Raw genomic sequence first — 110826 nt, 5'->3', positions numbered from 1 at the left:
GCCGAACGGGCTGCGGTCCGGATGGACCGCCTGGTCGTCAATTACGGAAAGGTTCCGCCACGGGTCCTCGGGATCCAGGGAGCGGACGATGTCCGAGAGGTAACCGGAGAGCCAGGCGGCAAACCAGTGGGGATGCCGGGTGACGAGCTCGACCATTTCCTTTTCGATCTCGACGCGCGCCTCGGTCTCAAGCAGGGGTTCGCAGAGCGCAACGACCCACCGGGCGACCCACCCGCTGTCTAGTTGGCTCATAATTTTATTCCCCGGGGGCTCGGACATTTTGCGCACGATAGTCAAATGTACTTGTAAAAAACTGCCGTAGTCCATATTTGCGCCCCGTCGGCCGAGTTGACGCATAGAGCTGTTTGTGAACACATCAGACAGCGCAGTAACCACCCGTGGCCGCATCGGGCTGATCGAACTGCCGGCCCTCGCCGAAACCCTGACGCAGTGCGGCCTGCAAGTGGTGACCGGCCCTGACTTCCGGGCTGCCGCCACCTCCATCATTGCCGAGTCGAAGACCGCCGGCGCATTCCCGATCATCGTCGCCGATGTCCCCGCCCCGGGGCTGCGCGCGTGGGTCGGACACCTCCAGGCCAAAACCCCGGTAAAGGTCGCCGTTGTCCGTGGCGATGGTGAGGCTGTTGCCTTCCCCGACACTGTCGCGGAGATCCACCTGCCGACAACCGTGAACGCCATCCTGGCATCCGTCGGGCTGGCCCCGCTGGACGGCCCGGAGGGACTGCAGTCCTTCCCGCCGGCACCCGCCGTCGACGAACCGGTCGGCATTGAGCTGCCTGGCATCGACTTCTTCGAAGAAGAGTCCGTAGCTCCTCCCGCCCAGGCCGCCGTCACTGTTCCCGTGGAGGAGGACCCGTTCGCGGCTCCCGCCCCCGCAGCACCCGCAGCTCCGGCTTTCGATGACTGGGAATCCCCGGCGTCCGACGCAGTCGAGACTGCCCCGGCCGCGGCGCCCGTTCCCGTCCAGGATGAGTGGGACACCCCGGCGGCGGCCCCGGTCTCCTTTGAACCTGTCGCAGCACCGGTGGCGGCACCGGCTCCTGTGGCATCTCCCGCAGCGCCTGCCATCGTGGCTCCCGCCCCGGTCCAGGACGAGTGGGACACCCCCGCTGCGCCGGCCGCGGTTCAGGCCCCTGAGCAGCCCGGTTCCCGACGCGCTGCACGCGCCGCCCAGCAGGTCCAGCAGCAGGCCTGGTCCGCACCGGCTCCGTCGGCAGCACCTGCACCTGCACCTGCACCTGCTCCGGTCGTGATGGCCGCCCCGCCGATCGTGAACGACTGGGATGCCCCGCCGCACCAGCCGACCGTGATGGCGCCCCCGGCCGAGGAATTCGGCGACTGGGACACCCCCGAGCTTCCGGTTGTTCCCGTCCAGGTCAGCGAGCCGGTCCCCGCCGAGAACTACTTCGGCCACGGTGCACCTCAGGCACAGCAGCCCTTCGTGCAGGCCCCCGCCGGGACCCCGGCATGGCATGGTGTCCAGACGCCCGTGGCGCCGACCCACGACTCCACCGGCATCTTCGACGACTTCGAAGCCTCCAAGCTGATCGGCACCGGCCGTTCCGCCGCCGGGCTGGGCGCATTCGTCATCAACTACTCGGGCAAGGGCGGGGTCGGCAAGTCCACCACGTCGCTGCAGCTGGCCCACGTCGCGGCCGAAGCCGGCCTGCGCGTCGTCCTGATCGACGGCAACTCCGGCCAGGGCGACCTGCGCACCTACCTGCGCCTGAACCGCACCAACCTTCCCACCATGTACGACGCGGCGATCGGCAGCATCAAGGACGCCATCCTCACCCCGGCGACCATCAACGCCAACCGCGAAGAACACCTGGGCGAGATCAAGTTCGCGTTTATCGGCGCCCCGCCGGATGACATCAACGACCCCTCCGTGGTCACCGACGCGCTCTACCGGGACGTCATCCACTTCGCCCGCCGCAACGCGGACCTGGTCATCATGGACACCCAGATCGTCGAGTCCTCGGACCGGACCGGTGTGGTCAACATGCTGCTCCTGCCGGCCCTGGTCCATGACGCATGGGGCATCGGCGTCGCCGACATGTCCACCGTCGGGGTGAACAACCTGAACAACCGGCTCCGGAAGTTCATCAACGAGGGCGTCCCGACGTCCCGGCTGATGGTCCTCATCAACCAGGTCCACCCGGAGCAGGTTGAAATGGCAGCCAAGGCCGTCAACTACTTCCGCAACCTGGGGACCTTCCTCGGCGCCGTCGAGGCGGACATCAACGTCAAGCACGACATGAATGCCGGGCGGATCAATTCGAACAACCCCCAGCTGCGCGCTGTGATGTCCAAGGCGCTGCTGCGGATCACGGGCAACGAGGCGTTCCGCGAAGCGTCCGAATACAGGCCTGAAGCAGTCAGGAAGCAGGGCATGTTCGCCCGTCTGATGGGAAAGAGGGCCGCGTGAGCCTGAACCTCACCTCCGAAACCGCCGCCGCCCTGATGGCGGACGCGGCCCGCGCGGTCGAAGAGTGCGGCCGCAAGCACCCGTCGCTGGAGGTGCTGTGCTCACGGCTCGAACGGATCATGCACGGCCAGGCAGCCAAGGCGATCCTCGAAGCCGGGGACTTGCCCGAGCGGGCCGGCATTGTGACCCTTCCGGTCTGGAGCTGGGAGCACCCGCTCATCGACGTCGGCCGCAAAGACAAGGCTCACGGCACGGGGGAGCGGATGCTGATGCCGGTCCGGAACGCCTGGGACGGTCCTCCCGTCGTCATCGTCTCCGACGAAGCCGTCCCGGTCAGCTACCACACCCGCGGCATGGGACACGCCAGGGCAGGCCAGTCCAAGCTGGTCCGCCGCCTCGGTGAAGCCCCCGTAGCCACCGTCACCACCCTGCCGTCCCTTGCCGAGCCGGTGTTCGTCGGCTCCGGCCTCAAGCCCCGGAACACCGCCTACCTGAACTCCCTGGTCAAGGCCGGGGAGGCGGCGCACTGGGACGTGCTCACCGATCTGGAACCGAAGCTGCGCACGACCGTCTTCCAGGCCCACTCGTTCGTCTGCTACGAGATCGGACTCAGCACCGGAGTGGTCGAGCCGATGCTTGATGAGCTCGGTCTGGAGCAGATCGTGGACGCCATGATGTACGGGGAGATTCTGGGCGAGGACGCAGGGGAGCGGGAGAAGGGCAAGCCCTCGGCCATGTTCCGTCTCATCGAGCTGTGCCTGGAGCCGGAATGCTTCGTGAAGGTGGATCCGCTCAAATACATGACCAAGCACATGCGCCGGGACGCCGAGACGCAGATCCGCCGCCGCCTGGGTGACCCGCACATCGGACCGAAGATCCGCGAGATCGCCCGCCGGCACCCGCGCGCGGAAATCGCCGACATCGTCGAGGCCTACCGCGAGGTCTATCCTAAGGACCGACTCTCCCTGCCGCGCGCCCGGGCAGCCCTGTCGGTGAGCCCGTCCGCGGCGGCCCGCAGCACCCTTCTCGCGCCCGAAGGCTTCACCAGCGACACCGTCTACGAAGGGAGCCGGGCGGCATGACGCCTCCTGCGCCGACCCTTGAAACTGCGAACGCTGCACGCCGCAATGCCGCCGTCTACAGGGCCCAATGGCTGATGCTGATTCACGACGGAATGGTCACCCCCGGTGACGTCCTGGCTGATGCTGCCGGCTCGCAAGCCCGTCCCCTGATGAAGCTTTCATTGCGTCAGCTGCTGCTGGCACAGCAAGGCTGGGGAAGGACCCGCGCAGACGGCGTTATCGACAAGATTTTGTCGGTCACTGACGCTAAGATTGAGCGTCGGCAAGTAACCATAGGATGGCTCCTTGATCCGCGAGCAGGCGGCCGAAGATTCGCCGCCTGGCTCGATGCATTTGAACCCCGTTCCGCACTGGGAGGAGCTGGGTTTCCCTACGCCAGAAGGAGCGCTCATGGTAGTGCTGGAGACCCCCATGCCTCGGTTGGGGGGAGTCATGTCTGAGAACACCCATGACGCCATCCGCAGGATCGCCGAAGCCACGGGCAGGACCCGCGACAACCTCATCAACGAGTTCATGAGCGCCCGCATGGGCCTGTTCAAGCAGATCGCCTGGGGTTTGTGCCGCCGCTTCGGACACGCACCGGACCAGCACGTGGAGGACTTCGCCTCCATCGTGTCCATGACCGCGCTGAAGATGCTGACCGAGGAACTGGCCGACGACGCGCTGCTCGAACGGATCGAAAACTGGGAGGGCATGCTGCGGGTCCAGGCCCGCGCCGCCGTCCGGGACTACATCGACAAAGAAGGCGCGCCGATGGCGGAGATGACCTCCGCGCTGCGGCGCAAGCGTGTCCTTGACGCCACACGCGATGAGATCCGCCGCGAAATGGGCCGGGAACCGTCGGACCAGGAGATCGTGGACACCCACAACGCCAGGATGTGGAAGAAGCGCTCCAACCCGGTCAAACAGGGTGTCATCGCCACTGTCGAGGACCTGCGTGTCAGCCGCGCCCAGGATGACATCGCCGACCATGACTACTCGGAGCCGATCGACACGGAGTTCGTCCTGCACCCCGTCGAGGGTCCACGGTTCGTCCAGCTGATCGTGGAGCGCACCACTGCCTACAACGAGCGGCTGGGGAAGGCCGCCGAGCTGTGGCTCTCGGGCCTCTACAGCGGTGACCGTGAACCAAGGATCGCCACTGTCGATGAGATCGCCGACGCCTTGGATGTCAGCCGGTCCACGGCCCGGGCGTACGTCCGCAAAATCAAGGAGTACGCGGTCCTGGTCGCACAGGAGGAGTTCGCGATCACCGAGGACGACCTCTAAAGCCGGATGCGACCGACTAAGAAGGGCGGCAGCCACACAGGTTGCCGCCCTTCTTAGTGCTGTGGGGTCGGTTACTCCTGCATGATCAGCAGTTCGTTTGAAACGGCGCGCAGCAACCGCCCGGGCGGAAGGTCGTAACTGGTCCGGAGTTCAGTCGGTCGACGCGGACTGACCATGTGCGTCTGCCCATCCACCGTGATGTAGCCTCCAGGGATGAAGAGCCCGACCGTTGACAGGTCCGCGACACGCTCCACATTGCCGCCCTCCGGGTCATTATCCAAGTCTGCTCCCCAAACAGCTCCGTCGTAGGTGGAGATGAGCGCGTAGCCGTCATGCACCATCACCTTCTCCGGCCTACCTCTCACCGGCACTTTAACTGCGTACCAGCCATCCCCATGCAGGTTCGCGTACCGCGGAGCCATCCCACGCCGGATGGCAAAGACATCCGAATGGGCTTTGACGAGCAAGTGCTCGCCGGATCCTGAGGCGTGATGTGGATATGAAAACCCTTCAAGCGGTACTGCCGACCGCAAATTGCCCAGGATCGGGGACTGCCCCAACAGCCATATGTGACCCCTCGCGATGACCCAGCAGCTGGTACCGATGAACCCTGCACGCTCGATGGAACGCTCGATCTGATCCGGAATCTTCATGCTCCGGACCTTCTTGAGTCTCCGGCCCGGAGCGCCTTCTGCTCCTGACCACTCGTAGACGTAGGTGTTGATGGCACCGTACCAGGGCAGAATGTATCGCTCTGACAGGGCCCGGATTCCTTCTATGAAGGGCCGATAGGAGACTGAGTGGAACGTAGGAGTGCCCTCGGGGTTGACGGCGTACATCCGCTCTCCCTTAGTTCCGAAAGCGAGATAGTTGTAGCGGCTGGAGGTTGACCGTCGGGAATGCCGGGGAAGCTCAGTTTCAGGGATCGGCAGGCGTTTCCATTGTCCTGGGCGCCGTTCATCCCTGCTCCAAAATTGAACAGGTGCTGTGATGTTGTGACGGCCCAGGACACTCTGCCTGCGTGGCATAACTGCCGTTTTGGGGATTGGCTTGTCGCGGACGTCCAGCTTCGTAGCCGCGCCAGGGACATGCACCGGCGGAACCTCCGGAGTGGGCGGCGTCCTGATGTTGAAATTGCGGGACAGCAGCGCTGCGGCTGTAGGGCGGCTTCCCGGATCAGTGGACAGCATGTCGTTGATCCCGACCGCAACTGGGTCCAGCGATGGGTTCGAAGCCTGCCCGAGCACAGCAAATGACTCCCGCACTACGAGACCAAGAGCCCAGATGTCGGAGGCTGACGTCGCGGGCTGACCAGCCAGAACCTCGGGGGCCATGTAAGACTTGGTGCCGATAATGTAGCCGGTGGCCGTCAGGTGCTCGTCAGTGGAACGCCTTGCAATCCCGAAATCGGCAACTTTGATACCCCCGTCCTTGCCGATGAGGATGTTCTCCGGCTTCAGGTCCCTGTGCACGACACCGTGTTCATCATGCAGGTAGGAGAGAGCCTGCGCCAGGCTGCGCAGCAGGTGGATGCCGAAGTCTCTTGTGAAGGCACCGCTTTTAAGGTACCTGCGAAGGTTTGTTCCTTCGACGTACTCCAGCACGAGACACAGCTCATCGCCCTCCGGGAAGACATCAAAGATGGTAACGATGCCATCATGGTGGAGCTTGCCCATGACTCGTGCTTCCTGAGCCAGCCGGCGCCCGTGGTCGCGGTCCCCTACCACCTCGGGACGAAGGACTTTCAGGGCGACGAGGCGGTCAAGCCAAATGTCCCTGGCAAGGAAAACTTGCCCCATGCCGCCTGCACCAAGAGGTCGGAGGAGCTGGTAGCGTCCATTCCCATATGTGCCATCGGGGATGTCGGACATGGTCACCTTCTTTCGCGCAGCATTCAAACCAGCCGCGTGATAGCCGGCCACGAAAGCCAATATATGCGTTCGTTCTTCCACAGATGATGAACATGACCGATGGCCGGCAATCATGCCGGGCTGGCTTCGTCGTAAGCTGACACCCGTGCTCTGGTGGCCCGCATAGGGGTTCACCATGGAAGAGATTGCAAACCAAACCGACCAGGACACCGGCACAAAGGAAGAACAGGACGCGGTGGAAGCCGCTGCCGTTCCCGCAGCCATTGAACTCACCGGCATGAACGTGCTGGACCCCAACTTCACCGGCCTGCCGCCGTGGACGGCGGCCGACTATGCCGCCAGCATCACCGGCTCCGGCGCCTGGAAACTCGCGGACTCCGGTGTCGCCCCGCTGGTCGCGGCCGCCCGCGGCTATGCCCGGATCGACAAGACCAACTACGACCAGATGGCCCGCAAGATGCAGGTCGTCGGCAATTCCGGCCAGGGCAAGCGGTTCAAGCGCACCCTCTCTGCTCCCGGGAAGGACGGCATGCTCATGCCGTGGTACTCGCTGGCAGGCATCATGAAGGCCCAGCGCGAAGGCGAACGCCCGGTTCCGCACACCTACCAGGTCCGCCCCGAATTCCCGGAAAACAACGACGCCGGCAAGCCGCTGAAGTACGAGTTCGTCTCCAACATCGGCACTCCGCTGGACCTGCACCCGGCCGTCCCGACGGACTGGATCGATACGACCCCGGTGGTCATGTTCGCCGAAGGAATGCTCAAAGGCGACTCGGCACTTTCCGCGTACCTGGTCCACAACGGCATCACCTACTCGGAGCTGCGCTCGGAGGGTGTCGACAACCCTGTCGCCAAGCTGCGTGAGCTCCTTGAGCGGATCCCGCAGGACGAGCGGGTCCTGATTGTGTCCATCGGCGGGGTCTACAACGCCTCGGGCAACGCTGTCGACTGGCGCGAAATCACCCTGAAGGACCGCATCGGATGGATCGCTTTCGACGCCGACATCGCCGTCAACCCTGCCGTGCACGCCGCCGCGAACAAGCTTTCCACCCAGCTGCTGGACAAGTCCAAGATGTCCGAGGTCCTGTACCTGAACCCGGAGGTCACCGCCGAAGACAACGGCGCGATGGCCAAGGCCGGCGTGGATGACTTCCTGGCCAAGCACGGCAACTGGTCAGCCCTGATCAACCAGCTCGACGACGTCATGCCCGACGCCCCGGCCAAGAACGCCGAAGACAAGCCCGGCAACTGGCGGGTCGGCAAGGGCGGCCAGTTCGTGGAGGAATGCGTCGCGGTCAACAACGGCGCCGGCGGCACCATCGGCGAATACCGGTGGGAGAAGCGTGTCGAGATCGGCGGACGCGTCGTGGCAATGGAAGCCCGGCGCCAGCCGACCGACCAGGAACTGAAGACCGGCATTTTCAACCCGAACGTGAAGTTCGAGGACATCGACGACGCCCAGGTTGAGATCGAGGTTTCCTGGCACCTGCACGGCCGTGACTACACCGCCACCGTCACCGGCCCGGAAACCATCCTCGGGTACAAGCCGGAAGAATGGGACCGGAAGAAGGCTGCCGTGCCGCGCGAGCTGCTGCTGCACCCGGAGTGGCCGCCGCGCGGGGCCAAGGGTGAATCCTGGCTCTCTGCCATCAAGGCCAACCGCCCCGACGAGGTCGCCTTCAAGACCCGCTGGATGCAGATGGGCTGGGTGCCTGTCCAGGACGGCGACCCGGTGTTCCTCATCGGTGACCAGATCGTCGGTGACGTCGAAGCTTCCAGCAACGTCCTGCCGGGCATCAGCGCCCGCGAGATCGATGTCATCCAGAAGTACGGCGTCGGAGAAAACATCGCCGGCGACTACGACGACGAGGAATACCGCGACGAGGTGCGGAAGAACTTCCGCAAGATCATGGACACCTACATCCATGCAAAGGCCTGGACCGACCTGTCCACCGCCACGGTCGTCCTGGCCGCAGCGTTGCGCCCGACCATCCCGATCCGGCCCAAGGCCACCGTCTACGTGTGGGGTCCCAAGGGCAAAGGCAAGTCCTGGACCGCCGAATGCATGATGCGTTTCTGGGCACGGCACCGCGGTGACTGGCACGAGGAGCTGCCCGGCTCGGCGAAGGACACGGCCGCGGCCATGGAAAACGCCGTCGCCCGCACCCCTATCTGGGTGATCGATGACCTGGCCCCGTCCGCGGTGCGCCGGCAGGCGGAGCAGGAAGACGCGAAGCTGGCCGACATTACCCGTGCCATCTTCAACAACGCCACGAAGCTTCGCATGAACGCCGACATGACGGTGAAGAAGTCGAACAAGCCGATGACCCAGCTCATCATGACCGGCGAAAACGAGCTCAGCACTCCGTCCGCCAAGGAACGCCTCATCCCGCTCTACGTGGGCAAAGGCAAGCTGAACCAGGAGCGCACCCCCACCGACGCGCTGAACACCATCGCCTCCCAGTACGGGACGCCGGCCCGGTTCACCTCGCAGCTGATCAAGTACATCCGCTACGCCGCAACGACCCACCCGGGCGGCTGGGCTGCGTACGTGTCCGCCCTGGAGATCGCCCGCATCCAGCTCAAGGACCAGATGAGCGGACTGATGAAGGAAATGGGCGCCGCGTCCGGATCCCTGGAGCGGACCTCCACCCTGGCCGCCGACGTCATGCTCACCTTCTTCATCCTGGAAAACCTGGCCCGCGAGCTGGACATGGACGACGAGTTCATCGAACAGTTCGCCGTCGACGGTGAGATGTCCATGTCCGTCATCCAGCTGGTCACCAACGCCCACGCCGAGAACCAGCAGGCCGCACCGGGCATCTCCCTGGTCAAGGCGCTGGCGGCGCTGCTGGCCTCCGGTGAGGCGCACGTGATCTCCGGCGACGACCCCTCACGGCCTCCGATCGAAGGCACTGAGCAGTCCGAAGCGATGGTCAACAGCCGTCTCGGCTGGGTCGTCAGCGGCGGCGACGGCAGCCTGCGCCCCTCGGGAAAGAACATCGGCACGGTGGTGACGGTCAAGAACAGGGCCACGCAGGAGTACCACAAGGTCGTCCTGTTCTCCTCGGACACCGCCTTCAGCGCGGCCCAGAAGGCCTACCCGTCACTGATTCAGTTCGGCCAGGGACCCACCGCGGCGTGGTCCAGCGTGTGGGATGAGAACCTGCAGCCGCCGTTCATCACCCGGCTCAAGAACGGCCGGGGGACACCCCTGTCCCCCTGGCGCCAGGGCCGGATCACCGGCGTCCCCATCGAGGTCGACCGCCTCCTGGACGGCGGTCTGTCCATTGAGGACCTGCCAGAGCCAAGCACCGAGGACTAACCCCACCGGCACCATCTGACACAAAGCCCCGTCATTCTTGGCGGGGCTTTGTGTTCTGCCGTGACGGGCGTCGCCTTCAATCTTCCCGGGAGGGCAAAAAGAACGTCCGGGCCGGCGCGTGGAAAAGAAAACGAAGCGATCGACGAAAGGCCCTCAGAAAGCAAAATGGCCCCCGTCCGGGAGCCATGTGATAACCATCGTCTCTAAGAGGCCAATGTCGTTCCTCAGGTTATCACATGAGGAGAAAGGCCCGTCTCTCACGAAAAGGGACCGCTCCACCGCGAAAAAGCAGGGAACAGCGGTGGAACTACCGGCGGTCGTGCCGGAAAACGGCCCTGCTTCCCAACAGTGGCGCGGTTTTTGGTATTCGCATGACCCTCACCCGACCCAAACCACCCGGGAAAGGACATATATATAAGGCCCCAAAGTACTCTCTTACTAAGAGCCGGAAGGGGTCCCCAGGGAAGAGAACAAGGGGCCCCTTATATATATCTATCTTTTTGGTCGTTTAAGTAGAGTAGTAGTAGTAGGGGGCCCTATATTCCCCGCCATTCCGGGGATTTTTCCACCCGACCAAGAGGCTGGTTTTCGGACGGCCGGTGGGAACCAGGCGGCAGGGCGGATTTCTTCCCGGGTCGGCATTTTTAGTGTCGAATTCTGACACCCGTGGTCGGGGTTTGCGCATAGAAATTCTATGAACCAGACCACCCCACTGCTCCGCGACAAGCTCGCCTGGGACGGCAAGAAGCTCGTCGTCACGAGTGACGCCGTCATCGACAAGATCCGCCGCCAGGCACTCTCGGCGTCCACCTCCAAGTCGATGCAGTCCTGCGCCGCGCGCTGGGTGGGGGAGCGGCTGCTGCGCAACGAGGTCGAGGACCCCTTCGCCCCGGCTCCCATCGGAACTAGCGCCCACTCCGTCATGGAGGACATGTTCGACGAGGACGTCTACGAACGTCCAGAGCGCACCCTGGCCCTCGCAGAGGCGCTGACCATCCGCGACTCGGACGTCATGTGGCCGGAAGTCCCGGGCGACGACGACGGTGTGCGCGCCCTTACCCGGATCAACCGCCGACGTTGGATCGAAGAGGTCAAGACAGCCTACGAGGGCCTGTGGGTTATCGAAGACCCGAAGACAATTGAGGTCTACGCCAGGGAGCTGCAGATCGACGGCCTGACCATCAACGGGGTCCCCACCAACGGGTTCATCGACAGGGTCCGCTACGGGGTCAACAAGCGCGGCAAGAAGGGCCTTATCGCAGAAGATTACAAAACCGGAAAGGTAGCCAACACCCGGTTCGGCGACGACCATGGCGACCAGATCCGCATCTATGCCGCCGCCCTGAAGGAGAAGACCGGTGAGATGCCCGTCGGCGGCACGGTCCTCTACACGAAGTTCGGCAAGTCACGCGAGATCGACTTGAGCCCCGCGGCCATGTCCAAGACGCTCAAAACCTTCGAGCTGTCCTGGAAGCGGCACAACCGCTATATGGAGTCCCGGGAGTTTCCCACCAAGGTCTCCGCCCTGTGCGGCTGGTGCCCGTTGATCAACGCCTGCCCGGTGGCCAAGGAGGAAGGCAAGACGGTCTCTGAGAAGGTCGCCGACCAGATGCACTCCGCGACCCACCTGGGAATCCCCGCCCTGCGACCGGGTGCATCTGTCGCCGCGATGGCCTCAACCGAGGACACCATCGTCAGCAAGCACGGCCAGGAAGTCAGTTTTTTCATGCCGGACCCGTTCAGCTACGGCATCCCGGATGAGCAGATGGCGGAAGTGGAGAGGGCCTCGGAGCTTGCCGCACACATGTATGCCAGCGGGGAGAACCCGACCACTTCAACCGACAAGGACCACCGAATGAGCAAGATCACGGAAGGCAAGGTCTGGGAGTCGTACACCCCCGAAGGTGAACTGAACCCCAACTCGTACGCCGCCATGGGTGTCTTCGGCACGGCAGAACTCGCCGTCGAAGCCCTCCACCGGGGCGGTCTGCCGATCAGCGGCACGAACGTTACTGCGCTGGCCAGCACATTCCAGCACATCGTCGTCGAGGCGCAGGAACACTGGACCGGCTCCAAGTCCGCTGCAGACGGCGCCAACTCCCGGATGCGCGGTGCCCTCCGCACCGTCCTGGCAACCCTGCCGATGCCGTTCGGCGAGGATGCGGCAGCATGGGATGCCTGGGTTGTCGCCGCAATCCGCCGCTGCAAGTCCATCACCGCCGTCGCCCTGCACCTGTTCAGCGAAGAGCGCACCGAGTCCCCATGGGAAGCCCTCGCCGGTGTCGCCCCGGAGTCCGCTCCGGCCGCTGCTGTCCCGGCCCCGAAGGCAGCACCCAAGACCGCGGCCAAGGCTGCTCCCAAGGCTGAGTCTGCCGTCGACGAGGCACCGGCAGCCGAGGAGACCGCTGAGGCTCCTGCCGATGCCGAAGCCCCGCTGGAAGCTCCGGCGCCGGAACCGCGCCGTGTGATCCGCAAGGCCGCTGCAAAGGCCGTGTCCCCCGCTGATGACATCGACTTCGTGCCTGACGACTTCGCCGTCACCGACGACGCTTTCGTTAGCTAACCCACCTTCCCCGCTCTAACCCCGAAAGCAGGACACCATGGCCCTTGATACCAAAGAACGCAACGACATCATCCTCGGCGCTGTAGCCATGACCGGCCCGGTCGGCGACAACCAGGCCGAGTGGGCCGCCCGGCTCAAGACCAACGCTAAGTCGCTGACCCTGATGCTGAACGACAACTCCGACGTCGCCCGCTCCATCGCGATGCTCGCCGACTGCAAGAACTTCACCGGCACCATCCTGGGTGTACAGAAGGAAGCTTCCTCGACCCGTGGCTTTATCGCCTTCAAGACGGCCGAATCGAAGTTCAACCCGGACGGCATCGAGACTGCCCGCACCGAGCGCACCGACTCCGACGAGGAGGCCAAGGCCTTCGCCTCCCGCCTCCGCAACGAACTCACCGGCCACCGCGTGCTCGTGTGGATCGAAATGCAGGAAACCAAGAACGGCCAAAAAGTCCGCATCCTCCAGCACGTGCAGGACCTGGGCCCCGACCCCGACTTCGACCCCGAAGAGGGCAAGCGCATCACGTTGGAAAAGATGAAGCGCTAGTCCGGTTTCACCCCGAGCCCCCGTCGCCCGAAACGGCGGCGGGGGCTTTGGTGCCGGGACGGCCGTCACCGCATTGTCTACGCATGTTCCAGAGTGACCGCATCTGTACTCGCGGGACGCGGAACGAACCCCGCGGACCGCACGCACGAAGGAGCACGACACCGTGACGACAACCCCCTACGAGACCGACCACTACCAGCCCTCCGGTTTCGGCCAGTCCGAGGAGGGACTCCTGAGCCCGGATGCGGCCATCGACGCCGAACTCAACGGCGACCTTGAAGCCGACGAGCCCGACACCGACCTGGACGGCGTCGACGAGGACTCCGGCGACGAGACCGGCGCAGCCGGCAGCAAAGCCAAGGCCTCCGCCAAGCCGTCCCGCGGCCTGTTCCGCCGGGTGGCTGCGAAAACCATCGAGGTCCAAGGTGCCTCCGACACCGTCCGCGCCCTCGCCGCGGCCCAGCTCGGATGCTCTGACGAGATCATCGACCTGACCACCTCGATCATGGCTGCCGGACGGATGTCCACCTCCCCGCTCGGCGACATCGAGGCGATCCAGGACGCGATCAAGCAGGACCCCTTCTCCGTGGGCATCACTGCCACCGCTCTGGGCCGTGCCCGGCTGAAGGTCATCTGGACCCTGCTGCACGCCCTGGGCACCGTCGGCACCCCGACCCCGCCGGCGTCCGACGTGAAGGCCGGCATGGCCGTCGCGAAGGCCGTGAACGACCTGTCCGAAGACAACCAGTTCGAACTTATTGCCGCCGCCGAACTGCTCAAGCGCTCCTAACCACTGTTTCACCGAAGGACGATGATGGCCCGCAACGCCAACAAGAACAACAACCGGCCAGACGACTTCTGGCTCCATGACGCTGAAGAACTGCCCCGCGCCGACGTCGGAGCAGTCCGGACCACGGTCAAGCGGATGAAGCTGGTGAAGATTTGGATCGTCTCGAGCTGCGTGCTGCTTCCAATCGCGTTGCTGGCCATCATCTCGTTCCTGCCCAAGTTCCTTGAAGAACCCGTCGTAGCCCAGGCCCCGGTGAACCAGCTGGATTCCCCGACCAAGGCAGCGGCGATGAAGTCCGTGCAGGACTGGCTGAACAAGCAGCCTTCCCCGATGCCGGGCGCCAGGATCCTGTCCTGGGACGGCGTGGACGTCCAGGCAGAGCCCAAGACGACGACCGACAGCAAGGGCAACGTCACCGAAACCCAGGGACTGCAGCTGAACAACCTCACGCTGATCAGCCCCTCCGGCTCCATCTTCTCCACCCAGGTCCAGGTCGCCTATTCGCCGACCCGGGGCGCCAAAGTCCTCGGCGAGCCGACCCTGATCCCGCACGCACCTGATGACAAGCAGTCCTGGCCGAACCTGAAGGCGTGGCCGGGCCTGGTCCAGACCTCCAAGCTTCCCCCCGTGGAGCAGGCTGCCGCCGCGTGGGCGAAGGCGTTCACCTCAGGCGACCCGGACGCGCTGCGCCTCGCAGTCGGCGACACGAGCCCTGACCGCTCCTACGTCCCGCTGGTTCAGGCGACCGCCTCCAATGTTGCCGTCGGTGACGTCGCAGCCCGGCCGCTGCCGGCTGACGCGGACAAGGACACCAAGCCCACTCAGGTGGTCGCCCAGGTTTCCTTCGGAATCTCCTGGGAAGGCCAGAACCTGGGCACCGCCCAGACCCCTGCCCGTGTCACCTACGACGTACTCATCGACAAGGCAGATACCGCGGCCCCGCAGGTTGTCGCCTGGGGCGGCGCCGGATCCGGCGAATCGCTCAAGCCGTACATGAACGCCGTCGAAGGCCGCAAAATCTCCGCCGCAACCATCGACAAAGCCGTCCCCGCGGCCGCAGGAAAGTAGACATGGCACGTAACTCCAAGGCCCCCACGGCCCAGCCCCTGATGGACGTCTCCGTCCCCACCATGATGCGCACGCTGCTCCCGGGCGGCCGGATGCTTGGCGTCGACGGCTCACTCTGGCTCGTCCGGAAGGTCCCGCTTGAGCCTGTAGTGGACGCCAAGTCCATTGACGAGCGCATCAACACCTACACCCCACTGATGGCCGCGTACGACGAGCTTTCCGCGATGACGCACACCACTTCGAACCGCCGGGCCCTGGCCCGGAAGGATTACCGCCAGACACAGGAACTGCTGGTGAACCTGAAGAAGCTCTACAACCCGGAAACCGGCCACCCGATCGCCGGGTTCCTGAAAGAGTCCTTCCCGCACCAGATCACCGAGAAGCGGCTCCTGCTGTTGGCGGTGAAGCTGAACGGCAAGCTCGGCGGCAACGGCGGGTTCCGGCACGCCATCGAATCCTTCGCGGAGACGCTCGTGGTCGGCGGCACCCCGCTGAGTGACTTTGACACTGACCTGGCCAGGGTGGACGCCGCCCTGGCGCGTTGCGGGCTCTCGGTGCCGTCCTCGCAGGAGATCGCGATCGCCAACTCCTTCTGGAACCAGGGACACTTCCCGGACACCGTCGACCTGCCCCACGAGGACCACCTGCACGTCTTCTCCGACGCCAAGGCGGTGCGCATGGCCGACGCTGCCGGCCGCGAAGACTGCCACTCCTGGCCGGTCATTCCCAACCACCGGACCCTGACGATCGCCACCCTGGAAGGGTTCGACTTCGACTTCGTCAGCCCCACGAGCGCCGAGGCGAACTGGGCGACCGGCCTGGTCGAGGACGGTGCCGTCGCGATCTCCATCCGGGCAGGCATCGAACCGGCAAAGGTCACCCGCGCCGAACTGCGCCGGCAGCGCAAGCGCTACCTGGATGACATCAACGAACGTCTTAAGCAGAACAAGATGGAGCTCTCCGAGCAGGAGGAGATGGTCAAGGTCCTTGAAGACGTCGAGGCCGTCTACGCTTCCCGTCAAGGGTCCCCGACCCTGGTGGACTGCTCCGTTTTGGTCGCGTTCGACGGGGAAGTTGAAGACATTTCCCAGGCCGGTCCCGGGTCCGCGGCGAACCTGCGGATCATGAACTTCCGCCAGCGCCAGGCACTGGCTGAGATGATGCTCTGCTCCTACATCCGGGCCAACCCGAACCTGCACGACATGCCGACCCAGAACGTTGCCGCGTCGGGCATTCAGTCGCTCTCCACGGTCGGTGACAAGACCGGTGCCCTGATCGGCTTCACCGAGCGTGACCGGCAGCCGGCGTACGTGTCCCCGACCGCGGCCTCCACCGCCGACGGCCTGCCCCTGATGCTTGTCGCTGGCGGTACCGGCTCGGGCAAGACCCAGGCGCTGCTGTGGATGGGGACCCAGATGAACCGGATCCCCGGCCCCAGGGGAGGACGTTCGCCGCAGGTTATCGTCGACCCCAAGACGGACTCTGACCACTCACCGACCGTTCTGGCCGCCGGGGGGCAGGTCATCTCCCTTGACGACCTGCAGCACTCGGACGGCATCTTTGACCCGATCAGGTTCGCCAAGAGCCCCGACGTGGGTGTCGAACTGGCGGCGTCCATGCTGGGCGCGATAAACCCGTGGGGCGTTGACAAGGGCAAGTACGAGGTCGCGATCTACACGGCATTGCGCTACGGGGTCGCCAACGGCGCCAAGTGCATCGGCCAGGCCCTGAAGATCGCCGTGGGGCACGGCAAGGCATCCCCGGCGATGGTGCAGCCGATCCTGGACCTCGCCGAGGCCTCCCCGATGTTCCGCGCCTGCGTGGGCATGAGCCCCGAATCCCAGGCCCTGAACATCTTCGACGGCATCACCCTGATCAAGGTCGGCAACTCCCACCTGGACCTGCCCGAACCGGGCGCCATTGAGGGGGCGCCGCTGATGCAGCGCGTCTGCCTGGCACTGGTCCGCATGATGGTGTTCGGCTCCGCCATGGCCCTGACCGGCCGCGGCGGCGTCATCCACCTCGACGAGGCATGGGTCTTCCTCGGCGCCGGCAAGGCAGAAGTCGAACGACTCGGCCGTCTGGCCCGGTCCCAGGGTGTGCTGCCCATCCTCTACACCCAGCGGGTCTCCGATGCCCTCAAGGCAGAGCTGACCGGCTACATTTCCCGCGGCTTCATCCTCCCCATCGAAGACCGCATTGAGGCCGAGGCCGCCTGCCGGCTCTTCAACCTCGAGCCCACCCCGGAGCGGCTGGGCCGGATCCGGGCGAAGGCCAACGTCGGCGAGGGGAACAGATCGCACCGAACCGTAACTCGATGCGGGCACTGCGCGATCCCCGCACCAACCAGGTCATCCGTGGTGCCATCGGCATCTACGCGGACCTGACCGGCCGGGCCGTGCCCGTCGAAGTGGTCCTGCCGCCGACCTTCCTGTCGATGGCGTCCACCAACCCGGAGGACATCCGTCGTCGACAGGAAGCGGCGCAGGCCGTCCTCGTCTAAGAGCGCCCCCAGGTGGCAGCACCCCGGCACCCCTCGCCGGGGTGTTGCCATGTCTGCGGCATCTTGACGGGTTCGCCTGCGCTCCCCTTCACACGAAGCAGCTGATGTTAGGTTTACCGTGTGAACCTGACCTGCGTTGAAGTCGCTAACCCGGACTATCTCGAGGACTCAGTGCTGATTCCCGCGTCACAAATCCTTTCATTCGTCGTTCATCTCCGGCCCGACTCTCCCAAGCCAAACTCGTCATCGAGTGCCAGAGAATCAGGGGTGAACGCTTCCATGACCTCACCCCATATCTGAAAACGGTTGCCGAAGCTGAATCGGCGCGCGGCGCGCTGATACGTCTCCTGGCCGACGCGAGGTCCACTCAGATCATCCGTTGGAGGGGTTCGGGGTTCGTCTGCGAGGAAGTCTGATGCCCGCGGGGAGCCGCGAGGTCGGAATGAAGCCCCCGCCATTCGGGGCTTCCCGGGCGTGATGGACGTTACACGCCGACTTTGATGACGTTTGTGAGATCAGCCGCACACATAGGATTCGTGCAACTGACTTCCCTGATCACCGACTCCGAATGCCACGACATCCTGCAGCGCCACGCTGACGGTCTGGTCGAGGCTTCGGAGGCCCGCCGGCTTATCGCCGAGTCCCTCCACCGCTCCGCCATTGTGGCCGCTGTCGCAAAAAAAGGGCGGGCCGTTCGGACCCCAGATGGTTCAGGACCTGGCGGTTGAGATGGAGGAGCTGCTCTTCCAGAAGGTGATGCAGACCGAACCCGGAGGCTTTGACCTGGACCTCGGGCTCGACGCCTCGGCCTCCGGCTGGGCCCGCAGCCTGCTGCGCGCCGGATCCCTTTCCATGCTCCGCAACATCCGGACCCGGACGACGGCGAAGATGACCCTCGTGGACCCGTCCCCGATGCGCCAGTGGCAGGACGACGGCGTCTATGCCAATTCCTACTCGGCGTTCCACAACGCCGCCTCCGTCGACCGTACCGACCCGGCCCACATTAGCCAGACGATGGAAGACGCCGCGGACTGGCTGCGCTCCAAGACCCGGCATCTGCGGGACAGCTCCAAGCTGGCCGCCCAGGCCGCCACCATCATGCACGGCTACGGCGTCCCAGCCCTCGTCCGCCCCCAGATCATGGAGCGCAAGCGGCTCAAGGCCCTCGTCGACGCCGAACCGGGGCTTGCCCACCGCTCCATTGCCGCGATGCGCTCCCTCATCGAAGGCGAACCGTTCGAGGCCATCGACGAAGGCCTCATGGCACTCTGGGACGACTACAGCTTCGACCAGATCGACACCATCACCCGGGCAGCACCGCGCGTCGCCGGAGTCCTTGTCGATTCGGTCCTGGCCGACCGCGCCCGCCCCTCCCGCACCGTCCTTCGCTCATTCCGTGCCTCCGTCCGGGCCATGGGCAAGGGCCGCGGCTGGGCCCGCCTGGCCGAAGAGACCTGCGAGGCGTTCATCGCCCTGGAGTTCGAGGCGTACTCCTCGTTCGACACCACCGGCGCCGACTACCGCGACGAGCGGGTCGCCGGCCGCCGCATCGCCATCCTGAAGGCTCCCGACGTCTTCGCCCGCGCCCTGGCATTCAAGGGCCAGCGTCTTGGGCTGAACGAAGCCGACATGTACGAACAGCTTGACCGGCTGATCCGGTCCCTGACCGACGTGGAAGTAAAGGTGCCCGACGCCGCATGAATATCACTGACAAGATCAAGAGCCGCTTCACACGCCAGGCACTGGCCGGGCCCGCGAAATGGGTGGCCGCAGCCTTTAGCTCATTCGTCCATATTTTCGCCCTGGCATCGCTGATCCTCTTTGGTCCTTTCTTCCTCAGCATGGACGCCATGAGCTGGATCTTCCCGCTGCTGGTCGTCCTCCCCGGCATCATCACCATGACCCTGCTGCCCGGCGGCTGGAAGCGGTGGTACCGGTGGGCGGCCATGCTGGGCCTGGCCATGATGCTCACCGAGAGTTCCAACCCCTACATCGTCATCCTTGTCGGCGAAACCTGGATCCTGCACCAAAGCTGGGTCACCGAGCGGACTGTCCGCATCAAGGACCTTTTCCGCCGTGGCAAGGCACCAAATCCCGCCCCGCCCGCCGGCGCCAAGCCTAAGGGCTCCCGCCGCCCCAAGACCGCGTAAGGCCCCGCACACCCTTACGCGCCCGCCGGTCCCAGCGACCGGCACGGACCCGTCCATCGCCCCCACGAGGTGGACGGGTCCCCTCATCTCTGACGCCCGCGACCGGGCAGGAAGCATAGAGCTGCCATGATGCACGACGTACTCACCGAAACCGTCCGGATTGGAACCGGAATCCCTGACGCACAGCCGCGCCCGGGACAGACGGCACTTCTCAAGGATGTCGAGGAAGCCATCCGCACATCCGGTCACACGATCGGTGTAGCCCCCACTGGTGTTGGCAAAGCTCTTGACATCAACACACCGATTCCGACTCCCAGCGGATGGAAGCGAATGGGGGATCTGCAGGACGGCGACCAGGTGTTCGCCGAAGACGGCCGCATCACGACAGTGGTCAAAGCGCACCCCTTCCAATATGACCGTCCCTGCTTCGACGTCGTGTTCTCCGATGGCAGCCGCATCACTGCAGATGAAGAGCACCTCTGGTCGGTATCAACACGGGCTATGCGCGGGCTCGCATCGGAAGCCCGACGTGTTAGGAAGCGCCACGATTCCGTGGGCTACTACGAGCGGCTTCTGAAGCTCCAAGCAGCGCGTGCAAGCATTGACGTAACGGGGCACACGATGACTTTCAGCGAGATGGTCATCCGCTTCGGCGGCCTCCTCCGCAAGGACACGGTCTCAAAGGCCCGCAGAGCTCTGGGCGAGGCGAGGCTGTCAAAAGACGAGCCGTTCGATCTTCGTCCCGTCCTTGACCACTTCATTGCTAACGCTGATGCTCGGTCCGTCATCACGAACCAGGCACCCGCGGAAAGGGTCGTGGTCAGCACTGGCCAAATGGTTGACTCCCTCCGAGGCCAAGGAGGGGGGCTGAACTACGCCGTGGAGGTTGCGGATTCACTCGACATGCCTCACCGGCACGATCTTGAACTCCCGCCCTATGTCCTCGGTGCGTGGCTGGGGGATGGAACCTCTTGCCGAGCCCAGATCACATCCGAGAATTCAGAGATCCCCGACCTTATCGCTGCCGAGGGAGTAACGGTCGTAAAGCTGGGAGCCACCTACCTCTACTCGATGTTCATGCCCGGTGACCGGTGTACACAGGGAGGCAGGTCAACTGTCACCCAAAAGCTGGCGGAGGCCGGCGTTCTGAACCATAAGCACATCCCGACGAAGTACCTTCGCGCGTCCACTCAACAGCGGCTGGAGCTGCTTCAGGGACTTATGGACACCGACGGCACCATCAACAAGACCGGTCGATCCGAAATCGCAGTGTGCAAAAAGGAGTTGGCAGACAGCATCTACGAACTGATCTGCTCCTTGGGGATCAAGAGCACCTACAGGTCTGGACCGGCGGCCATTACCGAGGACGATCCTGACAACCCCGGACGAAAGCGTCGGCGAATCGTCGGCACGCGCTACAGGATTGGCTTTGTCACGACCCTGCCCGTATTTCGACTTGCCAGGAAAGTCGCGCTCCTTCCGACCAACAAGCGGGAGACTCATCTTCGCCGCTACATCGTTGCCATTGAACCCGTCGAGTCGCGTCCCGTCCGTTGCATTATGGTCGATTCGCCCTCCCACCTGTTCCTGGCTGGCGAGGCGATGATCCCTACGCACAACACATTCAGCCTGCTCGCCCCTGCCATGGTCGCCGCAGCCAAGTACGGCCAGCGGACCATCCTCAGCACCGAATCCCTGGCCCTGCTGAGCCAGATCCTGCACAAGGACGCACCTGTAGCTGCTGCAGCCTGCGACAAAGTCACGGGCACCAAGCCCAAGGTCGCGGTCCTGAAAGGCTTCTCCAACTACGTCTGCGGCCAGTCAGCACGCGACGCCGCTGAGACCCTCACCGACACGGTGGGCCAGCGCCCCTCCCTGCCCTCGCTCCGGTCCAAGGTCAAACGCCTGGCCAACCGCAAGGACCTGTTCCTGGACGGCCGCCCCTTCGACCCGGTAGCCGGGGTACCGCTGCTGCTGTGGGCCCTGTCACTGCCGGCGGACCAGGCCGGGGACAAGCAGTCCTACGCCGGGGTCACCACCCCTGAACTGTGGGACGCGGTCTCTGTCGGCCCGTCCGAATGCATCGGCGACACCTGCCCGATCTTCGACCTGTGCAAGCCGCGCGCTGCCCGGGCCAAGGCCGCCGAGGCGGACATCGTCGTCACCAACCACTCCATGCTCGCCGTCCAGGCAGCCAAGGGTGTCCCGGTCATCGTCGGCAACAAGACCCTCGGCGAATTCCACATCATCATGATCGACGAGGCGCACGCCTTGCCGGCGAACGTCCGTTCCGCCGGCGCCAGTGAGGTCTCGTCCGCGGCCGTCATGTCCCTGACCCGTTCCATTGCCCGGACCCTGGACGAGTCCGAGCCCGCTGTCGGCCGGCTGATCAAAGAGGGGAACGCCCTGGCCATCGAGCTGGAGGACGAACTCGCCGAGATGGCCAGGTACACGAAGGCCGGTGAGGTCTGCAAGATCAAGGAAGACGCCGACCCCGTCGAGACCTGCGGTGACATCCTGATCGGCTGGGCCCGCAGCGTGAAGAACGCCCTGGAAGGGGCCGCCAAGTCCAAGAACATCCAGGCCCGGCTCAAAGCCAAGCGTCTCTCCGGCCGGCTGGATGCCTTCATCGGCGCCGTCGGACAGGTCAAGCTGCACCGGATCGGGACCGCCCGCTGGATCGAGCAGAAGACCCCGCCGGCCAACGCCAAGGTCCAGACCCCGTACTGGTGCGCCAACGCGTCCCCGGTGAACATCTCCAAGCTGCTGCAGGCGAACCTGTGGACCGCGCCAGTCATGCCGGACGAGGAAGACGAAATGGTTCAGGCCATGAAGGAGGCCGGGGAGCCCGTCGAGGAGGAAGGGGAGACGTACCCGATGACGGTCATCGCCGTCTCCGCGACCCTGCCCTCCCGGTTCGGCTACCAGATCGGCCTGACCGCCGAGAACGCCGCCTACCCGTCCCCGTTCGACAAGGCGTACGACGACTCCCTCCTCTACATCCCGAAGCTGACGCCGGCTGAGATCCCGGAGATGTTCCCCGGCTGGCGGCCCGGCACCAAAGGCAAGTTCAACGGCGCGCTGCACCAGGCGTGGGCGACCAGGAAAAACGTCGAGCTCGTCGAAGCCAACGCCGGATCGGCCCTGATCCTGTCGGCGAACTCCGCAGCCGGAAAGGCCTACGCCGCAGCCCTGCGTCGCGCCGCGAAAGGCCGCTGGAATGTCTACTCCCAGTGGGACGGGCTCTCCACCCAGCAGCTGACCAACCTCTGGCGCGACGATGTGAAATCCGTGCTGGTCGGCACCAAGTCGTTCATGACGGGCGTGGACGCCAAGGGCCGCACCTGCTCCCTGGTCACCATCGACCGGATACCGCGCGCGGCCGGCAACCCGGTGGACGACGCCCGGGTTGAGGCGATCATGGACACCCTGCAGATCGGCAAGTGGGCGGCGGACACCTACGTGTACGTCTCCGACGCTGCCCTGCTCCTCGAACAGGCCCCGGGCCGACTGATCCGGTCCGTGTCCGACTTCGGCATGGCCGCCATCCTGGACCCGCGGATGCTGAAGACCGGTCCGGTGTCCTACCCGGAGGCGACCCGGAAGGTCTACAAGGACGCCGCCGCCCGGTTCAGCAAGGTCACCACCAGCCAGGCAGCGGCTGAGGAATACCTCCACCGCATCAGCGCGGAAGCATTCGCCCTCGCCTCCTGACGTTTTTCAAAGTCGCCGCACACAGACTCGTTACCGGCACCACCCACCGAGCGCCACCCACAAGCCACGAAAGGCAGACGCCATGTCACCCGTCACCACCTCTACCTCCCCGAAGTCCGTCGTCGTTTTCGGCAAGGAAAAGGGATGCGTCCAATGCAACGCCCAGGACCGCGCGGTCGCCAAGACCAACCTCCTGATCACCAAGAAGAACGGCTCCACTGAAGAGAACAAGGAGTTCTGCAAGTCCCTCGGCCACATGCAGGCCCCCGTCACCGTGGTGTACCAGGACGGCGTCGTCATCGACCACTGGGGCGGTTTCAACCCCGGCAAGATCGAGGAGCTGAACAACGACCCGCTGGTCGAGCGAGTCGCACCCGTCCTCGAGCTCGTCGCAGCCTGAGCAATAGCCCAGCCGAACCCGCCGTCCACCTCCCTGGGCGGCGGGTTTCTCTTTCCCGCCCCAGCAAAGATGTCCCGACCACGCGAAAGGCACCCATGAACACCCGCACGGCCACCCCAATTGCCGCCCGGATCCTGGCCCTCAGGCCGAACGACGCGGCCCGGAACAGCCGCGTGCTGCCCGAAATCGCCGCCGTCCACTTCTGGGATCCTTCCTGCGTTGCCGGAGCAGTGATCATCGGGGCCGATGGAGCGTATCTCTGTGCCGATGCCTCGGTTCCCTGGGAGCAGCACCTGGTTGCGTACGCCGCTGGTCACAGGACATCCGTGACCCAGTAGAGCCTTGGCCAGGACGGCCGTGAGCGCCGTCTCTACGCATGCTTCCTAATGTGAAGACCTTGACGATCCCGGCCCCGTCTGTGGCCCCGGTACGACAGCGTGCCGCAGAGGACGGAGCCGACCCGTGGACTGATATGGCCACAGTGGTAGCCCTCTTCGTAGAGCAGACCGGCAATCTCCCCGTCCTCGGAGCGGAGCCAGGGGAGGACGAGCTGGCAGGATGGCTGGCCGTCCAGCGCCGCGCCTGCCAGCAGCGCCGGATGACCCAAACGCACCGAAAGTTCCTGGACACCCGCATCCCGGGCTGGCGCCAGTCCCGTGACGAACGCTGGAACTCCCAGCTGTCCCTCCTGGCCGAGGCCCGCACCGCCGGTGTCCCCCTTCGTGGCCAGCTGAAGGTGTGGCTGAAATCCCAGCGGCGGGTGGCCGCCGCCGGAAAGCTGCGCCCGGACCGCCGGCAAGCCCTGGACACCAGGACTCCGGGATGGGACCGGCCCGCAGTAGACCCGGAGCTGCTGTGGCTCGGTCGGGCAGAGGACCTGGCCAACTATCTGGACTTCTCCGGCAGGCTTCCGGCCAGCTCCAGCATCGACACCGAGGCAACCGCTCTGTACCGCTGGATGAGCTACCAGCGAGGACTGGCACGGGCCGGGAAAATCACCAGGGCCCGCCGCAAATGGCTGGATAAGAACGTTCCGGGCTGGCTGCCCGAGCACGATGGCCGGCAGGTTCACTGGGCCGCGCAGGCCAAGGCGCTGGAGGTTTTCCGGGAATCCACGGGCCGGTGGCCGAGCGTGGCCATCTCCGCCGAAAGGAAGCTGGCACGGTGGCTGGGCACCCAACGAGCCGCGGCACGGGCCGGGCGGATGACGCATGACCGGCTGGAGGCACTGGACGCCGCCGCTGCCGGCTGGCTCCGGGAGAGGCAAGGAGTGTGACCGCAATGCTTGATGAGAAAAAGACCGTCGAACTCGTAGCTGCATTCTTCGCCGAACACGGACGCTGGCCCTCAGCCGCTTCACCGTCCAGCTATGAACGCGGCGCCGGCGTCTGGCTGAACGAACAGCGCGTCGCCGACTCGACCGGCACGATGGACCCGTTCCGGAAGTCCTTCCTCGATCACCACCTGCCTGGGTGGAGATCGTCAGCCGAAGACATCTGGCAGGAACGGGCCCGCGAAGCCTCCGACTTTGTCCTCTGCCACGGCCGGCTGCCGGACATGGGCGCTGACACGAAGGGAGAGCAGCTCATTGCCATTTGGCTTAACAGCCAGCAGGCCCTCGAACGCACCGGCAACCTGCCCACCGCCCGGCGCCTCTGGCTGAACGGGCACTGTCCCGGGTGGCTGGGCTCTGCCCCGAAACGCTCCGCCAGCCTCGCCGGACCGGTGTTCGCGCTCAAACGACGCCCGTCGTAAAAGTGTCCGCATAGAGAAGGCCATGAACCTACTTATTTGCGACACAGCGGACAACGCCCTGGCCGACACCCAGCTCCACAACACGGTCAAGATGGCCTACCTGGACCCGCCCTACAACACCGGGCGGAAGTTCAACCAGTACAGCGACTCCTCCCCGTTGAAGGACTGGCTGGCTATGCTCGAGCGCACCTTAACCGGCGTCCGGGACACCCTCACCGAGGACGGGAGCGTCTTCGTCCACCTGGATGACCAGTACATCCACCGGGTTCGCTGCATCATGGACGACGTCTTCGGCGACCGCAACTACGTCGGCACGATGATTTGGGAAAAGAAGAACCGGGGTTCCTTCCTGCACGCCCACCTGGCAGACGTCACCGACCACGTCCTCGTCTACGCCAAGGACAAGTCGAAGATGGCGCCCCTGGTCCATTCCTCCACCGAGGTCGGCAAACGGATCCCGGTCCACAACAAGGGCAACAAGCCATCCGTGCTGGAGTTTCCCGCCGGCTGCATGACCTTCAACTTCCCGGACCAAACCATCCCGGCCGGCCCGATGAACACCCCGACGATCACCTCGGACCTGCTCGATGACCTGGTCGTCGAAAACGGCACGAACAAGAATGCCTTCCGCATGACCGGGCCCTTCCGCTACGGCCAGGACGCCGTGAACAAGATGGCCGAGACCCCCGGTGCGTTCATCTGCCCGCGGCAAATGCTCCGTCCGTCCTTCGTCTCGCAGGAATCCAAGGGCAAGGTCCTGACCAACCTGCAGTCGTTCAGGATCAACGGGTCGCCGACCAACGAGGACGCACGCGCAGAATCCGAATCCATCTTCGGCACCGAAATGGGCGCTGCCTTCGACACCCCAAAGCCCGAAGCCCTGCTGGAACGGCTAATCGCCGCTGCCACCGAGCCCGGAGACACCGTCCTGGACTGCTTCGCAGGCTCCGGCACCACCCTGGCCGTCGCGCAGAAACTGGGGAGGAACTGGATCGGCGTCGAACTCAGCCCCGAAACAATCGCCAACTACATCGCACCGCGCATCGACGGCATCCTCGCCGGCACCGATCCACTGCCGCTGACCGGCTACACCACCTCCACCGAGCCGTACACCGTCGAGTATCGGACGGCCGCGGCTGCCGCTTGATGACCTTGAGCGGCGGTGGAGGCACCGCGGGTTTCCGGGCCAACGGTGACAGCGTCGGTATGTTCCGCACACATAGGCAGGGTGAACACAACAGCGAAGCGTCAGCGTCCCGCCACCGCCCGTCCCATGACCCCCGCACCCGGGCAGTCATTGGCCGAGAAATTCCCGGCATTCGCCGCCGAGTGGGACACCACAGCGAATGGCGACCTCACGCCGAATGATGTCAGCTACGGCTCCGACAGGGCCGTTTCCTGGCTGTGCCCCAACGGGCACCCGCCGTACATCAAGAAAGTCTGCTACCGGACATCCCGCAACCGCGGCTGCCCGGTATGCGGCAGGGCGAAGCTCGACGCACCCAAGAAGGGCAAGTCCCTCGCCGACGCGTTCCCCGACATTGCCGCCGAATGGGACTACGAGAAGAACCACCCTTTGACCCCCGCCGATGTGGCGCCCCGGTCCAACAAGAAGGCCTACTTCATCTGCCCGAAGGGGCACGGCTCCACCGAGTCCTACATCAGCAACCGCACCGCCGGAAACGGATGCCCCGAATGCGGACGCCAGCGCGGTGGGCAGGCGAACACCGCACGGGCAATCGCCCGCGGCACCCTCGCCGAAGTCAATCCGTCGCTGGCTGCCGAATGGAACACCGAGCTCAACGACTTCACCCCTGGCGACGTGAGCCCCGGAAGCCCCCGGGCGGCGTGGTGGAATTGCCCGGCGGGCCACGAACCGTACCTCTCGCAGGTAGCGCGCCGTCACAGCGGACAGGGATGCCCTGTCTGTGCCAACATCCGCCGTGCCGCAGCGATCAGCTACAAGGGGCCGAAGCCGGGAACCACGCTGGCGGATAAGCGCCCCGACTTGATCCCGGCATGGGACATGGAGCGCAACACCCTGACGCCGGCCGACGTTTCGCCCAGCAGCCACAAGGTGGTCCACTGGATCTGCCCGGACGGACACCGGTTCGAACGCACAGTCATCCGCCGGGCGGCCAGCAATATCTGCCCTGTCGAACGTGATGAGCGCAGGGCCGCCAGGGCTGCCTAGTGGCCCATGCTGGCCCCACCGTCGACCGGGATGACCGCGCCGGAAATGTAGGCCGCCTCATCGCTGGCCAGCCAGCGGACAACCCTGGCAATCTCGGAAGGCTCTGCGAACCGGGCCGCCGGGATTTCACCCAGGTACTGCTTTTTCACGTCCTCGGAGACGTCGTTGAAGATGTCGGTAAGCACCACACCCGGCATGACCGCGTTCGCGGTGATTCCACGTGCGCCCAGTTCACGGGTAATGGACCGGGCCAGGCCGATCATGCCTGCCTTGGATGCCGAATAGTTGACCTGGCCGGGCACCCCCCGGATACCGGACGGCGATGAGATCAGCACGATCCGACCCTTGCGCATCTTGATCATGCCCTTTGCGGCACGCTGAACGACACGGAAAGCACCGGTGAGATTCGTGTCCAGGACGGAGGTGAAATCATCGTCGGACATCCGCATCAGCAGGGTGTCCTTGGCAATCCCGGCGTTGGGAACCAGGACCTCCACCGGGCCGTGGGCAGCTTCTACCGTCTTGAACGCTTCGTCAAGGGATTCGGCATCGGTGACATCGGCCTTCACGCCCAGGACGCCTTCGGGAAGCTCCGTCTCGCTTCGGTAGGTCAATGCTACCTTGTCGCCGTTCTCCAGGAAGGCCTCGGCGATAGCCAGGCCGATGCCCCTGTTACCTCCTGTAATGAGGACGCTGCGGCCGGTCGTGCGCTCTGCGGTTGCTGTCATTTTCATTTCCCTTCAGGTCAACCGTGACAGCTTACCGGTTGGATCTGAACATGCCTTTACCCGCTTTCTCTACGCATGTTTTGTGGTAGCAAGCCAGTATCGACAGAAAGACCGACATGAGCCAGAGCCCCGCCCCGATCACCATCGACCAACTCCGGAACCGCGAAATCATCGCAACCAAACTGCTGACGTCCGCCCCTGCGGAAGCCGACCGGCGCCAGACCATCATCACGGCACCGAGCGGGCCGATGTCAGTTTTCGGGCGCAAACTCGCGGGCCATGACGCCTGAATTCCGTTCACAGATAAAGCCGCCTTCCGGTTATGGAAGGCGGCTTTTCTTTGCCCGAAATAGTTCTGAAAAGAGCCGAAAACGGGGACCGGCAACACCTGTTCCGCACACATAAAAGACAAGGAAACCATCCGCAAAACCACCCAGGAGCATGTCATGGACGTCTGGATCGAAACCACTGCAGGAACCCTCGTGAAGGCGTCCTCCACGACTCACATTTCAATGCGCCAGAGTGATTCAGGCTGGGATGTCAGCGTCTCGGCCTCCGCAGCACCGGCACCGTTCGCTACCGGGTTGGCCGACAAAGACGCTGCCCGAAGCGTCCGCAACACCCTGGCACTGAGCATGTCTACCGCCGCTAATGCCAAGGAGCCCCAGGTCGTTGTCTACGACGATCAAGACCTGCGCGTCTCCTGCTACACCCTCGCCGCCTAAACGGTGAGGGGAGGGCCGTCAGCCTGCTTGCCGCATAGGGAAAGCCATGGCCCTCACCGCAGTCCTCACCGGGACTTACCGCAACCCCGAACTCCGCTTCAAATTCGGATGGGGCGCAGTCCTGCCCAACGGCAATTCCGCCCAGGATTGGGTGAAGAAGCTGCCGGGCCGGCGCTGGGACAACTCCGAGAAGACCTGGTACATCACGGCCACCGGAACCCACCCTGACCGGTTCTTTGAAGCAGCCAAAATTGAGGTGGACTACTCCGAAGCGTCCGGCGACCTGGCGGGGCTCGATTCCTTGGAACCACTGTGGCGCCCGCTGGTGCAGCGGTCGGAACGCTACCCCCACATGGTTTTCGTCCGCCCCCGGCTGGCCGGCTTCGAGCGGATGAGCGCCATCCTGGGCCCAGGTGCGATCTGGGACAAGACCCGTCAGCGCTTCAACGTCATGCTCGCCGACCTCGTCACCGATGAAGGGGAAGCCAAGAAGGGGCTGCGCCTCGACCCGCTCACCTACGAGGCAGCCGTTCAGGCCAGACAGTTCGAAAATATTCCGGAGCCAGTCCGCGCAGCTGCCCGGGAACTCGCCCGATCGACCGGCGTCGACGGAGACGTCCAGGACGAGCTGTCCCCGCGGACCCAGGAACTTATCGACATCGTGGCGGCCCACACCGGATACCTGCCCAACTGGTTCGGCCTCGCGCTGTACCCGTTCCAGGTCGCCGGGGCCTACGCCATCGCCGGTGGACACCGAGCCCTTGCAGACTCGCCTGGTCTCGGTAAAACGCGCCAGGCCCTCGCAGCGGCCGCCATCAAGCGCTCCCGGCGCACTGTCATCGTCGTGCCGCCCCTGGTCGTGGAGAACTGGTGCCGCGAGGCGTACGCCGCTTTAGGGCCCGGACTCCAGCGGATCCAGCCCAAGCCAGCACCCGTTCCGCCGGAGCCGCCGAAGAAGAAGGCCAAGTCCCGTGCGAAGAAACCGGTCCGTCCACCCAAGAAGCCTGACTTCCCGGACTACATCGTCCCCATCCGCGCCGGCAAGAAGGTGCCGCCCTTCCCGGAAGCGGGCGTCGTCGTTGTCGCTGACTCCCTCCTTGGTTCCCGGCCCGAGCTCGTGGACGAGCTGGTCGCCTGGGCACCCCAGGCGGCACTCTTTGACGAGGTGCACCGCTCCCGGACCTGGGCCGGCCAGCGCGCCACCGCCAACCGGAACCTGGCGTGCTCAATCGACGCGCTCCGCCTGCCGATGACGGGCACCCCGTTCCTGCAGAACCCTGCCGAAGGCGTGAACATGCTCGCCATCGCCGGCCTCCTGGACCCGGTCTTCGGCGGTGCCTCCAAATTCATGGAGACCTACACGACCCAGAACCACTTCGGCGCGTTCCTGCCCAACCGCAAGATGCTGCCCCAGCTCGAGGAGATGCTCTCCCACAGTTGCTGGGTCCGGCGGAACAAGAAGGACGTCCTCAAGCAGCTCCCGCCCAAACTGCGCACCACCCGGTACGTCGAAATCGATCCCAAGGGGTTTAAAGCCGCCCACGACACGCTGCACGAGAAGGTCACCGAGTGGATCGACGAGCAGCGCGCCGCCGGGGAGGTCATCTCGAAGGAGACCATCAAAGAGTTCGCCCGGACCCGGGTGGACCTGATCACGCCGCTGCGCGCCGCGGCCGGCATCGCCAAGATCCCGGCAGCCATCGAGATCATCTCCGACTGGATGGAGGCGACCACCGAGGTCCGCAACGGCAAGAAGATCTACACCCGGCCGCTGACCGTCTGGGTCCACCACCAACCCGTCATGCAGGCCCTCATCGAGGCTGTCGAGAAGGCCGGCATCGCTGACACCGGCTTCATTGACGGGGGAGTGGCCCAGCACAAGCGCCAGGCCGTCGCGGACAAGCTGCAGAACGGTGAGATCGGTGTCATCTTCTGCTCCATCGGCGCCGCAGGCTTCGGCATCACCCTGACCGCCAGCTCGGACACCGTCTTCATCGAGACAGACTGGACCCCCGCAAACATCAGTCAGGCCGAGGATCGCACAAACCGCATCGGGCAGCAGAACACCTGCATGGTCACCACGTTGCTGGCCACCAACACCCTGGACGCCCACATGCGGGCCATCCTCCGGAACAAGGCCAAGGACCTGGACGTCATGATGCCCGGTGCGGACAACAATGTCACCCAGATGACCTCTGTCCTGAACGAGGAAACTAACGCGTACGAAGTCCTCACCGAGGAAGACCGCGAGCTGGAGAAGCAGTTCAAGTCCTTGGGCGACATTATCGAAGCGATCGTTCAGGATGTCCTGGACGCCCGCGGCCACGAGCTGGCGGCATGATGAGGGCTGAGCGGACTGCCGTACACATGGTGGACATGAGCTTTACCCAGGGTCCCTGCTGATGGCGGGGCTGAAGACCAAACCCGAGTACGAAGGACTGGCCGAAGCGGTCAGCCTTGGCATCGCGCTGCTCAAAAAGGCCAAGCAGAACACCTGGCCCGAGCTCGTCACAGCCATGGGCTCCAACAACCTGCTTGTCATCAAGGCCTTCAAGGCGGTCGATCTGACTGACGCCCAGCTGGACACCATCAATATGTGGCAACCGGTCCTGAACCTCGTGAAGGTCAATCCTGCCGTCATCCCGGTCATCTGCCCTGTTTGCGAGCACTACGTGCTGACCGCCGACTCCGCGCCGTCGCGGTGCATGGTCACGGCAGGCTGCGAAGGCAAGCCCTTCAAGGTCGCAGCCGCCACGGGCATCACTGCTCCCAAGACACCAGCAGGCGCTGCGAAGCCGGCTGCCCAGATTGCCGCCAAGATCGCAAAGACCCCGATAACCGCACCCGCGGCCCGGAAGTTACCTGCAGCCAAAGCCACTCCGGACGACGAGTACCTCGCCGACAACGCACCTGAGCTGTTGCCTATAGCAGAGGCGGGGCTGGCCGCTGGCCCACCGGCCGAAGAGCCAAGGCAGGCCCAGGAGGCTGCTTCGGTGCCGTGCTACGACGTCGTGCACGTCGAGGACGACGAAGACCCTTCGCCTGAGCCCCTACGCGTTTCAGACTGGCCGTCGAAATAGAAGCCTGCGTGAGGGCGCATTAAGTAGCATTCAGCTATGGAATACTGCGCATGCGGGCGTCAAGCGAAAATCCGATGTACTTCTTGTGGACGTCATGTCTGCAACGGACATGCGGGGCTATCAAATGCTGATCGTTTGGGCCTTGGGGTGTCAGCAATGATTTGCCAGACCTGCATTCAGGCGAATGATGTGTTGGCTTTGCGGGCAGTAGAGCAGTCGGTCTTGGAGAAACCGGGTCTCCAGCAGATTGTCGCAGCACTCAGCACGGCGGAGGGGCTCACGAGCCGGGGGTTCGACCGTTACCGTGATCTTGGAGTGAAGTTCGAGACTTTTCGTCCCTGGGATGAGGTAGAAAACCTCTATCGTAAATACCCGATCGAGATCCCGGACACGCAGTACTACCTTTGGGTGCGACGAACCTCTATGTTCGGCTCGAAAGCAACGCGACACCATATTGGTGCCGTTCCTGGGCGCCCTATCGGTATCTCTAACTCAGAGGGATACTCGATAGCATCAGGGCTGGTCACTTCCAGAGGTAAAGTCCTCAAACCTGCTCCCAGCGGTAGTTCCAATAGACACATGCTCACAACCGATTGGCAGATGGATTGGACTGGCAGTGGTGTCGGATTCAACTTCCTGGGCGCCCTCCAGGCTGTCAGCCGCTGGAAAAGCGTGTTCGAGAGTTACATTCGAGAGGATGCCTCAGTCTGCTACAGCAAGGAAGAATCGAAGAAATTCCTTGAATCAATATTCGGTGTGTGGAGACAACACGCAAAAGGCATCCACTTCCGGTAAACCCACCCTCTAAAAATTCATACGTGAAGGCTTGGGACGACCCGGGCTGACATGACCTTCAGATGGCCGCCGTCATCGCACTCACCTACGCGTGAGCCTTCTCCGGCTCTCTGGCCTCAGAAAGGACCCTCGCGACCGTCGTCTTGGAACAGCCGAGTCGCTGCGCTATGGCCCTCTGGCTGAGCTTCTCAGCGGCCAGTTCGTGGATCTTTGCCGGGTCCACTTCAGCGCGTGTTTTCGGGGTGGTCCGTGGGTGGTCCTTTTGGTGGTCCACCCCTGGTCCATAAAGTGGTCCACCCTGTGGTCCTTTTCGTGGTCCACCCGAAGTGCCCCACTGGTCCTTGATGCGGTCCATCTGGTCCGCGCGGACCAGTTGGTCCCGGGCCCGCTTCCGACGTTGGGCCACTGATCCATAGGCCGGCGCCACCACCAGGTTGACTGTCGTCTCGGTGGCGAAGAACAGACTGACGGGCATGATGGCGGCCAGGAAGGCGCCAAAAATGACGGTCGAATTCACCTCTGAAACAACCCCGTTTGGGGCCAGTACATGGGCTCCGTTAGCGAGCACCGACACCAAGGTGAAGAAGCCAATCGCCATCCACGAAAGGGTCGTGGATTCCCCTCGCGCCCTTTGAACACTGGCCGCAACGGCATAAACGAGGATTGTCGCGTCAACGACGATGGGCACCAGCCACCGCAGCATTTCCGGGATCCCCGCCCAAGCAGCCGCCTGGATCAGGCCGAGGAACGAGAGGGTAAAGCTTGCCGCCGCCAGTACCCCGACCAGGGTCAGCGACAGCAGCACCATCGTCCGGCTGTCAGGCTCGATACGTGAAGTCATGCCCCTCTTCCTTCCATGCCGGCGGCCCCTCCGGACCGCTTGGTGGCCCAGTCTAGGACCGGTCCCCGACAAAATCCCGGCGCAGGATGGACCAACTGAGGACCACCGGGTGGACCACTGAAAGGACCACCCTGGACCACCTGCATGGACCACCCAAAAGACCACCGATGGACCACCGCTTTGAACCAGCGATTGTTGGCGGTGAAGGAGACCCCCGGATCCGTACACATGAGCCGCATGAGCAACCCTTGGAAGACTCTCATCGCACTGGCCGCCGCGGCCCTGTTACTTACCGCTGCCACCGGATGCTCTGACGGCCAGAGGAGAGCAAACGTGGACGTCTCACCTGAAGGTCGTGCCGCCTACGAGACAGCCCGTTTTGGCACCGACGACGCGAAAATCGCGTCATCCCTGGAGCTGGCCCGGATGACCGCGGAAACCAAATCAGACAGCCCGGCAGCCGACGGCGTTGCCAACACGCTGCTGAACCCGAAGCAGTGGCAGACACAAGCCCACGCCAAGCTCTGCGAGTACACCGCCACCTTGATGGCCAACGCGGACCGTGACGGAACAGCCGTGTCCCAGCACACCCGCTCCATGGCCAAACGGATCCTGGATCGCTGCTGACCCGAGGGTGCCGAAAATGTGACCTCCAACATTTTTTCGCAGGATGCTGCGCGTTTTGTGAAGTTGCCGCACACACACCAGGCATGAGCAACGACAACGCATCCTCAGCCGGCATGAACCGCGTCCCCAAGGGCGTCCGCACTGGCGGCCAATTCGCGGCGACCGCACACGCCGAGCCGACCGTGAGCCTCGCGACGCAGCGGCTCAACGAACTGACCTCTGCCGAGGAAGTCATGGAGATCAGCTACAGCTCCACCAAGCTCTGGCGCCGCCGGTACAACCAGGCTGAGAAGTCGCTGGTCAAGGACGAAGACGACATCGCCCAGGAGACGATGCTGCAGTTCCTGGAGGCCATGAACCGCGGCAACAAAGTCACCGACTACAAGCAGTGGCTGACGTCCACCGCCGCGAACCAGACGGTGCGTGCGACCGAAACGGTGTTCCGGGCCGAAGACCGCCGCGCCTACGTCATCTTCGAGAAGCAGCGCGAGGAAATCGAGGCCAAGATCGGCCGGCCGATGACCCAGCGCGAAAAGACTGCCCTCGAACAGAAGGTCCGCGACGAGTGGCACGACCCGCGCCACAAGCCGTCCAAGGACTTCATGATTGCCCGCACCTTCGACCGTTCCCTTGACGCACCTCACGGCGTGGACGGTGGCGTTGAATCGACACTCGGAGCGACTCTCGTGAGCCCTGAAACCAGCGGTCACTACATCGAACCCGGCTCCTACATGGACCGTGCCCACCAGGCCATGGAAGAGACTGGCGCCGCGCACAAAGCCGAGATGAAGCGCCTGGCCTGGAATGCCATCGCCGAGGGCACCGGAGTTCCGATGTCCCAGCCGGGCAGCCTTTCCCAGCGCCAGGTCACCAAGCACCGCGGAGTCATGGAGAACCACAAGAACGGCATCCTTGGCGCCTGCAGGGCGTGGTCACTTGGCAACGACGGTGAAGCCACCGAAGCGCTCTTCGCACCGTTCGGAGAGATCGGCTTCGAGGAGCAGGAAAAGATCGTCGACACTCTCGAGCGTTTCGGTGCAGACCGCGCCCAGACCATGTGGGAGTCCGCCATGGCGATCGCCAACAACAAGCACAACAAGAAGAGCTAGGAGGTCTCAGTGCCCGCGAACCGAGTACCAAAGGGAGTCCGAAGCGGCGGCCAGTTCGCCGCCTCCTCCCACACGGAGCCCACCCTCAGCATCAACGACACTGACTTCCCGTCCGTCGGTGATGCTGACGTGGAGCAGCTCCGTGCACTGGCTGAGAGCAACGACCCGCTGGTCCGGGCAGAGGTGACCTCCAGCATTCGGGTCCCGGATGACGTCCTGGAGCGGCTCTCTGAAGCGGACCAGCCGGCGTCAGTGCGGCTCGCAGCAGTGAACACCGGGTATGCGGGCACTGCTGACCGGGCTGCGGAGGATCCGCACCCGCTGGTGCGCGCCGCCGCACTGGCCGGCTGGGACCTGTCGGACAAGAACCGCGAACGACTCAACCACGACCCAAAAGTTCAGCGGGTCATGGGGTTTATTTCCCGCTGAACGGCCGTCCCTCAGATCTCTACGCATGTGAATGAGTAGAAGTACCCCGCAGAAATAAACGACATTCGCCACCGGCGGGTGCGTCCAAGAAAGGCAAGAAATGAGCGCACTTCCCATGGCCGTCCCGACGGCAGCTGACAAGGTTGACCTCAAGGGCGGCTGGGACGCCTTCTGGGGCGCCATCACCTCCGGCTTCCCAGGCATCACGACTCTCATGACAGTCGTAGGCGTCTGCCTCGTGGTCTTCGCCCTCATCAAGTGGGCCTGGGACCGCCGCCGCGGAGGCGGAATGGGCCAGGGCTCGCAGCCGCTGTGGGGCGCGCTGATCCCCGGCGCGATCCTCGCAGCCCCGGCCCTCCTGTTCCCGCTGCTGCTCGGCGTCCTCGACTTTGTCGCGAACATCGCGATCAAGCTGGCCGAGACCGCGACTTCCGGTCACTAAGCCCGGCCCTCGGGCTTGAACAACCGATGAGCCGGGGCTTCCGAGCCCCGGCTCACGTCTGAAGGGACCACGTCATGGCCTCCATAAACTCCCTCTATCTGCTGACGCCGATGACCGGCCGCACCTCGGGTGCCGAACGCACCACGGTCATTGGCACGGTGGAAATGAAATTGAGGACCTTCTGGATCGCCGTGTTCGCCATGGTCCCCGGAGGCATCCTGACCGGAGCCTTCTTCCCGATGCTCAACACTTGGGCGCTCTTATGGATCCCCGCCGTCGAAGCCGCCGCGTTCCTGCTCATTGAACGCCGCTCCAAGGAAGGCCTGCAGCTGCGGACCTACCAGGCGATGTTCGACAAGAAGCGCTCCAACGTGAACACGTTCTATCTCTGCGGCCAGCCCGTCGACGTCAACGGTGAAAAGTTCGGCATCATCCGCCAGATCGCCGTCCCCGTCCATCGCGACGATGATGACTCCCGGCCCAAGCAGTCCGACCACTTCGAAGATTTTGAGGCGTTCTCCCGATGAAGAAGTCCCTGTTCACCCGACTGATCGGGACGCTCATTGTGGTGGCCATGTTGGTCCTCGGGCTTGCCCCGACCGCCATGGCCTCCGCCCACTCCGCTGAACGGTCCGCCGCTGCGGTATCTGTCCCGGTCAAACTGGACGGCGGCAGCGTGACCACGCCTACTGGTGCCTGTGGCAACTCAGCTGACGGCAGCGGCAAGTACGCGGCCACCTCTCCCTTGTTGCCCGTAAACCGGTGGGCGGACTCAACCTCGAACCTGCACTCCAGGCTCGACAACACCATGTTCTCCGACACGGCAACGCTGCTGCAGCGCCACGCGCTCGTCTCCAGCGGCATGTCGACAGGCAACTTCATGTGGTCCCTCGGCACAGGCCTGTCCTCGTTCGCCATCAACTTCTGCATGCTCGACTCCATGGGCGGTGCCGCGGACAAGGTTGGTGCCACGATCGGTGACGCCGTCCTGGGATCCGGCCTTCTGGCCGGCATCGTTGTCATCTCCGTGGGAATCCTCCTCTTCCAGGCACGCCGCCGCGGCGGAGCTGCCTGGAAGACCATCGTCGCCAAAGGCGCCATCGTCGGCCTCCTGGCCCTCATGGTAGGCGGCTCCATGGCCTCGACCGGAGGCGGAAAGGACGGCAGCGCAGCACCCTACAAGCCGGGCCTGATGTCCCCGGGCTGGATTGTCACCACTCTGAATAAGACCGTCTCCTCGCTGGCATCCGCCCCGGCCTCCGCGCTGGCCATGCCCACGACGGCTACCGGCATGTACGACACCAGCAACCCACTCGGCTGCAACAACTACGTCCAGTCCCTGAAGGCCGGCTACCAGGCAACCTATGGGACTGGCGCTGACAAGCTGTCCTCGGGCGTTCCGATGATCATGTCCACCCTCTGGGAAGGCACTGGCCTCAAGACCTGGCGAACCGCCCAGTTCGGAACCAGCGGGCTGGACGACAACACGTACTGCCACCTGCTGGACTGGAACTCCGGTGTGCCAGTCATGGGCAATGAAACCGTCGATGCCAACTCCGCCGGTGCATCCAGCGTCCGTGGCACCATGGCACGGTTCTGGGGCGACAACGGCTTCAAGGTCACCAACTACTTCTCCCAGGCGTGGCAGCCCACCGACACCGTCAGCCGTGACCGGTCCATGATCGGCTGGTCGACTTGCCGCCTCAACGGCATGGGCGCAAACCCCAGCGACGCCAACAGCTGGAGCATCCAGGCAAACTTCGCCAGCGGCGACAGCGAGCACAAGGTCAGCAAGGATGACTGCCGCAACTGGTACATGGAAGGTGGCGACGTTCCCGGCGCCATGAACTGGCCCTCCGGCGACAGCGACGTGCAGAAGCGCATCCCGTCGGATCTGCAGCTGCGCGACTACATCCTGACCCTGCACGGCAACTACAACTTCCAGGGCATGACCTCGGTCTTCGCCTACAACCTGTCCGCGCTGGCCATGCTCGGCGTCTTCGGTGCGATCGCCATCTCGATCATCGTTGCGAAGGTCGCCATGGTCATCATGATCATCACGGCCTTCTTCCTGGTCATCATGTGCCTGCTGCCCAGCGCCGGCACGGACAAGCTCTCGGGCTTCGTGAAGATGCTCCTGGGAATGAACATCTTCGTCTTCGGCATCCAGATGATCTTCGCCCTCGTCGCAGTGCTCTCCAAGATGCTGCAGGACATGGGAGCAACCTTCCTCGGCGGCGACGGCTCGCTGGTCGCCACCTTCTGGACCGGCCTCTCACCTTTGATGGCCGTCTTCCTGCTCCACATGATGTTCACCAAGGTCATGAAGGTTCCTTCCCCGTTCAAGCTCTCCGCTGGCCTTGCCTGGGGCGCCTCCACCGCCGCCGTGGGCGGCGCAGCCGCAGCCGGCATCGGGTCCCTGCTTGACGGACAGGCTCGCCGGCACGGCGCCCGTGCCATGAACGCGGCCAAGCGCGCCAGCGGCAGGGGAATGAACAGTGTCATGTCCGCAGCCTCCGGCGGACGCCTGGGCAACGGCTCGGCGGCACGCCGCGGCGCTGCCGCTCCAGGCACTTCAAGCACTGCAGGCAGCCGCGGGGCACTGGCGGCTGGCACCGGGCTTCCGGGCGGGCTTGAAGGTGCCAAGCGGCGCGGCGGCGCGGTCATGGCCGGCGCATTCGGGGCAGCGGGCGGAGCCGGAGCAACTGCTGGAGCCGGCGCAGCCAAACGCCGGGGCGGCGTCGCTGAGGAGGTTGCCGAGACGACGGCCGACCAGACCATCACCGAAGAGCAGACAGCAGGCCAGGCAACGGCTTCGCAGCCGGCTGCTGAGCAGGTTGCCAGCGAGCAGCCTACGGCAGGCCGCGTGACGGCAGAGCAGGTCCGCGGAGGCTACGCCGACGGCAAGCTCGATCACCTCGACCTGATCAACTCCAACGTCCCGAACTCCCGGCTCGCCAGCGGCCACATGTCCGCGATGGACCGGAAGGCAATGCGCGAGGCCGCGAAAGAGGAGCGCGTCAAGGCAGTGGAGTTCGAGAAGCAGCGCCGCGCCGATCTCGGCCTCACGCCGATGCCGACAACAGTGCGGGGTAAGGCCCTGGCTTCGGTCAAGAACTCCTGGTCCGCCGCCGGCCAGGAGTTCCGGGAACGCCCCTTCCGCACGGCCGCCAAGTACGGGGCAGGTGCCGCCGCCGGTGGTGCGGTATTCGCACTCACCACGCCGGCTTTGGCCATTGTTCCGGTCGCAGCCGGTGCATGGGCTGCCAAGAAGGCACTCGGCGCCGGCGTGAACAACCTGCCGGCCGCACGCCGCGAACGGGACGACGCCCGCACTGAGACGTACCGCCAGGCGATGCGCCATCAGATGAAGCAGAAGGCACCGAAGGAGGCCAAGATCAAGAAGATCAGCAAAGGCTCCGAGAACGTCGCGAATGGTGTCGGACTGAAGGTGCCGCCGTCGCCCACCGCCTTCCAACGGGATGCGCGGCCCGACGCGGGTGGCCCTGCCGGGGGAGCCGGAAGTGCTGCGCCGGCGACCGAGCAATTTCCCACCGTCTAGCTCGTCGAAAATGCCTCCTGCCGGACACAGACCGGTAGGAGGCATTTACCGCACCGAAGCAAGCCGATCCAGTAAGATCAACGCCGAGCGACCGCGAGGCGAGGATAGACACTCAAGCACCAAGGGAGCTCACCGACAATGACATCAGAAGGCATCAACCGACAGCCGCAGGGGATCCCTGTCGGCGGCCAGTTTGCGGCCAACAAGCACTCGGAGGCCCCCATCCGACTCTTTGACCGAACCGACGGTTCGTTCCTTAATCCGGCACCTTCCGCAACGGCTGAGCACTGTATCCAGTTCTGGTCCAACGTGGAGATCCCCGACGAGATCATCGACCAGGTGAATGATGCATACGCCAAGTTCCGGTCAGACGAAATAGACCGGGACATGGAGGCTGAGATGGCCCAATGGCGGGCTGTCTGGGAGGGCCAGAACCCGGTCCCCAAGGAGAAGCACCTCGCCGAGTACCAGCAGCGGTTCAAGAGCGAATACGAACAGCACCGCCTCGCCATTCTTCCCCGTGTAACAGTGAAGCGTCCCGAGCGTCTCGGCGAATATGACACCCGCCAGCTCATCCGGGCTGCCAAGATGCTCGCCCACCGACCCAACTCTCAGCGCTTCCCGGGCGAGGGTGACAAGGTCCTCAACGAGCCCGTGGAGCTCTTCGACGAGACCCTGACCGTCCTGGAGATCGACAAGAAGTACAGCCTGTGGGACATCCGTTACTCGATGGAGAAGATCTTCCGGAACGAGAATGACGCACTGCTGGCAGCCTTGGAAAACCAGCGCGAAGAACTCTCCGGCATCCGTGAGCAGCTGGTCTATCAGCGCAACGACATGAGCGGCTACTAACGACCGGAGCCGAATAATACGCAGGGCCTCTCCATGTGGGGAGGCCCTGCGTTCTTGCGGTGGCGTAATGAATGCAAAAGCCACTTTCCGAGAGAGTTCGTACACATAGACTTCGAGGCATGGCTTACCAGGGGACTATGTCCAAGCAGATCGTGCTGAATGTGACTCTCGCTGTCATCGTGATCGCGATTGCGGCGGGAGTTGTCCTCGGTGTTATGACGTCGAGCAGGAACGCCCCTGTGGCGGCTGTGTCTACGTCGACGCCTGAAGTTCCAGCGACTGTGAATCCGACTCGGAGCACGACGACCCCGTCTCCCTCCCCGGTCACCTTTGGGACACCGGCAGCCACAGCCACAACTACGCCCCGACCCGTCACAGCACCTTCCTCCGCCCCGCCGCTCGTCCCGGAACCCGAACCATCTCCGGCACGGCCAGTGGCCCCAGCCCAACGGCAATGCCCCACGGGGCCGGTTACGGCCAATCTGACCTCCGTTGACATAGCCAAAGCCGACGCGTCCTATTCGGCGGACCTCACTCAAGTCACCGTGACAGGGCATGGCACTTTGGTCAACGGAAGCAACGCAGCGATCAGTGTTGGAGAGAATGACATCCCGAATTTCCTCGGTCTGGACGACCGCGGACAAAGCATAGTCATCGAGCTATACGGCACCTTCGACTGGGCGCCGCCCCCGGGGCAGCCCACCACTGGCGAGTTCATCCTAAAATCTGGCCAGTCCGTGAACTACACGGCAGTCAGCAAGGTCTGGAATCACACTGTGGCGGAGGTCAAATACTGGTACTCGGCCAACGTTTCCGGATCCCTGCTGCTGTACTTCCCCAGCAACATCGGATGCCCGGTGCCTGTCATGAAGGCCAGCGAGGGAAAAGCCATCCCGAACACCTTCGTCGACTAGGTGCTCTGTGGCTATCTGTGACGTGACCGGGGAGGAATGACCCGAGGGACCCAGGTTTGACACACAGCCCCTGGTCACTGGATTCATTCTCTGCTACGAGACTCACATTGGGGTCGTGCTGCCGCTATTCTTTGACCCATAGCTCTATCTGATGGATCCGGTGCCCTCCAGCGGCGGCTCGCTGCAGCAGAGGTCAGGGCAAAGGCAGAAAAGGACGCCGAATCGGAGCGTTCAGCGCGGGAGGCCGAAAATCGTCGAGCCCGAGTTCAAGCACGCGAGAAGGAGTCTGATCTCCTCGTGCGTGAATTCCTGGCTCAGATGGAGGCCCTAGGCGTCAGACCCGAATTCAAGGTCTACCCGGCAGTGTGTCGGGTTTACGTTGGTAACGGAAATTCCAATCCCCGCTTGGAGTCCGAGAGGATCCTGGAGAAGCGGAATCCCACCAAATGTTGGAATCTCAACGTCCGATGCGCGCTTCTGACCGATCTCGTGCATATCCCGCTGGCCGGCTCGGCAGGACCTACCTACTGTCTACAGTGGGAATGCACATGATTCCCACTGTTACCAAGCAAAGCGCTTTCTCCTTTACTTGGAGGACTCGGTGGGCCGAAGTGGTTCGTTATGTCCCGGAAACACCCTCAGTCCTTGATGTTGTTGACGAAGGGAGCACTTACGATGTGGCCTGGAGAGACATGCTTGAGGACGCCATGGTGTCCTTTATCCAGCATCATCGAAAGATGATGTGATCTCGGTCCCTGTCTGCTGTCCCTAATGTGGCGAGTCGTCTGCGCGTTTACTTCTTCGGCGGCCCGACCTGGTCAACGATCCAGCTGCCGTCCGCCTGGACGGAGACCCGGCCCTCAAACATCGCCCCGCTTGTGGAGTACGCGCGGAACGTCTTGGACGCCAAGGACTCCTCGGCCAGGGACACGCTCTGGTACTGGGCCGTGGGAATTGTGCCAATGTCCGTCCGCGTGAACCCGGCGTAGAGGTCGGCGCTGACCATCGGCTTCAGGCGGCCCAGCCACGCGTCTTTGCCGTCCGCGGTGTTGACCCAGGCCTTGGAGAACTCCTGCGCGTAGCTGCGCCAGTCCTTGGCTGCCACCGCCTGGGGTTCGCTGCCGAGCACGACCTTGGTTGGAGTAGGTGTCGGGGCTGGCTGTGTGCCGTTCTCCGGGCCTGTGGCGCCCGTGGACGAGCCGTTGGAACCGGCCTGTCCTGCTGGGGCTTCTGAGGGGCTTGTGGCCGCTGTGGCTCCTGCGTTCGGCTCCAGCACCGCGGTCGCGGGTGCTGTGGGCTTGACCTCCGCTGCCTGCTTCTCGGCCGGGGCGCTCTGCGTGAACGCGAAGAAGGCAACTGAGGCGGCCACGATGACCACCAGGCCGATCACCACGGCGTTGTCTTTGAGGTACTGCAGTGCAGGGTGAAGCTGCTTTGATTCAGCGGCCATGGGTCGTTCCTCCGCGTTGGTTCGGGTCGGGCTCAGGGGATGTCGGCGATGTGGATGTAGCCGCTGACGTCGTCGGCCGGGATGGTCCGGGTGTGGTAGTTGTGGTTGTAGCCGAAGTTGTATTCCTCGATCAAGACGGTACCGTCAGGGTTCACTGCCCCGACAATTCCTACGTGGCCGTACTCCTGCGTGTTGGTGGTCGAGCTGCTGAAATAGGGACCCCACCAGGCGACGGCACCGGGTTTCGGGGTTTTGTCGACGGGGTACTTCGATCCGAGGGTGTGTCCCCACTGGCCGCCGTCTCCGAACAGGCCAACGCCCTGGGTGGCGACCGTGAACGGCCACGGGCCGCCTTCCTTGTAGCCCATCTGGACGTTGATCCGCCAGGCTGTGAACGAGGTGCACTCCCGGTAATACAGGCCCCAAGGGTCCGGGGTGTAAATCTGGGCGTCCTTGAACGGGTAGTCGTCGCCCTTGCCCATGCCGCCGGTGCCGACACCGCCGGTGGCTGGGCCGCAGCTGTTCGAAGAGGTTGCGGGAGAAGACCCATTGGACGGGCCCGAGGTTGTCGTGGTGCCGTAGCTGCCGGTGGTTGGCTTCAGCTCGGACACGACCTTCCTGGCCGTTACCTCATCGTCCGCGTAGGCGGACGGGAAGGCTGACCGCTGGACGGTCTGTGCAGCGACGGTCAGCGGCATGTCCTGCCAACCAGGGACCTTCAGGAGCGCCTCGAGGAACATGTCCGTGGATTTGGTCGGGTTCATGGCGTCCTCGACGGTGCCCCAGGGGAAGCTGTTGCCGTGCACCTGCTGCTGGAACAAGCCGACCGAGTACGAAATACGCCCGTCGGTGAGGTCAAAACCACCCTCGGGGCCGCCGTCGGAGAGCTCCTTGGATCCGGGGACCTGGGCGTTCCAGTACATCTGCAGGGTGGATTCCTGCATTGCGGTGGCGATGGCGATGATCGCAGCGTTTTCGGGCATACCCTTGGCGGCGACCTGGTTAATGATCGCCTGGGCGTAGGCGCTCTGTTTCGGGTTGAGCGAACCGGCGCTGTTGCCGCCGACGTTGACAGTGCCGGGGCCGCACTTGTCCGGAGGGCTGCCAGCCATCCATTTGAGGGAGCCGGCGAAGGCAGCATCCGCGGTAGCAGGATTGCCCTGGAGGGGAACGGCCGTCAGGGCGGCCACGTAGGCGGCCTTGACCTTGTCCCGGACAGCTTTGGCCAGGTCGTTGTCGATCGGTTTCAGAACGCTCTCGTTCTTGTCCCCGCGGGTATCCATGTAGCCGGCGTCCAATGACGGGTCGGGGAGCATGTCGATCGTGGCGGGGGCGGCCGCCTTCAGCTTCCGGGCGACATACACTGCCGCCTTGTCGAAGTTGTTGGCGTCAGCTTCGCTGATTTCAGAACCGGCCTTGGCCATGTCGATGCCGAACGGCCCGGTGCCTTTATCGCCGCTCTTGTTCTTCGCCGTCTGGTAGATGCCGGCGATGACCGGCCACGGCACCCCGCCCTGGGTGGCGGCGTCCTGGATGGAGCGCAGCTCGTCCTTGTTCTCGAAGGCCGTCAGGGCTGCCGTTTGGGCGATGGTCGCACGCCCGGCTGGGGCTGCCATGGTGGATTGGACAGCACCGAAGACAAGGCCGGTCAGCAGGGACACCGCCAGGATTGGCGCTGCAACGGCGGCGATGGCCACGTTGCGGCCGGTCTTGGTTTTGGCAGCGCCTTTGAGGGCTCCTATCGCTGCGCCGCTGAGTCCGCCGGTTGCGGCTCCTTTGAGGGCGGCAACCGCTACATCCGCGCCGTCGGCCTTGGCTTGGTCCGCGGCCGTGGGCTTGCCATCGGCACCTCCTGCCGGATCCGGGGTTGCCGGAGCGGCCGGTCCGGTGCTTTCAGAGGGATTGGTGCTCATGCCCTGAAACATGCGCAGATTTTGGGATGACGCTCATCGGCGGGCCCTAAACGGTGGAGGGCCGCAGCTTCCGGATTTTGTCCCAGCCCTGCGCCTGGTACGTCAGTATTTCCTCCGCCCAGGTGATCCTCAGGCCGTCCGCGGCGGCCAGCGCATCAAACTGGTCCGCCCAATGGAAGCCGGCCGGCTGGTCGTCGGCCCGAGTCCGCGGTTCCAGGCCGGCGACCTGCTCGAGCGTGTACTCGTCGTTGACGTAGGACAGGACGTTCCACAGCCCGTCGCCCAGGAAGATTCCGTGCCTGTCCTCGCCGGCCAGCGACCACAGTTCACCGACTTCAGGCGCCACAATAGGATGCTCAGCGGTGGGCAAAGCGTTCACCAGCCTTCACCGGGACGCCCTGCGGGAAGTACTTCCGGCGGCGGGCTTCCATGCGCATCGTCGCCCAGGCGCTGGGGATCTTCGAGCCTTTGGAAGTGTTGCACCGTGCGCAGGCGGCGACGAAGTTGGTCATCGACGTCGAGCCGCCGCGGGACCAGGGGAAATGGTGGTCGCCGTGGTGGGCCTTGCCCTTGCACCGCGTGAAGAAGAATCCGTCCAGCTCGCACCGGCCGCCGGCCCGGGCGAAGCCTTCGTTGCGCTGGGCCTGGGAGAACAGCCGTGACGGGTCCGTCGCCACCGGGCGGTTCCTGGCAGCGGCCCGGGCCGCATAGATGAGCACGAAAATTCCGGCGATGACGGCGAACGGTACAGGGTTCGCCGTGACCAGGACTGGGATCTGTGCGGCCAGCCCGGTGAGGGCGTCTGTGATGGCGGTGGGGGAGATCATGATGCTTTCTCGGTGGTCGAGGCACTGTCGGTAGGAAACATGCGTAGACGGGCGCAACGGAAAGCCCCGCCCGGCCCGCTATGGGGGGCGGGTTCTAGCGGTCGTTGCAACACCCAGAACTTTTGGGAGTTGCAACGACCGTGTCGTCTTTAACGGAGGAATCTGCCGGGCGGAGGAAATACACGCCGGAGCAGAAGGCTAAGTTTTTTCTCGTATGGGACCGGTGTGGGAGCGTGAGCGCGGCCGCCGCGGAGCTCGGCTTCAATCAGATGACGTGCTACCAATGGGTCCATAAATCTCGGCTCCCTGAGCCGGCCCTCCGGGATCGTAAGGCTGGGCAGCGGAAATACACATCCGCCCAGAAAGCGGAGTTCTTCAGAGTGTTCGACCGGGTCAAGAGCACGAGGAAGGCTGCAAGAGAACTCGCACTTAACCCTGATACATGCGCCGGGTGGGTTCGTAAAGCCGGGCTGAAAAGCCAGGGAAAGCCGGGCGCGGGCCCTCATCCTGGGCGGGATGAGTACTTCCGGCTGCGCAAGACCGGCGTGAATCGGAGGAAAGCCGCTGCGGCGGTGGGTATTCATTTACGGACCGCCGAAGAGTGGGATCAGGGAATCCGGAAGACTGGCGGGCGACGCATTTACCCAGATGGCAGGGTCGTCGATTACAAACGTGGTGTGACCACCATGACCTCCCCCGGCGGCGCGACCGGAACGACACCGGTCCCGGTATCAGCGCTGGAGAAGCCAATCGACCGGCGATACCTCAACGTCCAGGAGCGGGAGCTGATCCGGGACCTGCAAGCAGCCGGGTCCTCGATCAGGGCGATCGCTCACACCCTCGGCAGATCGCCCTCAACGGTTAGCCGGGAACTTGCCCGCAATACCGATACCCGGATGGGCTACCTGCCCCACGGAGCGCACCGGAAAGCCGCTGCCCGGCGGGCCCGGCCGAAGACGGCCAAACTCGCCGTTGAGTCGGACCTGCGTGACTATGTGAAGGACAAACTGCTCATACGCTGGTCTCCGGAACAGATCAGCAACACGCTGGTCGAAGAGTTCCCCGACAACCCGGAGATGCGTGTGAGTCCAGAGACGATCTATCAAGCCCTCTACATCCAAGCCAGAGGCGGACTCAAACGCGAGGTCCAGGCAGCACTGCGCACCGGCCGGACGCGCCGCAAACCCCACACGACAGGTGAGCAACGCACCCCCAGGTTCATCGACCCCATGGTCATGATTTCCGAACGTCCGCCCGAGATCGAGGACCGCGCCATCCCCGGACATTGGGAGGGCGACCTCATCACCGGCGCGCACAACCAGTCAGCGATCGCGACCCTGGTCGAACGCACCACCCGCTACGTGATGCTCGTCCACCTTCCCGGCGACCACACCGCCGAAACAGTCCGCGAGGGCCTCATCAAAACCATGGCCACATTGCCGGCTCACCTGCGAGGCTCCCTTACCTGGGACCAGGGCGCGGAAATGGCAGGCCACAAGTCCTTCACCATGGCCACGGACATGCAGGTCTACTTCTGTGACCCAGCCAGCCCCTGGCAACGCGGCTCCAACGAGAACACCAACGGGCTGCTGCGCCAGTACTTCCCCAAAGGCACCGACCTGTCCGTCTACGGACCCGAAGACCTCGAGCACGTAGCACAGGAACTCAACGGCCGCCCACGCAAAACGCTCGACTGGAATACTCCAGCCGAGCGTTTACGTGATTTACTACTAACCACCTAACCAACAGGTGTTGCAACGACCCCTAGAAACCGCCGGGCTGGACGGGGCTGTCGTGTGAAGTGACTCCGGCCGCTAGGGCTTAGAAGTCGTCGTCACCAGCTGCCACTGCGACCTTCGGCTTGGAGGCCGCGGCGCGGGGGGCCGGAGCCTTCTTCGCGGGAGCGGAGCTTTCGCCGCCCTCCTTCTTCGCAACCTTGTGGACGTCCACGGTGGCGAAGCGGACCGGAGCGGAGATGTCGCTGGCGGTGAAGCCGACCATCGTGATCTCCTTCTCCTCCAGTTCCTTCTCGGCGTTCTCCAGGTACACCGTCTTCGGGTACGTGTTCACGCGGGCGAGGACCAGGAGCCGGTCACCCTTCTTGAAGGACTTCGCGGCGTTCTCGGCGGTCGTTCCGAAAGCCGTGAAGTTCAGGTAGTGGGTCTTCTCGTTGTCCGAGCCGCGTTCGCCTTCGTTGACCGCCAGGCGGAAGTTGAGGCGGGCGATACCCGAGGCGGTGTTGGTGTTGAGTTCCGGGTCTGCGGTCAGGTTGCCGGAGAAGGGGATGTTGTACAAGGTGGTGCCTTTCGTCAGGCCCATAAGGGCTGCGGTAGAAACCCGGAACGGCTCCGGCTTTCTGGTGTTCCTATGCGTTCCGGCGGATGACGGGTGTCAATTTCGCGCAGGTTCCGCATCAGTTGGAAAGGCTCGGAACGGGCCTCTCCTTCTGGTTTCTATGTGTGCGGCAGACGGCAAAAATGTCACCGCAGCAACAGGTCAGTTGACGGGCTGGAGGGCGGTGCCGAGGTGGCCCTCGTGGATCAGGCCCATGATGGTTTCGCGAACGTGGACGATGACCTCGTCGTGGCGGGCGTCTGTGGCCCGGGCGAGCATGCCGGTGAGCATCCGGGAAACATCGAGCAGGCCCATGGCCAGCTCCTTGTTGTTCGTGGTGTCCAGCAAGGCGTCGACCGAATCGAAATCCTGGGTGGCGAAGCGTTCAAGCACGGCCAGGGCGGCGAGGGTGGTGTCCGTCTGGGGCTTGTCGATGGCGGGGCTCACGAAGGGGGCTCCTTCTGCCGCACACAGCGGCGGGTAGATCGTTGGCGGCATGTCCGCCTGTTCCTGCTTCATGTGTGCGGATTCCGGAGCCCCTCTCACCGCCTACGCGGCCAGGTTCTTTCCGGCCCCGTCTGCCTCTTCTGACGCCTGCTCCAGCAGGTACCAGGTGTAGAGGGCGTCCGGGCCCTCCTGCTTCGTCCAGCGCGGGTCATCGATGGCAATGCCGTTTGAGATTTCCAGCAACTGGTCGTGTCCCAGTGACGGGGACTTGACCAGGAGGATGACGACGACGTCCCCGGGGCACATGACCCGGTAGATGGATCCGGGCTGGATCTTCTTCGTGGGCCAGCTCGTGATCAGGTGTGGCTTCACGATGTCGGATTCGCCGACAAGGATCTTTCCTGCCAGGCCGCGGCCGAGAGCCGAGGTGGCCACGACGACCAGCCTGGACCGGCTCTTCTTCCGGTGATCGTCGAGGTCGGTGACCTCGGCGACGACCGCCGGTGCGGTCTCGGCTGCAGGCGCCTTTGGAGTCTCATCGTCCTGGCCGCCGTCCGGGCCCTTGGGCTTGTCCGGGTTCGCGGCCCGCAGCTCACGGTATTTGGCGGCGAAGTCGATGACAGCCGGGGGCTCGTTGATTTCCGGGGCGGTTGCCGAGGCGATCGGCCAGACTTCAAAAATGGAAAGCTCCTTGGTGGTGATGGTGTCCTGGGTTTCGGAGTCGTCGTCGCCCACCGAGGTGGTGCGGACGTTGACCCTGCCGGACACGGCGACGACGTCGCCGACCTTGGGGACGGCGCCGCGGCGGCGCAGGTTGGACAGGGTGCGGTCCCACATGACGCCCTGGATGGTGACCTTGGAGGATTCGAGGGCGAAGTTGGCCCGCCTACCGCCGGAGTAGCCCTTCTCTTCCCACATGGAGATGACGCCGACGGTCAGGACCGCTTCGCCGTTCTCGTCCGCGATCTTGTGCAGCGGGGTGGCTTTACCGCCGCCAGGGCCTTCCCATTCGAGGATTTCTTCCTTGAGGGACTGAAGTGGGTGGGTGCCGAGGCTGACACCGAGACGCTGACGCTGCCGGGTGGACTCCTCCACGTCGGACCATTCGGCGTCGATCGGCGACAGATCCGTCTTGTGGGCTGCCCGCAGCGTCATGAGCTGGCCAAGCCGGGGACCAAAGGAGTCCAGGGCTCCGGCTTCGATGAGGCCTTGGATGGCGCCGACGGGAAGCTTGGTCGGCTCGCCCCCGTTCTTGCCCGGCACGGTCACTCGGGTGAGGACGTCGTGAAGGTTCTTGAAGGGACCATTAGCGTTGCGTTCGGCGACGATGTAGTGGCCGGCGACGCCGACCTCCTTGACCTCGGCCAGGCCCATCAGGACGGAGCCGTTCACAGGCGCGGTGCGGGCCAGGGACAGGTTGATGTCCGGGGCGAGGACCGTGATGCCGTCCGCTTTCAGGGACCAGAACGCGTTCATGCGCTTGTCATCTTTGTCGGCGATGGCGAGGATCGCGGCGGCGTACTCGACCGGCCAGTTGGCCTTCAGGTACGCGGTGACGAACGCCAGCTGGGCGTAGGCGGCCGAGTGGGAGGCGTTGAACAGGTAGGACGCGGAGCCCTTCATCAGCTCAAACATGTGGGCTGCGGTCTTTGCCGAGAACTTCGGGGAGATCATCGTCCCGTCCTCGTCGAAGAACTCCTTCTCTGCACCTTCGGCCAGCATCTGGCCAACCTCTGCCATCTTCTTGGCGTCCTTCTTGCCGACAGCCTTGCGCAGCACCGAACGCTGCGAGGCGTCGAAGCCGGAGATGACTGTGCCCAGGCGCATCAAGGATTCCTGGAAGACGAAGACACCGTAGGTGGACCCGAGGACCTTGGCGATCCATTCCTGCTCGATCGGATCGGCTGTGAACTGGTTGTAGTCGACCTCTTCGAGCCCGTTTTTACGCGCAGCGTAACGATCGGGGACCTTGGCGGCCAGCGGGCCAGGACGGAACAAGGCGACGATGGCGGAGATGTCAGTGAGGGATTCCGGGACGACGTCCTGGGCGATCTTGACCATGCCGGCCGATTCCATCTGGAAGACACCGCCGGTGTTCCCGGCAGCGATCAGTGCGAACGCGGCATCGACCTTGGGGTTGCCTTTGGTGTCCGGGTGGGGGATGTCATCCATGGTGAGCTTCTCACCAGTGGACATCTCGATGTTTTCCAGCGCAGTGGAGACGATGTCCAGGTTCATCAGGCCCAGGATGTCCATCTTCAGGAACCCGTAGTCCTCGACCTCGGGACCGTCCCAGCAGATCACACGGGGAGCGGCAGGATCGGCGTCAGCGGCGTGGGAGGCCCAGCGCAGGGGAACCAGTTCGTCCAGCGGTTCGGGGGAGACGACGAAGCCGCAGGCGTGGATCGATTCGTTCTTGATGATGCCTTCGAACGCGCGGGCCATTTCCAGGATGTCCTGAGCGTCCTGTCCGGCTTCCTCAACAAGGTCGCGGAACGCCTGCCCGGCCTGGTCCTTCGTGTCGGCCAGGTGGGCGAAGTCGTACGCCTTTTCGCCGGAGGCCGGCACCAGGTCGGACATCTTGTTGCCCAGGCGCAGGATCTGGGAGGCCCGCTCGGAGGCGGCCTTTTCGGCGTCGCGTAGCAGCGCCGCGCCCCTGCCGCGCTCACCGGCTGCAAAGAGATCCTTGGCCTGGGCCTTGATCTCCTCGCTCGGGCCGGACGGCTTCAGGATGCGGGCCGCATCCTTGATCGCAGCCTTGGACAGGGCGACACCGAAGGTGCCGATGCGTGCCACGTTGCCCTTGCCCCAGCGGTAGCCCAGGTAGGCGAAGACCTCGTCCCGGCGGCCCTTTTCGAAGTCGACGTCGATGTCGGGCATGCCGGCGCGGCCCGGTTCCAGGAAGCGCTCGAACAGGAGGTTGTTGTAGAGCGGGTCCAGGCCGACGATGCCCAGGCAGTAGGACACGGCCGAGCCGGCGGCGGAACCACGGCCTGGGCCGACCAGGATCGGCTTCTTCCGCGGCGCATCCAGGTTGTCGAATTCGATGGGGGCATCGGAGCGGCACCAGTTGATGACGTCCCACATGATCAGGAAGTAGTCCGGGAATCCCATCTCGGAGATGATGTCCAGCTCGGTGCGGAGCCGGTCCTTGACCTCCTGGGAGAGCGGGATGCGCTCCTTCGTTTCGACGTCATAGCCGTAGCGCTTGATCGCGCCCTGCTGGACGAGCGACTTGAGGTAGACGTTGGAGTCCTCGAAGCCTTCGGGCAGGGGGTAGTGGGGCAGTCGCTGGTGCGGGGTCGGGATGACCTGATCGTCGCAGCGGTCGGCGATGACCTGGGTCATGGCGCAGGCGTCGGCCCATGACTTGCTGCCGGGCATGATGTCGAGCATTTCCTGCTCGGACTTCACGTAGTATCCGCTGCCGTTGAACTTGAAGCGGGCCGGGTCATCCAGGCCCTTCTTGCTGCCGACGGCGAGGAAGCCCTCGTGGGCGTCTGCGTCGTCTTCTTTTTCGTAGTGGCAGTCGTTGGTGACGACCATCGGGATGTCGTACTCGCGGGAGAGCATGCCGATCGGCTTCAGGACCGACTGCTCGGCGTCGATGCCGTGGTACATGATCTCGAGGTAGACGTTTTCCTTGCCGACGCAGTCGATCAGGGTGTCCAGGTTCTTCCGCGCTTCGGCAGCGAACTCGTCAGACTTGGCACGGTGTGCGTTCGCCTCCGCAGCGAGCTTCGATGCCTCGGCCTCATCGACGGTCGCTCTGGCTTCCAGCTCTGCGGCCTTGGCTGCTTCACCGGCGGCGCGGGAGAGGGGTCCTGCGACCGGGCCGGCCAGGCAGCCGGAGAGCACGATGAGGCCTTCGCCGTGCTCTTTGAGCAGGGCGTAGTCGATCCGCGGCTTGTACCAGTAGGACTCTTCGGCCTTGTTGTGCAGGGCCAGGAGGTTCTTCCAGCCGGTTTCGTTGTGGGCCAGCAGCGTCAGGTGCTCGTAGCGCTTTTCCTTGGTGTCGCCCTTGCCGTCATCGGCGTCGGCGGTGGTGTCATCGTTGCGGTCAACGATCTCGGAGTTCCGCTCGAAACGGTCGCCGATGGACATGTAGATTTCGATGCCGATGATCGGCTTGATGCCTGCGGCCTTGCAGGCTTTCGTGAACCTCCACGCGCCGGCGAGGGACCCGTGGTCCGTGATTGCCATCGCGGTCTGGCCCAGGTCCGCGGCTGTCTTGGCGACAGATTTGATCCGTTGAAGACCGTCTAGTGCGCTGTGCTCGGTGTGGTTGTGCAGTTGGACGAACGCCATGGGTGCCTCTGAATTCTGTCTGGCTGGAAGTGGGCCGGCAGGCCCGGGTGGTGCGGACGGAAATGCCGTCCGGGGTCTCCTATGCGGTGACGCGGCCGACGGCCATTGCGGCGTAGTGCTCCTCGAGCTCATCCAGGAACTCGGGACTGAAGAACTTGTAGTCCAGCTCCGGAGGCTCCGGGGATCCGGCGGGATCAAGGCTGGCGTATGGGGTGCAGGAAGCCTGGTTCGTGAAGGGTGAGTTCGCCATGGCCGCTATGTGTGCGGCAGATCCAGCAAAGGTATACGCTTCGCCGGCCCTGTATCAGACGCGCAGCCGGACCTTCAAGATCGGGAGCGGCATCGGGTAGTCGCGTCATCTGCCGAACACGCTGGGATTGGCCACTATGGTTATGCCATCACCACTTGGCCTGCCTTACCCACGCGGACCACCACCACCGACGCATTGAAAAAGAAAACTGGGGGACATGAAGCTCTACATCCCTGCCCTAGTGGCACTCCTGGCCGTAGCACTCACTGGATGCGGCGGAGATGGAAAGCCAGCAGCCGACACCACGTCGAAGCCCACGGTGTCAGCAACTGCAAAGCAACGGGCAATTGTCCCGGACCTCGTCGGCAAGTCGGCCATTGAAGCCAAGTCGCACCTTGACAAGCTCGACTACCGCGCCCGGTTCTTCGGCCCGGATGGACAGAGCTGGTCAGCCAAGACCCAAGTCGACGACACCGTCCTTACGGTTTCCACTAGCCCTGCCGCAGGGGGTTTCTCAGGCAACGACTTCGTTGACGTCAAGGTCAACATGACGGAAAAGGAGTTCCTGACTGGGGCGACGGCGAGGGCGGCCGCAAAGGAAGTCGCGGACGCCGAAGCAAACATCGCCAAGCGATACACGTACCGTTGCGGGGCAGACCGCGAATACAAGAGCTTCAAGGAGGTTTGGGGAGGCAGCAACTATAAGGACGGCGGCGGACCTTGCACTGTCAAGATCCAAGGCATCTCGCCCTCGAGTGTGTCCGAGCTGCTGCCGAGTGAACAGAAGCTCGTGGATGCAGTGACAGCCACAGGTGTGACCATAAGGAGCGGCGGTGAGACGCTAGGCAGAATCCTGAACCTCTGCGCAAAACTGGACAACACCTGGGGCGCCACCTACATGGACAAGCCGACCACCCCGGAGTCGAGGGCGGAAGCAGCAGCGGCCCTCACACTTTGCCCGGACGCCCCGCACGTGGCGGATCTCCAGAGCACCGTCAGTACGCCAAGGGTGGCGGACGGAACAATGGTCGTAGGTCAGGGAATGGAGCCGGGAACCTGGAAAACCAAGCCGGGCGTCAAGGGCTGCTATTGGTCCCGCAGCGCAGGCGACGGGACTATCTTGGCCAACGACATCGTCGACTTCGCGCCCGCTGGGGTGACCGTGACCGTTGCCACCGGAGAAGGCTTCAAATCCAACAGATGTGGCGTCTGGTCGAAGATCGGTTAGACGGTCGACAATGCACTGCTGCCCGGACGGGCCACGTGCTTTTGGACGAGGTCCAGAGCACAAGACCTTTCCTGCCTCGCCACACAGCGAAACGGTTGAAAGTCCTGACCCGGAAGTGCTTTGTGTGTACGTTATGCATCTAAGCGTCAGACGACGAGGAGCCACCTATGCTGCACTTCCCATCAACATCGACTTCGGCGCGGGTGGCGAGAAAAGCCGACCGGGAGAAGCTTAGCGAGCTCTTGGGTGACGATGTGTGGGCTTTCAGCAATTGCCGTGTCGAGGCCGCCCACAAACCGGTGGCAGAGCTTGACTGGCTGTTCTACAACACCACGCTCGGTACCTTGATGATCAGTGAATGGAAGAGGTACCCGGACGCTGTCGCAGAGGCCAAAGACCGGGGCGACAAGTGGAGACTCCGGGATGGGAGTCTGCAGTCCAATCCGTTAGAGCAGGTCGATAAGCAGCAAGACGCGCTCCGGTGGGCGCTGCGCGAGAAGATTTTGCCGGGGTTCTTTCCCGATCACATCCCACACTCTGTAAAGGTCATGGAGAGCGTGTACTGTCCACAGATCGCACAGGACACAGTAAAGGACCGCCTGCAGTTCGGCCGGCTGTTCAGCACTGTCGAGGAACTGTGTACCGCAGTTAACACGCTCAGAAGCCCGGCACCCCTATTGGTCACGGATATGGGGTCGGTGCTGGATTTGGCCAAGGCCCTCGCCACGCTCTTTAGGTGTTCCGTGCCAGCCGGCTTGGAAGAGTCAGCGGTGTGGCAGCATAACCCGAAAGAATCCGCGACGTTCTGGGAGAAGGCCCGGAGAATCCACAGCGATATTGCAGCCCTGCATCAGCAGATGGCAGATCTGATTGAGAGTGAATTCGCGCCCAGAAGCGTTGCTCCGGCAGCGAATGCCGCAAAGCGTTCTCCCGACGACGGGGGAGGGGCCGAGAACAGCGAAGATTGGTCCGAACTCATCACGAAACACGTTGCCGCACACCTTACTGGTGCTGACGGAATGTCTGAGGACTTCGATGAGCGGCTAGGTCGTGCACTCCACGCCATCCTGGTTGACGTGCCCAAGGGGAGCTGGGTGCGATTTCCCGCCATCGGTAGTGCGATTGGACCGTTCCTAGGGGTAAACGTGAAACTGCGGAAGATTCTCAGAGCGCCATTATGGGAGTGGTCTTTAGGGATCGCTAAAAAATACGGACTGTCAGCAGAAGTCGACGACTCTCGGGGAAATATCCGGATCGTTGACGGCCATAAGCCTTCGTGATCAGACGGTTTCCCACCAGATGACGGTGCGGCCGGTGGCAGGCCACACAGCCTTGTAAGCCTCTCGGACAAGGCCCTTGTCACGGAGTTCGAACACCCGGCCCGTCACCTGGTTGACCGGGACGTCGAGGTACTTAGCGATCTTGGCGTTACAGGCGGCGCCCATCGAGCTGATGGCGTTGCGGACGGCGGTCTGCCGCTCCCCGAGGTCCTCAAGGCTGGCGTACGCCGCGGCACTGGTCTGCTGAACATTCGTCATGTCGGCGATGTCTGCGGCAAGCCGCGGTGGTCTCACCGGGACAGCAAAAGGCCGCCCGGTCCACAGGGACGGGGCGGCCCTTGCCGAACCGGATCAGAGCTGCAGAGGAGTCCCGATTGGTCCCGGAGCCGGCAGGGCGCCAAGCAGGTGGGTAGCCGCGGAGATCAGCGGCATACCGACCAGGGCGATCACGGCCAGGACCAGTACGGTGAGGATCACGGCAATGATGAGGCGCTTCTTCGTGCTGGGCGGGTGTTTCTTCGATGCCAGGGTCTTCTGGATATCGGCCTCGACGTCGTATTTGGGGATCGCGCCCTCACCCATCTTGACCCGGGTTCTTGTTGGTGCGGCCGGTGCAACCGGTGCTGCGGCAATCTCGGAGTATCCAACGCGGCGGCGGCTGCTTTGTTTGAGGACCTGCAGCAGTGCCTCCTCGGAAGGATACGAGGCCGCGGCAACTGCCTTTGCCGACGGCGTCACCTCCGGGTAAAACGGCGTGACCTCACCCGTCTCGGAAACCAGGTCGCGGGTGACGCTGCCGTCCGGATGCGTGGTGGTCATCAGAAGCTTTCCGTTTTCCGCGGCGTACCGCGTCAGGAGCTGCAGTACGGCGGGCATGGCCAGACCGGAGCCCCCGGGAACCGTTTCTCCGTCAACGAGGACGTCGACGGAGCCGTTGGGGTTGACCCGGGCTTCCAGCGGGATGTATTCGTCCACGGGGACTCCGATCATGTCAGGCCGCCACCTCGGTGGCCTGGAGGGTCTTGAGGTCTTCGACAGATTCCCAGTAGGTGTCGCGGGTCAGTGTCAGCCATCCCATCGCCTCTGCGGCCGGTCCGGCCAGGAACTCATCGACTGTGGAGTAGATGCCGTCGCGGGCCTCGAGTTCGACCCGGTCCCAAAACTCCTGGGCGGGCTCCTCATCGTCGGTGGGCACCTCGTCGAGCTGGATTCCTGCCAGCGAGGCAACGACGGCGAGGGTTTCGCGCACCTCGCGCAGAGGTGTGGTGTCCGCTTCGTCACGGGCGTCCATGATGACTTCCATGAGGGAATCGGCCAGGATGGCCCACTGGGCATGGGTGGCCGGCTCGGTCAGGGCCATGGCTGACTGGAGCGCCCAGTTCGGGTTCTTCTCCAAAGCCAGGTAGAGGTCCAGATCGATTGAGTCGAGCAGGTCGTCGACGCCGCCGGCCTGCCATTCTTCGATACGGGCCAGGTCTACCTCGTTCTCGACGTCGATGCCGACAGTGGCAAGGATGTCGAGCCACCCGTCCTCGATGCTGTAGAGGCCGGAGGCGGTCAGCTCCAGGGCGACGCGGATGGACCACATGGTGGTGGACTCGACCTCGAGTGCACCGTTAGGGCCGGAGGGGAGGTTGTAGCGGCCCGCGAGGCGTGGAGGCAACCAAAACAGTGGGTGCCACATCATTTCGGGTTTGACGGAGGCAAACTGCCGGGTGCCAGGGGCCACCTGGGTGTAGATGGGCAACGGAACGGAGCAAATCGGGTCCGCAGTGAACCTGTCGGGCGTGAGGCCGGTGAGCTCCTGCCATTTGGTGAACCGAAAGGCCGTGTCCATTGATGACTTGGACAGGAGGAGGGTGTCGCCTGGCTCGGTGAGCATCCGGCGGCGTTTGATGTCCATGGTGATAAACCCCTGAGTGCTGGTAGTGGTTGGCCTCTGCCCTGGAACATGCGTAGACGTTCGAGTAATGGCCGGGGGCCATTTATTGCATAGGCCAAGTATCGACCACCGCCTCCATGAAGCGCAGGTTTCGTCTCTCAACACCATGGAGCGGCGGCGAGTTCGAACTGTTCAGTCGTGACGTGTTGAAGGACCTCGGGCCGGTCCGATCTGAATTTGTGGGCTTAGGGGTGAAACGGTCAACGTCCGCCTCTAGATGAGCCGCTAAGCGCCTTCGTGATCGAGGAAGAATTCGACCATTGCTTCAGCCAAAGTCGTTTCCTTGGAGGTGTAGGCGTCGAAACTGATGACGTCCATCACACTGGGCTCAGTCGGTACCCAACGGACAGTTCGACTCATGCGGTCTTTGCCGCTGAAAAATGATGACTTGATGACGAGCGGGCTACACTCTTCGACCATGTGGCGACCGTCCACGGATAAGAAATACTTACTGAACTTTCCTGTCGGACGAGCGGCACTCTTGCTTCCCCATACCTTTCCTCCGAGATGCCAGCATGGGGTTCTGGTGCCGTCAATCACCTTCGACCGGATGATGTCGACGTCGCCCGCCTGCCAACTCTCGTGGACAACTGCCGGCAGGCGGTGCAGTGGTTTGATGTCCAGAGAACGTGCTTTGGCAATGAACTCGGCGACTAACGACGTAGTTTCGTCAGACCGTGCTTGTCGGGCAGCTTTCAGATGGTCGGCCCGTCCCTGTTCTGCTCTGGCACTGTCGTCGCTTTTCTGTCGCGCCATCTTAAGCCGGGCTTCCAGGGCCCCCGAACCATCAAATTGAGCCATGCGTGTCATGGTACTCGGCTACGGCTGGCTCGCGGCGGAGTCCTCCTAGGACAGTTCCCAGCGTGGGCTGTTTCCGTTTTGAGTAGGCAACGAAGTAACGGATGCTGGGCAACTACTCAGCACCGCGGACCCCATTCCCTCAGGGGCATCCTCGGACCTGAGAACGTTGCCTGTCGACGGATGTGTTCCCAACGTCGCAGACCTCTTCCCGCCCGTCAGCTTCCGGCCCGCATAGACCTGTCATGGCCAACAGCTCAAAAGACAAAGGCGACCGCTTCGAGCGCGAGTCAGTCCCCGTCCTGGTGAACCTCCTGCCGGAGTTCGCTTTGGATAAGGCGATGCGCTATCTCGGCGCCGGACGGAAGGAAGACGTCGGGGACCTCTACGTCCTGCCCGACGCGGCCGTGCAGGTCAAGGCGTGGGACAACCTGGGCGGAGCCATCCGCACGGCGGTCGCCGGCTCTGTCGTCCAAGCTGGCCATGGTGACAAGGAGTATGCCCTCGGCATGGTCCCAATCCTGGGTGCCCGCGCTCATCAGGTGCGCTGGCTCGCGTGCGTCGCACCCGGCCGATGGCCTGTCCCGGTAGAACCTGTTGCCGAGTTCGCGCTGGTTTCCAAGGCCCTCAAATGGGTCAAGGACGACACCGGCCCGTACGGCTTCCGTGTCTGGGACCGGCTGGAGCGCATTGGCCTGCTTGGCGGTCCCGGCGAGCCGGCCCTGATCGCCCCCATCGAGGCGTGGGCTGCCGCGTACCGGCAGGCGCATTCAGGAGTCCTTCAGCTGGTCGCCTGACCGTTCAATGGAGCTCTTGAGAACGTTCCTCCACAGTTGGGTCAGGGTTTTCGCAGCGGCGCCCGACGCGCCCGTGCCACCTTGTCCAAACCGCTTCCCGGTCGGGAGTAGACCTGCCGGGACGCCTGGTCCACCTGGATACCGTTGAGATGGAGCGCCTGCTCGATGCCCACAGGAATGACAGGCTCTTCGATTCCGTCGGGGTAGACGAAGGCCACGTGCCTCGGGCCGAGCGGCATGGCGATCAGGTTGGCTTGGAACAGCGGCGATCTGGTCGAAGAGGAGGCCATCCCGCGCGACACCGAGATGGCCGGACAGTCACCCAGCAGCAGTTCAGCTCCTGCGACCACGGGACGGACCATGAGGCTGTAAGTGGCGAACCTTGTCCGGGTGGCCTGAAAGTACCTGAGCAGGTCGTCGCGGAAGATGACCCCGGATGATTCCTCAGCGTGGACGTCCGCCATGATTCCGTCGGCAATCTCGGCATGGATGCTCGAGGCGTGCTCGAGATGCAGTCCCTTATGCTTGACCTCTGCGAGGTCGGCCAGGGCGCGGGTGTTGCTGCGGACCCTCTGTTCGGCGTCCGCAAGGGCCTGTTCATGGCCAGCTGCGGTGGCCAGGCTGCGTGCAAAGTGGAGTGCAACCAGATCTCTCACTGCTTCTTCCGTCGCCGCCGATAATTGTCCCGGCTGCTGGTCAACCTCGGTGAGCGCCGGCCAGGTCCGGTCTTCGACTTCCTTCCAGATGGCCTCGGTCGCGTCCGGTTCGTGCTTCACGAAATTCTCCTGGTAGCCAATAGCCCTGGACGTTCGCTGCTTTGTCACGCCCCACCGGACCTCATAGGCGCTGATCAGACCGGCAGGGGAGGCAAACCTGTTCAGAAGCACCTGTGAGACCACGTGCTGCCGGGTCGTCGGATTGTTTTTCACCAACCAAGGGTGGCACGTGGCGGCGCCGGCCGTCGCTCCCGTCAGCAGGCCGTACACAAAGCAGGTGAACATCAAGCCTGTCTGAGGAGACTGCCATGACCGAGAGCATCAACCGCCAGCCGCAGGGCATTCCTGCTGGCGGGCAGTTCGCACCCACTGCCCACGCCGAACCGGAGGTGGCACTCACGGCCCCCGCGCCTGGGCGGCCGGCGGAAACCCAGCGGAGTCGCCGCGGCCACGACTTCTACCCGCCAGCCGAGCAGATGGCTGCGTGGCCGAAGCTCTACGAAACCGACAACGACGGGCCCATCGGGGACAAGCCCATCCAGGCGCATTACTTCCAGGGCGGCATGGACTGGTACATCGCCGAATACGATTCCGGTGAGAATCTGGCCTTCGGTTATGTGAACCTGGGCCTCGGCGGTGAATGGGGCTACATCGACCTGGGCGAAGTCGAAAGGGTCCGCGGACAGATGGGGCTGCCTATCGAACGCGACCTGGACTTCAAGCCGGGCACGCCCGCGAAGGAATGCATACCCAAGTACCGGGATGAAGCCGCCGCCGACGTCGACGACGAAGTTCACGACTTCGGCTGGGATGGACCCGATGAGCCGGATCCGCTCAGCCCGGAGGACCGCAAGCTCTGGGACGAACACCACCGGTTCGCTTTCAATTACGTCCACGACGGCAATCTGCTGGGTGTCACCGGCTTCGAGGACCGGGACACTGTTGAACGTTTCGCCGGGTTCGTCGCGAATGCCTACATGGAGTCCGGATGGGACGGGATGCTGGACATGCGCACCATCGCTGAGAAATGGCGGGACCAGGAACGTCCTGTGGACTAAGGCGGCCGGGGAGAGACTTTCCTGACGCCGCACACATGAGGGCCAGCACCTCACGGTGCTTGCAGCCTTCCCGCACTTGGCAGGGCGCCTCCCGATGGGGCACCCTCCCAGCGTTCTGGGAGTCGGGACGGGAGCTTCGCTCCAGGCAGGAACGCTGCGCTGAAAGGTCCGGCACGGTCACCGCCTCGCGGTTTCGTCCGGGCCTTTCGTCTTTCTATGCGTCGGCGTTACTCAAGACTGTCAGTGCTTGGCCATAGTGTAATTTTCATGAGGTCATGGGCGGAGATGGTTGGCGAAGTGGAGATGATGCCTGTCATCTGTCAGTGGCCGGACTGCGACCGAATCGCAGACCACGCGCTGGGACTGTGCAAGAGGTGCCACATGAGGGCCCGGAGGGCGGGGAGGATTGATGAGTTCACTGCGCCACCTCGAGTCTGCGATTACTGCGGCGGCCTGTTTTTCACGAGCAGCCGCGGCGGCAACAAGCTGTGCTCGGAAGTATGCGCCCAGGCGATTCGGATGGCCCGCCAACAGACCATCCGGCTGAAGAGTCTGACCGTCCGATACTGCGGACACTGCCAGGCTGTCGTTCCTTGGCATATGGTGGCCAGTGCTGAATATTGCTCCGTGACGTGCCAGCAGGCTGCCTGGTATAAGCGAAACGACGACATGCTGAAGCAGCGGGCGCGGGAATGGAATGCGGCCAACGCGGAACAGAAGAGCGCCATAGGGAAGCTTTACTACAGGAACAACCGTGAACGGTCTGCCATGATGAGCGCAGCCTGGCGTGCCGCGAATCCGGAGAAGGCCCGGGATATTAGCCGGAACGTGTCGGCTCGCCGCCGCGCAAGGCTACGCGGTGTGACGGTCGAGGATTTCAGCCTGGCGGAGATATGGGAAAGAGATCAAGGGATCTGCTGGCTTTGCGAAACGGCCATAGACCCCCTTGTCCGGTGGCCGGATCCGAAGAGCGTGTCCCTGGAACACAAAGTACCGGTCTCGCTCGGAGGTGCCCATTCCCGCGACAATTGCGCTCTGGCCCACCTCGGTTGCAATCTACTCAAAGGAAGCAAGCTCATTACCGAGGCCCAGGAGTTCCAGCTCCTACTTACCGAAGCTGCCGATGAGGCTGCGGACGACATCGACCTCATTCTGGAGTCCAGCCGGCCCGAGACGCTTGTACAACTTGAGTTTTCCCTATGGCCATCACAGGGAGCCATCGAACCGGTGATGACCAGCACCTGATCCGCACACATGGGTGGCATGGAAACAATTCCCGGCCTGGACTTCACGGCCATCGACTTCGAAGCCGCCAACTCCGACCGAGCCTCCGCCTGCGCCGTGGGTGTGGCGGTGGTCCGCGACGGCGTCATCACGCACACCCGGTCCTGGCTGATCCGCCCGCACACTGGTCTCGACTCTTTCGACCGCTACGCAACACGCGTGCACGGAATCACTTCCGAGATGACCGAAGGTGCTCCGTCCCTGTCCGAGTCTATGGCCACACTGGCGGCCCTGATCGGTGACGGCCCGGTGCTCGCGCACAACATGGGCTACGACGGGTCAGTGCTGCGCACGTCCTTCGAGATCGCCGGGCTGCCACGGCCGGCCAACGAGTTCCGGTGCACCGAGACCCTGGCGCGCGCGGCGCTCCGGCTGCCCAAAAACAAGCTCGCTGACGTGGCCGGACACCTGGGCTTGCCGGCCTTCGCCGCCCACAACGCCGGAGACGACGCGCGCACCTGCGCCCGCATCGCACTGGCCCTGGCCGCCCGTCACAAGGCCACGACCATCACAGGGCTCTACCGCGGACTTGGCATCGCATGACTCCCATATGGGCTGCGTCTTCCGCTAAAGCGGGAAGCCCAGCTGCCCGCGCCGCACACATCAGGCACATGGAATGGAACGAACCCCGCCGGACCCGGCCTGCGACGACCGCCGGCATCCCCTTGAAGCCGGCCGCCGAGACCCCCGTCAAGCCGCCAATCCGCATCCCCGTCGGCATCGGGTTCACCTACAAGGACAAGGCCACAGGAGAGACCTGGACCCTGTCCGGACTCCGGTCCGGACGCAACGTCATCCTGGTACGCGGCGATATGCGCACCCCCGAGGAGATCCGCGACCGCGTGTCTGTGGACGATCTTGCCGACCACTACGACCACGAAGGCTGCGACCACGAGAACTTCTGTTGCACCCTGCACCGTACCCATGTGATGCCCCATCGCGGCTGCATTATGCGCTGAACCTGCCGTTGGCTCCTGACGCGGATGGGGTCCCTGGCTTAGAGCCACATGACGGAGCCGCCGGCACGGGGTTCGTACCGCTTGCCGACCAGCCTGGAGGCGAACGAAGCATCCTCGGCTGACAAGGTCTCCGGGAACGTCCTCCCGAAGGACTTCAGTTCCCCGGCGAGCCGACCCAGCAACTCGAGCTCGAAGCGGGCCTTGCGCGGGGATCCGGACGGGACAGCCCTGATGACCTTGGTGACCCCGGTGATGACGCCACCCAGACCGACCAGAAGGTAGCCGGCCTTCTCGATCCGGTCGGCACCGGCACCGGTCCAGTCGCCACGCTGCGCGTTCAGCCAGTCCTCATCGCTGAGCGCAGGGGCGTCACCCCACCATTTGCGCCATCCGTCGGTGCTTTCCTCGGCCGGCGCCGTCTGGATCAGCGGCAGCTTGCCACCTGCGGAAACAAAGTCCGCCGTGCGGAGTGGGGCGAGGGAGGACATGGACAGGTCGGCGAGGTATCCGGAGGCCAGAAGTTTGGCGATGTTCGGGCGGGTGGTCTGCAGGTACGCTGCCGCGGCGTTCGGGGTGAGGACCTCGTCGAGGATCGGGTCGGCAGGCGTGAGGGTGATAACTGGGACGGTCATGCTTCCGGCTTTCTTATCGGCGGTTTTCGAATGACTCAAGCATATACAGCATTGTGTCAATGGGTCAATTGTGAGCAGGACAATCCCGTGCGCCGCACACATGTGCAGGGCAGCCCGCCCCCCCCGGGCAGCCGCGATACGAACCCCACGGCCAGGTTGACGCCCGTCATCAGCCGGGACGCATAGGGGAAGACCAAGGGCCGGGAACGCCGGCCGGGATCAAAGGATGGTGCTGGACCGTGACGGAGAAACTCATCTACTTCTCCTCGGTCTCCAACAACACCCACCGCTTCGTCGAGAAGCTCGGCCTGGCAGCTGACCGGCTGCCGGTACACACCTCCGACGAAACCCTGCTCGCCACCGAACCGTTCGTCCTGGTCACCCCCACCTACGGTGGAGGCCCTGAGGGCGGGGCGGTGCCGAAACAGGTGATCAAGTTCCTCAACGTCGAAGCCAACCGGAACCTCATCCGTGGGGTCATCGCGGCGGGGAACACCAATTTCCATGACTCCTACTGCCTGGCAGGGGATGTCATTGCGGCCAAGTGCCGCACACAACTGTTGTACCGAGTCGAACTCATGGGCACCCCGGAAGACGTGGAGCGTGTCCCGCACTGGATTGGAGAAATTTTGGGAACGAACACCCTTGCGCCCGAGCGCGTAAGCAAGGACGACCTTCTGCCGGAGGCGTACAAGGGCCTTGGCTATCACGAGCTGAACGCCTACCTGAACCTTTACGGGGCGGACGGCAAGATGCAGTTCGCCGCCGACCGTGAGGCTGCCCGGCAGTACCACCTGCAGCACGTGAACCAGAACATGGTGTTCTTCCACGACCTGGCGGAGAAGCTCGACTACCTGGTGAAGAACCACTACTACGAGGCCGAGCTGATCGCCAAGTACGACTTCGCCTTCATCAAGTCCCTGTTCCAGCAGGCGTACCGGCACAAGTTCCGGTTCCCGACCTTCCTGGGCGCTTTCAAGTTCTACACCTCCTACGCCATGAAGACCTTCGACGGCAAGAGGTTCCTGGAACGCTACGAGGACCGCGTCACCATGGTTGCCCTCGGCCTGGCCGACGGCAACGAGGCCATCGCCCGCCAGCTGGTCGACGAAATCGTCACCGGCCGCTTCCAGCCGGCCACCCCAACCTTCCTGAACACCGGCAAGAAGCAGCGCGGCGAGCTCGTCTCCTGCTTCCTGATGCGCACCGAAGACAACCTCGAGTCCATCTTCAAGGCCGTCTCCAACTCCGGCCAGCTCTCCAAGCGCGGCGGCGGCGTCGCAGTGTGCCTGACCAACCTGCGCGAGGTCGGAGCGCCGATCAAGAAGATCGAAAACCAGTCCTCGGGAGTCATCCCGGTGATGAAACTGCTGGAAGACACCTTCTCCTACGCCAACCAGCTGGGCCAGCGCCAGGGCGCCGGCGCCGTCTACCTGCACGCCCACCACCCGGACATCGAGCGGTTCCTGGACACCAAGCGGGAGAACGCTGACGAGAAGATCCGCATCAAGACTCTTTCCCTCGGCGTGGTTATCCCCGACATCACGTTCGAGCTGGCCAAGAAGGACGAGGACATGTACCTGTTCTCGCCCTATGACGTCGAAAAGGTCTACGGCATGCCGTTCTCCGACATCAGCGTCACCGAGAAGTACTACGAGATGGTCGACGACGCGCGGATCAAGAAGACCAAGATCAACGCGCGCGAGTTCTTCCAGACCCTCGCCGAGATCCAGTTCGAGTCCGGCTACCCGTACATCATGTTCGAGGACACCGTAAACAAGGCGAACCCCATCGACGGCAAGATCATCATGAGCAACCTCTGCTCCGAGATCCTGCAAGTCTCCTCCGCCAGCACCTTCAACGAGGACCAGAGCTACGACACCGTGGGCAAGGACATCTCCTGCAACCTGGGCTCGATGAACATCGCGGCAGCCATGGACGGCGGCAACCTGGGTGCCACGGTCGAGGCCGCCATCCTCGGGCTCACTGCAGTCTCCGACCAGTCCGACATCCAGGCGGTCCCGCCGGTTGCCAACGGCAACCGGAAGTCCCACGCCATCGGCCTCGGCCAGATGAACCTCCACGGGTTCCTGGCCCGCGAGAGGGTCCATTACGGGTCGGAGGAAGCCCTGGACTTTGTCAGCTCCTACTTCGCCGCCGTGGCCTACCACGCGCTTCGGGCATCCAACCAGATCTCCATCACGCGCGGCACCACGTTCGAGGGCTTTGAACGGTCAAAGTACGCCACCGGAGAATTCTTCGACACCTACACCACCCGTTCCTGGCTGCCACAGACCGAGCGCGGCCAGGAGCTGTTCGCGAAGTTCGGCATCACCCTGCCGACCGTGGCGGACTGGGAGCAGCTGAAGGCCTCCGTCGTGGAGCACGGCATCTACAACCAGAACCTCCAGGCCGTCCCGCCGACAGGCTCGATCTCCTACATCAACAACTCGACGTCGTCGATCCACCCCATCGCCTCCAAGATTGAAATCCGCAAGGAAGGCAAGCTGGGCCGGGTCTACTACCCGGCGCCGTACCTCACGGACGACAACCAGGAGTACTACGCCGACGCCTACGAGATCGGCTACGAGAAGATCATCGACACGTACGCCGCTGCCACCGTGCACGTGGACCAGGGCTTGTCGCTGACGCTGTTCTTCAAGGACACCGCCACCACGCGCGACATCAACAAGGCCCAGATCTACGCCTGGCGGAAGGGCATCAAGACCATCTACTACATCCGCCTCCGCCAGCTCGCGCTGGAGGGAACCCAGGTGGACAACTGCGTCTCCTGCACGCTCTGACGCGTAACGGCTCACCCCCTTGCACGGAATGAGCCACCGATGGAAGGCCCCCGGCAACCCTCCTGCCGGGGGCTTTCTGTCCTCCCAGAGAGACCACGGTCGGCATTGCCGCACACCTAATCAATGAAAGGACGGATGCAGCCGGCACCCCCGGATTACTGGCCCATGAGGGCGCCGTTGAGCTTCTGCCGGCCGAGCGGCCGCTGTGCTCCGTGCCCATCAGGCTGCATGCGCCCCTCAGCGGAATCTACGCATGTTTCAGGGCAGAAGAAGATTTAGACCTCAAGCCCGAGAGGCCAGACATGAGCGCAGCACCCGGATGGTACCCCTTGGCAAATGAGCCAGGGATGATGGGCTATTGGGACGGTAACGGCTGGACGGCGCACAAGCAGCCGCTGCCACCGACCCAGGAAGCCGTCCCCGTCGCCGCTCAAGTTCCTGCGGTCGCGCAGCCTGCAGAGCAGTACGCCGGAACCGGCGGCCAAAGCTCCCATCCCTGGGCCCCGGAAGCCTTCGTCGGCACAGCCAAGAAGTACATGGGCGACCCGAACGTCCGGGCCAACGGGACAACGGCTGCAGGCGGCGCACTGATAGCTGACGGCGTCGTCGGCTTCGGTGAACAGCGCCAGGGCATCGGCGGGGCCATCGGTACCATCGTATTCGGCGTTATCTGGCTCATCCTGTGCCTGACCCCCGGCATGCCTTTGCACAACGCCGAACCGCGCGCGGGAACACTCCACGCCCAGGCCACCGTCGTGAATGTCCAGGTCGACGCCAAGGGCAACTGCAGCCCAGTGGCCGAGCTCGTCGTCGACGGCACTTCTTACGCGGTCCACTCCAACGTGAGCGAGAAGCCTTGCCCCTATATGAAGGGCGAGAAGATCGACGTCACGTACCACCCTGCCGACATCCAGGCCACCGCGACCATCCCGCCCTCGGGCTTTTTCAAGACCTTCCTGACTTTTGCCCCCTGGATCGGCGTGCTGGTCATCGCGGGCGGTGTCTGGACCTTCATTAAGCGTGCAGGCTCCATCGCTGCGGGCATCTTCCTGCTCCGCAAGGGTCTGTTGGCCCGAAAGGCATTGAAGGACAAGCCCGAAGCCTAAGAGACTGAGCGCTTCATCCCGGAGGCTTGAGGCCCGTCGGCCGCCGGGACGCATAGGGGAGTCCAGACGCCCCCGGGCAACCGCCACCCGGCGCTGGCCGCGGGCATGACACCAGCACAACGAAAGAGAACACTATGGGATCCCTCCAACTCATCGAACAAGCTCACGCGATCAACTGGAACCGCATCCAGGACGAGAAGGACGTCGAGGTTTGGAACCGCCTCGTCAACAACTTCTGGCTGCCGGAGAAGATCCCGCTGTCCAACGACGTCCAGTCCTGGGCCACCCTGACGCCTGAAGAGCAGCTGCTGACCATGCGCGTGTTCACCGGCCTTACCCTGCTGGACACCATCCAGGGAACCGTCGGCGCCGTGTCCCTGATCCCGGACGCCATCACCCCACACGAGGCCTCCGTCTACACGAACATCGCGTTCATGGAGTCCGTGCACGCCAAGTCCTACTCCTCGATCTTCTCGACGCTCTGCTCGACGAAGGAAATCGACGAGGCCTTCCGCTGGTCCGTCGAGAACGAGCACCTTCAGAAGAAGGCAAAGATTGTCATGGACTACTACGAGGGCGACGACCCGCTCAAGCGCAAGATCGCCTCCACCCTCCTGGAAGGCTTCCTGTTCTACTCCGGCTTCTACCTGCCGATGTACTGGTCCTCGCGCGCGAAGCTGACCAACACGGCTGACCTGATCCGCCTCATCATCAAGGACGAGGCCGTCCACGGCTACTACATCGGCTACAAGTTCCAGAAGGGCCTGGAGCAGGAAACCGAGGCCCGCCGGGAAGAGCTCCACGATTACACTTACGAGCTGCTCATGGAGCTGTACGAGAACGAGGTCCAATACACGCACGACCTCTACGACGGTGTCGGGCTGTCCGAGGACGTCAAGAAGTTCCTGCACTACAACGCCAACAAGGCGCTCATGAACCTCGGCTATGAGCCCATGTTCGGGCCCGGCACGACCGACGTGAACCCGGCCATCCTCTCGGCGCTGTCACCGAACGCGGACGAGAACCACGACTTTTTCAGCGGCAGCGGCTCGTCGTACGTAATGGGGTCCTCCAAGGCAGTTGCGACCACGTCGGATGACTGGGATTTTTAGCAGTTTGCGCAATAATCTCGCGGAAAATTGAGCAGAGTGGCCGCGATTCAGGCTAATCGGGAGCAGACCGCACAAATGCTGCCGCACCCTCAATGATACTCCCACGGCCCGTTTTGGAAGGAACAATTCCCCTCCGAAGCGGGCCGTGGCCCGTGGGTTGCCAGGTACGAAAGGAATGCAACATGACAGCAACAGCCGCCGAATCAAGCACCCGGACTGAGACCGGGAAGACGCTTTTCACCATCTGGGCTGAAGGCTTCGCCGCGACAGGCGAAGCGGAGACAGCCTGGCAGCTCAACGAGTCGCCGATTGAGGCGGAGTCGCTGGATGATGCCGTGCACCAGTATGTCGGTGCCAGCGATTCCCGCCATCTGTTCCACCGGCGCAATGACGGGACCTGGACCTACTGGGGCTGCCGGCTGTTCGACAACGAATCCGACGCCCGCGGGGCGTTCGGATAAGCCAGAAGCCAGGCCATGGCCCGGCCAAGGGAGCCCGCAAAGGCGGTCGGAGCGATCCGGTCGCCTTTTGCGTCTCCGGAGACGGGGGCCTCCGCACACATCAACAGCATGAGCACCCTCACCCACGCCCGGCCCGGAAGGACCGAGATCAAACGAGACCTCCGCTGGGCGGTCACTGATGGCATCTACGAGAGCGAGTTCCTCACCTCGTCCACGCAGGCGGCCGCATGGCTCGTGGACGAGGCAATGAGGAAGCACCTCAAAGGGGAGACCCCGACCATCGGCGTGCACCTCCACGACCAGCTCCTCGGCGTCATCTGGGATGCTACACCGGATGTCACCGATGTCTTCACAGCGGTCGGCTGGCCAAAGACGATCGACGACACCCTCGAGTTCCTGCGGTTGAGAGCCTCCGTCATCGGCATCATCCGAGACATCCTGGTCTCCGACGACACCCCGGCTGACGCGCCGGAACCCGGCATCTCAGACCCGCACACCTACGCGCTCGTCTGCCGCTGAACAGAGCCAGACCGGGGAGCGCCGGTCGCCTGTCCGCACACATGGTGCCCAACTACCTGACTCCAACATGGACGGACACTGCCCTTGAGCTATCCCAATGCTGCACGCGCAAAGTATCCCGCATACGATCTGCACTTCCGCCTGATTGAATACACCGCAGAGCTCCTGGCCCGGAACCACTTCGAAACCAAAGGCCACCCCGGAACACCCTGGGATGAGTGGCTGGACCGCGGCCCCCACGGCAGCCGGGAAGAGACGCTCGCACCGTACACCCATGCACAGAAGCTGGCCGAGATGGGCATGCTGTCGTGGCCGAAGGAAACCCGGTTCCCGGACACGAGCTGGCACGTCCAGGGCGCCAGCAACATCAGGCTGTCCGATGGAACCTCCGGCCTGGATTGGATCAAACCTTTCGGCTTCAACGCCGAAGGCGCCATTGAATACGCGGCGGCGTGCATTACCACTGGCATCCCGCACCGATTGTCTTGGTCGTTCAACGACGCGTCCGGGCAAGACCATGACTGAGGCCGTCGAAGCATCCGCTGGCCACCCGGTCCTCGACTGGCTTATCGCCGACTACAAAGCCGAAGGGTCACGGTGTCGGAGCAGCCGAGGACTGGACGAAGTCCGGCGCTATCTGGAATTGGCGGCGCTGGAGCCCACCGAAGAGCTTGCCCTGAAGCGGATGGAAGCTCTCGAAGAGGAGGCCGCCGGACGGTATTTCGAGGCGCGCAGGGTGAAACCGCCGCAATGGAATCTCCTTGCCAGGCTCCGCGCTGCCCTGGCTGTCCGGCGCCTCGCCAAGGACCTTTCAGCTGCCCACCACGCTGACCGCTACTACTGGCTCGTGCACCGGAACCTGCGTAAGTCAGGACGTGCCAATAAAGACGCCGAGGTCCACCCGTGAGCGGCCACCATAGCGATACCGATGTTGGCCTCGCGGCCCACCTGCCCATCGGCGCAGGGGATTCCTCTGTGCACTGCTCCTGTGGGGACCTCGCGCCGGGCGGCTTCCTGGCCCACCTCTCCAGCTTGCTCGGCATCGACGAGGCAGCTGCCCGAGCGGCCTTGCTGGAAGCCCACGACAACGTCGAGGTCAATCCCGGAATGTGTGGTGGCTGCGAGACCTGTGGGGACTCCTCCGCGGGTGCCTTCTGCCAGATCTGCGGATTCAACTACGACCCATGCTTCGCCCACTTCCTCGCCACCGAAGGACCAGAATGAAGACCCACTACGAGCTCGCCCTTGATGGGCTCAAAGCCCTCGACGACATGCACGCGTCCGGAACGCCTGTCACTGAGGCAAGCGCCCTGGCCAAGGTCTCTATCCGGGCATCCCTGGCGGCTGCAAAGGCCGCCGAAGACCTGCTGAAGGCCCAGGAGACCGCGAACCTGATCTCTTATGCCGCCCTCTGCCGGGAGTTCCGCAGCCACGCAACGGCAATAGCGGCACGGGAACTGGCCGATACCGCCATGGCCGCCCACCCCGAAATCCGGGAAGCCCAACTTAAAGACAAGGACGACTGATGCCTCCTCGCCTGCTCATCACCGGCTCCCGCGGCTGGACCGACCGCGCCGTCATCAGGGACGCCCTCCGGGACTGGTGGGACTCGACCGGGCGTGACCCCGAAGCCATCCTGGTCTCCGGGAAATGCCCGAAGGGCGCCGACCGGATCTGCGAAGAGATCTGGGCCCACAACGGGTTGACCCTGGAGCTGCACCCGGCGAAGTGGCGGAAAGCTGACGGTTCACAGGACATGGCGGCCGGATACACGCGCAACAAGGCCATGGTCGACACCAGGCCGGACCACCTGATCGCCTTCATTTTGGACAAGTCCGGCGGCGCCAGTCACTGCCTCCGCTACGCCCAAAAGCAGGGCATCCCCACCACCGTCTACGAGGCGACGACCGCCGTGACAGACTAAAGCGGGAGATCGGCCCCGGACATGCCTGCCGGCCTTCCCTTATTTGCGCGTGCAGGCACTTCTTTTGCCAGGACGCCATCAGAAATAGCTTGGCGGAAAGACAGAAGTGAGCACACCATGAAGCGAACAGCCACCCGTCGCACCGTCATCGGGCTCGGGATCGCCGCCGCCCTCACCGGCGCCAACGCCACCCTCGCTCAGGCCGCCCCCGCGCCAACGATCAGCCTCAGCCCCGCCACGGGCCCGGCAGGGACCAGCGTGACCGTGTCAGGATCAGGGTTTCCCGGGCTGACCACCGGGACCCTCGCCTGCAGCGTCAACAGCGTTGCTTTCAAGACAGCCAAGAACGGCAGCTTCAACGCCGTGATCACCATCCCGGACACCACCGAGGCTTCCCTGACAGTGACAGCCAAGGCGGGCGGGACCACTGCGTCCAAGCTTTTCACGGTCGTGGCCCCGGCACCGGCCTTGCCCCCGGTTAGCAGCTCACCGCTGCGGTTTGGTCTCATCCCCGCCGGTGGCATGGCCGCCACCACCGAAATCGACGCAACGTCCCGACTCGTCGGTGAACAGCCCTCCATCCTCCTGAGCTACAAGGACTTCCGGCAGCCTGCGCCCATTGCCGAGCTCTCGGCGGCCAGTGCGCGCGGTGCCGTGCCGGTGATCACCTGGGAGCCCTGGGACGCTTCCGTCGGCGGACCAATCCAGCCCGCCTACACACTGGCCGCGATCGCCGGCGGGAACTTCGACAGCTACATCCGGCAATGGGGCTTGGATCTGGCTGTCTGGGGAAAATCGTTGATGCTCCGCTTCGCCCACGAGATGAACGGTGACTGGTACCCCTGGTGCGAGGTCACCAACGGCAACCAGCCCGGCGACTACATCCGGGCCTGGCAGCACGTCCATGACGTCGTAACGGCCGCCGGAGCCACGAACGTGACCTGGGTATGGGCGCCCAACGGTGGAGGGGCCGGCGACATGGCCGCCATGTACCCCGGAACTGGCCACGTGGACGTCCTGGGGCTGGACGCCTACAACTGGGGCACCACACAGAGCTGGAGCTCCTGGCAGTCACCCGAGGCCCTCTACGGCTACTGGCTGAACCAGCTGCGCTTGATCGCACCGGGCAAACAGATCATCATCACCGAAACGGCCAGCACTGAGGCCGGCGGCTCGAAAGCAGACTGGAACACCGCCCTGATCCCGTACCTGCGCACCCAGCCCGACGTCACCGGACTCATCTGGTTCAACCTGAACAAGGAAACCGACTGGCGGATCGAAAGCAGCACCTCGTCGTCAACTGCCTTCGCCGCCGCCCTGGCAAGCCGCTGAGACACCCCGGTGCACGTGGCCCAGCAGCCGCGTGCACCGGGTTCCCGGCCCAAGGATTGTCTGTCCCGGCTGGTTCACTAAGGGTCTCTAACGTCCCGAGGTGTGAGGTTCGAAGATGCTGCTTCAGTTCTGCCACAGACTCGCGCGATCCCTGAAATCCGAGACAGGGGCCATCAACACCACCGGAGCCCTGGTGGGGCTCGTTGTCACCGGCACGGTCGGAGGGGTAGCTGTGACCTCGTCCAGCCAGCTCATCGGGGCGGCCCACGACGCGGCCGCGCAGCAGAACGCAGCGCAAGTTGGAACCGCCCAGCAGCTGGCAAAAATCATGGACGGCCGCTTCACGGACCTGACCGGACTCGAAGCCGGTGGGCACGTGCCGGCATACCGCGCCGCGGCCGGCCCTCGCCGCTTTGCGACCCAGGCAGGGACGGGCGGTACATGCTTCGTCACCGTCAGCCGGTCCGCCACTGGGAAGACCTACTTCGCCACCGACCTCATCCCCACACCTGAGCCCTACGAACCGGGAGCCGGGACGGGATGCCTGCCCGAACCCCAGGTGCAGGCCATGGCCGGGGCACTTGATGCCGCCGCTGCGGCCGCCGGCTCCTGAGCACGGGCATCAGAACCTTTACGCCGCACACACGGCAGACGCCGGCGGGAGGACTTTATCCCGTGCGGCGGCGACCCCACCGGGATGACCGACATGATGTTCGGCAGCATGCAGGGGTGCCTGAGCAGAGTTCCGGAGACTACCAAGGCATCTGACAGCTGGGGGCAAATGGGCCCCGGTCAGAACAGCCGTGCCTGGAATATCTACGCATATTTCAAGGTAGAAGCCATTGAAAGGCCCGACCATGAAAAGCACCTCTCGCCAGCCGTTGACAGTCCGGTACGCACTGCCCGCAGGATGGCTGTCATGAACCGCTACGACGTGCTCGGCATCAAGGAAGATGCGACGCCGGAGGAAATCAAGAAGGCCTACCGGAAGCTTGCCGCGAAGACCCACCCGGACCGCAACGGCGAAGACATGACGCCGCTGTTCCGTTCCGTCCAGGACGCCTACGAGACCCTGTCCGACCCACTGAAGCGGGCAGCCTACGATCGTGAGCTGAATCCTGTCGCTGCAGCGCAGCCGGAAACTGCAGCGTACACCGGCTCTCAGGCGTCCTACCACCAGGATGAAACGCAGGCCGAGTACGATCCAGAGGAGCACGACGCCGCGGTCCCGCAGCCCCCACCGTCGGCCCGGCCGGTCAAAATACGGCGGATCAAGATCGGGCTCATCGTTGTCGTCTTTGCCGCACTCGGCGGCTACTGGCTGTTCCAGGAGATCCAACTCTGGCAGCTTGTACAGCCGAAGCAAGGCATCCGCCTTCTCACCTTTCAAGGGCTCCCGGCGATCGTCTACCCCCTTCTGTGGGCCTTCGGTACCCTGGTCGCCGCCGTCGCCGACGACATCAGCACAGCACTCAAGACCCCATTCGGCTGCGCGGCCTTCTCAGGAGGTTTCGCCTTTATCACTGCCACCGGATCCACCGACATCTGGATCCCGGCGCTGGTTACCGGGCTCATTCTCAGTTTCATGATCGGCCTTGCTGTGAGGCTCCGGGACGACATAGCTGCATGGGTCCGGTGACGACACAACAAGGCACCGCACACATGGCAGGCATGAGCACTCCCACCACGGCCGCGACTGCTGACGCCAACACCCCCGACCGGCTGCCCCGGGAAGCGGCAACTCGTGGCCGGAGGTCCGGCGTCGTCATCCTTGGTGTTTCGGCCGTCATGGCCAGTGCGGTCTTGACCGGATGCTCTCCCGACGGTTCAGTGATCGATGCTGATTACGCACAGACCTGCCAGGACAAAGCGACCCAGCAAAGAGTCGAGGACGACAAGTGCTCGGATCAAGGCCGTTCAAGTAGGCACTACGGCTGGTACTTCCTGCCGATGGGCAGCAGTGGCTCCACCGACTCCCGCTCCATTCCCGAGGTCGGCGCCCCGCTGTCCGGCGGCACCGACTCTATTCCACCAGGAGCGACGGCCAAGAGTGGCGTCGCAACCAAGGGCCCGACGTCCGTCTCACGCGGCGGCTTTGGTGGCAGCGCCAAAGGAAGCACAGGAGGCTGACCGTGAAACATGTTCCTTCCACAGCACCCTCGGGCCAGAAAAGATCCTTCGGCGTGGTTTTTGCTACGACCGGTTTGCAACCGGCATAGGGGCTTTCAGGTCCAGATCGACGACCAACGGCATGTGGTCGCTGTGGGGCAGCCACTCCGCGGTTTCACCAACGGCCACCTTGGCTTCGACTCCGGACGAGAGGAAGGCGTAGTCGATGTGGTGTCCAAGGTCGGGGTTCCAGTTGTGGAAGAACGTCTTGACCTGTTCTTCGCCGTGGGCGCTCTGATGCTGGCGGTGGTAGATGCTGTCCAGGCCGATCCCGCTGAGCTTCTCGACCAGCATCGAATGGTTCCTGCCCTGGTGCTTTGAGTCCCAGACGGTGTTGCTGTTGAAGTCACCGACGATCATCGCCCGTCCCGTCCCGAGGAACCGGGCGTGCTGGTCAACGATCTTGTGGGTCACCCGGACGTACTTCAGATCCCTATCCAACTGGTGCGCCCAGAGGGCAACGATATTGAGGCCGTCGACGCTGAACGGCAGATGCCACGGCAGACCGCGGTCGCCCGGCTCGGTCATCTTGTAGCTGGCCGGGATGAACCCGATCACTCCGAGCCCCTTGTGCGGGTTGGAGCCCACCCACGCAGAGAAGGGGTGATCTCCGCTTTCGATGTCCCTTTTCGAGACTTCCTGCAGGATGGCGACGTCGGGTGACAGCTCGTCCAGCAGGCTGCGCTTCTTATAGAGCGCCATCGAGCAGTTCCAGGAGACGATCCGCATTCAACACCCTTTGGTTCGGAAGACCCGAGAATCGAAACCCTAGTCCGTATGACAGGCGAAAGGACGGAGGGATGTCCTCCGCCCTTTCTCTTGCCGCGGCCCCCGACTACTTGTTCGAGACCGCTGCCTTCAGCTTGGATCCCGCGGTCAGTTTTACGGAGTGGCCTGCCGCGATCTCGATCGCTTCGCCGGTCTGGGGGTTTCGGCCAGAGCGGGCTGCTCGCTCAGTGCGTTCCACCGCGAGCCAGCCAGGGATGGTGATTTTCTCTCCGCTGGACAGCGACTCGGTGAAGACCTCGAACAGGCCGTCGAGGATTTTGTTGACGTCGGTTTTGGCGGTGCCTGCTTTGCCGGCGACCTGATCGACGAGTTCTGAACGGTTGATGGCCATGGTGACTCCTCATTTCGGTGATGTCTTTCAGTCGGAACGTACCACCGGGGCAAGGGGTCCAATCCAACTGCCACGCCGGGCAAGGCTGTATTGTCGGCTCAGCAAGGCGCTTTGATGGGTTCAGAGCTTTGACGATGACCGCTCAGGACTCTGCCGCACACATCGGCTGTGAACCAAAAGGTGGATGCTGGGACTCCGGTGCCAATCGACAGAAAGCCTCCGAATGAAAAACCGTCTCATCGGCGTCATTATGGTCTGCTTCGTACTCAACGTCGTTGGCGTCGTTCTGTCGCCAGTTGCCCACGATACATCGTCAACTATGGCAGTGGAGTAGATGCAGAAGCGGAGTCTGTCGCACTGGAGCACCAGGGGAGCACCAGGGGATCGAAGTCAAAGACACCATCTCCCACACATTGAAAGCCTCGATTGTCGTCGCCACGCCCTCTGAGATCGCCGCCGTGAAAGCCTCTGGACGTGTGGCTTCCGTTGAGCAGGACACGCGCGTGTCAATTACAGGAGCGACCTCTGTCTGGGGGATTGACCGGGTCGACCAAGGCACTGGCCGGGACGGACAGTACTCCATCGGCAGCGAGGGGGCCGGGGTCAACATCTACGTAGTCGACACCGGTTTGAACATGCCTCACACCGATTTCACAGGCAGGGTGGCCGCCAGCTGGACGGCCATCAACGATGGCATGGGCGCAAACGACTGTAACGGCCACGGTACGCACACGGCAGGTACGGCGGCTGGGACCACCTACGGCATTGCCAAGAAGGCAAACATCATCCCTGTCCGGGTCGTCGAATGCGACGGCAGTGGCTGGAACTCCACTGCCATAGCAGGAGTGGATTGGGCTGTCGCCCACCACAAGGCCGGGCAACCCGCAGTAATGAACATGAGCATCGGTGGCTTTGTCAGCGATAGCTTCGACCAAGCTGTGAAGAGCGCCATCGACGACGGCATCACTGTTGTGGCTGCGGCAGGCAACAACGGCGTCGACGCCTGCGGTGCCTCCCCGGCCCGCATCACGACTGCCATTACCGTGGCGGCCACAGACATCAACGACAACCAGGCAGCATGGTCCGATTACGGCTCCTGCGTCGACATTCAGGCTCCGGGCGTGTCCATCCGGTCTGCATGGAACAACTCACCAACTGGCTTCAAGAATCTGAGTGGTACATCCATGGCCGCGCCTCACGTTTCCGGTGCGGCAGCGGTCCTTCTGTCACGTAATCGCGCCTTGTCACCGGCGGACGTGCACCGGATCCTGATCAACAACTCCACGCCGGGTGTTGTCGGCGCCAACAAGGGGCTGACCCCGAACCGGTTCCTCTACATTCCGGGGAAGCCACCGCCCCCGCCCAACTGTGCCACCCTCAAGCCGGGCGACGCGTGGGCTGGCGTGGGCACTTACTGCGGGCTCGGGAAGTCCGCAACGAATCCATCCACCGGCAGCACGGGAGCGCGCACCGATTCAACGGCCACCGGGGACGTTGCCGGAGGTCCGCCGGGCGGCATCTTGTCCCACGAGGCACCCGTTCCTGTCCCAACAGCGGAACCAGTTGACGGGGCCCAGCGTACTGCTGCACCCGCGCCGCAGGCCGCCGTTGAAAGCGGTGCCGAACAGTCCCCTGCTCCGGCAGTCCCAGTCAAGAGGCAGGACAGCGAGGACAACTCTGTCATTGGTCCGGAAGCTGCCGCAGCCCCGGTACTTCCGGATGAGACCGGGGACGCAACTGTTGCAGCTGTACCTCGCGAGCTGACAGCTGGCGCGGGAGCAAGCAAAGCATCCCAGGTCGGAAGCAGTGTGGTCTGGTCCATCGCCGTCGGGCTAATGTTCTGCGCCTCGGCGTTGTACCTCATCCTGAATCGAATCACACCGTCTGGCACATCGACTGCCCCGTAAGAGCCGCTTTCGAGGGCATCGTTACGCGGCCTGTGGGCCGTTCAGGTCGTCCCGTGCCGCTGCTCGTATAGAGTTCTGACCGATACGCGCTGCCAAGCCTGGCAGCCTCCGACCTGGGGGGACCTATGAAGATCCGAGTCATTACCGCGGCCGTGGCGTGCGCCGCCCTGCTCGCCGGTTGCGGCACCACCATCACGAAGGACGCCTCCTACAAGGACGTCATGGACCTGCGGGACGCCTACATCGCCGCCAACGTCGTCAAAGATCCCAAGTGCGAGGACAAGCCGACCCAGGACGCCAAGGCAGACCAGGGCTGGCAGGCCACCACCTGCGGAGCCAACACCGTGCTCGTCACGTTCGACAACACTGCGGCGCTGAACAAGATGGTGGCCCAGGACGTGAAGTTCAAGAAGGACCGAGAGGCGGTGCTGTCCGGAGCCAACTGGGAGGTCAGGGGACTAGAGTTGGAGCTTAAGGATTTGCAGGCAAAGCTCGGCGGGAAGATCCAGTAATAGCGCTGTCTCCGGCCGCCGTGCCTGTCACGCTGTGCTCAAGCGCCAGGCGTAGCCGGAGCAGCCTAGCCACTGACCGGCCGAACCCTCTTGTGTGCTTCCTGTGCCAGCCTGACCTGCTCGGACCAGAAGGCGTCCTCCGAGTCGTCAGGGTTGTAGAGGTCCCTGTCCCTAGCCAGCGTGAAGAACCCCTTGCCCGGGCGGTTCCCGCCGCTAAGCGTCACCAGGGAAGTCAGCATGTAGGGGTTCGATTCATCCCAGTCCAAGTCATGGATGAGCACCAATAGATGGCTGATGTCCGCTCGTCCACGGTCCGTCCTGAGATCGAAGCCGGGCAGGCCGGTGGCTTCGGTCAGCTGGGCGTTGAACTCCCCGTATTCGACCAGGTCCCCGTTGCGGGCGACACCCCACAGGATGCGCCGGCCCTCCGCTGCCAACTCGTTCCACTCTGATGCGCTGCGCTCTGCCACGGTGCCCCCTTGTCCGTTTTTCTCGAAGCCTAGCAGCGCGGCTGAAGTGCAGACCTGGCTAGCCGGCGAGTCATGTCCAGATAAAGGCCAGGGGAGCATAGTGGCCGTGTCCGCACACATAGGGCCCATGACTATGGAACGCAACCACAGCGACGACCATCCCGGGTGCCGCGCCCTGTGGCCCTGGCTGCCGGCCTGCAACCGCTACCGGCTCAACGTGAACCTCATCGCTGCAGCGACAGACCACGTCCGGGGGATGCCCGAGGTGGAACGGGCTGACTGGCTGGACTTCCTGCGCGGCTGGGAGGGCCGCAGCAAATGGCACCTGCGCAGCGAATTCATCGCACACCGGGAGAACTGGCGCGAGCTGGACCAGCAGATCAACCTGGCCGAGGCCGCCTCACTGGCCGGGATGGCCGGGGAGGACTACCTGCAAGGCCGCACCGTCGAACAGGCGGCCGCCGATACGTGGAAGCTCAAAGTGCAGCGGCTCGCTCTCGAAGTGCTCTACGTTTACAAGGCGCCGGTGCCGGACTACGTCGCCGATAGCCTAATCCCGCGGTGACCAAACCCCCTGCCTCCGCACACATTGGTTGCAGAGGCGCACGGCCGCCCTGCCGAGCTAAGGAGACACCAATGACATCACTGACCAGCTACGCCAAGGCCGCGGAGGTTCTTCCAATGGCATGGCTTACCCAGGCCGAATTCCCAGGCAGGAGCGTCGTGAAGAACGCCTTCCGGATAGCCATCGCTGAGCTTCCCGAAGCGGACACCTACGAGGACAACGTGGTGCGCTCGGCCCTGCAGGCCATCGTTGACGGGCCGGACCCGCGTGGAGGCAAGTCTCGACAAGCAGGCCATTTACGCCGCCGGCCAACTGCATGACCGCGTCGTGAATCTGGCCCTCAAGTCGTGACGGGGCCGGCTACTACCGCCAGCTAAAGGGCTCATTCTGCGAGGCAGGCCAGAAAGTTGAGATCAGGGCGGCCTTTGAACGAGTACAGGAATCTCAAGTTGGCCAGCGGTGAGAGGGATTTCCTCCGCCGCACACATGAGTGGCAGCTAAAGAAACCTAGGCCGGGACAAGGAACCCGGCAGGGCTGATGTGGAACCGCAGATGCGGACCGGTTCGATTCCGGAACGGCCCACGGTCTGGAACGGCGTATGCCGGGCAGGATGATGTCATGACCCGTCAGCGCAAGCGGGGGACGCATCGACACCGCCCGAGCTGTCTGCGCCGTTGAACCTGAAGAGTAAAAGCGCGGACACCGGTAAAGACGCGTAATAGGGCTAGGGGATTTCAGCGTCAAAGCTGACCAGAGCACCACTTCCCTCGTCCCGTCGGCCGGCGGGACCTTGGGTCCGGTCGGTGTCTTCCACCACCGACCATCTGGTTCTGTAGCGCAGCTGGTTAGCGCGCCGCCCTGTCACGGCGGAGGCCGCGGGTTCAAGTCCCGTCAGAGCCGCATCAGTGCCTCCCGGCACAACCCCGGTCCGCCGGGGCCCAAGCCAAGGCCGGCGCCTGTCACAGGCGCCGGCCTTTCCCACATGCGAGGAGAAGTACATGCACGAGCTGGCCCTCATCATCGGGCTGCTACTGGCCACCGTGATCGCTGTAAGCCTCGGTGACAGGCTGCACCTGCCGTACCCGGTCCTGATGGTCGTCATCGCCCTCGGCATGGCTTTCATACCGGGAATCCCCGAGCTGCACCTCGAGCCCGAACTGATCCTGCCGCTGTTTCTTCCGCCACTGCTGTACGCAACCGCGAAAAAGACGTCATGGTCGGTGTTCCATATCCGGTGGCGCAGCGTCATACTCCTCGCCATCGGACTTGTTGTGGCCACAGTCGCCGTGGTCGCCGGAGCCGCCTGGCTGCTCATTCCAGGCATCGGCCTTCCCGCAGCCATCGCCCTCGGTGCCATGATCGCACCGCCGGACCCCGTGGCCGTCGAGTCCGTGGCCGGCCGCGTCCACATGCCCCGGAGGCTGCTCACTGTCCTGCAAAGCGAGGGCCTGTTCAACGACGCTGCTGCAATCGTCATCTTCCAGACCGCCGTGGCGGCCGCCGTTGCCGGCCACGATGTGGACGGCTGGCTGGCGGTGAAATTCGTGACCGGCTCCGTCGTCGCGGTGGCCCTGGGCCTCGCCATGGCCTGGGCGGCCAAGAAGCTGATCGGTGTCATCGATTCATCCACAGCCCGCAGCGCGGTGACCCTGGTGGTTCCTTTCGCGGTGTACATCCTCGCCGAGGAACTGCACGCCTCCGGTGTGATCGCCGTCGTCGTGACCGCTCTGGAGATCAAACGTCGCTCACGACCCCAGGACGCCGCCGAGCGCATCACGGGAAGCGCGTTCTGGGACGTCACCGAACTCCTCGCCACTGGGCTGGCGTTCGGCCTCATCGGTCTGGTCAGCCGGACCGTCATTCACGACGCCGGGGGCCGCTTGCTGCCTATGCTCGGCAACGCCGCCGTCATTTGCGCGGTCGTGGTTCTCATCCGGGCTGTCTGGCTTGCTCTGCTGGTGCCGTTCAACCGCCGCCGCAACGACGGCCTGCCTCGAACGGGCCCAAGGACGTCCTCCTGCTGACCTGGTGCGGAATGCGCGGGCTCGCCACCCTCGCCCTTGCCCTGGCTCTGCCGGAACACATCGCGGACGGTTCGCCGTTCCCGGCCCGGGACCAGATCGTCCTGACGGCTGTAGCCGTGCTCTTCACAACCCTGGTCATTCCCGGCTCCACCCTGCCGTGGCTGATGCGCAAGCTGAAGATGCGGGAATCACCGGCTGCCGAACACGAAGCCGAACTGGTCCTCGCCCAGCGGGCCGAAGAGGCTGCCCTGGCCGCACTGCACAACGCCCCGTTCCTGCACGACCTTCCACACCAGCGCCAGGAGGTCATCGAGCGTGGCATCAAACGCCTGAGTGAGGACCTCATCATTGACGCTGCTCCTTCTGCGCCGGCGGACGCCCGCAGCCGCCACGACTCTGAGATTGCCATCCGCACCATCGCCCTTGACGCCGCCCGCCAGGAAATTGTGGATGCCCGGAATGAGCCCGACGTGGACCCCGAGATCGCTGACCGGGTGCTCCGCCGACTCGACCTTCGCACCGTCATCCTGCAGGAGGTAGGGGAGCGGAGAGAGCTTCTCGTAATGCCGCACACATGAGTGGCAGATAGAGAAACCTACGCCAGGGAAAGGAACCTGGCGGGGCCGATGTGGAACCGCTCACCGCGGTCCGGTTCAATTCCGGGACGGCCCGCTCTGGAACGGCGTATGCCGGACAGGACGATGCAGGACCCCGCCAGCGCAAGCGAGGGGCCGGTCGAGCCCGTCCGGCTGCCAGCGCCGTTGAACCTGAAGAGTAGCTGCGCAGCTCCTAGGCACGGTGCGCAGCGAGGGGTAGGGAATTTCGGCTTCAGCCGGCCAGAGCCAAGGACCGTAGCTCAAAGGCAGAGCCGGAGTGTTAGCTCCGAGGTGCATCCGTCGTGGGGTGCCGGTCCGCGCTGGACCCCGATACTGCTGACCTGGGGTCCGTTGCCAGCGGGACTTGATCACCCGTTCTTGGCGGCAGCACAAATACTGACAGCGGCGCAGGAAACGGCGATACGTCCCGTGCGGTTGGCCGGTCCGGCAGGGCAGGCTTCTAAGACCCCACGCTAAATGAATGGCTGCAGGGAAGGCGTCCATGGCGACGCCCGCACCGGAAGGTGTGGCCTTGGACCGTCTGCCGACGGGCCGGGGTAGGCGGGTTCGAGCCCCGCCCCTGCTACGAAGCACCTCCGGGTGCTCTCATGCCCGTGTGTCATTGGAAGGCTGCGCCGGGGTCGTCTACCCCTTAGACAGGCGTGCTGGTGCAACCCCAGCAACGGGCTCGAAGAATACCTGCCGTCCCTTGCCGAGCTGACACCGAACCCCGAAGTACAAGGGGAAGATGGCCAGCGAAGCTACCAAGGGCCGGGGGCTTCACGGGTGGAAGTCAATCCATCCGCGGCGACGGCCGGAACGAAGACACTGGCGTGCTTTGTAGCTCAATTGGCGGAGCACCGGTCCTGCTGTGGCCGGAGGTTAGGGGTTCAAGTCCCCTCGAAGCAACGGGAAGGCGTCCGTCTCGCACACGCGCCGCTTTCCAAGCAGTCCCCGCTTCTGTCCGGCACGCCCAGGTGTGTGCGTGGGTAGAGAAAGAGTGCCACCTGCGGGATCGGGGACTGCGACACGGGACGCTCGCATAGAGCGGTGTCCGGTACATGACGGCGTGGGCCTGGAAGGCAATGGCTGACCGCTGGCTTCGATGCCAGCTTGATGTACCGGGGCAGCACCGCCATCGGGCGAATGCGCCGGGCCTATGCCCCGGAGACGCCGGTTCGAATCCAGCGCGTCCCACCAGGCAGACTCGATGAGTGTTTTCTCACTCCATGGATCTGGATCGATCTGCTAGTGTCTTCCATACGAGAAGCGCCTCCGGTTTTTCGAGGCTAATCGACGGAGGTGGCAGTGAGGATCGACGTGGACGAACACGGCTGGGCTGCCGGGACGTCTCAGGCACCCAAGAGGGGCGTGCGTGATGAAGCACAGGACCCGAACACGACACCTGACCGTCTCCGTGAACTGACACAGCTTCCAGGCGACCGGGGCGACTTCACGGATGCCGGCTACTGTCGCGAATATGTGGCGAGGAACCCCTCGGCCCCCGCCGATGTGCTGGCCGAGCTGGCGGCAGACGAGGACGATTCCATGTCCCGCCTGGGCGTGGCCAAGAACCCTTCCACGGAGCGGCACCTGCTACAGGCCCTGGCTGACGATGAAAGCGACTCGGTTGCCAACGCCGCCCGGAAGCGCTTGGGCCTGGAGCTGCGCCCCAACCCCAGTGTCAGGTTGCTTGGCGGTGTCTTCAGCTTAGACCTGCTGACGGGTCAAATCTTCGAGAACTGACCTTCCGCGGGAAGCCGTTTCGGGTGGATTCGCTGCCAAGAAGGTATCGGGGCGACGGGCAGGGCAGCCCGTGAGCGCGGTAATCCGTGCCCATGCTTCCGACGCCCCTTAGCTTGAAATCACTCCGCTGACGGGAAGACACTCGGCTAGCAGGATCACCTTCGCAGATGGAAGACACAGAGCCGGAAAACACTGTCTTTCTGACAGTTCTCTCCACCAGGCTCCTGGCCGGCTGCCGCGTAGATGTCCTCGGTTCGGACCCACCGCACGTCGCAGCCAGCCGGGGTCTTTACTCGGCTAGGCGCAGTCGTCGCAGATGCCCGTGGCCGGAAGCTGGATCCCATGCACGGCGCAGACGGGTTTCGGCTTAGGTTCAGCCTTCTTCGGCGGGTTCACCCTCGCTTCGAACACGGGCGTCAACCGCGGCTCGGCATCGGCCGGCACCTCGGCACCGCACCGCCTGTAGCATTCCAAGCGTTCGGCCGCGGCGATCCGTTCGCGTTCCAAGACCGTCCCCGGCACATCGCGCCCAGACGCCCGGAGTACGGCATCGAACCCGGGTCCGACCGTACCGTCCGATGCGTTGACGACCAGAGACGACAGTGCCGGCAGCTCCTGCTCCAGACAAATCTGGATCACCCGGTTGAGGAGCCGTGAGCTGAAGTTCGGGATCAGCATCCGAGTGCTGGTCTCCGTCTCCTTGAAAACCCTGTTGGCGAGGTCTTTGTACGTGATGAAGTTCCCATACGTGCCCGCCACTTCCTGCAGCACCGGCACCGCCGCCTGAGCCCATCTTTCGATGTCCTGCTGAAATGGCGTCGCGTCATCGCGGACTGATTCATCTGAGGCGCCAGGCACTTCCGGCATCATCCTTCTTTCGTCGTTGGGCTAGTCCCCGGATGCATCCTATCCCCGCGGATACGAAGTGCTGGCCGGCCGGTGCAGGACCGCATGAAAGGGCCGTCACCGGCCGCGGCGCATAGATGTACCAGCGGCCAACCCACACCCACCATCCGTGTGCCGCCCAAATAAGAGAGGCCCGATTGTGAGCCGAGACAGAACAGGAAACGTCGTCCTTGAACCGCTGCCGGCGACGGTCGCAACCGCCGAGGAAGCCCGCGACCATATGGCGGTCCTGGAGAAACTCATCACGCGCGAGGGCTTCAACAAAAAGATGTCGGTCACCGTCAGGTGCTACAACAATGAGCTCATGACCCGCGAATACGCGCGGGAGCTCTTCCACCTCATCACTGACGAATACGGCGTCCCCAGGGCCCGGTTCGTTGGTCCGACCCTGGACGGTGCGGCCCACCTTTTCGACGCGGCCCAGGACGCAGGACGACCCGAAGCCCTTGCGGTCTTCACCATGGACGACTCCCGCACCGGGGTGCGCTGCAAGACGCTGGAGGAGTACCTGGGAGCCCTCGGCTACTGAGCGTGTAGAGCAGGACCGCGGACGCCGTAGACATGAAGACCGTACCAGGCCGCCTGAGACAGCCCGGACCGAGGGAGTTGGCCGGCCAGGGCTCCCGGGAAGGATACCGGCCAGCTGTGGCCGCCTGGTGCCACGGAGCGCCGGACATCTGCTCATCATTGGCGCTGTTGCCTGCATCCTCCCCGTCATCTCGACTGTCATGGCGGCCTTCATGTACCGGGACAGCGGGTCACAGGCCACCATGGTGTTGACCGGAGTCGCCGGCATCGTCCTCACCGCCGGCTTCTGGGGACTGATCGCTATGACGCCCTGGTGGTTCTCCCGGCGCAAGCAGACACCGCCTGCGCCGGTCCTGGCTGGATCCATCCTGGCCGAGGAGTACCTCACAGCCCCTGTCATCGGAACTCCGGGACGAGACCTGTCAGTGGCCCGATTCGGTGAGAACGCGAGAATCGGCATCGAAGGAGAACAGCGTACGGCCCGGCTTATCTCCGGGTCCGTCCTGCCGGGGCTGCCAGCTGCCCGGCTCATCAATGGTCTACGCTGGCCCGGAACCGAACACGCCAACATCGACCACGCCGTCATTGCCGGCAACAGGATCGCCCTCATTGACTCCAAGATGTGGGCCGCGGGAATTACTGGTGGGACAACAAGCGCCTGTTCCGCAACGGTAAAGAACTCACGGCACTGAAGCTTGGCTCCGCGGTCAGCGCGATGCGGGCCACTTACCCGCACTGCCAGGTTGAAGGGTGGGCTGCGGTGCACTCTCCGTCCGGAAAGCTGAACAAGCCATCCATCGAGCGCGCAGGCATGCTTGCGCCCCTGGGCCAGTCCGCTGTGTACCTCGTCACCGCCGCAGAGCTTCCCGTGGCGGTACACACGTTCCTCGCCGGGGGGACTCAGCCCACGCCATCGAAGTGCCGGTGTTGGCTGGCCTCCTGCACTCGATGTTGTAGCTCCGCCGTCGGCCGGCGGGCCGCATAGGGACAACCACAGACCACTTGAAAGGCCCCTGCATGCCCGCGATTGAAACCCCTTACGAAGACCTCCTCGCCGAAGTCGCCGCCGTTGGCGTCGCCAAAGGTGACCGGACCGGTACAGGAACGTCCAGCGTCTTCGGCCGCCAGATACGCTTCGACCTGTCCAAAGGCTTCCCACTGATCTGGACCAAGCGTGTCCACTGGCCCTCCGTCGCCTACGAACTGCTCTGGTTCCTCCGCGGCGAAACGAACGTGAAGTGGCTGCAGGACCGCGGCGTCACCATCTGGAATGAATGGGCCGATGAGAACGGCGATCTCGGCCCCGTCTACGGCTCCCAGTGGCGGTCCTGGCCCACCCCGGACGGCGGCCAGATCGACCAGATCACCAAGGTCATCGAGTCCATCAAGAAGAACCCCAACGGCCGCCGCCACATCGTCACCGCCTGGAACCCAGCTGAAGTCGACAACATGGCCCTGCCGCCCTGCCACGCCTTCTTCCAGTTCTACGTCGCGCCCGGTGTCGACGGCGCCCCCGGCAAGCTCTCCTGCCAGCTCTACCAGCGCTCCGCGGACATGTTCCTGGGCGTCCCGTTCAACATCGCGTCCTACGCGCTGCTGACCCACATGGTCGCGCAGCAGACCGGACTCGACGTCGGAGAGTTCATCTGGACCGGCGGCGATGTGCACATCTACGACAACCACACCGACCAGGTCGCAAAGCAGCTCGGACGGCTGGACGAGGTGCGCTCCTACCCGGAGTTGAAGTTCAACCGGGTCCCCGACTCGATCTTTGACTACACCTTCGAGGACTTCGAGATCATCGGCTACGACCCGCACCCCGGAATCAAAGCACCCGTCGCCGTCTAAGCGGCTGGCTAAGCCAGGGCCCTCGTACCGGTCTGATACATCAACTCGGTGTCCGGATCGGTGACGGGGGCTTCTGCGTGCTCGAAGTCGGCCCGGAAGTCGAGGCCGTCGATCGTCTCCACGGTGGTGATCTTGGTGAGGGCACCGAGGAGAGTTCCCTCGGGCAGGCGGAACTCTGTGCCGAAGTGCTTGGACTTCAGGCTGCGCGCCGGCAAATACGTCCAGGTGATGGCCCGTCGCGCTTTGCCCAGGTGGGCGAGTTCCGGGTTGCACAGTGGGCACGCCGTCCGTCGTGGCATTGCTTCGATCTGGGCTCTGGTCCGCAGGATCGGCCAGGCGGGGATGGGGTCCTCGTCGGGTGAGTCTCCCTGGAGCCGCTGGGGGAAGCGCAGGTTCAGGCCCCATGCGGCCTGGCGGTCCACGAACCGCTTCATGCTGTCACACGTGGGCAGGTGGACGTTCCCGGCCAGCGAGACGATGTAGCAGTCCCCGGCGTCCAGCCACTCCTGCAGGGCCCGCTCTTCCATGACCACGGTTTCCCGTATGCGCTCCCGCAGTTCGCCGTCGCTCATACCGGCGAGGGCGCTGATGTAGTCCTCCTGCTTGAATGCCTTCCTGGCGGCCGCTGCGGCCTGCCCGGCGGGGGAATCGGCAGGGCTTATCAATCCCGTCATGCCGTCGAGCCTATCGAACCGGAGGACGCTTACGGCCAGCCGCTGTACGGGTCCGCGTTGTGGTTCGTGGACGGCGGGTTCTTGTAGACGCGGCCCCGTTGGGACCGCGGCTCGCCCAGGTGCCGCGGCGGCCGGGAAAGGCGGCGTTTGCGGTCCCGGCGGGCGTGCCAAACGCGCAGCGCCACCATGACCACGACGAAGCAGACGAGGGCGACCAGATACTCCATTAGGGCTGCCCCTCTGTCCGGTCCTGCCCGAGCTCCAGAAGGTTTATGTCGACACTGCCGCTGCTGCTCGGTTTCGGTGAGCCCCGGAGTTTGCGCAGTTGTGTGGCCTTGTACTCGTCGCGGGCGAGTTTGAACGTATAGAGCGACATGAGGCTGACGAATCCGATCAGCCACAGAGCACCCCAGTCCGGAGTATCGCCCTCCCAGAGGGGCCGCTGGAACAGCCACACACCGGCGGCAAGGAGGAGAACCATGACGAGTGTAAGGACACCCATGCCCCACCAGGTGCTGACCTGGGCGTGCCCGCGGCCGGGCGTAAACCCGATCTCGTCCGCAGGGTAGCTGTGCAGCTCGCCGGTGCTGGTCTTGCGCAGGACGCGCTTCTCCCCCGCCGGCCACGGCCTTCTTGTGTTCGGCGTAGACGGCGTCATTGCGCCGCTCCTGGTCGGGGTCGTAAACCACTGCTTGAGGCTCGTTTCTCTCGGGACATCGGGTTCTGCCGTTTCTTCTACGGCCATTCTTCATGTGTGCGGCAGCGGCAACGGTGAAGCACGGCGCCCATGCCGCACACATGTCCTCCATGAATGAGAACGCGGGGGTGATCCGCCTCGACACGCTGATGCAGTCCGACCACTGCGTGGACCGCCACGGGAACCAGCACGCCCTGACCGACATGACCCAGGGCTATCTGCAAAATGTCCTGGGCTACCTGCGGGACGGAGCTGTGCGGCTGTACGAGATGGAAATCCAGCGGCACGAAAACCAGATGTTCCTTGCGGAGCTCAAGGGATGGGACCCGGAACGGCCGGAACCCCCACTGCCGCAGGGCACCGCCGCCGCACAGGCCTGGATGGAAGGCACCTCGATCGTTACAGCCATCCGAACACTGCTGGGAGAAACCAGCCAGTAGACCCAACACCAAACCACCGATGGAAAGAGGAACACCATGACGCTCAAGGAGCGCCTGAAAGAAGATGTTGTCGCCCACATGAAGGCCGGCAACAAGACCGCCCTGACGACCGTCCGGAACGTCCTGGGCGAGATCAGCACGCGGGAGAAGTCCGGCAAGACCCCCGGTGGAGCTCGACGACGCCCAGGTAACGAGCCTGCTGCAGAAGGAGGCTGCCAAGCGCCGCGACACCGCCCGGATCTACACCGAAGCCGGTGGGGCCGATCGAGCCGCCGCCGAGGTTACCGAGGCGGAGATCATCGAAGCGTACCTTCCCAAGGCCCTGACCCGTGACGAGGTCGACACGATCGTCGACGAGGCCATCGCCGCGCTGAAGGCCGAGGGCCAGGAACTGACCATGCGTTCCATCGGCGCCGTGATGAAGCCGGTCACCGCCAAAGTCGCCGGCCGGTTCGACGGCAAGACCGTTAGTTAGATCGTCCGCGGACGTTTGGCCTCCTAAAGCGCCTGCCAGCATCAGATAGAGAAGAGGCTTCGCGAAGTGCGGGGCCTCTTCTGCTTGCCACCAAAGATCCATCCGGTGTGTGGATGGACCGCACCGGGTCATCGGCTCCACGTTCACTTACGATTTCTGCATGCGGATTGAAGAGGAGTTCCAGCGCCGACGGGACCAGGAACGCGAAGCGGCGGAGAAAGCGTCGGCGTTGGACGATCTGGCTGCCCGTGTTGCGCCGATGCTCCGCAGCGAATTTGATGACTTCCGAAGTGCCTTGGCCAAGTACGGCGTGGAACCTCACGTAGTAGTTGCCATGAAGCGGGAGCACTTCCCGGCGAAGACAGGTTTGTTCGGACGGTACAAGGCCGCGTACAACACCTTCGTCGCCACGGAAGTCGCAAGGTGTTGGGTCTTCCGCAGCCTCCTTCTATTCGATGACGGTCGGATTGCGAAGCGGCGTATTTCCCCGTGGGGTGTGGGAAAGATCGAAGGTTGGCAGAATGATTGGCATAGCGGAAGCAGTAACAAGGAAAAGGTCCGTGCTGCGGCCGCGGACGCTCTTTCCGCTGCCGGCCTGGGCCGAGAGGTCACGAATGACTACCTTTTTGTGAGTCCTGAATTCGTGTTTGAGTTCGTTTCGTGGGCTGAACTGAAGTGTAAGCCAGCGTGGGACGAAGGAACTTTCGCTACGCTCTGGGAGACAAAATTCAAACTGGCCGGTGACGGCTGGCATTTGATTTGGAGAGGCGTGGATAACGAGGAAAGCGGCAGGCTATCAAGTGCCTTTGCTGACTATATCGAGGGCAACGGGCGCCACTCATCGGTCATCGGGTACTCGTAGAAGAACTACTTCCTAGAATCAGAGGCCGCGCCCGGCTCCGGCGACGGGCTGTGATCGGGATGTCGTGAGACTTAGCCGTGGGTCGGCGGCAAGATGTCGCGGACGTTCTCGCGCTTGTACGCGACGCGGTCTCCGAAAGCGGCGAAGTCCCCGAAAGGGTTGTTGGCCATCGTCGCGGTGATGGTCTCACCGTCATCCTCGATAACCTTCGTCCAGAGGCCCTCGCTGTGGGTGACGACCTTTACAAAGGAGCCCGTGGCGAATGGTTTCAGGCCAGTCAGCCGGCTCCTCGCCGGTCGTGATGACGAAGTCTTCGGGGTTCAATTTAGTGTTTGCGCTCATGTCCATAATGTGTGCGGAAAGGGCCGTAAGAGTCTCCGCGAGAACCGCTATAGGCGATGCCGCACACATGACAGGCATGCCCAAGAAGACCACGCCGCCGGCCCCTCCCCGTCCCGAGCTCGTTGAGCCCCTGACCGAGCTCCTCCGCGACCGCGGCCTGGTGATCCAGGACTGGCCGGCCGACGAGGCTGCCGCCTACCGCGACAACGGAGGATTCATGGACGGCCGCGACGCCGTCCGGCAGCTCCGCATGACCAAAGCTGCCGCGGCCATCGAGGAGGTCTTCGCTGCCGTCATTGAGGCGGCTGAGCTGAAGGGCTACCGGGATGGGGTTTGTGACGCCCAGGCGATGACGGGGTTCACCGACGAGACCCGCCAGGCCATCTTCGAGAAAGAAGGACTGACCGACATCGACCTGGACGGCGGCCCGGTCCGGTGATGCACCGACCTGAGGCCAGGATTGGCATGATCTGGGCACAGGCAGCCAACGGAGTGATCGGGCGTGACGGCACCATGCTGTGGCATCTTCCCGAGGACTTCGAGCACTTCCGCCGCACCACCGAAGGCCACCCCGTCATCATGGGCCGGCGCACATGGGACTCCCTCCCCGAGAGATTCCGGCCGCTGCCGGACCGTACCAACATCGTCGTCACCGGTGACCCGTCGTGGAGCGCCGAGGGTGCCATTCGCGCCGGCTCCGTCCATTACGCCGTTGTCGCCGCCCTTGGCCAACCAGGATCGGGACCAATCTGGATCATCGGTGGCGGAACGGTGTACCGCAATGCTCTTGCCGCGCAGCTGGCCGACACAGCAGTCATCACCCGCATCGATACCGATGTCGACGGGGATACTTTCGCTCCCGAACTCGGATTTGGCTGGGACCTTGCGACCTCCGAGCCTGCCAGCGGATGGTCGGTGGCGAAGAACGGCACGAGGTACCGGATCGAAATCTGGGTGCGCTCCCGCGAGGCCGGCCTGATTCTGCTGTAACAGACACGACGGACCTCAGCAGGAGCCGTTTCAGACCCTCTGAAGCAAGGGCGGGGGAGAGGTCCTGCCAATGCCGGACACATAAGGCCCATGGCTTTTACGCTCCTTCGCCGCCCCTGGGCGGTCGTCCTCAAACCCGGTGTCCTTGCCTTGTTCGCGGCGATGTCGCTTGGCGGCGGCATGCTGATCGCCTCTCAGCGGTCCAAGCGCACCGGCGTGCTGGAGCTGGGCTGGCAGGAAGCAGTCCTGGCCGGCGCCCTGGTCGTGGCCGGACTGATCCTCCATGAAACCGGCCACGCGGTTGTGGCCCGCGTCACCGGACGTCGGGTGGAACGGCTGGAATTTGGTTTTGCCGGCGGTGCCGTCACCAGCGGCGACACAACCCCCTGAAGACGGGTCCTCGGCATCGCAGCGGGCCCCGCCTCTGACCTGCTCTTCGGGTCTGCACTGTTGGCCGCCGGCGGCGGAAGCTGGGACAACGCACTTGGGGCTGCAGCCTTCCTCGTGCTTATCAACGGTGCCGGGAACGCCCTTCCCCTTCACAAAACCCTCGATGGCTACCGTCTTCTGCGCTTCCTCCTGTTGGCCCTCCGCGGCAACAAACCCCTCGCCTGCGTCCCCGACGGCCCCTGCCCGGCCTGCAGCGCCGCAGTTGCCGCACCACACCCGTCGAAGGGGCCGGCCCTCAGCAGCGTCTGACGGTGACAGCGTCTCGGGTCTCCGCACACATGAGGCGCATGAATAACTCAACCAAAGCCGGCATCCTGGGCGCCTTCATCGTCCTCGGCATCCTCTCGCTGTTTCTCTTCGACCCACTGACCCGAGCCCGGTTCATCAACGACTGGGTCATCATCTGGGGCTTCCCGCTGTTGATCATCGTCGTCCTCGGCGCCGTCGTCGTGTTCTTCCTTGCCGTCGACAAGGTTCCGGCCGCTTTGGTCATTGGCATCCTTGGCGTGGGTGGCCTGATCCTCTACAGCGAGGCCCGCTCGTACAACACCGACCTTGCCTACGCCTCAACGATCCAGGAAACAAACGACACCATGCCCACCTTGAAGGAGCGGGCACCGTTTTTGGTCGCGGAGCGGCAGGCCAGTTCCAACCTTTCCGGCATCAACGGCCAGATCGGCGGCACCGATTACCTTGCAGATTCAAACCACTACTCGACCCTGGTGGACAGGAAAGGCAACTTCAATCCCGGTTACGCCGCCATCATCAACCAGACCATCGCGCTGACCGGCCAGGCCTCGGGCAAGCCGTGCCTGTTTGACGAGAAGAACGCGCACCAGCGGATGGACGGCTACTTCGACAACTCCCTGACCCGTGCCATCGCCACCAAGGATTCGATGCTGATCGCCAAGAAGGACGACGCCTGGGGCTACTGCGATGGCGACACTCCGAAAGTGGTCGTGCCGGTCACCAGGCTCAATGGCTGGATCAACCCGGTCCACGTCCCGGCAGGGGTTGCCATCTATGACGGCCACACCGGAAACGTCGAGATCCGCAGCGAAGTCAAGGCAGGAGAGCTGCCCGGCCCGGTGATCGCTCTCTCCTACGTCCAGCGCGTCAACGACTCACTCGCCACCCACAACGGCGACTGGTGGTCCATGGTCCAGGGCCAGTCCGGCCTCACCGATGAGGTGAAAGACGCCAACGACCCCAACAAGGACAACCACAGCGCCTTCTCCCTGGCCTACAAGGACGCGCCCGGCTCCGTGTACGCCTCCCCGTTCACCTCACGGGCATCATCCCGGTCCATCGAAGACATCGCCCTGCTCGAATCCGGCCACGTCAAGGACGGCGAGTCCCCGAAGGTGACCCTGTACCATCTGCAAGCCCCGCGGCAGTCCAACTCCGCCACCGCGGACAAGATCAAAGCCGACTACTCCTCCCTCAACGGCTGGGCCACAGGCCTTTCCGTCCAGGAGGTTATCCCGGTCTCCCACGACGAATGGGCGGCATCGATCGGCCTGAACCAGAACGTCGTCTACCGGGTCCTGGTCAAGGCTGACGGCTCCTCCTGCCTGGCCAACGCGGACGGTGAGAAGATCCGCTGCATCGACAAGGACGGCAAGACGGTCGGCGCTTCAGCCCCGGAGGCAAGTGCGGCCGGAAACGGGTCCGCATCTCCCGCGGCGCCCGGTGACATCGGGGCGCTGAGCAACGAGGATCTCGCCAAGCTTCAATCCGCTGTCACGGCCGAAGTGCTGAAGCGGCTCGCGCAAAAGTAGCCCACTCCGGAGACTGATCTCACAAGCCACCGGCTAATCGAATGTCGTCTCTCAGTACTAGACTGGAAACCAGAAGAGCCCCGCTGAACCCCCATACAGCGGGGCTCTTTCATGCCCCGATTCCGGGCTCTGGCTCGAACCTGGCGCCCCGCATTAGACTGACGCTCGTCCGGATACGCGGGCCCTGCAGGAGCGTCCGTATTTCCTTGCGGGGCCTTTGCGTGAGCAGTGCAGACGCTTGCCGCACACACCCAGGGCATGAACGAAAACACGGCCCGCCAGCCCCAAGGCATTCCGGCAGGCGGCCAGTTCGCCGCCACCACCCACGCAGAACCCGACGTCACACTGTCCGGCACCAAGATGGAACCGACCGCAGCCGGGATCATTGCAGCCAACCAGGCACCGGTCAGCCTCCGCTACGTCTCCTACGACGACCGCCTCACGGAAAAGCAGATGGGCATGATCCTCTCCGGCCAGTGGATGGACGCTGAAAACGATGTCGATGAACGGTTTTCGGACAACGCGCACGAGGAAGCACTCACCATCGCCAGGGCCGAGATCGACGAGGCCGCCGCGGCCGGAACCTTCGACAGGGACTGGGACGACCTGGACCCTGATGAGCAGGACGCGGCCCGCTACACAGTCGAGGAGAGGGACGACTCGGACCCGGTCAAAGATCTGCTCCGCAACACTCCTGACCAGCTCATGCGCACCTCCCTGGGACAGCCCGCAGGGCGCCTTTCGGAGCCTCGCTGGGCTTCCGGTCATCGCATGGACGATGGCGGCTTCACAGCCCGACACGACGCCGTGGCAGCGCTGCTGAAAGACGCCGGGATGAACGTCGATGCACCGGGGGTCCGTGAAGCCATTGAAGAGCTGATCAACGAGGGCCCGTACAACTGGCACGGAGCCGTCGACCTTGACGTGATCTGGTACGGCGGCCTGGAGGACGCGGTCCCCGCACCGCGGACGGAATCCCCCGAAACCGAAGGATCCAAGGTCCTGGAATTCGCCACACCACACGTGCTGCTCATCGACCGGACGAACGGATCCGGCCACGAGGTCGTCATCCCGGCACCCCTGAAGCGAACCCTCATCCGCGTCGGCTACGACGAGGACGAAGCCCCAAGGACCGGACGCGCGTACCTGGACAGCAACTCCGGCGGCTACGGCTGGGACGCAGTCGCCGGAGTCTACAAACCTGCGTACAAGGACGGCGCGCCCACCGCGTCATGGTCAGCCTGACCCCGTTCAACACCAATAAGAGCCCTGCCGAATCAGAAAACAACACCGGCGGGGCTCTTTCCTTTGACTGTCGCCAATATTGCAGTCAAAGGGTCCCTGAAACAAAAATGGCCCCCATTCGGGAGCCATGTGATAACCCTCGTCTCTGGAGGCCGGTATCGTTCCTCAGGTTATCACATGAGACAAAACACCCAGTCTCTCACCGTTGCCCCCGCTCCACCGGGATGACCCAGCGGAACGGCAATGAATCCACCCCCGGTAGGGCCGGATTTCACCCCTGCATCCCAATGACGGCGGGGATTTTGGGAAACGCCGGCCCCTCACTCGACCAACTCGGCGGTACGGATAGGACATCTAAGGAATGAAAAGTGCTCTCTTACTAAGGTGCCCACAGGTCCCTTGGGAGAGAGAATAGGGCGGCCCTATATACATATCTCTCTTTTAAGTCGTTTAAGTAGAGTAGTAGTAGTAAGGGGCCCTATATTCCCCGCCATTCCGGGGATTTATCCGCTCGACCATCCGGTCGGCTTTCGGCCGGTTGGTGGGTTTCCGGCGGCAGGGTATCCGAATTACCCCAACTGCCTTGCATGTGTTTATCTGCGCATGTTTCAGGGCAGGAGGAAACATGCCGAACCGCACCGCAGCCAAGACTGCACCCAGGAAGCCGAAGGCCGCGCCCGGGAAGAGTCCCGCCAAGGCCGGGACAACAGTGCCTTCTCCTCGAAAGAAGGCTGCGGCGCCCGGCGCCGCCCGGAAAGCGGCAACGAAGAAGCCAGCCGCCAAGCGGGCCTCTGCTCCGAAGGCCGCAAGTACCCGAGGCACGGCCAAGACAAGCCGCCCGCGAAAGGCACCTCTCCGCGCCGGCACCTCCCGGGCGCCCAAACCCAAGGCGATGGAGGTCGCGTACTCGGGCCGGATCTTCCGCTCAAGACTCGAAGCGCGCTGGGCTGTTTTCCTGGACCTGCTGGACGTGAACTGGGACTACGAGCCGTCCTTCTACCAGGTCGGCGACGATCTGTACTACCTGCCCGACTTCTACCTCCCGGACCACCAGCTCTGGCTCGAAGTCAAGGGCGCCCCGTTCATGGACACCGCGAGCTTGGCCAAAGTCCTGGCCTCCATCGCCGGGCCCATGCGCATCCCGCTGCGCGAAGCCCCGTACACGCCCAGCGACCGGCTGCTGCTCGGCGGACCCTTCAAAGCCTTGAAGCACGGACTAATGCCGGTCCACACACTCATCACCCCGGCAGGGCCCAACCTGGCGGCGCTCAGCTATGCTGCCTTCGACATCGAACCCGACGGCCGGGCCACGGTAAAAGCGCTCGGCGCCCCTTGGGACACGGCCGCAGCCACGGGAGTCAAAGCTTCCAGGCGGCCGACACCTGCGAGGCTGCAACTCCTGCTCGAACCCGAACCGCAGCTGCGCGCCGGCACCTTCCCGGAACGCATTGCCCGCGCCTACACCGGCGCCTACCGGCTGGCGTTCGATGAGGCGAGCAAGAGCATTTGCGACAACGAGGTCCTCACAGCCGTCTCACGCCGCAGGTCCGGGAGACCACTGGGCATCGCCGCCTGAGAAACAGATTGGCCAAGCGCTCTTTGGCCGGGGAGCAGGGCAGACGGCGCCGCACACATGACGCCCATGCCTGAAACAACCCCCGAACCCCTCGTCACCGAACGGGACCTGACCGCCGTCCTCACCCAGCTCGGCCAGAGAGCCAAGCAGGACCGCCGGGAGTCCGACGACTACCGGATCATGGCTTCCGCGGAAAGCGTCAACGGCGTGATGCGCCGGCTCTCACACGGGGCCAAGCACGCTGTCCTGGACGCCTACGACGTGCTGGTCGACAAGTTCGGCTTCGAGCACTCCCAGGAGCTCTACGACTACCTCCACCAGGTCCCCGCCCGGGCCCACCTGTACGAGAAATCCTTCAACGCCGAAACCCACGTCGGCTGCGTCGACCGGGCAATGGCCAAGGTCACCGAGGAAGCACTCACTGCGGCCGGCCGCGGGACGGCCGGAGCCCGCCAGCAGGGGCAGCGGATCGACGCCGCCGGCCTGGCCCCTGACGGCAACGGTGGCATCATCGGCAACACCGCAGCCGAGAACGCACTCATCCTGGCTACTCAGGCCGACGAAGCCAACTGCATCCAGCGGCTCTCCTGCGACGTGCGGACTATCACCGAGCGTATCCATGAATCCCACCCCGAGCTGAAGCCGGAAACCCTGGCCGCCACGGTCCGCCTCGTCCTGGGCACCGCCGCCGACATCGCACGGGAGCAGGACGGCCTGGAAGTCTAAGCGGCCCACGGCCTGACCACCTGCTCCGCTGACACCGCGCTACAACCACTCCTGAAGGGACTCCCTCATGACGCTTCCTGCTGCCCGCAAGCCTGCCGCACCCCTGTCCCGGCCCATCATCGCCGTCGGTATCGGCTCAACCGTCCTGATCGCCGTCGGCGCCTTCGTGCTGTCCTTCGCCTCGCTGACCGACCTGGCAGCACGCTCCGGAATCGATGCGAACCTGGCCTGGATCTGGCCCATCATCGTCGACGGGCTCATCGCTGCCGCCACAGTCGCGATCGTCGCCCTCGCCGGCCACGACCGTAAAACCCTCGCCTACCCGTGGGCACTCCTTGGCCTCGGCGCCGTGGTGTCCACCGCCGCCAACGCCGTCCACGCCATCGTCTCGGTCAACCAGGTCAACGGCGGCGTCCCACCGGTCGTCTCGGCCATCATGGCCGCAATGCCTCCGGTCGTGCTGCTGGCCATCACGCACCTGACCGTGCTGCTGGTCCAGAAAGCCGCCCCAACACCGGCACCCAAGAAGAAGGCTGCCAAAGCACCTGCCCCGGCACGTACCGGACGCAAGACCCAGCCATCCACCGCCGAGGCGCCCGCGACCGCACCGGAGTTCACCAGCGTGTTCACCGAGGTCCCCTCTGACGCAAGGGATCTCGTACCAGCTAACGCCTGACCTGTCTTGCCGGACGCCCGTCATGTCCCGGCGCGCATAGGGATACCCGGGCCTCTGAGCTTTTCCACCCGCGGCCCGCCTCACCTAAGGAACCACCATGACCATTCTGATTATCGCCCTCCAGGTGCTCGTCGTTGCACTGAGCATCATCATGGGCGCCTTCATCCTGCTGCACAAAGCATCCGGCGGCGGCGTCTCCGGCATGTTCGGCGGCGGCATGACCAACAGCCTGAACTCGACCGGCGTGGCCGAACGAAACCTCACCCGCTTCACCATCGCGGCAGCGATCATCTGGGCCGTGGCCATTATGGGCCTGGGCATCATCACCCGGTTCACCGGCCAGTAACCAACCAGCCCTCGGGCATTACCTCAAGGAGGGCCGGCTTTTGCTGGACTCAATTACCCGCGCGTTCAGGACCCCTGACCTGCGCAGCAAGCTGCTCATCACCCTGGGCGTCCTGACCGTCTTCCGGCTCGGCTCCTTCATCCCCGCGCCGGGCGTGAACGCCTCCAACGTGCAGATGTGCCTGTCCCAGCGCGGCAGCACCGGCGGCATCTACGACATGGTCAACATGTTCTCCGGCGGCGCGCTTCTCTCCGTCTCCGTCCTGGCCCTGGGCGTGATGCCGTACATCACCGCCTCCATCATGATGCAGCTGCTCAAAGTCATCGTTCCCCGGCTGCAGGAGCTGCACGCCAACGGCGACCAGGCGACCGTCACCCAGTACACCCGCTACCTCGCCGTCGGCATGTCGGTTCTGAACGCCACGACCGTTGTCACTATGGCCCGCACCGGGAACCTGCTGGGCAACTGCGTCCTGCCGATCGTCACCGACCAGAGCGCCATCACGGCCGCCATTATGATCATCTCCCTGGTGGCCGGATCCCTGCTGGTCATGTGGATGGGCGAAAAGATCACCGAACGAGGCATCGGCAACGGCATGTCCCTGCTGATCTTCACCTCCGTCGCCGCCGGTTTCCCGACCGCACTCGGCGCCATCGGCCGGACCCAGGGGTGGGGCGTGTTCGCCGCCGTCCTGGCCGTTGGCCTGGTCACCATCACCCTGGTCGTCCTCGTCGAACAGTCCCAGCGCCGTATTCCCGTCGTCTACGCCAAGCGGGTCGTCGGCCGCAAGACTCTCGGCGGCAACACCACCTTCCTGCCCATCAAGGTGAACATGGCCGGCGTCGTCCCCGTCATCTTCGCTTCCACGCTGCTGTCGCTGCCGAGCATGATCGCCCAGTTCGCCACCGGTCACCAGTCCGGCGCCGGACCCGAATGGGCACAGTGGATCACCGCGAACCTCACCAAGGGCGACCACCCGGTCTACATGGTGATCTACACCCTGTTCATCATCGGTTTCTCGTTCTTCTACGTCTCGATCACGTTCGAGCCCAAGGAGATCGCTTCCAACATGAAGAAGTACGGCGGCTTCGTTCCGGGCTTCCGCCCCGGCAAGCCGACCGAACGCCTGCTCAAGTACGTGTCCGACCGCATCACCACCGCCGGCGCACTCTACATCGGCGTCATCGCCTTGATTCCGTTGATCGCCCTGGTCCTCCTGAACGCGAACCAGAACTTCCCGTTCGGCGGCTCCGCGATCCTGATCATGGTCGGGGTTGGACTCGAAACCGTCAAGCAGATCAGCTCTCAGATGGAGCAGCGCTCCTACCCGGGCCTGATGCGCTAGGACCACGCACGAAGGCCCGGCAGCTCCGACCTGCCGGGCCTTTGGCATATCGAAAGGCTCACCATGCTCGTACCCACCCGCCACGCCCTGACGCTGATTTTCATCGGGGTCGTCCTTGCAGGATGTGCCACGCGCCCAGCACCGCAGCCGGTCCCAAGCCAGCCCACACGGATAGCCGGTGGCCTCGAGGGCGCCGTTACAGGGTGCGGCCTCACCGAGGGCGTGCAGCTCAACGACGCCGGAACCTCCCTCACCATTGACACCAAGGGACCCGGCGAAGCAGCCGGAGCACCCATTGCCGGTGTGAAATGCGTCCTGGAGGCCCTGCACGTCCCTGGCGAGATCCAGTCCCGGATGACGCTCAGCACCTCATCCGAGGAGAACTCCGCTTCATGGGAGGGGCGCGACCTCTCCTGGTCCTACGATCCCGAGACCTGGTTCCACCTGGCCATCGCCGACTCCTGACCCGCCTGGCCCGGCCCCGATGACCAACCAGCGAGGCGCCGCACACATCCCAGCCATGACAACAGCAACCAGCTCCAAGTCAGCCGCAGCACTGCGCGAACGGGCCCTGCTCTGCATCGGCTGCAGCGGAGGATGCCGTGACGACAACGGCGCCTACACCCTTTGCGCGCTGTGCGAGCTGGCAGAAGTGACAGTACCCGCCGCCTAGACCCCGTCAGCTGGATCGCCGCATAGAAGGCTCCAAACGAAGACAAAGAGAGGCACGCCATGCGCATCACCCAGCATTCCCCGTTCGCCGCCCAGGACGACCCGGAGACCGTGCAGAAGATCCGCAAGGGACGAGGCCGCTTCGCCGCCTACACCTCCTCCAACCCGCAGGTACGGCGGGAGGTCCGGCTCACGAGCCAGACCGAATTGCGCAAAGTCATCCGCGCCGCACGCGCGTTGAAGGTGACGCTGCAATGCGATGAATCATTGGAAGAACTCCGCGCCCTGGCCTACGAAAGCTACCGGGAACTCGCCATCGCCGACGGCCGCACGCCAATGGACCAGCCCCGCCTCCACCCAGCCACGGTGGACAGGCTCACTGTGAATTACCTCCGACATGACCGGACCGTGTACGACGCAGCCCTGCTAAGGAACCGGTTCGCCACCTCCGACCTGCGTTCCTGGTACAACAGGGAGCTCAAGACTCGCTGCCTGGAAGTCATCGCGGCCGCCTACCCGGAGCTGGCCGCTGAATGCGACCGGCAGCACCTGAGGATCAGCCGGTCATTGGAGCAAGCGGCCCGGAGCGGCAAATTTGAAGAGGCAGCCTAGTCCCGGGGTTAGGTCAGGTCCGCGCGCCACTGCAGCGAGCCCTTATCCTCAATGACCTGGTCCAGTGCCAAGGCTGCCAGTCCGGAGATACCGAACAGCGTCCTGTACTCGGTGAGTCGGTAGTCGTTCGTTCCAACCGGGGCAATCAGATCTATCCAGGGTTCGACTTCGACGTGGTACGTGCTACTTGCTTGCAGGTTTCCCTGCCACAGCGATCCGTCCTCCAGGAGTGTCGTCGACGTCCATCCGTCAAAGTGAGTTACCCAGATGTGCCAGCCCCGCCCGACCAGTTCACGTTCCGGTTTTGATGGGTCCCTCAGGAGCTCTTTGGGCTTGCGATTCCATACCGGAAGGCCAGGGAACTTCTCCTGGATTTTCCGGGCCAAAAGCAGGGACCAGTCTTCGACAGCAGGAACTGACGCCTCACGCTCCCTCTCTTGCTCCTGTTCCATCGCGACGCGCCGCGCCTCCGTCGCCGCCACTATTTCGTCCTCCAGGCCCATGCGATAAATATGCCACCTGAGGGTTGTCTCATCTACGCAAACGCCCAATGACGGGTCCCTTACGGACAGGGTGCCTGCGCGGAACTGCTCCCGGCCGCACACACACAGAGGACACCGGCAAGATGCCGGAAACCATCAGGCACCACAGACTCACGTTCCGCAGTGAACACAGCCAAGGAGGCGCACCCGTGACCACTACAGCCCGCCAGCCCAAGGGAATGCCAGTCGGCGGCCAGTTTGCGGCCACCTCCCACGCAGAGCCGGGCGCGACTTTGGCCGGGCCAGCAGTTACCCCGCCCATCTCCGTGCCATCGGATGCTCGGTGGTTCAAGCTTGTCTACGAGGACCGGCCCTCCAACGGTGAACGCCGTTCCTATGCCCGCATCGCCCTTGAGGAATCCCTTGCCGGTGACGACTTCAACGCCGTGCACGACGAAGCAGAGCGGGAGACGATCCGCGCCGAGGCAGAACGGGACGACTCCGTTGACGCGGCCACGGACCGGATCCGGCACAGCAATACCAAGCCCCACCAGTTCGGGGCGGCCGTTGCACGGGAGCTGATGGGCATCCGGGAACGGCGCCTGGCGGTCGAAAGCCACTACGTCCCCACTGCTGAAGCCACCTTCGCGGCGGCCGCGGCGAAGATTGGTGCCAGCGCCGACGAGTACAGGCGCACCCTCGAAGAGATGTTCCCGCATGTTAGCGAGGAATGGTTCGTGCCCATGATGGAGCACCACAGGCTACAGCCGGAATCCTGGCAGCGCGGGCAGCTGAAGAACCTGGCCATCGTCAACGAACGCAATGCCTCCCTCTTCGCTCACCGGCCCGAGGTCAGCGAAGAGGAAAACCCCAATTTCAGGACCCACCCCGTGACCCCGCTCGAATCCAGGATCGATGGCCTCATCGCCCACCGGGGAGACCCCACCGACCCGGCCAACGTCCGCTACCTCGCCAACGATGCCGGCGCCGGCTACGGCACCGTCTTCATTAAACAGATCGCCGAACAACGCCTCCAGGCGTGGCGCCACACCCCGATCGACCGCACCGGAAAGGCCTAACCATGACCATCACCGCCACCACTCCTGCTGGCAGCGCCCCGGTCACCGGCCAGCCCGGGCCGATCACTCAGACGATCGCCAAAATCCAAGCCGAGGCCGTACCGGGCGTCATCGAACGCCTGGACGGGAAGACCGTCCTGGAGAACAAATTCCTCCAGGTCGACACCGACACCGTACGCTTCCCAACGGTGCGCTCGGCCAGTACTCGACCGTCACCTCCGGCGCCGGCCTCGGTGTCATCGCCATTCCGTTCGTGAACTTCCGCGGCGTCGCGCACCTGGGCCTGGTCCGCCAGTACCTCTACCCGGTGGGTGACTTCGCCCTCGAATTCCCGCGGGGCGGCTCCGATGACCTTTCCCTGGACGAAGCGGCACGCGAACTCGTCGAGGAGACCGGACTGGATTACCGGACCGGGACCCTGCTCGGCACCCTCCGGCCTGATACCGGCATCCTCACCACTGAGGTGGCTGTCTGGAAGACCGTCCACGGCATGGAGCACCTCCGCCCCGGTCACGTCGAAGATGAAACCGGCGCCAAGGTCGAGTGGTACAGCCACGGCGAACTCCTCGGCATGATCCGCGGCGGCACGGTCACCTGCGGCATGACCCTGGCCGCGCTGACGCTCCTGGGAGCCGGCGGACACCCGAACTGCCCGTGACAGCCTTCGGGGCCCGGGTCACTACCCGTCAGGGCCCCACCGGCGGACAATGGGAGCCATGAGGGCACTCCGCCGTCGCCGGCGCGCATGTGCCGCGGTGCGGGATTCCTCCCATGCCGCACACATAAGCGCCATGACTACTACAGCAGCCTCCGCACCCGCCGTAATCACCCCTGCCGAACGCGCCGCCGCCGGCCGCCAGGCCATCGCTGACTGCCCCACGGCCTTCGAGAACCTCCGTGGCGACGGAGACCAGGAACTCGTCGACTTCGCAGCATCCAACGACGAGAACGTCAACGCCGCACTGGACACCATCGGAGAGCTCGGCGAAGACGAAGCACACCTGTTGGGTCAGTACCTCGCCGAACAGTTGGTCGAGGACGCCATCGAAGCCGAGGCCCGCAAGCAACTGAGCGCCTACCGCGCGGCACAGCGGACCTCCGCCCCCGTTGCCGACCAGCGCCTTGGCTACGAGCCGAACGACCCAAAGCACCCGGACTTCCTGGACCGCCTCGGCGTCTGAGCGTCACCGCCGCACACAAAGCGGGTATGAGCCCGCTAATCACCCGCGTCCCCGCCGGCATCCGTGCCGGCGGCCAGTTCGCTGCCCACACGCACGCCGAGCCGGAGGTCAGCCTCGGCAACACCTTCTCGGAAGACATGCTCCGGCGAGTCACCAACAGGTATGAGGATGAAGGCGCTCCCGTCATTGACCTCACCGAATACCAGCTCGCCGCGGTCCGCGACCACATCGACCGCACCGGGGACTTCTCCCACCCCGGCATCCGCAAGGCCGCAGAAGACGCCTACTACCTTGAGAACCGCTTCACACCGGAGGAGCACCGCGACTTCGTCAACACCGGCGGCGACACAAGCAAGTACTTCGGCGACCCGAATGCCCTGCGCCGCGACATCGAACAGATGCGCAAGGACCAGGCCGCCACAACCGAAGGATTTCAGCCATGACCTCCCAGGCACGCCAGCCCCAGGGAATCCCCGCCGGCGGCCAGTTCGCCCCCGGCCTGCACGCCGATCCGGAGATCGCCCTGAACACCCCGGCCAACAGGTTCGCTGACATCAAGGATGTTCGGCTTCTCGATGACGCAACTGACGCCGCCCTGCAGCCGCTGCTGTCCCAGGAAGCTCCGGACGAATCCGCCGCCGCGCAGGTCCGTAAAGAGTGGGCGGAACGGCGCGCCGAAATCTTCGCCGTGAAGCGCCGCGAAGAATACGCCGACTATGCCCAGCGCCGAGAAGACGAGGCCTCCGCCCTCCTGGAGTCCGCCGCACGGGCCAACCTTCGCAACATCGCCGACGAACTCCGCACCGAGCACCCCGAGGCAGCCAGGATCACACTGGCCCGCGACTACGACGACGGCAACCTCGCCATCTACGTCGAATCCGTCCAGGACGAAGCCGGCAACCGTCTCGGAGACGACGCCGTCGATGCCGCCCAGCAGCTGGTCAGCGAACACAGCTCCCGCCAGCTCGCCCGGTTCGTCGACGAAAGCCCGATCGACCTCGCCGCCGCAGCTGCCTGGAACCCGCCGGGCCGTCCCGGCGCCGTCTACCGCTGACCTGCCCCGGCCTACACTTAACCCTCACCAATTCAGCAAGGACATCATGACCACCACCATTGCCCGTCAGCCACAGGGCATCCCCGTCGGCGGCCAGTTCGCCCCCGTCGCCCATTCGGAACCCTCCCTGTCTCTGGACGCCCTCATGAGCAGGGACCAAGCGCTTGATCTGTCCACGCTCGTCCCCGGCCAGCCGCGCACCATCGGACGCGATGTCCATGGCATCGGCGGAATCGACACGATCACCCTGACGGACAAGGGGCCGCTGCGGCAGCCCGCGATGCCGCTGTTCATTGAACCGTCCGCAGCGGCCCGGATGGCCCCGGAAAAGCGCCTGCTGGAGATGCGCTACACACTGCCGGCCGAGGCCAACATCAGGGAGTTGTACGAGTTCGACGACTGGAGCTACCGCCGGGCCCGCCAGGCGGCACAAAGTGGCCTGGAGGAGGCGGCCGGACTCGGGCCGAAACCCGCTTCGCACCTCCCCGACACCACAGCCCACGTGGATGAAGACGGAAACATCAGCTTCACCACCTACGAGACTTTCGCCCCTGGCGAGGCCATCGACCCTGATGACTTCGACTCCTGGGCCTCTGAATACTCCGGGTACACAGACCCCGGTGTCCGCCGGCGCCTGGCGACGTTCATTCAGGACAGTTACCACTCCTGAGCCGAGCCAAACAACGAAGCCCGCCGCTGAAACAGCGGCGGGCTTCGTGCGTTGAACGGCCTACTTCCGGGTGGTCGACTTCGGCGCCGTGTACTTGGGAGGCGTGTTTTTAGGGGCGGTGTACTTCGGCGCAGGCGGCGGCGTGTATTTGGAAGTCGTGTCCGCAGGTGACTTTACCGGTGCTGGAACGGTCGGACGGGGTGCGGCAGGCGTGGCCTTAGCCGGCGCGGTCGGCGGCTGGAAGTCACCCGGAACGGGCTTGTATCCGGGAGGATATGGCATCGGAGTGCGGGTCGTGACCGGTGCTTTCCCCGCCGGGGTCCGGGTGGCGGTGTAGGACCGGCCGTTGAACAAAGGGGTGTAGAAGGCGCTGTAAGGGGTCAAGTAGATGAACGACGGGTGTGCCTGGTAGTAGGGCGGAACGTAGTTGGCATAGGTGGGACCGCAGGCCAAGGGCGGTACGCAGGCCCCAGAGGCGTAAGGCGTCGAAACCCCGCCGCTGAAGGAACCTGCCGGGGCTGCCGAGGCCTCGGGCCGGCTGCTGGTGCTGCAGCTGGCGATCCCGATGATGATAAGAATGACGACCGCTGCCGCTGCGGCGATGATCGCGGCCTTTTTCTGTTTGGGGCTCATGCGCGCGATGTGTGCGGCAGTGCGTGTCGTGATCACCGGGCCGTGAAAAGGAGACCAGCTGACGACGCCGCAGCAGAGATCAGCTCCCACATCCTGGATATGGAAGCGGACGCTCTCGTTGGCCGCACCGGCAACCAGGGCGGGTTCGCGTCCGACTCGGACTATCGCCGCTGGCGGGAGCGGTGAACGCCTGTCAGCCGGCCGACGTCGAGGGCCGCTCATGGCCCGTCGGAGGAGTTGACGCATAGGAATGCCGAATCCCCCAGCGGGCTTCTCTGCCATGCCCGGAGATCTGGCAGCCGGCATTGAAGTTCACGGCCACACCTCATTTGAATGGATGCCTTTATGACTACGCCCACCGAAGCCACCGAATTGGACACCGGAGCCGGCAAGGAGTCCCAGGCGGCCGCCCCTGCGCTCGTTGAGCCGCAGCTGGTCACTCTCGGTGATGGCCGGACTGTGGCACCGGCCCGGGACCGGGAGGTCCTCATTGCCTGGGGCTTGGATGCCGTTCTGGTCTTCCTGCCCACGCTGGGACTGTACATAGCGCTGTGCTTTACTATGCCGGCGCCGTTCCCGTACGCGCGGGAGCTCACGGCACTGGCGGGTTGGCCGGTGGCCGCCGTCTTCTACGGTTTCACCACTGCCTACCATCGCTCCGTCGGCCAGCTCGTGGCCGGCACCCGCACCCTCCGGATCGACAACGGCAGATCCCTCGGGTTCTGGCGCTCCGGATGGATGATGGTCCTGCGGGTCCTGATCCTCCCGGTTGTCTTCCTCTTCTGCCTCTGCGGCGGCAGCACCTTTGGGATCAAAGACCGGCACATTTCCATCGACGCCCTCGCTACCGGGCTGCAAGTGCCGCCATGTCGGTGAGGCACATTTTGGCGGCTTTGGCCGTGGGCCTCCTTATTCTGGGGGGCGACGTGGATAAGCGATCTCCATTGGGAGGGCCTTATCGCCCTGTTCATCGGGGGCTGCCTATGGTGGACCGCGCTCCACCTCAGCCGCGCAGCCTGGTACGCATCCCAGGAGGCGGGCGCCGGGCCTAAATGAAAGAATCCACCTCCGATCTTCTCATTTGCGGTTAGGATGAGAAAAACAGGCATCCTCTTTCTCAAAGGAACCTATGAACCAGGATAGGGACCCGCGCGGCATCCCCACCGGAGGACGCTTCGCGGGCACTTCGCACAGCGAGTCGGAGATCTCCCTGCCCAGCGCTGCCTGGCCGGGAATCGCCTACGAGGAGCATCCGTGGGAGGCAGACCCCGAACGCGGAGCATCCCGCCGGCAGCGGCTGCTGGCCCGCGGCCCCTACGAGGCCGCCGTGGTGCCGGAAATCGCCGGCCTGGACCCGGACGTCGACTTAAGAACGCAGGCCCTGGTGGAGGAAGCCACGATCGAGATGGTCCGCTTCGACGCCGAACTGGGGCGGGACGCCGCCCCATTCGCGGCGCTGCTGCTGCGCAGTGAGTCAGCATCCAGCTCCCAGATCGAAAACCTGACCGCGGGCGCCCGGAAGATCGCTTTGGCCCAGCTGGGGGACACCTCCAGCACCAACGCATCCCTGGTCGCCTCCAACGTCCGCGCCCTGCAGGCAGCCATCGACCTCTCCGAGGACCTGACGGTGGAGAACATCGCCGTCATGCACCACGCCCTGTTGCACTCCTCGGACCGGGACATCGCCGGTGAATACCGCAACGCCCAGGTCTGGATCCGCGGCAACTCCCCGCACACCGCCGAATTCGTCCCGCCGCACCAGGACCGCGTCGGGCCTGCCATGGACGACCTGGTCGCCTTCATGCGCCGTGACGACGTCCCGGCGCTGACCCAGGCCGCGGTAGCCCACGCCCAGTTCGAGACCATCCACCCGTTCGCCGACGGCAACGGGCGCACCGGCCGCGCCATCGTGAGCGCGCTGCTGCGGGCCAAGGGCATCACCCGGAACGTCACAGTCCCGGTCTCATCGGGGCTCCTGACGGACACAGGAGCCTACTTTGACGCCCTTGGCGAGTACCGAAGCGGGAACGTCCAGCCCATCGTGGAGCTGTTCGCTGAGTCCGCAGTACGGGCCGTCGACAACGGACGGCTGCTGGCAGGGGACATCAAAGCCGCCGAGAAGGACCATCTGGAGCGGATCGGAGACGCGCCCCGCTCGGTCAGGGAACTGCTGCGGCTGCTTCCGAAAGAGCCCGCCATCACAGCGGAGATATTCGAAGAGCACGCCATGGTCGCCACGGCCACCGCCTACCGGGCCATCGACCGCCTGGAAGCAGCTGGCATCCTGGTCCCGGCCGGCAAGATCCGAGGCACCAGCGTCTGGGTGGCTCCGGACATCATTGCCGCGCTTGACGCCTTCGCCGACAGAACCGGACGCCGCACCCGTCACTGATCGTCAATCCCTTGTCTGAGGCTTCCCCGGGGGGAGAGTATGAACTCAAAAAAGGGGAGACTATGTTGAAGGCGCTCGGGGCTGTCTTTGGTGCTGGCATGGCGGTAACCGCCGGCTCGTATCTCTTGGTGCCGATGATGGTCGTTGCGGTTTTGTTTACCCTCGGCGAGGGGATTAGCCGCTGGTGGCCCTTCCTGCTGGGCTTGCTGATCTACTCAGTGGTTCTTGCCATCGTCATTGCCATAATCCCCAGCGTCAGCCTTAAGGCGTTGCTGCTGGCATTGGCAGGGCTAGCACCTCCTCTCTACCTTTGGTCAACGATGGGAAGGGACTGGACGGCAGCCTCTGTTGCGGCCTTCGTTGCGGCGACCGTCATAGGCCTAGGGCTGCTCTCACTGTCGGCCTCCGGCTTGAAGCTTCACGGACTCAAGCGCTACGGCCCGGCGCCCAGTGAAAAGAAGAGACTGTATTCAGTCCTGGACACTGCCGGAGGCGTAGGCCATCTCGCCCTGGTCCAGAACCTCTGGCTTGCACCGACTGCGGTGATGTTCCTGACCTACCCGAATGTCCTGGCGCTGATTGCTGCTTTGCTGGGCGGCATCGCAACCTTCTTCGCAGCCGAAGGATCGGGTTTCTGACTTCCCGTCCCAGGTGATGACACTTTTTGAAATCGCCGCACACATCTATTCCGACAAGGGATTTGCAAATCAAGTCCCTTGAGAGATTTTGGAATGTACAAATTCCCGATCTCTCAGTTACAGTTTTCTTAGCAGGCCATCCGGGCCAGCGACATTGTTCAGGAAAGGACAAGCCATGCGCGCATCATCCATGCTCAGCATCTCGGCCGTATGCGGTCGCGGCTTTGTCCTGCCCACGACCAAGCCGGCGCTGGAATCTTCCCCGAAAGCCTATGGAAACACCTGGCAGCAGCGGAATGACCACGCAAGGCACCGAAGTATCCTCTAAGTTTTGACGGCATGACCGTCCACCAGAGGCCGCTTCGGGTAAGTCCAACCCCGAGGCGGTCTCTCTTTACGTCCTGATCAGGACGCAGACAGACCGCCGCCCGGCCGGATCGTCCGGCTCTGGGGAGGTAGCTCAGTTGGTAGAGCAGCGGTCTCCAAAACCGCAGGCCGCAGGTTCGAGCCCTGTCCGCCCCGCGCAGTACAACCGCACTCTTCGGAGATGCAATTGTTGATTGAGAATTCCATAGTGAACGTGAAGTAAGAGACGGAGAAATTACCGGAACGCCATTTCCGGTGATGCTACTTCTCCGCGCTCAAAAACAATTCCCGGGACGAATAGAAGGGCTTATTGCCGCGCTCTTCGGCCCGGGGATTCTCGGGAGGTTACCCAAGCGGCCAAAGGGGGCGGACTGTAAATTCGCTGGCTCAGCCTACGTCGGTTCGAATCCGACACCTCCCACTCGCAGAGTGGAGCAGCTCGGCAGCTCGCCTGGTTCATACCCAGGAGGTCGCCGGTTCAAATCCGGCCTCTACAACGCCCGTCTGGCGAAATTGGCAGACGCGCCAGCCTCAGGAGCTGGTGTCCGCAAGGACGTCCGAGTTCGAGTCTCGGGATGGGCACGGTGGCCCAAGTCCCGGCATTACCGCAACGCCTTGACCGGCGGGTGCATGCCTGGGCGATGTAAAACAGATACCCGCCGCCGGGTGGCTTCGACCACAAGGCCTGACCGTGGACAGCAGCCAGTCACTGCTCACCCCGCGGCCTGGCGCCCGGTGTCTCGCCCGTCTGGCGAAATTGGC

General features: G+C 64.0%; 117 protein-coding genes, 7 tRNA genes and 2 pseudogenes (2 of these 126 cut by a window edge). 99 read left to right on the top strand and 27 right to left on the bottom strand.

All coding sequences use genetic code 11. The annotated features are described in order from the left end of the window. Positions 1 to 252: the 5' end (the start) of a hypothetical protein gene (locus ACNAOU_RS24660; protein ID WP_422759098.1), read on the bottom strand. 429 nt of this gene lie to the left of the window's left edge; the window shows 252 of its 681 coding nt (coding positions 1-252); its start codon is at positions 250 to 252; its stop codon lies beyond the left edge, outside the window. A 115-nt stretch (positions 253 to 367) separates the two neighbouring features. Here ACNAOU_RS24660 and ACNAOU_RS24655 point away from each other — a divergent pair, with 115 nt between their 5' ends. From ACNAOU_RS24655 to ACNAOU_RS24645, 3 genes are all read left to right on the top strand, one after another. Continuing rightward, on the top strand, positions 368 to 2449 hold the full coding sequence (locus ACNAOU_RS24655; protein ID WP_422759097.1) for an AAA family ATPase: 2082 nt from the start codon (positions 368 to 370) through the stop codon (positions 2447 to 2449). Further along, a complete protein-coding gene (locus ACNAOU_RS24650) occupies positions 2446 to 3531 on the top strand; it encodes a hypothetical protein (protein WP_422759096.1) in 1086 nt (361 codons plus the stop codon). The genes ACNAOU_RS24655 and ACNAOU_RS24650 overlap by 4 nt, the downstream gene beginning before the upstream one ends. 432 nt (positions 3532 to 3963) lie before the next feature. After that, positions 3964 to 4800, top strand: a complete 837-nt coding sequence (locus tag ACNAOU_RS24645) for a hypothetical protein (protein ID WP_422759095.1) — start codon at positions 3964 to 3966, stop codon at positions 4798 to 4800. 71 nt (positions 4801 to 4871) lie between these two features. On the opposite strand, the gene ACNAOU_RS24640 is transcribed toward ACNAOU_RS24645, so the two are convergent. Next, positions 4872 to 6671 (bottom strand): serine/threonine-protein kinase, encoded by a 1800-nt coding sequence (locus tag ACNAOU_RS24640; protein WP_422759094.1) that lies wholly within the window; start codon positions 6669 to 6671, stop codon positions 4872 to 4874. A 175-nt stretch (positions 6672 to 6846) separates the two neighbouring features. On the opposite strand from ACNAOU_RS24640, the gene ACNAOU_RS24635 reads away from it, so the two are divergent. The 17 genes from ACNAOU_RS24635 to ACNAOU_RS24555 all read left to right on the top strand — a co-directional run bounded on the left by ACNAOU_RS24635 (position 6847) and on the right by ACNAOU_RS24555 (position 27683). Next, the gene (locus tag ACNAOU_RS24635; RefSeq protein ID WP_422759093.1) at positions 6847 to 9996 is read left to right on the top strand and encodes a hypothetical protein; all 3150 of its coding nucleotides are present in this window, start codon (positions 6847 to 6849) and stop codon (positions 9994 to 9996) included. Positions 9997 to 10690: 694 nt separating this feature from the next. Continuing rightward, positions 10691 to 12559, top strand: coding sequence for a RecB family exonuclease (locus ACNAOU_RS24630; protein WP_422759092.1), 1869 nt, complete (start codon positions 10691 to 10693; stop codon positions 12557 to 12559). Between the two features lie 37 nt (positions 12560 to 12596). Beyond that, complete coding sequence (locus ACNAOU_RS24625) at positions 12597 to 13109, top strand: hypothetical protein (RefSeq protein WP_422759091.1); 513 nt, start codon at positions 12597 to 12599, stop codon at positions 13107 to 13109. Positions 13110 to 13272: 163 nt separating this feature from the next. Beyond that, positions 13273 to 13899, top strand: a complete 627-nt coding sequence (locus ACNAOU_RS24620; RefSeq protein WP_422759090.1) for a hypothetical protein — start codon at positions 13273 to 13275, stop codon at positions 13897 to 13899. A 21-nt stretch (positions 13900 to 13920) separates the two neighbouring features. Beyond that, positions 13921 to 14967, top strand: a complete 1047-nt coding sequence (locus ACNAOU_RS24615; protein WP_422759089.1) for a hypothetical protein — start codon at positions 13921 to 13923, stop codon at positions 14965 to 14967. A 2-nt stretch (positions 14968 to 14969) separates the two neighbouring features. Continuing rightward, positions 14970 to 17354: an ATP-binding protein gene (locus ACNAOU_RS24610; RefSeq protein ID WP_422759088.1), complete on the top strand. Its 2385-nt coding sequence runs from the start codon at positions 14970 to 14972 to the stop codon at positions 17352 to 17354. Continuing rightward, positions 17285 to 17470: a hypothetical protein gene (locus ACNAOU_RS24605; RefSeq protein ID WP_422759087.1), complete on the top strand. Its 186-nt coding sequence runs from the start codon at positions 17285 to 17287 to the stop codon at positions 17468 to 17470. Before ACNAOU_RS24610 ends, ACNAOU_RS24605 begins: the two co-directional genes overlap by 70 nt. 536 nt (positions 17471 to 18006) lie before the next feature. Continuing rightward, entirely contained in the window at positions 18007 to 18198 is a 192-nt protein-coding gene (locus tag ACNAOU_RS24600; RefSeq protein WP_422759086.1) for a hypothetical protein, read from the top strand. Beyond that, positions 18176 to 19171, top strand: a complete 996-nt coding sequence (locus tag ACNAOU_RS24595; protein ID WP_422759085.1) for a hypothetical protein — start codon at positions 18176 to 18178, stop codon at positions 19169 to 19171. The genes ACNAOU_RS24600 and ACNAOU_RS24595 overlap by 23 nt, the downstream gene beginning before the upstream one ends. Continuing rightward, entirely contained in the window at positions 19168 to 19620 is a 453-nt protein-coding gene (locus tag ACNAOU_RS24590; RefSeq protein WP_422759084.1) for a hypothetical protein, read from the top strand. The genes ACNAOU_RS24595 and ACNAOU_RS24590 overlap by 4 nt, the downstream gene beginning before the upstream one ends. A gap of 126 nt (positions 19621 to 19746) precedes the next feature. Beyond that, positions 19747 to 23334 (top strand): helicase C-terminal domain-containing protein, encoded by a 3588-nt coding sequence (locus ACNAOU_RS24585; protein ID WP_422759083.1) that lies wholly within the window; start codon positions 19747 to 19749, stop codon positions 23332 to 23334. Between the two features lie 82 nt (positions 23335 to 23416). Next, a complete protein-coding gene (locus tag ACNAOU_RS24580) occupies positions 23417 to 23734 on the top strand; it encodes a glutaredoxin family protein (RefSeq protein ID WP_422759082.1) in 318 nt (105 codons plus the stop codon). 95 nt (positions 23735 to 23829) lie between these two features. Next, positions 23830 to 24072: a hypothetical protein gene (locus ACNAOU_RS24575; protein ID WP_422759081.1), complete on the top strand. Its 243-nt coding sequence runs from the start codon at positions 23830 to 23832 to the stop codon at positions 24070 to 24072. A 50-nt stretch (positions 24073 to 24122) separates the two neighbouring features. Continuing rightward, positions 24123 to 25010, top strand: coding sequence for a helicase associated domain-containing protein (locus ACNAOU_RS24570; RefSeq protein WP_422759080.1), 888 nt, complete (start codon positions 24123 to 24125; stop codon positions 25008 to 25010). 5 nt (positions 25011 to 25015) lie between these two features. Beyond that, the gene (locus tag ACNAOU_RS24565) at positions 25016 to 25489 is read left to right on the top strand and encodes a hypothetical protein (RefSeq protein WP_422759079.1); all 474 of its coding nucleotides are present in this window, start codon (positions 25016 to 25018) and stop codon (positions 25487 to 25489) included. 22 nt (positions 25490 to 25511) lie between these two features. Beyond that, positions 25512 to 26636 carry a site-specific DNA-methyltransferase gene (locus ACNAOU_RS24560; protein ID WP_422759078.1) on the top strand — a complete coding sequence of 375 codons (1125 nt, stop codon included), beginning with the start codon at positions 25512 to 25514 and terminating at the stop codon, positions 26634 to 26636. Between the two features lie 81 nt (positions 26637 to 26717). After that, on the top strand, positions 26718 to 27683 hold the full coding sequence (locus tag ACNAOU_RS24555; RefSeq protein ID WP_422759077.1) for a zinc-ribbon domain-containing protein: 966 nt from the start codon (positions 26718 to 26720) through the stop codon (positions 27681 to 27683). Here the strand turns inward: ACNAOU_RS24555 and fabG are convergent. Further along, on the bottom strand, positions 27680 to 28411 hold the full coding sequence (gene fabG, locus ACNAOU_RS24550) for a 3-oxoacyl-ACP reductase FabG (protein WP_422759076.1): 732 nt from the start codon (positions 28409 to 28411) through the stop codon (positions 27680 to 27682). The genes ACNAOU_RS24555 and fabG overlap by 4 nt on opposite strands. Positions 28412 to 28527: 116 nt before the next feature. Between fabG and ACNAOU_RS24545 the strand changes: the two genes are divergently transcribed. From ACNAOU_RS24545 to ACNAOU_RS24525, 5 genes are all read left to right on the top strand, one after another. Beyond that, positions 28528 to 28701 (top strand): hypothetical protein, encoded by a 174-nt coding sequence (locus ACNAOU_RS24545; RefSeq protein ID WP_422759075.1) that lies wholly within the window; start codon positions 28528 to 28530, stop codon positions 28699 to 28701. Positions 28702 to 28857: 156 nt separating this feature from the next. Then, positions 28858 to 29136 carry a hypothetical protein gene (locus ACNAOU_RS24540; protein WP_422759074.1) on the top strand — a complete coding sequence of 93 codons (279 nt, stop codon included), beginning with the start codon at positions 28858 to 28860 and terminating at the stop codon, positions 29134 to 29136. A gap of 46 nt (positions 29137 to 29182) precedes the next feature. Then, complete coding sequence (locus ACNAOU_RS24535) at positions 29183 to 31477, top strand: DEAD/DEAH box helicase (protein WP_422759073.1); 2295 nt, start codon at positions 29183 to 29185, stop codon at positions 31475 to 31477. Positions 31478 to 31538: 61 nt separating this feature from the next. Beyond that, positions 31539 to 32216, top strand: a complete 678-nt coding sequence (locus tag ACNAOU_RS24530) for a hypothetical protein (RefSeq protein ID WP_422759072.1) — start codon at positions 31539 to 31541, stop codon at positions 32214 to 32216. A gap of 147 nt (positions 32217 to 32363) precedes the next feature. Then, on the top strand, positions 32364 to 33011 hold the full coding sequence (locus ACNAOU_RS24525; protein ID WP_422759071.1) for a hypothetical protein: 648 nt from the start codon (positions 32364 to 32366) through the stop codon (positions 33009 to 33011). Between the two features lie 85 nt (positions 33012 to 33096). Here the strand turns inward: ACNAOU_RS24525 and ACNAOU_RS24520 are convergent, their stop codons facing one another. Continuing rightward, complete coding sequence (locus ACNAOU_RS24520; protein ID WP_422759070.1) at positions 33097 to 33852, bottom strand: DUF2637 domain-containing protein; 756 nt, start codon at positions 33850 to 33852, stop codon at positions 33097 to 33099. A gap of 333 nt (positions 33853 to 34185) precedes the next feature. On the opposite strand from ACNAOU_RS24520, the gene ACNAOU_RS24515 reads away from it, so the two are divergent. The 8 genes from ACNAOU_RS24515 (at position 34186) to ACNAOU_RS24480 (ending at position 41787) form a co-directional block, all read left to right on the top strand. Continuing rightward, positions 34186 to 34479 (top strand): hypothetical protein, encoded by a 294-nt coding sequence (locus tag ACNAOU_RS24515; RefSeq protein WP_422759069.1) that lies wholly within the window; start codon positions 34186 to 34188, stop codon positions 34477 to 34479. Positions 34480 to 34562: 83 nt separating this feature from the next. Further along, the gene (locus ACNAOU_RS24510) at positions 34563 to 35588 is read left to right on the top strand and encodes a hypothetical protein (RefSeq protein ID WP_422759068.1); all 1026 of its coding nucleotides are present in this window, start codon (positions 34563 to 34565) and stop codon (positions 35586 to 35588) included. A 9-nt stretch (positions 35589 to 35597) separates the two neighbouring features. Beyond that, positions 35598 to 36017, top strand: a complete 420-nt coding sequence (locus tag ACNAOU_RS24505; protein WP_422759067.1) for a hypothetical protein — start codon at positions 35598 to 35600, stop codon at positions 36015 to 36017. 100 nt (positions 36018 to 36117) lie between these two features. Continuing rightward, positions 36118 to 36459, top strand: coding sequence for a hypothetical protein (locus ACNAOU_RS24500; RefSeq protein WP_422759066.1), 342 nt, complete (start codon positions 36118 to 36120; stop codon positions 36457 to 36459). Between the two features lie 74 nt (positions 36460 to 36533). After that, positions 36534 to 36986, top strand: a complete 453-nt coding sequence (locus ACNAOU_RS24495; RefSeq protein WP_422759065.1) for a hypothetical protein — start codon at positions 36534 to 36536, stop codon at positions 36984 to 36986. Next, positions 36983 to 40021 (top strand): hypothetical protein, encoded by a 3039-nt coding sequence (locus tag ACNAOU_RS24490; RefSeq protein WP_422759064.1) that lies wholly within the window; start codon positions 36983 to 36985, stop codon positions 40019 to 40021. The genes ACNAOU_RS24495 and ACNAOU_RS24490 overlap by 4 nt, the downstream gene beginning before the upstream one ends. Positions 40022 to 40159: 138 nt before the next feature. After that, positions 40160 to 40873, top strand: coding sequence for a hypothetical protein (locus ACNAOU_RS24485; RefSeq protein ID WP_422759063.1), 714 nt, complete (start codon positions 40160 to 40162; stop codon positions 40871 to 40873). A gap of 119 nt (positions 40874 to 40992) precedes the next feature. Next, the gene (locus tag ACNAOU_RS24480) at positions 40993 to 41787 is read left to right on the top strand and encodes a hypothetical protein (RefSeq protein WP_422759062.1); all 795 of its coding nucleotides are present in this window, start codon (positions 40993 to 40995) and stop codon (positions 41785 to 41787) included. 793 nt (positions 41788 to 42580) lie between these two features. Here ACNAOU_RS24480 and ACNAOU_RS24475 read toward each other — a convergent pair. From ACNAOU_RS24475 to ACNAOU_RS24460, 4 genes are read right to left on the bottom strand one after another with little or no spacing between them, the layout of a single operon-like run. After that, positions 42581 to 43237: a hypothetical protein gene (locus tag ACNAOU_RS24475; RefSeq protein WP_422759061.1), complete on the bottom strand. Its 657-nt coding sequence runs from the start codon at positions 43235 to 43237 to the stop codon at positions 42581 to 42583. Between the two features lie 32 nt (positions 43238 to 43269). Beyond that, positions 43270 to 45150 carry a CHAP domain-containing protein gene (locus tag ACNAOU_RS24470; protein WP_422759060.1) on the bottom strand — a complete coding sequence of 627 codons (1881 nt, stop codon included), beginning with the start codon at positions 45148 to 45150 and terminating at the stop codon, positions 43270 to 43272. A 46-nt stretch (positions 45151 to 45196) separates the two neighbouring features. Further along, entirely contained in the window at positions 45197 to 45496 is a 300-nt protein-coding gene (locus ACNAOU_RS24465; RefSeq protein ID WP_227471698.1) for a hypothetical protein, read from the bottom strand. 10 nt (positions 45497 to 45506) lie between these two features. Next, positions 45507 to 45977, bottom strand: coding sequence for an HNH endonuclease (locus ACNAOU_RS24460; protein ID WP_422759059.1), 471 nt, complete (start codon positions 45975 to 45977; stop codon positions 45507 to 45509). 545 nt (positions 45978 to 46522) lie between these two features. Between ACNAOU_RS24460 and ACNAOU_RS24455 the strand changes: the two genes are divergently transcribed. Further along, a complete protein-coding gene (locus tag ACNAOU_RS24455) occupies positions 46523 to 47719 on the top strand; it encodes an IS30 family transposase (protein ID WP_422758571.1) in 1197 nt (398 codons plus the stop codon). A gap of 79 nt (positions 47720 to 47798) precedes the next feature. Here the strand turns inward: ACNAOU_RS24455 and ACNAOU_RS24450 are convergent, their stop codons facing one another. The 4 genes from ACNAOU_RS24450 to ACNAOU_RS24435 form a co-directional block, all read right to left on the bottom strand. Then, positions 47799 to 48296 (bottom strand): single-stranded DNA-binding protein, encoded by a 498-nt coding sequence (locus ACNAOU_RS24450; protein ID WP_422759058.1) that lies wholly within the window; start codon positions 48294 to 48296, stop codon positions 47799 to 47801. A gap of 177 nt (positions 48297 to 48473) precedes the next feature. Then, complete coding sequence (locus tag ACNAOU_RS24445; protein ID WP_422759057.1) at positions 48474 to 48830, bottom strand: hypothetical protein; 357 nt, start codon at positions 48828 to 48830, stop codon at positions 48474 to 48476. A 30-nt stretch (positions 48831 to 48860) separates the two neighbouring features. Next, complete coding sequence (locus tag ACNAOU_RS24440; protein ID WP_422759056.1) at positions 48861 to 53066, bottom strand: DNA polymerase III subunit alpha; 4206 nt, start codon at positions 53064 to 53066, stop codon at positions 48861 to 48863. A gap of 79 nt (positions 53067 to 53145) precedes the next feature. Continuing rightward, on the bottom strand, positions 53146 to 53316 hold the full coding sequence (locus ACNAOU_RS24435) for a hypothetical protein (RefSeq protein WP_422759055.1): 171 nt from the start codon (positions 53314 to 53316) through the stop codon (positions 53146 to 53148). Between the two features lie 217 nt (positions 53317 to 53533). On the opposite strand from ACNAOU_RS24435, the gene ACNAOU_RS24430 reads away from it, so the two are divergent. Together ACNAOU_RS24430 and ACNAOU_RS24425 are read left to right on the top strand one after the other, a co-directional pair. Next, positions 53534 to 54544, top strand: a complete 1011-nt coding sequence (locus tag ACNAOU_RS24430; protein WP_422759054.1) for a hypothetical protein — start codon at positions 53534 to 53536, stop codon at positions 54542 to 54544. A 167-nt stretch (positions 54545 to 54711) separates the two neighbouring features. Next, complete coding sequence (locus ACNAOU_RS24425) at positions 54712 to 55824, top strand: hypothetical protein (protein ID WP_422759053.1); 1113 nt, start codon at positions 54712 to 54714, stop codon at positions 55822 to 55824. On the opposite strand, the gene ACNAOU_RS24420 is transcribed toward ACNAOU_RS24425, so the two are convergent. The 4 genes from ACNAOU_RS24420 to ACNAOU_RS24405 all read right to left on the bottom strand — a co-directional run bounded on the left by ACNAOU_RS24420 (position 55825) and on the right by ACNAOU_RS24405 (position 58567). Beyond that, positions 55825 to 56082, bottom strand: a complete 258-nt coding sequence (locus ACNAOU_RS24420; protein WP_422759052.1) for a hypothetical protein — start codon at positions 56080 to 56082, stop codon at positions 55825 to 55827. Positions 56083 to 56175: 93 nt separating this feature from the next. Further along, positions 56176 to 56814 carry a hypothetical protein gene (locus ACNAOU_RS24415; protein WP_422759051.1) on the bottom strand — a complete coding sequence of 213 codons (639 nt, stop codon included), beginning with the start codon at positions 56812 to 56814 and terminating at the stop codon, positions 56176 to 56178. Position 56815: 1 nt separating this feature from the next. Further along, positions 56816 to 57727 carry a hypothetical protein gene (locus ACNAOU_RS24410; protein ID WP_422759050.1) on the bottom strand — a complete coding sequence of 304 codons (912 nt, stop codon included), beginning with the start codon at positions 57725 to 57727 and terminating at the stop codon, positions 56816 to 56818. A gap of 264 nt (positions 57728 to 57991) precedes the next feature. After that, complete coding sequence (locus ACNAOU_RS24405) at positions 57992 to 58567, bottom strand: hypothetical protein (RefSeq protein WP_422759049.1); 576 nt, start codon at positions 58565 to 58567, stop codon at positions 57992 to 57994. 242 nt (positions 58568 to 58809) lie between these two features. Here ACNAOU_RS24405 and ACNAOU_RS24400 point away from each other — a divergent pair, with 242 nt between their 5' ends. Continuing rightward, the gene (locus ACNAOU_RS24400; RefSeq protein ID WP_422759048.1) at positions 58810 to 59361 is read left to right on the top strand and encodes a hypothetical protein; all 552 of its coding nucleotides are present in this window, start codon (positions 58810 to 58812) and stop codon (positions 59359 to 59361) included. A gap of 41 nt (positions 59362 to 59402) precedes the next feature. Here ACNAOU_RS24400 and ACNAOU_RS24395 read toward each other — a convergent pair whose 3' ends face one another. Beyond that, a complete protein-coding gene (locus tag ACNAOU_RS24395) occupies positions 59403 to 60290 on the bottom strand; it encodes a DUF4238 domain-containing protein (protein WP_422759047.1) in 888 nt (295 codons plus the stop codon). Between the two features lie 95 nt (positions 60291 to 60385). Here ACNAOU_RS24395 and ACNAOU_RS24390 point away from each other — a divergent pair, with 95 nt between their 5' ends. From ACNAOU_RS24390 to ACNAOU_RS24375, 4 genes are all read left to right on the top strand, one after another. Then, complete coding sequence (locus ACNAOU_RS24390; RefSeq protein WP_422759046.1) at positions 60386 to 61135, top strand: DUF2958 domain-containing protein; 750 nt, start codon at positions 60386 to 60388, stop codon at positions 61133 to 61135. Positions 61136 to 61654: 519 nt separating this feature from the next. After that, on the top strand, positions 61655 to 62380 hold the full coding sequence (locus tag ACNAOU_RS24385; protein ID WP_422759045.1) for an HNH endonuclease: 726 nt from the start codon (positions 61655 to 61657) through the stop codon (positions 62378 to 62380). Between the two features lie 18 nt (positions 62381 to 62398). Continuing rightward, entirely contained in the window at positions 62399 to 62962 is a 564-nt protein-coding gene (locus tag ACNAOU_RS24380; RefSeq protein WP_422759044.1) for an exonuclease domain-containing protein, read from the top strand. A gap of 68 nt (positions 62963 to 63030) precedes the next feature. Further along, positions 63031 to 63378: a hypothetical protein gene (locus ACNAOU_RS24375; protein WP_422759043.1), complete on the top strand. Its 348-nt coding sequence runs from the start codon at positions 63031 to 63033 to the stop codon at positions 63376 to 63378. Between the two features lie 38 nt (positions 63379 to 63416). On the opposite strand, the gene ACNAOU_RS24370 is transcribed toward ACNAOU_RS24375, so the two are convergent. Continuing rightward, positions 63417 to 64010, bottom strand: a complete 594-nt coding sequence (locus tag ACNAOU_RS24370) for a hypothetical protein (RefSeq protein WP_422759042.1) — start codon at positions 64008 to 64010, stop codon at positions 63417 to 63419. Between the two features lie 239 nt (positions 64011 to 64249). On the opposite strand from ACNAOU_RS24370, the gene nrdE reads away from it, so the two are divergent. The 14 genes from nrdE to ACNAOU_RS24300 all read left to right on the top strand — a co-directional run bounded on the left by nrdE (position 64250) and on the right by ACNAOU_RS24300 (position 75398). After that, the gene (gene nrdE, locus ACNAOU_RS24365; RefSeq protein WP_422759041.1) at positions 64250 to 66814 is read left to right on the top strand and encodes a class 1b ribonucleoside-diphosphate reductase subunit alpha; all 2565 of its coding nucleotides are present in this window, start codon (positions 64250 to 64252) and stop codon (positions 66812 to 66814) included. Between the two features lie 302 nt (positions 66815 to 67116). After that, positions 67117 to 67920, top strand: coding sequence for a DUF2510 domain-containing protein (locus tag ACNAOU_RS24360; protein WP_422759040.1), 804 nt, complete (start codon positions 67117 to 67119; stop codon positions 67918 to 67920). A gap of 134 nt (positions 67921 to 68054) precedes the next feature. After that, the gene (nrdF, locus tag ACNAOU_RS24355) at positions 68055 to 69032 is read left to right on the top strand and encodes a class 1b ribonucleoside-diphosphate reductase subunit beta (protein WP_422759039.1); all 978 of its coding nucleotides are present in this window, start codon (positions 68055 to 68057) and stop codon (positions 69030 to 69032) included. Positions 69033 to 69214: 182 nt separating this feature from the next. Further along, on the top strand, positions 69215 to 69493 hold the full coding sequence (locus ACNAOU_RS24350; protein ID WP_422759038.1) for a hypothetical protein: 279 nt from the start codon (positions 69215 to 69217) through the stop codon (positions 69491 to 69493). A 108-nt stretch (positions 69494 to 69601) separates the two neighbouring features. After that, positions 69602 to 70012 (top strand): hypothetical protein, encoded by a 411-nt coding sequence (locus tag ACNAOU_RS24345; protein ID WP_422759037.1) that lies wholly within the window; start codon positions 69602 to 69604, stop codon positions 70010 to 70012. Between the two features lie 84 nt (positions 70013 to 70096). Beyond that, positions 70097 to 70537, top strand: coding sequence for a hypothetical protein (locus tag ACNAOU_RS24340; RefSeq protein WP_422759036.1), 441 nt, complete (start codon positions 70097 to 70099; stop codon positions 70535 to 70537). Further along, positions 70530 to 70919, top strand: a complete 390-nt coding sequence (locus ACNAOU_RS24335; protein ID WP_422759035.1) for a hypothetical protein — start codon at positions 70530 to 70532, stop codon at positions 70917 to 70919. Before ACNAOU_RS24340 ends, ACNAOU_RS24335 begins: the two co-directional genes overlap by 8 nt. After that, positions 70916 to 71236, top strand: coding sequence for a hypothetical protein (locus ACNAOU_RS24330; protein ID WP_422759034.1), 321 nt, complete (start codon positions 70916 to 70918; stop codon positions 71234 to 71236). The genes ACNAOU_RS24335 and ACNAOU_RS24330 overlap by 4 nt, the downstream gene beginning before the upstream one ends. Then, on the top strand, positions 71233 to 71538 hold the full coding sequence (locus ACNAOU_RS24325; RefSeq protein WP_422759033.1) for a hypothetical protein: 306 nt from the start codon (positions 71233 to 71235) through the stop codon (positions 71536 to 71538). The genes ACNAOU_RS24330 and ACNAOU_RS24325 overlap by 4 nt, the downstream gene beginning before the upstream one ends. Next, entirely contained in the window at positions 71538 to 71936 is a 399-nt protein-coding gene (locus ACNAOU_RS24320; protein ID WP_193594137.1) for an SLOG family protein, read from the top strand. The genes ACNAOU_RS24325 and ACNAOU_RS24320 overlap by 1 nt, the downstream gene beginning before the upstream one ends. 117 nt (positions 71937 to 72053) lie before the next feature. Beyond that, positions 72054 to 73268 carry a glycosyl hydrolase gene (locus ACNAOU_RS24315; RefSeq protein WP_422759032.1) on the top strand — a complete coding sequence of 405 codons (1215 nt, stop codon included), beginning with the start codon at positions 72054 to 72056 and terminating at the stop codon, positions 73266 to 73268. A gap of 115 nt (positions 73269 to 73383) precedes the next feature. Further along, positions 73384 to 73881 (top strand): hypothetical protein, encoded by a 498-nt coding sequence (locus tag ACNAOU_RS24310; RefSeq protein WP_422759031.1) that lies wholly within the window; start codon positions 73384 to 73386, stop codon positions 73879 to 73881. Positions 73882 to 74187: 306 nt separating this feature from the next. Beyond that, on the top strand, positions 74188 to 74907 hold the full coding sequence (locus tag ACNAOU_RS24305) for a J domain-containing protein (protein ID WP_422759030.1): 720 nt from the start codon (positions 74188 to 74190) through the stop codon (positions 74905 to 74907). Positions 74908 to 74939: 32 nt separating this feature from the next. Then, positions 74940 to 75398: a tRNA-dihydrouridine synthase gene (locus tag ACNAOU_RS24300; protein WP_422759029.1), complete on the top strand. Its 459-nt coding sequence runs from the start codon at positions 74940 to 74942 to the stop codon at positions 75396 to 75398. A 63-nt stretch (positions 75399 to 75461) separates the two neighbouring features. Here the strand turns inward: ACNAOU_RS24300 and ACNAOU_RS24295 are convergent, their stop codons facing one another. Together ACNAOU_RS24295 and ACNAOU_RS24290 are read right to left on the bottom strand one after the other, a co-directional pair. Beyond that, on the bottom strand, positions 75462 to 76166 hold the full coding sequence (locus ACNAOU_RS24295; RefSeq protein WP_422759028.1) for an endonuclease/exonuclease/phosphatase family protein: 705 nt from the start codon (positions 76164 to 76166) through the stop codon (positions 75462 to 75464). Positions 76167 to 76272: 106 nt separating this feature from the next. Continuing rightward, a complete protein-coding gene (locus tag ACNAOU_RS24290) occupies positions 76273 to 76557 on the bottom strand; it encodes an HU family DNA-binding protein (RefSeq protein ID WP_422759027.1) in 285 nt (94 codons plus the stop codon). A gap of 503 nt (positions 76558 to 77060) precedes the next feature. Between ACNAOU_RS24290 and ACNAOU_RS24285 the strand changes: the two genes are divergently transcribed. Next, complete coding sequence (locus ACNAOU_RS24285; RefSeq protein WP_422759026.1) at positions 77061 to 78464, top strand: S8 family serine peptidase; 1404 nt, start codon at positions 77061 to 77063, stop codon at positions 78462 to 78464. A 125-nt stretch (positions 78465 to 78589) separates the two neighbouring features. After that, a complete protein-coding gene (locus ACNAOU_RS24280; RefSeq protein WP_422759025.1) occupies positions 78590 to 78976 on the top strand; it encodes a hypothetical protein in 387 nt (128 codons plus the stop codon). Between the two features lie 65 nt (positions 78977 to 79041). Here the strand turns inward: ACNAOU_RS24280 and ACNAOU_RS24275 are convergent, their stop codons facing one another. After that, positions 79042 to 79446, bottom strand: a complete 405-nt coding sequence (locus ACNAOU_RS24275; RefSeq protein ID WP_422759024.1) for a hypothetical protein — start codon at positions 79444 to 79446, stop codon at positions 79042 to 79044. Between the two features lie 127 nt (positions 79447 to 79573). Between ACNAOU_RS24275 and ACNAOU_RS24270 the strand changes: the two genes are divergently transcribed. The 6 genes and pseudogenes from ACNAOU_RS24270 to ACNAOU_RS24245 all read left to right on the top strand — a co-directional run bounded on the left by ACNAOU_RS24270 (position 79574) and on the right by ACNAOU_RS24245 (position 84378). Next, positions 79574 to 80011, top strand: a complete 438-nt coding sequence (locus tag ACNAOU_RS24270) for a hypothetical protein (protein ID WP_422759023.1) — start codon at positions 79574 to 79576, stop codon at positions 80009 to 80011. Positions 80012 to 80082: 71 nt separating this feature from the next. Next, complete coding sequence (locus ACNAOU_RS24265; protein ID WP_422759022.1) at positions 80083 to 80331, top strand: hypothetical protein; 249 nt, start codon at positions 80083 to 80085, stop codon at positions 80329 to 80331. Between the two features lie 507 nt (positions 80332 to 80838). After that, positions 80839 to 80912, top strand: a tRNA-Asp gene (locus ACNAOU_RS24260). Positions 80913 to 81010: 98 nt separating this feature from the next. Further along, positions 81011 to 82614: pseudogene (locus tag ACNAOU_RS24255) on the top strand (Na+/H+ antiporter). An 852-nt stretch (positions 82615 to 83466) separates the two neighbouring features. After that, positions 83467 to 83541, top strand: a tRNA-Ser gene (locus ACNAOU_RS24250). Positions 83542 to 83940: 399 nt separating this feature from the next. Beyond that, complete coding sequence (locus ACNAOU_RS24245; RefSeq protein ID WP_422759021.1) at positions 83941 to 84378, top strand: hypothetical protein; 438 nt, start codon at positions 83941 to 83943, stop codon at positions 84376 to 84378. A 297-nt stretch (positions 84379 to 84675) separates the two neighbouring features. Here the strand turns inward: ACNAOU_RS24245 and ACNAOU_RS24240 are convergent, their stop codons facing one another. After that, positions 84676 to 85248 (bottom strand): hypothetical protein, encoded by a 573-nt coding sequence (locus tag ACNAOU_RS24240; protein ID WP_422759020.1) that lies wholly within the window; start codon positions 85246 to 85248, stop codon positions 84676 to 84678. 175 nt (positions 85249 to 85423) lie between these two features. On the opposite strand from ACNAOU_RS24240, the gene ACNAOU_RS24235 reads away from it, so the two are divergent. From ACNAOU_RS24235 to ACNAOU_RS24225, 3 genes are all read left to right on the top strand, one after another. Beyond that, positions 85424 to 85813 (top strand): hypothetical protein, encoded by a 390-nt coding sequence (locus ACNAOU_RS24235; RefSeq protein ID WP_422759019.1) that lies wholly within the window; start codon positions 85424 to 85426, stop codon positions 85811 to 85813. Between the two features lie 127 nt (positions 85814 to 85940). Continuing rightward, a complete protein-coding gene (locus ACNAOU_RS24230; protein ID WP_422759018.1) occupies positions 85941 to 86504 on the top strand; it encodes a nuclease-related domain-containing protein in 564 nt (187 codons plus the stop codon). A 325-nt stretch (positions 86505 to 86829) separates the two neighbouring features. Further along, positions 86830 to 87660, top strand: coding sequence for a thymidylate synthase (locus ACNAOU_RS24225; RefSeq protein WP_422759017.1), 831 nt, complete (start codon positions 86830 to 86832; stop codon positions 87658 to 87660). Positions 87661 to 87668: 8 nt separating this feature from the next. Here ACNAOU_RS24225 and ACNAOU_RS24220 read toward each other — a convergent pair whose 3' ends face one another. From ACNAOU_RS24220 to ACNAOU_RS24210, 3 genes are read right to left on the bottom strand one after another with little or no spacing between them, the layout of a single operon-like run. Then, positions 87669 to 88334 carry a hypothetical protein gene (locus tag ACNAOU_RS24220; protein WP_422759016.1) on the bottom strand — a complete coding sequence of 222 codons (666 nt, stop codon included), beginning with the start codon at positions 88332 to 88334 and terminating at the stop codon, positions 87669 to 87671. 29 nt (positions 88335 to 88363) lie between these two features. After that, a complete protein-coding gene (locus ACNAOU_RS24215; RefSeq protein ID WP_422759015.1) occupies positions 88364 to 88561 on the bottom strand; it encodes a hypothetical protein in 198 nt (65 codons plus the stop codon). Further along, positions 88561 to 88992 (bottom strand): hypothetical protein, encoded by a 432-nt coding sequence (locus ACNAOU_RS24210; protein WP_422759014.1) that lies wholly within the window; start codon positions 88990 to 88992, stop codon positions 88561 to 88563. Before ACNAOU_RS24210 ends, ACNAOU_RS24215 begins: the two co-directional genes overlap by 1 nt. 149 nt (positions 88993 to 89141) lie before the next feature. On the opposite strand from ACNAOU_RS24210, the gene ACNAOU_RS24205 reads away from it, so the two are divergent. From ACNAOU_RS24205 to ACNAOU_RS24125, 17 genes and pseudogenes are all read left to right on the top strand, one after another. Beyond that, the gene (locus tag ACNAOU_RS24205) at positions 89142 to 89471 is read left to right on the top strand and encodes a hypothetical protein (RefSeq protein WP_422759013.1); all 330 of its coding nucleotides are present in this window, start codon (positions 89142 to 89144) and stop codon (positions 89469 to 89471) included. A gap of 36 nt (positions 89472 to 89507) precedes the next feature. Beyond that, a pseudogene (locus tag ACNAOU_RS24200) lies at positions 89508 to 89946 on the top strand (GatB/YqeY domain-containing protein). Between the two features lie 160 nt (positions 89947 to 90106). Continuing rightward, the gene (locus tag ACNAOU_RS24195) at positions 90107 to 90808 is read left to right on the top strand and encodes a hypothetical protein (RefSeq protein ID WP_422759012.1); all 702 of its coding nucleotides are present in this window, start codon (positions 90107 to 90109) and stop codon (positions 90806 to 90808) included. Between the two features lie 409 nt (positions 90809 to 91217). After that, positions 91218 to 91589 carry a hypothetical protein gene (locus ACNAOU_RS24190; protein WP_422759011.1) on the top strand — a complete coding sequence of 124 codons (372 nt, stop codon included), beginning with the start codon at positions 91218 to 91220 and terminating at the stop codon, positions 91587 to 91589. A 26-nt stretch (positions 91590 to 91615) separates the two neighbouring features. Then, positions 91616 to 92140: a dihydrofolate reductase gene (locus ACNAOU_RS24185; protein ID WP_422759010.1), complete on the top strand. Its 525-nt coding sequence runs from the start codon at positions 91616 to 91618 to the stop codon at positions 92138 to 92140. Positions 92141 to 92230: 90 nt separating this feature from the next. Continuing rightward, positions 92231 to 92530 (top strand): hypothetical protein, encoded by a 300-nt coding sequence (locus ACNAOU_RS24180; protein ID WP_422759009.1) that lies wholly within the window; start codon positions 92231 to 92233, stop codon positions 92528 to 92530. 114 nt (positions 92531 to 92644) lie between these two features. Further along, complete coding sequence (locus ACNAOU_RS24175) at positions 92645 to 92839, top strand: hypothetical protein (protein WP_422759008.1); 195 nt, start codon at positions 92645 to 92647, stop codon at positions 92837 to 92839. Positions 92840 to 92877: 38 nt separating this feature from the next. Continuing rightward, positions 92878 to 94371, top strand: a complete 1494-nt coding sequence (locus ACNAOU_RS24170) for a hypothetical protein (protein WP_422759007.1) — start codon at positions 92878 to 92880, stop codon at positions 94369 to 94371. 258 nt (positions 94372 to 94629) lie between these two features. Next, positions 94630 to 95616 carry a hypothetical protein gene (locus tag ACNAOU_RS24165; RefSeq protein ID WP_422759006.1) on the top strand — a complete coding sequence of 329 codons (987 nt, stop codon included), beginning with the start codon at positions 94630 to 94632 and terminating at the stop codon, positions 95614 to 95616. A gap of 625 nt (positions 95617 to 96241) precedes the next feature. Next, complete coding sequence (locus ACNAOU_RS24160; RefSeq protein ID WP_422759005.1) at positions 96242 to 97192, top strand: hypothetical protein; 951 nt, start codon at positions 96242 to 96244, stop codon at positions 97190 to 97192. A gap of 66 nt (positions 97193 to 97258) precedes the next feature. After that, the gene (locus ACNAOU_RS24155) at positions 97259 to 97918 is read left to right on the top strand and encodes a hypothetical protein (RefSeq protein WP_422759004.1); all 660 of its coding nucleotides are present in this window, start codon (positions 97259 to 97261) and stop codon (positions 97916 to 97918) included. 67 nt (positions 97919 to 97985) lie between these two features. Beyond that, complete coding sequence (locus tag ACNAOU_RS24150) at positions 97986 to 98594, top strand: DUF2637 domain-containing protein (protein ID WP_422759003.1); 609 nt, start codon at positions 97986 to 97988, stop codon at positions 98592 to 98594. Between the two features lie 97 nt (positions 98595 to 98691). Continuing rightward, on the top strand, positions 98692 to 98940 hold the full coding sequence (gene secG, locus ACNAOU_RS24145) for a preprotein translocase subunit SecG (RefSeq protein WP_422759002.1): 249 nt from the start codon (positions 98692 to 98694) through the stop codon (positions 98938 to 98940). A 40-nt stretch (positions 98941 to 98980) separates the two neighbouring features. After that, positions 98981 to 100285: a preprotein translocase subunit SecY gene (gene secY / locus ACNAOU_RS24140; protein WP_422759001.1), complete on the top strand. Its 1305-nt coding sequence runs from the start codon at positions 98981 to 98983 to the stop codon at positions 100283 to 100285. A gap of 63 nt (positions 100286 to 100348) precedes the next feature. Further along, complete coding sequence (locus ACNAOU_RS24135) at positions 100349 to 100750, top strand: hypothetical protein (RefSeq protein ID WP_422759000.1); 402 nt, start codon at positions 100349 to 100351, stop codon at positions 100748 to 100750. Positions 100751 to 100805: 55 nt separating this feature from the next. Next, positions 100806 to 100958 carry a hypothetical protein gene (locus tag ACNAOU_RS24130; RefSeq protein ID WP_422758999.1) on the top strand — a complete coding sequence of 51 codons (153 nt, stop codon included), beginning with the start codon at positions 100806 to 100808 and terminating at the stop codon, positions 100956 to 100958. A 59-nt stretch (positions 100959 to 101017) separates the two neighbouring features. Next, the gene (locus ACNAOU_RS24125; RefSeq protein ID WP_422758998.1) at positions 101018 to 101569 is read left to right on the top strand and encodes a hypothetical protein; all 552 of its coding nucleotides are present in this window, start codon (positions 101018 to 101020) and stop codon (positions 101567 to 101569) included. Positions 101570 to 101577: 8 nt separating this feature from the next. Here the strand turns inward: ACNAOU_RS24125 and ACNAOU_RS24120 are convergent, their stop codons facing one another. After that, a complete protein-coding gene (locus tag ACNAOU_RS24120) occupies positions 101578 to 102072 on the bottom strand; it encodes a hypothetical protein (RefSeq protein WP_422758997.1) in 495 nt (164 codons plus the stop codon). 188 nt (positions 102073 to 102260) lie between these two features. On the opposite strand from ACNAOU_RS24120, the gene ACNAOU_RS24115 reads away from it, so the two are divergent. The 7 genes from ACNAOU_RS24115 (at position 102261) to ACNAOU_RS24085 (ending at position 106035) form a co-directional block, all read left to right on the top strand. Further along, positions 102261 to 103130, top strand: coding sequence for a hypothetical protein (locus ACNAOU_RS24115; protein ID WP_422758996.1), 870 nt, complete (start codon positions 102261 to 102263; stop codon positions 103128 to 103130). A 2-nt stretch (positions 103131 to 103132) separates the two neighbouring features. Next, complete coding sequence (locus tag ACNAOU_RS24110; RefSeq protein WP_422758995.1) at positions 103133 to 103387, top strand: hypothetical protein; 255 nt, start codon at positions 103133 to 103135, stop codon at positions 103385 to 103387. After that, entirely contained in the window at positions 103384 to 103788 is a 405-nt protein-coding gene (locus tag ACNAOU_RS24105) for an NUDIX hydrolase (protein ID WP_422758994.1), read from the top strand. Before ACNAOU_RS24110 ends, ACNAOU_RS24105 begins: the two co-directional genes overlap by 4 nt. 133 nt (positions 103789 to 103921) lie before the next feature. Next, a complete protein-coding gene (locus ACNAOU_RS24100; RefSeq protein WP_422758993.1) occupies positions 103922 to 104311 on the top strand; it encodes a hypothetical protein in 390 nt (129 codons plus the stop codon). 26 nt (positions 104312 to 104337) lie between these two features. Next, positions 104338 to 104754, top strand: a complete 417-nt coding sequence (locus ACNAOU_RS24095) for a hypothetical protein (RefSeq protein ID WP_422758992.1) — start codon at positions 104338 to 104340, stop codon at positions 104752 to 104754. Further along, entirely contained in the window at positions 104751 to 105365 is a 615-nt protein-coding gene (locus ACNAOU_RS24090) for a hypothetical protein (RefSeq protein WP_422758991.1), read from the top strand. Before ACNAOU_RS24095 ends, ACNAOU_RS24090 begins: the two co-directional genes overlap by 4 nt. Positions 105366 to 105411: 46 nt before the next feature. Then, positions 105412 to 106035: a hypothetical protein gene (locus ACNAOU_RS24085; protein WP_422758990.1), complete on the top strand. Its 624-nt coding sequence runs from the start codon at positions 105412 to 105414 to the stop codon at positions 106033 to 106035. Positions 106036 to 106095: 60 nt separating this feature from the next. Here the strand turns inward: ACNAOU_RS24085 and ACNAOU_RS24080 are convergent, their stop codons facing one another. Then, positions 106096 to 106668, bottom strand: coding sequence for a hypothetical protein (locus tag ACNAOU_RS24080; protein ID WP_422758989.1), 573 nt, complete (start codon positions 106666 to 106668; stop codon positions 106096 to 106098). 42 nt (positions 106669 to 106710) lie between these two features. Between ACNAOU_RS24080 and ACNAOU_RS24075 the strand changes: the two genes are divergently transcribed. The 9 genes from ACNAOU_RS24075 to ACNAOU_RS24035 form a co-directional block, all read left to right on the top strand. Next, positions 106711 to 106854, top strand: coding sequence for a hypothetical protein (locus tag ACNAOU_RS24075; protein WP_422758988.1), 144 nt, complete (start codon positions 106711 to 106713; stop codon positions 106852 to 106854). 159 nt (positions 106855 to 107013) lie between these two features. Next, the gene (locus ACNAOU_RS24070) at positions 107014 to 107544 is read left to right on the top strand and encodes an RDD family protein (protein ID WP_422758987.1); all 531 of its coding nucleotides are present in this window, start codon (positions 107014 to 107016) and stop codon (positions 107542 to 107544) included. Between the two features lie 253 nt (positions 107545 to 107797). Then, positions 107798 to 109060, top strand: a complete 1263-nt coding sequence (locus ACNAOU_RS24065) for a Fic family protein (protein ID WP_422758986.1) — start codon at positions 107798 to 107800, stop codon at positions 109058 to 109060. A gap of 62 nt (positions 109061 to 109122) precedes the next feature. Then, on the top strand, positions 109123 to 109698 hold the full coding sequence (locus ACNAOU_RS24060) for a hypothetical protein (RefSeq protein WP_422758985.1): 576 nt from the start codon (positions 109123 to 109125) through the stop codon (positions 109696 to 109698). Positions 109699 to 110147: 449 nt separating this feature from the next. Further along, positions 110148 to 110220 (top strand) — tRNA-Trp (locus tag ACNAOU_RS24055). Positions 110221 to 110403: 183 nt separating this feature from the next. After that, positions 110404 to 110485, top strand: a tRNA-Tyr gene (locus ACNAOU_RS24050). A gap of 2 nt (positions 110486 to 110487) precedes the next feature. Beyond that, positions 110488 to 110561 (top strand) — tRNA-Met (locus ACNAOU_RS24045). Position 110562: 1 nt separating this feature from the next. After that, a tRNA-Leu gene (locus ACNAOU_RS24040) sits at positions 110563 to 110646 on the top strand. Between the two features lie 160 nt (positions 110647 to 110806). Beyond that, positions 110807 to 110826: transfer RNA gene (locus tag ACNAOU_RS24035), tRNA-Leu, on the top strand (it continues 66 nt past the right edge of the window).

The sequence above is a fragment of the Paenarthrobacter sp. C1 genome, from assembly GCF_049315185.1.
Classification (GTDB): domain Bacteria; phylum Actinomycetota; class Actinomycetes; order Actinomycetales; family Micrococcaceae; genus Arthrobacter; species Arthrobacter nicotinovorans.
Note: the sequence above shows the minus strand (reverse complement) of the source record. Positions and strands in the feature narration are given on the sequence as shown.

What these genes read in the sequence shown, in the direction of transcription:
- ACNAOU_RS24215 (WP_422759015.1), bottom strand. Translation starts at nt 88,561, where the DNA reads ATGGAGTATCTGGTCGCCCTCGTCTGCTTCGTCGTGGTCATGGTGGCG.
- ACNAOU_RS24195 (WP_422759012.1), top strand. Translation starts at nt 90,107, where the DNA reads ATGCGGATTGAAGAGGAGTTCCAGCGCCGACGGGACCAGGAACGCGAA.
- nrdF (WP_422759039.1), top strand. Translation starts at nt 68,055, where the DNA reads ATGGGATCCCTCCAACTCATCGAACAAGCTCACGCGATCAACTGGAAC.
- ACNAOU_RS24345 (WP_422759037.1), top strand. Translation starts at nt 69,602, where the DNA reads ATGAGCACCCTCACCCACGCCCGGCCCGGAAGGACCGAGATCAAACGA.
- ACNAOU_RS24160 (WP_422759005.1), top strand. Translation starts at nt 96,242, where the DNA reads ATGCCGAACCGCACCGCAGCCAAGACTGCACCCAGGAAGCCGAAGGCC.
- ACNAOU_RS24135 (WP_422759000.1), top strand. Translation starts at nt 100,349, where the DNA reads ATGCTCGTACCCACCCGCCACGCCCTGACGCTGATTTTCATCGGGGTC.
- ACNAOU_RS24545 (WP_422759075.1), top strand. Translation starts at nt 28,528, where the DNA reads ATGAGCCAGAGCCCCGCCCCGATCACCATCGACCAACTCCGGAACCGC.
- ACNAOU_RS24125 (WP_422758998.1), top strand. Translation starts at nt 101,018, where the DNA reads ATGCGCATCACCCAGCATTCCCCGTTCGCCGCCCAGGACGACCCGGAG.
- ACNAOU_RS24155 (WP_422759004.1), top strand. Translation starts at nt 97,259, where the DNA reads ATGCCTGAAACAACCCCCGAACCCCTCGTCACCGAACGGGACCTGACC.
- ACNAOU_RS24565 (WP_422759079.1), top strand. Translation starts at nt 25,016, where the DNA reads ATGCTTGATGAGAAAAAGACCGTCGAACTCGTAGCTGCATTCTTCGCC.
- ACNAOU_RS24470 (WP_422759060.1), bottom strand. Translation starts at nt 45,150, where the DNA reads ATGAGCACCAATCCCTCTGAAAGCACCGGACCGGCCGCTCCGGCAACC.
- ACNAOU_RS24210 (WP_422759014.1), bottom strand. Translation starts at nt 88,992, where the DNA reads ATGACGCCGTCTACGCCGAACACAAGAAGGCCGTGGCCGGCGGGGGAG.
- ACNAOU_RS24445 (WP_422759057.1), bottom strand. Translation starts at nt 48,830, where the DNA reads ATGAAGCAGGAACAGGCGGACATGCCGCCAACGATCTACCCGCCGCTG.
- ACNAOU_RS24500 (WP_422759066.1), top strand. Translation starts at nt 36,118, where the DNA reads ATGAGCGCACTTCCCATGGCCGTCCCGACGGCAGCTGACAAGGTTGAC.
- ACNAOU_RS24240 (WP_422759020.1), bottom strand. Translation starts at nt 85,248, where the DNA reads ATGATGCCGGAAGTGCCTGGCGCCTCAGATGAATCAGTCCGCGATGAC.
- ACNAOU_RS24450 (WP_422759058.1), bottom strand. Translation starts at nt 48,296, where the DNA reads ATGGGCCTGACGAAAGGCACCACCTTGTACAACATCCCCTTCTCCGGC.
- ACNAOU_RS24120 (WP_422758997.1), bottom strand. Translation starts at nt 102,072, where the DNA reads ATGGGCCTGGAGGACGAAATAGTGGCGGCGACGGAGGCGCGGCGCGTC.
- secG (WP_422759002.1), top strand. Translation starts at nt 98,692, where the DNA reads ATGACCATTCTGATTATCGCCCTCCAGGTGCTCGTCGTTGCACTGAGC.
- ACNAOU_RS24530 (WP_422759072.1), top strand. Translation starts at nt 31,539, where the DNA reads ATGGCGGGGCTGAAGACCAAACCCGAGTACGAAGGACTGGCCGAAGCG.
- ACNAOU_RS24370 (WP_422759042.1), bottom strand. Translation starts at nt 64,010, where the DNA reads ATGACCGTCCCAGTTATCACCCTCACGCCTGCCGACCCGATCCTCGAC.
- ACNAOU_RS24575 (WP_422759081.1), top strand. Translation starts at nt 23,830, where the DNA reads ATGAACACCCGCACGGCCACCCCAATTGCCGCCCGGATCCTGGCCCTC.
- ACNAOU_RS24280 (WP_422759025.1), top strand. Translation starts at nt 78,590, where the DNA reads ATGAAGATCCGAGTCATTACCGCGGCCGTGGCGTGCGCCGCCCTGCTC.
- ACNAOU_RS24070 (WP_422758987.1), top strand. Translation starts at nt 107,014, where the DNA reads ATGACTACGCCCACCGAAGCCACCGAATTGGACACCGGAGCCGGCAAG.
- ACNAOU_RS24205 (WP_422759013.1), top strand. Translation starts at nt 89,142, where the DNA reads ATGAATGAGAACGCGGGGGTGATCCGCCTCGACACGCTGATGCAGTCC.
- ACNAOU_RS24360 (WP_422759040.1), top strand. Translation starts at nt 67,117, where the DNA reads ATGAGCGCAGCACCCGGATGGTACCCCTTGGCAAATGAGCCAGGGATG.
- ACNAOU_RS24180 (WP_422759009.1), top strand. Translation starts at nt 92,231, where the DNA reads ATGGCTTTTACGCTCCTTCGCCGCCCCTGGGCGGTCGTCCTCAAACCC.
- ACNAOU_RS24380 (WP_422759044.1), top strand. Translation starts at nt 62,399, where the DNA reads ATGGAAACAATTCCCGGCCTGGACTTCACGGCCATCGACTTCGAAGCC.
- ACNAOU_RS24060 (WP_422758985.1), top strand. Translation starts at nt 109,123, where the DNA reads ATGTTGAAGGCGCTCGGGGCTGTCTTTGGTGCTGGCATGGCGGTAACC.
- ACNAOU_RS24475 (WP_422759061.1), bottom strand. Translation starts at nt 43,237, where the DNA reads ATGGCCGCTGAATCAAAGCAGCTTCACCCTGCACTGCAGTACCTCAAA.
- ACNAOU_RS24580 (WP_422759082.1), top strand. Translation starts at nt 23,417, where the DNA reads ATGTCACCCGTCACCACCTCTACCTCCCCGAAGTCCGTCGTCGTTTTC.
- ACNAOU_RS24645 (WP_422759095.1), top strand. Translation starts at nt 3,964, where the DNA reads ATGTCTGAGAACACCCATGACGCCATCCGCAGGATCGCCGAAGCCACG.
- ACNAOU_RS24090 (WP_422758991.1), top strand. Translation starts at nt 104,751, where the DNA reads ATGACCTCCCAGGCACGCCAGCCCCAGGGAATCCCCGCCGGCGGCCAG.
- ACNAOU_RS24625 (WP_422759091.1), top strand. Translation starts at nt 12,597, where the DNA reads ATGGCCCTTGATACCAAAGAACGCAACGACATCATCCTCGGCGCTGTA.
- ACNAOU_RS24290 (WP_422759027.1), bottom strand. Translation starts at nt 76,557, where the DNA reads ATGGCCATCAACCGTTCAGAACTCGTCGATCAGGTCGCCGGCAAAGCA.
- ACNAOU_RS24190 (WP_422759011.1), top strand. Translation starts at nt 91,218, where the DNA reads ATGACAGGCATGCCCAAGAAGACCACGCCGCCGGCCCCTCCCCGTCCC.
- ACNAOU_RS24605 (WP_422759087.1), top strand. Translation starts at nt 17,285, where the DNA reads ATGCGGGCACTGCGCGATCCCCGCACCAACCAGGTCATCCGTGGTGCC.
- ACNAOU_RS24315 (WP_422759032.1), top strand. Translation starts at nt 72,054, where the DNA reads ATGAAGCGAACAGCCACCCGTCGCACCGTCATCGGGCTCGGGATCGCC.
- ACNAOU_RS24410 (WP_422759050.1), bottom strand. Translation starts at nt 57,727, where the DNA reads ATGGACATCAAACGCCGCCGGATGCTCACCGAGCCAGGCGACACCCTC.
- ACNAOU_RS24220 (WP_422759016.1), bottom strand. Translation starts at nt 88,334, where the DNA reads ATGACGGGATTGATAAGCCCTGCCGATTCCCCCGCCGGGCAGGCCGCA.
- ACNAOU_RS24460 (WP_422759059.1), bottom strand. Translation starts at nt 45,977, where the DNA reads ATGATCTCCCCCACCGCCATCACAGACGCCCTCACCGGGCTGGCCGCA.
- ACNAOU_RS24305 (WP_422759030.1), top strand. Translation starts at nt 74,188, where the DNA reads ATGAACCGCTACGACGTGCTCGGCATCAAGGAAGATGCGACGCCGGAG.
- ACNAOU_RS24495 (WP_422759065.1), top strand. Translation starts at nt 36,534, where the DNA reads ATGGCCTCCATAAACTCCCTCTATCTGCTGACGCCGATGACCGGCCGC.
- ACNAOU_RS24630 (WP_422759092.1), top strand. Translation starts at nt 10,691, where the DNA reads ATGAACCAGACCACCCCACTGCTCCGCGACAAGCTCGCCTGGGACGGC.
- ACNAOU_RS24225 (WP_422759017.1), top strand. Translation starts at nt 86,830, where the DNA reads ATGCCCGCGATTGAAACCCCTTACGAAGACCTCCTCGCCGAAGTCGCC.
- ACNAOU_RS24300 (WP_422759029.1), top strand. Translation starts at nt 74,940, where the DNA reads ATGAGCACTCCCACCACGGCCGCGACTGCTGACGCCAACACCCCCGAC.
- ACNAOU_RS24480 (WP_422759062.1), top strand. Translation starts at nt 40,993, where the DNA reads ATGGCTTACCAGGGGACTATGTCCAAGCAGATCGTGCTGAATGTGACT.
- ACNAOU_RS24640 (WP_422759094.1), bottom strand. Translation starts at nt 6,671, where the DNA reads ATGTCCGACATCCCCGATGGCACATATGGGAATGGACGCTACCAGCTC.
- ACNAOU_RS24325 (WP_422759033.1), top strand. Translation starts at nt 71,233, where the DNA reads ATGAAGACCCACTACGAGCTCGCCCTTGATGGGCTCAAAGCCCTCGAC.
- fabG (WP_422759076.1), bottom strand. Translation starts at nt 28,411, where the DNA reads ATGACAGCAACCGCAGAGCGCACGACCGGCCGCAGCGTCCTCATTACA.
- ACNAOU_RS24520 (WP_422759070.1), bottom strand. Translation starts at nt 33,852, where the DNA reads ATGACTTCACGTATCGAGCCTGACAGCCGGACGATGGTGCTGCTGTCG.
- ACNAOU_RS24485 (WP_422759063.1), top strand. Translation starts at nt 40,160, where the DNA reads ATGACATCAGAAGGCATCAACCGACAGCCGCAGGGGATCCCTGTCGGC.
- ACNAOU_RS24110 (WP_422758995.1), top strand. Translation starts at nt 103,133, where the DNA reads ATGACCATCACCGCCACCACTCCTGCTGGCAGCGCCCCGGTCACCGGC.
- ACNAOU_RS24390 (WP_422759046.1), top strand. Translation starts at nt 60,386, where the DNA reads ATGACCGAGAGCATCAACCGCCAGCCGCAGGGCATTCCTGCTGGCGGG.
- ACNAOU_RS24310 (WP_422759031.1), top strand. Translation starts at nt 73,384, where the DNA reads ATGCTGCTTCAGTTCTGCCACAGACTCGCGCGATCCCTGAAATCCGAG.
- ACNAOU_RS24270 (WP_422759023.1), top strand. Translation starts at nt 79,574, where the DNA reads ATGACTATGGAACGCAACCACAGCGACGACCATCCCGGGTGCCGCGCC.
- ACNAOU_RS24295 (WP_422759028.1), bottom strand. Translation starts at nt 76,166, where the DNA reads ATGCGGATCGTCTCCTGGAACTGCTCGATGGCGCTCTATAAGAAGCGC.
- ACNAOU_RS24130 (WP_422758999.1), top strand. Translation starts at nt 100,806, where the DNA reads ATGACAACAGCAACCAGCTCCAAGTCAGCCGCAGCACTGCGCGAACGG.
- ACNAOU_RS24510 (WP_422759068.1), top strand. Translation starts at nt 34,563, where the DNA reads ATGAGCAACGACAACGCATCCTCAGCCGGCATGAACCGCGTCCCCAAG.
- ACNAOU_RS24595 (WP_422759085.1), top strand. Translation starts at nt 18,176, where the DNA reads ATGGTTCAGGACCTGGCGGTTGAGATGGAGGAGCTGCTCTTCCAGAAG.
- ACNAOU_RS24425 (WP_422759053.1), top strand. Translation starts at nt 54,712, where the DNA reads ATGCTGCACTTCCCATCAACATCGACTTCGGCGCGGGTGGCGAGAAAA.
- ACNAOU_RS24065 (WP_422758986.1), top strand. Translation starts at nt 107,798, where the DNA reads ATGAACCAGGATAGGGACCCGCGCGGCATCCCCACCGGAGGACGCTTC.
- ACNAOU_RS24610 (WP_422759088.1), top strand. Translation starts at nt 14,970, where the DNA reads ATGGCACGTAACTCCAAGGCCCCCACGGCCCAGCCCCTGATGGACGTC.
- ACNAOU_RS24080 (WP_422758989.1), bottom strand. Translation starts at nt 106,668, where the DNA reads ATGAGCCCCAAACAGAAAAAGGCCGCGATCATCGCCGCAGCGGCAGCG.
- ACNAOU_RS24615 (WP_422759089.1), top strand. Translation starts at nt 13,921, where the DNA reads ATGATGGCCCGCAACGCCAACAAGAACAACAACCGGCCAGACGACTTC.
- ACNAOU_RS24100 (WP_422758993.1), top strand. Translation starts at nt 103,922, where the DNA reads ATGACTACTACAGCAGCCTCCGCACCCGCCGTAATCACCCCTGCCGAA.
- ACNAOU_RS24635 (WP_422759093.1), top strand. Translation starts at nt 6,847, where the DNA reads ATGGAAGAGATTGCAAACCAAACCGACCAGGACACCGGCACAAAGGAA.
- ACNAOU_RS24350 (WP_422759038.1), top strand. Translation starts at nt 69,215, where the DNA reads ATGACAGCAACAGCCGCCGAATCAAGCACCCGGACTGAGACCGGGAAG.
- ACNAOU_RS24085 (WP_422758990.1), top strand. Translation starts at nt 105,412, where the DNA reads ATGACCACCACCATTGCCCGTCAGCCACAGGGCATCCCCGTCGGCGGC.
- ACNAOU_RS24185 (WP_422759010.1), top strand. Translation starts at nt 91,616, where the DNA reads ATGATCTGGGCACAGGCAGCCAACGGAGTGATCGGGCGTGACGGCACC.
- ACNAOU_RS24420 (WP_422759052.1), bottom strand. Translation starts at nt 56,082, where the DNA reads ATGACGAATGTTCAGCAGACCAGTGCCGCGGCGTACGCCAGCCTTGAG.
- ACNAOU_RS24535 (WP_422759073.1), top strand. Translation starts at nt 29,183, where the DNA reads ATGGCCCTCACCGCAGTCCTCACCGGGACTTACCGCAACCCCGAACTC.
- ACNAOU_RS24490 (WP_422759064.1), top strand. Translation starts at nt 36,983, where the DNA reads ATGAAGAAGTCCCTGTTCACCCGACTGATCGGGACGCTCATTGTGGTG.
- ACNAOU_RS24590 (WP_422759084.1), top strand. Translation starts at nt 19,168, where the DNA reads ATGAATATCACTGACAAGATCAAGAGCCGCTTCACACGCCAGGCACTG.
- ACNAOU_RS24150 (WP_422759003.1), top strand. Translation starts at nt 97,986, where the DNA reads ATGACGCTTCCTGCTGCCCGCAAGCCTGCCGCACCCCTGTCCCGGCCC.
- ACNAOU_RS24265 (WP_422759022.1), top strand. Translation starts at nt 80,083, where the DNA reads ATGACATCACTGACCAGCTACGCCAAGGCCGCGGAGGTTCTTCCAATG.
- ACNAOU_RS24320 (WP_193594137.1), top strand. Translation starts at nt 71,538, where the DNA reads ATGCCTCCTCGCCTGCTCATCACCGGCTCCCGCGGCTGGACCGACCGC.
- ACNAOU_RS24385 (WP_422759045.1), top strand. Translation starts at nt 61,655, where the DNA reads ATGGCCCGCCAACAGACCATCCGGCTGAAGAGTCTGACCGTCCGATAC.
- ACNAOU_RS24435 (WP_422759055.1), bottom strand. Translation starts at nt 53,316, where the DNA reads ATGGCGAACTCACCCTTCACGAACCAGGCTTCCTGCACCCCATACGCC.
- ACNAOU_RS24165 (WP_422759006.1), top strand. Translation starts at nt 94,630, where the DNA reads ATGAACGAAAACACGGCCCGCCAGCCCCAAGGCATTCCGGCAGGCGGC.
- ACNAOU_RS24440 (WP_422759056.1), bottom strand. Translation starts at nt 53,066, where the DNA reads ATGGCGTTCGTCCAACTGCACAACCACACCGAGCACAGCGCACTAGAC.
- ACNAOU_RS24405 (WP_422759049.1), bottom strand. Translation starts at nt 58,567, where the DNA reads ATGGCTCAATTTGATGGTTCGGGGGCCCTGGAAGCCCGGCTTAAGATG.
- ACNAOU_RS24585 (WP_422759083.1), top strand. Translation starts at nt 19,747, where the DNA reads ATGATGCACGACGTACTCACCGAAACCGTCCGGATTGGAACCGGAATC.
- ACNAOU_RS24540 (WP_422759074.1), top strand. Translation starts at nt 28,858, where the DNA reads ATGGACGTCTGGATCGAAACCACTGCAGGAACCCTCGTGAAGGCGTCC.
- ACNAOU_RS24375 (WP_422759043.1), top strand. Translation starts at nt 63,031, where the DNA reads ATGGAATGGAACGAACCCCGCCGGACCCGGCCTGCGACGACCGCCGGC.
- ACNAOU_RS24095 (WP_422758992.1), top strand. Translation starts at nt 104,338, where the DNA reads ATGAGCCCGCTAATCACCCGCGTCCCCGCCGGCATCCGTGCCGGCGGC.
- ACNAOU_RS24335 (WP_422759035.1), top strand. Translation starts at nt 70,530, where the DNA reads ATGACTGAGGCCGTCGAAGCATCCGCTGGCCACCCGGTCCTCGACTGG.
- ACNAOU_RS24415 (WP_422759051.1), bottom strand. Translation starts at nt 56,814, where the DNA reads ATGATCGGAGTCCCCGTGGACGAATACATCCCGCTGGAAGCCCGGGTC.
- ACNAOU_RS24560 (WP_422759078.1), top strand. Translation starts at nt 25,512, where the DNA reads ATGAACCTACTTATTTGCGACACAGCGGACAACGCCCTGGCCGACACC.
- ACNAOU_RS24430 (WP_422759054.1), top strand. Translation starts at nt 53,534, where the DNA reads ATGAAGCTCTACATCCCTGCCCTAGTGGCACTCCTGGCCGTAGCACTC.
- ACNAOU_RS24400 (WP_422759048.1), top strand. Translation starts at nt 58,810, where the DNA reads ATGGCCAACAGCTCAAAAGACAAAGGCGACCGCTTCGAGCGCGAGTCA.
- ACNAOU_RS24170 (WP_422759007.1), top strand. Translation starts at nt 92,878, where the DNA reads ATGAATAACTCAACCAAAGCCGGCATCCTGGGCGCCTTCATCGTCCTC.